The sequence below is a fragment of the Peribacillus sp. R9-11 genome (assembly GCF_031345095.1).
GTDB classification, from domain to species: domain Bacteria; phylum Bacillota; class Bacilli; order Bacillales; family DSM-1321; genus Peribacillus; species Peribacillus butanolivorans.
This window is the reverse complement of the sequence record NZ_CP133763.1, coordinates 3665291-3780633: the sequence shown is the minus strand read 5'-3', so window position 1 is coordinate 3780633 and position 115343 is coordinate 3665291. Positions and strand designations below refer to the sequence as shown.

The 115343-nt window shown below is 38.2% G+C and carries 117 protein-coding genes and 1 riboswitch (1 of these 118 cut by a window edge); of the genes, 108 read left to right on the top strand and 9 right to left on the bottom strand.

Features of this window, described 5'->3' with window-relative positions; all coding sequences use genetic code 11:
* From spoIIM to lysA, 17 genes are all read left to right on the top strand, one after another.
* Positions 1 to 116, top strand: partial view of a stage II sporulation protein M gene (spoIIM, locus tag RE409_RS18320; RefSeq protein ID WP_053346852.1) — the 3' end only. It extends 532 nt beyond the left edge of the window; 116 of the gene's 648 nt are visible here — the last part of the coding sequence; its start codon lies off the left edge, out of view; its stop codon occupies positions 114 to 116.
* 118 nt (positions 117 to 234) lie between these two features.
* Positions 235 to 693 carry a ferric iron uptake transcriptional regulator gene (locus RE409_RS18315; protein WP_053348129.1) on the top strand — a complete coding sequence of 153 codons (459 nt, stop codon included), beginning with the start codon at positions 235 to 237 and terminating at the stop codon, positions 691 to 693.
* Positions 694 to 915: 222 nt separating this feature from the next.
* Complete coding sequence (locus RE409_RS18310; protein ID WP_053346851.1) at positions 916 to 1143, top strand: YqzK family protein; 228 nt, start codon at positions 916 to 918, stop codon at positions 1141 to 1143.
* Between the two features lie 5 nt (positions 1144 to 1148).
* Entirely contained in the window at positions 1149 to 2042 is an 894-nt protein-coding gene (xerD, locus tag RE409_RS18305) for a site-specific tyrosine recombinase XerD (protein WP_201185693.1), read from the top strand.
* Between the two features lie 309 nt (positions 2043 to 2351).
* On the top strand, positions 2352 to 3539 hold the full coding sequence (deoB, locus tag RE409_RS18300; protein ID WP_201223739.1) for a phosphopentomutase: 1188 nt from the start codon (positions 2352 to 2354) through the stop codon (positions 3537 to 3539).
* A 17-nt stretch (positions 3540 to 3556) separates the two neighbouring features.
* A complete protein-coding gene (locus tag RE409_RS18295) occupies positions 3557 to 4369 on the top strand; it encodes a purine-nucleoside phosphorylase (RefSeq protein ID WP_309557875.1) in 813 nt (270 codons plus the stop codon).
* A gap of 72 nt (positions 4370 to 4441) precedes the next feature.
* Positions 4442 to 5746 (top strand): pyrimidine-nucleoside phosphorylase, encoded by a 1305-nt coding sequence (locus tag RE409_RS18290; RefSeq protein ID WP_056525190.1) that lies wholly within the window; start codon positions 4442 to 4444, stop codon positions 5744 to 5746.
* 243 nt (positions 5747 to 5989) lie between these two features.
* Positions 5990 to 7156 carry a D-alanyl-D-alanine carboxypeptidase family protein gene (locus RE409_RS18285; protein ID WP_201185689.1) on the top strand — a complete coding sequence of 389 codons (1167 nt, stop codon included), beginning with the start codon at positions 5990 to 5992 and terminating at the stop codon, positions 7154 to 7156.
* Between the two features lie 131 nt (positions 7157 to 7287).
* Positions 7288 to 7638, top strand: coding sequence for an anti-sigma F factor antagonist (gene spoIIAA / locus RE409_RS18280; RefSeq protein ID WP_201223744.1), 351 nt, complete (start codon positions 7288 to 7290; stop codon positions 7636 to 7638).
* Between the two features lies 1 nt (position 7639).
* Positions 7640 to 8080 carry an anti-sigma F factor gene (gene spoIIAB / locus RE409_RS18275; protein WP_053346844.1) on the top strand — a complete coding sequence of 147 codons (441 nt, stop codon included), beginning with the start codon at positions 7640 to 7642 and terminating at the stop codon, positions 8078 to 8080.
* 13 nt (positions 8081 to 8093) lie between these two features.
* Positions 8094 to 8861 (top strand): RNA polymerase sporulation sigma factor SigF, encoded by a 768-nt coding sequence (sigF, locus tag RE409_RS18270; protein WP_053346843.1) that lies wholly within the window; start codon positions 8094 to 8096, stop codon positions 8859 to 8861.
* Between the two features lie 324 nt (positions 8862 to 9185).
* On the top strand, positions 9186 to 10484 hold the full coding sequence (locus RE409_RS18265) for an NCS2 family permease (RefSeq protein WP_201250690.1): 1299 nt from the start codon (positions 9186 to 9188) through the stop codon (positions 10482 to 10484).
* Positions 10485 to 10650: 166 nt separating this feature from the next.
* Complete coding sequence (locus RE409_RS18260) at positions 10651 to 11271, top strand: stage V sporulation protein AA (protein WP_201187942.1); 621 nt, start codon at positions 10651 to 10653, stop codon at positions 11269 to 11271.
* A complete protein-coding gene (locus tag RE409_RS18255; protein WP_201223747.1) occupies positions 11261 to 11683 on the top strand; it encodes a stage V sporulation protein AB in 423 nt (140 codons plus the stop codon). The genes RE409_RS18260 and RE409_RS18255 overlap by 11 nt, the downstream gene beginning before the upstream one ends.
* Positions 11684 to 11723: 40 nt before the next feature.
* A complete protein-coding gene (locus RE409_RS18250) occupies positions 11724 to 12329 on the top strand; it encodes a stage V sporulation protein SpoVABEA (protein ID WP_201185683.1) in 606 nt (201 codons plus the stop codon).
* Positions 12286 to 13776, top strand: a complete 1491-nt coding sequence (locus RE409_RS18245; RefSeq protein WP_397443368.1) for a spore germination protein — start codon at positions 12286 to 12288, stop codon at positions 13774 to 13776. Before RE409_RS18250 ends, RE409_RS18245 begins: the two co-directional genes overlap by 44 nt.
* 302 nt (positions 13777 to 14078) lie before the next feature.
* Positions 14079 to 15407 carry a diaminopimelate decarboxylase gene (lysA, locus tag RE409_RS18240; protein WP_201223748.1) on the top strand — a complete coding sequence of 443 codons (1329 nt, stop codon included), beginning with the start codon at positions 14079 to 14081 and terminating at the stop codon, positions 15405 to 15407.
* Between the two features lie 40 nt (positions 15408 to 15447).
* On the opposite strand, the gene RE409_RS18235 is transcribed toward lysA, so the two are convergent.
* Positions 15448 to 16317 (bottom strand): DUF1002 domain-containing protein, encoded by an 870-nt coding sequence (locus tag RE409_RS18235; protein WP_397443367.1) that lies wholly within the window; start codon positions 16315 to 16317, stop codon positions 15448 to 15450.
* Positions 16318 to 16903: 586 nt separating this feature from the next.
* On the opposite strand from RE409_RS18235, the gene RE409_RS18230 reads away from it, so the two are divergent.
* The gene (locus tag RE409_RS18230) at positions 16904 to 17248 is read left to right on the top strand and encodes a GNAT family N-acetyltransferase (RefSeq protein WP_201185680.1); all 345 of its coding nucleotides are present in this window, start codon (positions 16904 to 16906) and stop codon (positions 17246 to 17248) included.
* A 29-nt stretch (positions 17249 to 17277) separates the two neighbouring features.
* Here the strand turns inward: RE409_RS18230 and RE409_RS18225 are convergent, their stop codons facing one another.
* Both RE409_RS18225 and RE409_RS18220 read right to left on the bottom strand, forming a co-directional pair.
* A complete protein-coding gene (locus RE409_RS18225; protein ID WP_309557873.1) occupies positions 17278 to 17823 on the bottom strand; it encodes a DUF309 domain-containing protein in 546 nt (181 codons plus the stop codon).
* 153 nt (positions 17824 to 17976) lie between these two features.
* The gene (locus tag RE409_RS18220; protein WP_083450810.1) at positions 17977 to 18060 is read right to left on the bottom strand and encodes a YjcZ family sporulation protein; all 84 of its coding nucleotides are present in this window, start codon (positions 18058 to 18060) and stop codon (positions 17977 to 17979) included.
* 216 nt (positions 18061 to 18276) lie between these two features.
* On the opposite strand from RE409_RS18220, the gene RE409_RS18215 reads away from it, so the two are divergent.
* The 18 genes from RE409_RS18215 (at position 18277) to RE409_RS18130 (ending at position 36485) form a co-directional block, all read left to right on the top strand.
* Complete coding sequence (locus tag RE409_RS18215) at positions 18277 to 19044, top strand: segregation/condensation protein A (protein ID WP_056525164.1); 768 nt, start codon at positions 18277 to 18279, stop codon at positions 19042 to 19044.
* A complete protein-coding gene (gene scpB, locus RE409_RS18210; RefSeq protein WP_053346834.1) occupies positions 19031 to 19612 on the top strand; it encodes an SMC-Scp complex subunit ScpB in 582 nt (193 codons plus the stop codon). Before RE409_RS18215 ends, scpB begins: the two co-directional genes overlap by 14 nt.
* 55 nt (positions 19613 to 19667) lie before the next feature.
* A complete protein-coding gene (locus tag RE409_RS18205; protein ID WP_201223749.1) occupies positions 19668 to 20084 on the top strand; it encodes a hypothetical protein in 417 nt (138 codons plus the stop codon).
* A 22-nt stretch (positions 20085 to 20106) separates the two neighbouring features.
* On the top strand, positions 20107 to 20595 hold the full coding sequence (locus RE409_RS18200) for a YpuI family protein (RefSeq protein ID WP_053346832.1): 489 nt from the start codon (positions 20107 to 20109) through the stop codon (positions 20593 to 20595).
* A 121-nt stretch (positions 20596 to 20716) separates the two neighbouring features.
* Complete coding sequence (locus RE409_RS18195) at positions 20717 to 21604, top strand: superoxide dismutase (protein WP_201185678.1); 888 nt, start codon at positions 20717 to 20719, stop codon at positions 21602 to 21604.
* A gap of 463 nt (positions 21605 to 22067) precedes the next feature.
* Entirely contained in the window at positions 22068 to 22631 is a 564-nt protein-coding gene (gene ahpC / locus RE409_RS18190; protein ID WP_053346830.1) for an alkyl hydroperoxide reductase subunit C, read from the top strand.
* A gap of 174 nt (positions 22632 to 22805) precedes the next feature.
* Positions 22806 to 24452: an FAD-dependent oxidoreductase gene (locus tag RE409_RS18185; RefSeq protein ID WP_201223750.1), complete on the top strand. Its 1647-nt coding sequence runs from the start codon at positions 22806 to 22808 to the stop codon at positions 24450 to 24452.
* A gap of 320 nt (positions 24453 to 24772) precedes the next feature.
* Positions 24773 to 25933, top strand: coding sequence for a D-alanyl-D-alanine carboxypeptidase family protein (locus tag RE409_RS18180; protein ID WP_057217421.1), 1161 nt, complete (start codon positions 24773 to 24775; stop codon positions 25931 to 25933).
* Entirely contained in the window at positions 25926 to 26519 is a 594-nt protein-coding gene (locus tag RE409_RS18175; RefSeq protein ID WP_201185673.1) for a nucleoside recognition domain-containing protein, read from the top strand. Before RE409_RS18180 ends, RE409_RS18175 begins: the two co-directional genes overlap by 8 nt.
* A 13-nt stretch (positions 26520 to 26532) precedes the next feature.
* Positions 26533 to 27060, top strand: coding sequence for a spore maturation protein (locus RE409_RS18170; protein WP_397443436.1), 528 nt, complete (start codon positions 26533 to 26535; stop codon positions 27058 to 27060).
* Positions 27061 to 27378: 318 nt separating this feature from the next.
* Positions 27379 to 28119, top strand: a complete 741-nt coding sequence (gene rluB / locus RE409_RS18165; RefSeq protein WP_053346825.1) for a 23S rRNA pseudouridine(2605) synthase RluB — start codon at positions 27379 to 27381, stop codon at positions 28117 to 28119.
* A gap of 210 nt (positions 28120 to 28329) precedes the next feature.
* On the top strand, positions 28330 to 28860 hold the full coding sequence (gene resA, locus RE409_RS18160; protein ID WP_056525144.1) for a thiol-disulfide oxidoreductase ResA: 531 nt from the start codon (positions 28330 to 28332) through the stop codon (positions 28858 to 28860).
* Between the two features lie 18 nt (positions 28861 to 28878).
* Complete coding sequence (locus RE409_RS18155) at positions 28879 to 30528, top strand: cytochrome c biogenesis protein ResB (RefSeq protein ID WP_201185671.1); 1650 nt, start codon at positions 28879 to 28881, stop codon at positions 30526 to 30528.
* The gene (gene ccsB / locus RE409_RS18150; protein WP_056525138.1) at positions 30521 to 31699 is read left to right on the top strand and encodes a c-type cytochrome biogenesis protein CcsB; all 1179 of its coding nucleotides are present in this window, start codon (positions 30521 to 30523) and stop codon (positions 31697 to 31699) included. The genes RE409_RS18155 and ccsB overlap by 8 nt, the downstream gene beginning before the upstream one ends.
* A gap of 295 nt (positions 31700 to 31994) precedes the next feature.
* Positions 31995 to 32711, top strand: a complete 717-nt coding sequence (locus RE409_RS18145) for a response regulator (protein ID WP_053346821.1) — start codon at positions 31995 to 31997, stop codon at positions 32709 to 32711.
* Positions 32708 to 34498 (top strand): ATP-binding protein, encoded by a 1791-nt coding sequence (locus tag RE409_RS18140; RefSeq protein WP_201187934.1) that lies wholly within the window; start codon positions 32708 to 32710, stop codon positions 34496 to 34498. The genes RE409_RS18145 and RE409_RS18140 overlap by 4 nt, the downstream gene beginning before the upstream one ends.
* Before the next feature lie 237 nt (positions 34499 to 34735).
* Positions 34736 to 35296: an RNA polymerase sigma factor SigX gene (gene sigX, locus RE409_RS18135; protein ID WP_201187932.1), complete on the top strand. Its 561-nt coding sequence runs from the start codon at positions 34736 to 34738 to the stop codon at positions 35294 to 35296.
* Entirely contained in the window at positions 35262 to 36485 is a 1224-nt protein-coding gene (locus RE409_RS18130; RefSeq protein WP_309557872.1) for a hypothetical protein, read from the top strand. The genes sigX and RE409_RS18130 overlap by 35 nt, the downstream gene beginning before the upstream one ends.
* A 124-nt stretch (positions 36486 to 36609) precedes the next feature.
* On the opposite strand, the gene serA is transcribed toward RE409_RS18130, so the two are convergent.
* A complete protein-coding gene (gene serA, locus RE409_RS18125) occupies positions 36610 to 38184 on the bottom strand; it encodes a phosphoglycerate dehydrogenase (RefSeq protein WP_201185669.1) in 1575 nt (524 codons plus the stop codon).
* A 366-nt stretch (positions 38185 to 38550) separates the two neighbouring features.
* Positions 38551 to 38686, top strand: a riboswitch (FMN riboswitch).
* Positions 38687 to 38853: 167 nt separating this feature from the next.
* Between serA and RE409_RS18120 the strand changes: the two genes are divergently transcribed.
* Positions 38854 to 39435 (top strand): ECF transporter S component, encoded by a 582-nt coding sequence (locus RE409_RS18120; RefSeq protein ID WP_053348127.1) that lies wholly within the window; start codon positions 38854 to 38856, stop codon positions 39433 to 39435.
* 131 nt (positions 39436 to 39566) lie between these two features.
* Here the strand turns inward: RE409_RS18120 and RE409_RS18115 are convergent, their stop codons facing one another.
* A complete protein-coding gene (locus tag RE409_RS18115) occupies positions 39567 to 39815 on the bottom strand; it encodes a ferredoxin (protein WP_034308087.1) in 249 nt (82 codons plus the stop codon).
* A gap of 290 nt (positions 39816 to 40105) precedes the next feature.
* Here RE409_RS18115 and RE409_RS18110 point away from each other — a divergent pair, with 290 nt between their 5' ends.
* From RE409_RS18110 to fni, 20 genes are all read left to right on the top strand, one after another.
* Positions 40106 to 41170, top strand: coding sequence for a YpbB family protein (locus tag RE409_RS18110; RefSeq protein ID WP_201223757.1), 1065 nt, complete (start codon positions 40106 to 40108; stop codon positions 41168 to 41170).
* Positions 41170 to 42681 (top strand): RecQ family ATP-dependent DNA helicase, encoded by a 1512-nt coding sequence (locus tag RE409_RS18105; RefSeq protein ID WP_309557871.1) that lies wholly within the window; start codon positions 41170 to 41172, stop codon positions 42679 to 42681. Before RE409_RS18110 ends, RE409_RS18105 begins: the two co-directional genes overlap by 1 nt.
* A complete protein-coding gene (locus tag RE409_RS18100; RefSeq protein WP_309557870.1) occupies positions 42671 to 43270 on the top strand; it encodes a CPBP family intramembrane glutamic endopeptidase in 600 nt (199 codons plus the stop codon). Before RE409_RS18105 ends, RE409_RS18100 begins: the two co-directional genes overlap by 11 nt.
* A gap of 5 nt (positions 43271 to 43275) precedes the next feature.
* Positions 43276 to 44112 carry a LysM peptidoglycan-binding domain-containing protein gene (locus RE409_RS18095; RefSeq protein WP_309557869.1) on the top strand — a complete coding sequence of 279 codons (837 nt, stop codon included), beginning with the start codon at positions 43276 to 43278 and terminating at the stop codon, positions 44110 to 44112.
* 165 nt (positions 44113 to 44277) lie between these two features.
* On the top strand, positions 44278 to 44736 hold the full coding sequence (locus tag RE409_RS18090) for a YpbF family protein (protein WP_201250697.1): 459 nt from the start codon (positions 44278 to 44280) through the stop codon (positions 44734 to 44736).
* A 97-nt stretch (positions 44737 to 44833) separates the two neighbouring features.
* Positions 44834 to 45649, top strand: a complete 816-nt coding sequence (locus tag RE409_RS18085; protein ID WP_201185664.1) for a metallophosphoesterase — start codon at positions 44834 to 44836, stop codon at positions 45647 to 45649.
* Positions 45650 to 45749: 100 nt separating this feature from the next.
* Positions 45750 to 46640, top strand: coding sequence for a MerR family transcriptional regulator (locus RE409_RS18080; RefSeq protein WP_242486920.1), 891 nt, complete (start codon positions 45750 to 45752; stop codon positions 46638 to 46640).
* 88 nt (positions 46641 to 46728) lie between these two features.
* A complete protein-coding gene (locus RE409_RS18075; protein WP_201185662.1) occupies positions 46729 to 47304 on the top strand; it encodes a genetic competence negative regulator in 576 nt (191 codons plus the stop codon).
* Positions 47305 to 47577: 273 nt separating this feature from the next.
* The gene (locus tag RE409_RS18070; protein WP_053346801.1) at positions 47578 to 48855 is read left to right on the top strand and encodes a Glu/Leu/Phe/Val family dehydrogenase; all 1278 of its coding nucleotides are present in this window, start codon (positions 47578 to 47580) and stop codon (positions 48853 to 48855) included.
* 151 nt (positions 48856 to 49006) lie between these two features.
* Positions 49007 to 49975, top strand: a complete 969-nt coding sequence (locus tag RE409_RS18065) for a YpdA family putative bacillithiol disulfide reductase (RefSeq protein ID WP_201185661.1) — start codon at positions 49007 to 49009, stop codon at positions 49973 to 49975.
* Between the two features lie 23 nt (positions 49976 to 49998).
* Entirely contained in the window at positions 49999 to 50964 is a 966-nt protein-coding gene (locus RE409_RS18060; protein WP_201185660.1) for an asparaginase, read from the top strand.
* Between the two features lie 97 nt (positions 50965 to 51061).
* The gene (gene prsW, locus RE409_RS18055) at positions 51062 to 51748 is read left to right on the top strand and encodes a glutamic-type intramembrane protease PrsW (protein ID WP_201185658.1); all 687 of its coding nucleotides are present in this window, start codon (positions 51062 to 51064) and stop codon (positions 51746 to 51748) included.
* 125 nt (positions 51749 to 51873) lie between these two features.
* Positions 51874 to 52725 carry a spore cortex-lytic enzyme gene (gene sleB / locus RE409_RS18050; protein ID WP_201185657.1) on the top strand — a complete coding sequence of 284 codons (852 nt, stop codon included), beginning with the start codon at positions 51874 to 51876 and terminating at the stop codon, positions 52723 to 52725.
* Between the two features lie 14 nt (positions 52726 to 52739).
* Positions 52740 to 54095: a germination protein YpeB gene (gene ypeB / locus RE409_RS18045; RefSeq protein WP_201223767.1), complete on the top strand. Its 1356-nt coding sequence runs from the start codon at positions 52740 to 52742 to the stop codon at positions 54093 to 54095.
* A gap of 149 nt (positions 54096 to 54244) precedes the next feature.
* Positions 54245 to 54940 (top strand): flagellar brake protein, encoded by a 696-nt coding sequence (locus RE409_RS18040; RefSeq protein WP_309557868.1) that lies wholly within the window; start codon positions 54245 to 54247, stop codon positions 54938 to 54940.
* A 59-nt stretch (positions 54941 to 54999) separates the two neighbouring features.
* Complete coding sequence (locus RE409_RS18035; protein WP_053346794.1) at positions 55000 to 55185, top strand: YpfB family protein; 186 nt, start codon at positions 55000 to 55002, stop codon at positions 55183 to 55185.
* Positions 55186 to 55376: 191 nt separating this feature from the next.
* A complete protein-coding gene (cmk, locus tag RE409_RS18030) occupies positions 55377 to 56051 on the top strand; it encodes a (d)CMP kinase (protein WP_201185651.1) in 675 nt (224 codons plus the stop codon).
* Between the two features lie 2 nt (positions 56052 to 56053).
* A complete protein-coding gene (locus RE409_RS18025) occupies positions 56054 to 56635 on the top strand; it encodes a lysophospholipid acyltransferase family protein (protein ID WP_053348125.1) in 582 nt (193 codons plus the stop codon).
* 215 nt (positions 56636 to 56850) lie between these two features.
* A complete protein-coding gene (rpsA, locus tag RE409_RS18020) occupies positions 56851 to 57987 on the top strand; it encodes a 30S ribosomal protein S1 (RefSeq protein WP_053346792.1) in 1137 nt (378 codons plus the stop codon).
* A gap of 19 nt (positions 57988 to 58006) precedes the next feature.
* Positions 58007 to 59053 carry a type 2 isopentenyl-diphosphate Delta-isomerase gene (fni, locus tag RE409_RS18015; protein ID WP_309557867.1) on the top strand — a complete coding sequence of 349 codons (1047 nt, stop codon included), beginning with the start codon at positions 58007 to 58009 and terminating at the stop codon, positions 59051 to 59053.
* Positions 59054 to 59108: 55 nt separating this feature from the next.
* Here fni and RE409_RS18010 read toward each other — a convergent pair whose 3' ends face one another.
* On the bottom strand, positions 59109 to 59240 hold the full coding sequence (locus RE409_RS18010; protein ID WP_069981702.1) for a YpzI family protein: 132 nt from the start codon (positions 59238 to 59240) through the stop codon (positions 59109 to 59111).
* A gap of 135 nt (positions 59241 to 59375) precedes the next feature.
* On the opposite strand from RE409_RS18010, the gene RE409_RS18005 reads away from it, so the two are divergent.
* The 32 genes from RE409_RS18005 to RE409_RS17850 all read left to right on the top strand — a co-directional run bounded on the left by RE409_RS18005 (position 59376) and on the right by RE409_RS17850 (position 92195).
* Positions 59376 to 59996 carry a YphA family membrane protein gene (locus RE409_RS18005; protein ID WP_201185648.1) on the top strand — a complete coding sequence of 207 codons (621 nt, stop codon included), beginning with the start codon at positions 59376 to 59378 and terminating at the stop codon, positions 59994 to 59996.
* A gap of 538 nt (positions 59997 to 60534) precedes the next feature.
* Complete coding sequence (der, locus tag RE409_RS18000) at positions 60535 to 61845, top strand: ribosome biogenesis GTPase Der (protein ID WP_056525083.1); 1311 nt, start codon at positions 60535 to 60537, stop codon at positions 61843 to 61845.
* 17 nt (positions 61846 to 61862) lie between these two features.
* A complete protein-coding gene (locus RE409_RS17995) occupies positions 61863 to 62915 on the top strand; it encodes an NAD(P)H-dependent glycerol-3-phosphate dehydrogenase (RefSeq protein WP_201185647.1) in 1053 nt (350 codons plus the stop codon).
* 469 nt (positions 62916 to 63384) lie between these two features.
* Positions 63385 to 64728, top strand: coding sequence for an APC family permease (locus RE409_RS17990; protein ID WP_201250705.1), 1344 nt, complete (start codon positions 63385 to 63387; stop codon positions 64726 to 64728).
* 399 nt (positions 64729 to 65127) lie between these two features.
* Positions 65128 to 67236: a sigma 54-interacting transcriptional regulator gene (locus RE409_RS17985; RefSeq protein ID WP_397444117.1), complete on the top strand. Its 2109-nt coding sequence runs from the start codon at positions 65128 to 65130 to the stop codon at positions 67234 to 67236.
* Positions 67237 to 67531: 295 nt separating this feature from the next.
* Entirely contained in the window at positions 67532 to 68905 is a 1374-nt protein-coding gene (locus tag RE409_RS17980) for a putrescine aminotransferase (protein WP_056525074.1), read from the top strand.
* A 275-nt stretch (positions 68906 to 69180) separates the two neighbouring features.
* Positions 69181 to 69378, top strand: coding sequence for a DUF2768 domain-containing protein (locus RE409_RS17975; RefSeq protein WP_201185645.1), 198 nt, complete (start codon positions 69181 to 69183; stop codon positions 69376 to 69378).
* A 16-nt stretch (positions 69379 to 69394) separates the two neighbouring features.
* The gene (locus RE409_RS17970) at positions 69395 to 70117 is read left to right on the top strand and encodes a hypothetical protein (RefSeq protein WP_201185644.1); all 723 of its coding nucleotides are present in this window, start codon (positions 69395 to 69397) and stop codon (positions 70115 to 70117) included.
* Between the two features lie 230 nt (positions 70118 to 70347).
* Complete coding sequence (spoIVA, locus tag RE409_RS17965; protein ID WP_053346784.1) at positions 70348 to 71826, top strand: stage IV sporulation protein A; 1479 nt, start codon at positions 70348 to 70350, stop codon at positions 71824 to 71826.
* 593 nt (positions 71827 to 72419) lie between these two features.
* The gene (locus RE409_RS17960; protein ID WP_034308023.1) at positions 72420 to 72692 is read left to right on the top strand and encodes an HU family DNA-binding protein; all 273 of its coding nucleotides are present in this window, start codon (positions 72420 to 72422) and stop codon (positions 72690 to 72692) included.
* A gap of 323 nt (positions 72693 to 73015) precedes the next feature.
* Positions 73016 to 73582: a GTP cyclohydrolase I FolE gene (gene folE, locus RE409_RS17955; protein ID WP_053346783.1), complete on the top strand. Its 567-nt coding sequence runs from the start codon at positions 73016 to 73018 to the stop codon at positions 73580 to 73582.
* A gap of 19 nt (positions 73583 to 73601) precedes the next feature.
* Positions 73602 to 73850: a trp RNA-binding attenuation protein MtrB gene (gene mtrB, locus RE409_RS17950; RefSeq protein ID WP_053346782.1), complete on the top strand. Its 249-nt coding sequence runs from the start codon at positions 73602 to 73604 to the stop codon at positions 73848 to 73850.
* Positions 73851 to 74101: 251 nt separating this feature from the next.
* Positions 74102 to 74932, top strand: a complete 831-nt coding sequence (locus RE409_RS17945) for a heptaprenyl diphosphate synthase component 1 (RefSeq protein WP_201185642.1) — start codon at positions 74102 to 74104, stop codon at positions 74930 to 74932.
* 3 nt (positions 74933 to 74935) lie between these two features.
* Entirely contained in the window at positions 74936 to 75652 is a 717-nt protein-coding gene (locus RE409_RS17940; RefSeq protein WP_201223780.1) for a demethylmenaquinone methyltransferase, read from the top strand.
* A gap of 28 nt (positions 75653 to 75680) precedes the next feature.
* A complete protein-coding gene (hepT, locus tag RE409_RS17935) occupies positions 75681 to 76643 on the top strand; it encodes a heptaprenyl diphosphate synthase component II (RefSeq protein ID WP_201185639.1) in 963 nt (320 codons plus the stop codon).
* Between the two features lie 96 nt (positions 76644 to 76739).
* The gene (ndk, locus tag RE409_RS17930) at positions 76740 to 77186 is read left to right on the top strand and encodes a nucleoside-diphosphate kinase (RefSeq protein WP_034308008.1); all 447 of its coding nucleotides are present in this window, start codon (positions 76740 to 76742) and stop codon (positions 77184 to 77186) included.
* A gap of 187 nt (positions 77187 to 77373) precedes the next feature.
* Entirely contained in the window at positions 77374 to 78147 is a 774-nt protein-coding gene (locus RE409_RS17925; RefSeq protein WP_201223781.1) for a CheR family methyltransferase, read from the top strand.
* A 247-nt stretch (positions 78148 to 78394) separates the two neighbouring features.
* Positions 78395 to 79567: a chorismate synthase gene (aroC, locus tag RE409_RS17920; RefSeq protein WP_309557865.1), complete on the top strand. Its 1173-nt coding sequence runs from the start codon at positions 78395 to 78397 to the stop codon at positions 79565 to 79567.
* Positions 79568 to 79570: 3 nt separating this feature from the next.
* A complete protein-coding gene (aroB, locus tag RE409_RS17915) occupies positions 79571 to 80650 on the top strand; it encodes a 3-dehydroquinate synthase (protein ID WP_053346776.1) in 1080 nt (359 codons plus the stop codon).
* Positions 80651 to 80675: 25 nt separating this feature from the next.
* The gene (gene aroH / locus RE409_RS17910) at positions 80676 to 81044 is read left to right on the top strand and encodes a chorismate mutase (RefSeq protein WP_309557864.1); all 369 of its coding nucleotides are present in this window, start codon (positions 80676 to 80678) and stop codon (positions 81042 to 81044) included.
* Between the two features lie 83 nt (positions 81045 to 81127).
* Complete coding sequence (hisC, locus tag RE409_RS17905; protein WP_201185635.1) at positions 81128 to 82240, top strand: histidinol-phosphate transaminase; 1113 nt, start codon at positions 81128 to 81130, stop codon at positions 82238 to 82240.
* 47 nt (positions 82241 to 82287) lie between these two features.
* Complete coding sequence (locus RE409_RS17900; protein ID WP_201223782.1) at positions 82288 to 83391, top strand: prephenate dehydrogenase; 1104 nt, start codon at positions 82288 to 82290, stop codon at positions 83389 to 83391.
* Between the two features lie 26 nt (positions 83392 to 83417).
* Positions 83418 to 84704, top strand: a complete 1287-nt coding sequence (aroA, locus tag RE409_RS17895; protein WP_201185633.1) for a 3-phosphoshikimate 1-carboxyvinyltransferase — start codon at positions 83418 to 83420, stop codon at positions 84702 to 84704.
* Positions 84705 to 85100: 396 nt separating this feature from the next.
* Positions 85101 to 86372 (top strand): tetratricopeptide repeat protein, encoded by a 1272-nt coding sequence (locus tag RE409_RS17890; RefSeq protein ID WP_201185632.1) that lies wholly within the window; start codon positions 85101 to 85103, stop codon positions 86370 to 86372.
* A gap of 42 nt (positions 86373 to 86414) precedes the next feature.
* Positions 86415 to 86966 carry a ReoY family proteolytic degradation factor gene (locus tag RE409_RS17885; protein ID WP_053346769.1) on the top strand — a complete coding sequence of 184 codons (552 nt, stop codon included), beginning with the start codon at positions 86415 to 86417 and terminating at the stop codon, positions 86964 to 86966.
* 161 nt (positions 86967 to 87127) lie between these two features.
* Positions 87128 to 87589 (top strand): YpiF family protein, encoded by a 462-nt coding sequence (locus RE409_RS17880; RefSeq protein ID WP_056525040.1) that lies wholly within the window; start codon positions 87128 to 87130, stop codon positions 87587 to 87589.
* 160 nt (positions 87590 to 87749) lie between these two features.
* Positions 87750 to 88256, top strand: a complete 507-nt coding sequence (locus RE409_RS17875) for a QcrA and Rieske domain-containing protein (protein WP_053346767.1) — start codon at positions 87750 to 87752, stop codon at positions 88254 to 88256.
* Between the two features lie 3 nt (positions 88257 to 88259).
* On the top strand, positions 88260 to 88934 hold the full coding sequence (qcrB, locus tag RE409_RS17870) for a menaquinol-cytochrome c reductase cytochrome b subunit (RefSeq protein WP_053346766.1): 675 nt from the start codon (positions 88260 to 88262) through the stop codon (positions 88932 to 88934).
* A gap of 55 nt (positions 88935 to 88989) precedes the next feature.
* Entirely contained in the window at positions 88990 to 89757 is a 768-nt protein-coding gene (locus tag RE409_RS17865) for a menaquinol-cytochrome c reductase cytochrome b/c subunit (RefSeq protein ID WP_053346765.1), read from the top strand.
* Between the two features lie 181 nt (positions 89758 to 89938).
* Complete coding sequence (locus tag RE409_RS17860) at positions 89939 to 90535, top strand: lipoprotein heptaprenylglyceryl N-acetyltransferase LhaT (protein ID WP_201250708.1); 597 nt, start codon at positions 89939 to 89941, stop codon at positions 90533 to 90535.
* Between the two features lie 116 nt (positions 90536 to 90651).
* Positions 90652 to 91437 (top strand): sporulation protein YpjB, encoded by a 786-nt coding sequence (gene ypjB / locus RE409_RS17855; protein ID WP_053346763.1) that lies wholly within the window; start codon positions 90652 to 90654, stop codon positions 91435 to 91437.
* 83 nt (positions 91438 to 91520) lie between these two features.
* The gene (locus RE409_RS17850) at positions 91521 to 92195 is read left to right on the top strand and encodes a zinc metallopeptidase (protein WP_053346762.1); all 675 of its coding nucleotides are present in this window, start codon (positions 91521 to 91523) and stop codon (positions 92193 to 92195) included.
* A 140-nt stretch (positions 92196 to 92335) separates the two neighbouring features.
* On the opposite strand, the gene RE409_RS17845 is transcribed toward RE409_RS17850, so the two are convergent.
* Complete coding sequence (locus tag RE409_RS17845; RefSeq protein ID WP_201223785.1) at positions 92336 to 93208, bottom strand: YitT family protein; 873 nt, start codon at positions 93206 to 93208, stop codon at positions 92336 to 92338.
* Positions 93209 to 93376: 168 nt separating this feature from the next.
* On the opposite strand from RE409_RS17845, the gene RE409_RS17840 reads away from it, so the two are divergent.
* The 18 genes from RE409_RS17840 (at position 93377) to RE409_RS17755 (ending at position 110480) form a co-directional block, all read left to right on the top strand.
* On the top strand, positions 93377 to 93736 hold the full coding sequence (locus tag RE409_RS17840; protein ID WP_053346760.1) for a nucleotide pyrophosphohydrolase: 360 nt from the start codon (positions 93377 to 93379) through the stop codon (positions 93734 to 93736).
* A complete protein-coding gene (gene dapB / locus RE409_RS17835; RefSeq protein ID WP_057217451.1) occupies positions 93729 to 94529 on the top strand; it encodes a 4-hydroxy-tetrahydrodipicolinate reductase in 801 nt (266 codons plus the stop codon). Before RE409_RS17840 ends, dapB begins: the two co-directional genes overlap by 8 nt.
* 17 nt (positions 94530 to 94546) lie before the next feature.
* Positions 94547 to 94972, top strand: a complete 426-nt coding sequence (locus RE409_RS17830; protein WP_053346758.1) for a methylglyoxal synthase — start codon at positions 94547 to 94549, stop codon at positions 94970 to 94972.
* Positions 94956 to 95669, top strand: coding sequence for a bacillithiol biosynthesis deacetylase BshB1 (bshB1, locus tag RE409_RS17825; protein WP_201185628.1), 714 nt, complete (start codon positions 94956 to 94958; stop codon positions 95667 to 95669). Before RE409_RS17830 ends, bshB1 begins: the two co-directional genes overlap by 17 nt.
* 4 nt (positions 95670 to 95673) lie before the next feature.
* The gene (bshA, locus tag RE409_RS17820; RefSeq protein WP_201185626.1) at positions 95674 to 96813 is read left to right on the top strand and encodes an N-acetyl-alpha-D-glucosaminyl L-malate synthase BshA; all 1140 of its coding nucleotides are present in this window, start codon (positions 95674 to 95676) and stop codon (positions 96811 to 96813) included.
* A 13-nt stretch (positions 96814 to 96826) separates the two neighbouring features.
* On the top strand, positions 96827 to 98020 hold the full coding sequence (locus tag RE409_RS17815) for a CCA tRNA nucleotidyltransferase (RefSeq protein WP_201223786.1): 1194 nt from the start codon (positions 96827 to 96829) through the stop codon (positions 98018 to 98020).
* Positions 98005 to 98985: a biotin--[acetyl-CoA-carboxylase] ligase gene (locus RE409_RS17810; RefSeq protein WP_053346754.1), complete on the top strand. Its 981-nt coding sequence runs from the start codon at positions 98005 to 98007 to the stop codon at positions 98983 to 98985. The genes RE409_RS17815 and RE409_RS17810 overlap by 16 nt, the downstream gene beginning before the upstream one ends.
* Before the next feature lie 351 nt (positions 98986 to 99336).
* A complete protein-coding gene (gene panB / locus RE409_RS17805; protein WP_201223788.1) occupies positions 99337 to 100173 on the top strand; it encodes a 3-methyl-2-oxobutanoate hydroxymethyltransferase in 837 nt (278 codons plus the stop codon).
* Entirely contained in the window at positions 100170 to 101018 is an 849-nt protein-coding gene (gene panC, locus RE409_RS17800; RefSeq protein ID WP_201185622.1) for a pantoate--beta-alanine ligase, read from the top strand. Before panB ends, panC begins: the two co-directional genes overlap by 4 nt.
* Positions 101019 to 101042: 24 nt before the next feature.
* Positions 101043 to 101426, top strand: coding sequence for an aspartate 1-decarboxylase (panD, locus tag RE409_RS17795; protein WP_053346751.1), 384 nt, complete (start codon positions 101043 to 101045; stop codon positions 101424 to 101426).
* A 229-nt stretch (positions 101427 to 101655) separates the two neighbouring features.
* Positions 101656 to 104436, top strand: a complete 2781-nt coding sequence (gene dinG, locus RE409_RS17790; RefSeq protein WP_201223792.1) for an ATP-dependent DNA helicase DinG — start codon at positions 101656 to 101658, stop codon at positions 104434 to 104436.
* A gap of 158 nt (positions 104437 to 104594) precedes the next feature.
* Complete coding sequence (locus RE409_RS17785) at positions 104595 to 104765, top strand: YpmA family protein (protein WP_082527552.1); 171 nt, start codon at positions 104595 to 104597, stop codon at positions 104763 to 104765.
* An 18-nt stretch (positions 104766 to 104783) separates the two neighbouring features.
* A complete protein-coding gene (locus RE409_RS17780; RefSeq protein WP_056525010.1) occupies positions 104784 to 105260 on the top strand; it encodes a cell wall elongation regulator TseB-like domain-containing protein in 477 nt (158 codons plus the stop codon).
* Between the two features lie 19 nt (positions 105261 to 105279).
* On the top strand, positions 105280 to 106464 hold the full coding sequence (locus RE409_RS17775; RefSeq protein WP_056525007.1) for a pyridoxal phosphate-dependent aminotransferase: 1185 nt from the start codon (positions 105280 to 105282) through the stop codon (positions 106462 to 106464).
* A 718-nt stretch (positions 106465 to 107182) separates the two neighbouring features.
* The gene (gene asnS, locus RE409_RS17770) at positions 107183 to 108475 is read left to right on the top strand and encodes an asparagine--tRNA ligase (RefSeq protein WP_053346747.1); all 1293 of its coding nucleotides are present in this window, start codon (positions 107183 to 107185) and stop codon (positions 108473 to 108475) included.
* A gap of 115 nt (positions 108476 to 108590) precedes the next feature.
* Positions 108591 to 109286, top strand: a complete 696-nt coding sequence (locus RE409_RS17765) for a DnaD domain-containing protein (RefSeq protein ID WP_056525004.1) — start codon at positions 108591 to 108593, stop codon at positions 109284 to 109286.
* A 22-nt stretch (positions 109287 to 109308) separates the two neighbouring features.
* Entirely contained in the window at positions 109309 to 109965 is a 657-nt protein-coding gene (gene nth / locus RE409_RS17760; protein ID WP_309557863.1) for an endonuclease III, read from the top strand.
* Positions 109962 to 110480, top strand: coding sequence for a YpoC family protein (locus tag RE409_RS17755; protein WP_201185617.1), 519 nt, complete (start codon positions 109962 to 109964; stop codon positions 110478 to 110480). The genes nth and RE409_RS17755 overlap by 4 nt, the downstream gene beginning before the upstream one ends.
* A 50-nt stretch (positions 110481 to 110530) precedes the next feature.
* Here the strand turns inward: RE409_RS17755 and RE409_RS17750 are convergent, their stop codons facing one another.
* A complete protein-coding gene (locus RE409_RS17750; RefSeq protein WP_309557862.1) occupies positions 110531 to 113260 on the bottom strand; it encodes a PBP1A family penicillin-binding protein in 2730 nt (909 codons plus the stop codon).
* 28 nt (positions 113261 to 113288) lie between these two features.
* The gene (recU, locus tag RE409_RS17745) at positions 113289 to 113900 is read right to left on the bottom strand and encodes a Holliday junction resolvase RecU (protein ID WP_082527551.1); all 612 of its coding nucleotides are present in this window, start codon (positions 113898 to 113900) and stop codon (positions 113289 to 113291) included.
* A 146-nt stretch (positions 113901 to 114046) separates the two neighbouring features.
* On the opposite strand from recU, the gene RE409_RS17740 reads away from it, so the two are divergent.
* The gene (locus tag RE409_RS17740) at positions 114047 to 115024 is read left to right on the top strand and encodes a DUF2515 family protein (protein ID WP_201223798.1); all 978 of its coding nucleotides are present in this window, start codon (positions 114047 to 114049) and stop codon (positions 115022 to 115024) included.
* Positions 115025 to 115343: the final 319 nt, after the last annotated feature.

Genomic DNA, 115343 nt, shown 5'->3' with positions numbered 1-115343 from the left:
CACGCTATATTTTTTCATTAATTTTGTCAGGATTATTTTTAATTACAGCTGCTGTATTTGAAGCATACTTATCACCCTCTTTAATGAAAAATGTCGTCAGTTTCCTGGGTCATTGAAGGGAATTTGCTAATCACAACAATTTTTTTATCATTAACAAGAAATCTATTTTGACAGTTTTCCCTCATTTGTTATAATGGATAAGATAGCGGCGCGGGAGGGAATATAGGTATGGAAATAGAAAATAGAATTGATAGAATAAAAAAGCAGTTGCACTCGTCCAGCTACAAACTAACGCCTCAGCGAGAAGCGACCGTCCGCGTTTTACTTGAGCACGAAGAGGATCATTTAAGCGCAGAAGACGTTTACCTCCTTGTCAAAGAAAAGTCGCCGGAAATTGGATTGGCAACAGTATACCGTACGCTAGAGTTGCTGACTGAATTGAAGATAGTAGATAAAATTAACTTTGGAGACGGGGTTTCCCGTTATGATTTAAGACAAGAAGGGGCTGCCCATTTCCATCATCATCTTGTTTGTGTGGAATGTGGAGCGGTAGATGAGATTCAAGAAGACTTACTTGAAGACGTAGAATCCATTGTAGAACGCGACTGGAACTTCAAGATTAAAGATCATAGATTAACCTTTCATGGTATTTGTCATCGATGCCATGAGAAAGACGAGAATAAAGGTGAATAAAGTCGGACCTTTTCCATTAAATGGAGAAGGTTTTCTGCATTTTTAAAAGGGTAAATATCTGCAGAGCAAGGTCCATTCGACATGTAGCTGAATTCAGGAAATTAGGATAACGTCACTTTTCTCTTTTATAGCTGTTTTTACTTTCTCCTTACCGAAACATGTATAAAACTTGTCCTGTTGGGCATAGATTGATACAAAGGATCGAATGGGAGGGGAAAGGTGATGAAAACTTCATTGTCGCTTGTTCTACATACAGCTAAAGTGATGATTCTCTTTGTTAGCTTCACTATTCTTTTTTATATAGGAATGGTATGGTTAAATCAGGAATATCAAAGTTATCATCGTTATGACGAACCCAAAGGTATGGCTGTAAAAGTATCAAAGGCTGTTGATACAGGTGATGATGCATGGCTTGAACGCTTAATGTTGTTTTATTTAAACGGGGAGTAATGAATATGGAGAATCAAATTAGGGATTTTATTCATTTTTTAACCATTGAAAAAGGACTTGCCAAGAATACGCTCGTTTCTTATGAACGCGACTTAAATTCATATTGGAGCTACTTGAAAAATGTAGAAACCATTACCAACTGGAATGATTCGCGGAGGGTGAACATCTTGCATTTTCTGGTTCATTTGAAGGATCAGGGCAAATCATCGAAAACGGTAGCGCGTCATATCGCCTCCATTAGGTCTTTTCATCAATTTCTTCTCCGAGAAAGGGTGACCGACCAGGATCCATCTTTACATATAGAAACACCAAAACCAGAGCGAAGCCTCCCAAAAGTGCTAAGCATGGAAGAGGTGGAAGCGTTATTAGAGGCCCCAAAGGTAATGGATGAATATGGTTTGCGTGATAAGGCGATGCTTGAATTGATGTATGCGACAGGGATGCGCGTAAGTGAGTTAATATCAATGGATGTGAGTGATGTCCATGCATCGATGGGCTTTGTCCGCTGTATTGGAAAAGGAAATAAAGAAAGAATCATTCCAATTGGCCAAACGGCACTTGGTGCTATTGAAAATTATTTGGATAGGGCCCGAGGAAAATTTGCTAGTCCAAAGCACCGAACAGAGTCACTTTTTTTGAATCATCATGGAAACAGGCTGACAAGACAGGGATTTTGGAAGATTTTAAAGAAACTTGTGAAAACGGCGCAAATAGAAAAAGAAATCACCCCACATACTTTGCGTCATTCCTTCGCGACACATCTATTAATGAATGGGGCAGATTTAAGGGCAGTCCAAGAGATGCTAGGTCATGCGGATATATCGACGACGCAAATTTATACGCATATTACAAACGTTCGGATTAAGGATGTATATTCAAAATTTCATCCGCGAGCTTAGAAGTTTAGTAGAATGATAGAGAGGTTGTGAACTTCACTGCAAAACAGATGAAGAAAGCAGCCTTTTTCGAAATTGAAAGGGGATACAAACGGTCGATACTAAATCGCTATAGTGGACATTGTGAAGATCTAGTGATACGTTTTTCTTTCAGAAATATATTATTTGTCTCCATCATGGTAATCGTTTACAATGTAGAGAGGTCAGACTTCTGACGTTCTCGTAATTTTCATTTTATTGAAGAGTAACTAAACAGTATACGGGTAATATAGAGAGTATAAAAACTGATTTACTATTTTAGGAGGAATGAGCATGAAAGGGAATTCAGCGTTTAAACGTATTTTTGTAGTGGTTATGGACTCAGTAGGGATTGGTGAAGCACCTGATGCAGATTTATTCGGTGATAAAGGGTCAGATACACTTGGTCATATCGCAGAAAAAATGAATGGATTAAACATGCCAAATCTCGCAAAATTGGGTTTAGGTAATATCCGTGAAATCAAAGGGATTGATAAAGCGAAGCAACCGCTCGCATACTATACGAAAATGAAAGAAGCGTCTACTGGAAAAGATACGATGACTGGACACTGGGAAATTATGGGGTTGAATATATCGACTCCATTTCGTGTGTTCCCAAATGGTTTCCCAGAATTATTAGTCAATGACCTCGAAGCGAAATTGGGTCGTGGGATTATTGGGAATATTCCGGCTAGCGGGACGGAAATCATAGAAAGACTTGGCGAAGAACATATGAAAACGGGTGCGTTAATTGTTTATACATCTGCGGATTCAGTTTTACAAATCGCTGCCCATGAAGATATAGTTCCGGTAGAAGAATTATACCGAATTTGTGAGATTGCACGTGAAGTAACAATGGCTGATGAATTTAAGGTTGGACGCGTAATCGCAAGACCTTTCACAGGCCAACCAGGCAGCTTCAAAAGAACGCCTAATCGTCATGATTATGCTTTAAAACCATTTAACAGGACGGTTATGGATGAATTGAAAGATTCCGGATATGATGTTCTGGCAATCGGGAAAATTTCTGATATTTTTGATGGTGAAGGGGTCACTGAATCCTTAAGGACCGTATCTAATATGGATGGAATGGATAAATTAATCCAAACCATCGAACAGGATTTCAAAGGTTTAAGTTTCCTTAACCTGGTCGACTTCGATGCTTTATACGGTCACAGACGTGATCCAGAGGGTTACGGAAAGGCATTAGAAGAATTCGATGCTAGAATGCCAGAAGTACTCGATAAGCTAAAAGAGGACGATTTATTAATCATCACTGCTGATCACGGGAATGACCCGGTACATGAAGGGACCGACCATACACGTGAATATGTGCCATTATTAGTTTATTCTAAACGATTTACAGAAGCTGGCGAGCTTCCAATAAGAGATACATTTGCTGATATAGGGGCAACAGTCGCAGCTAACTTTGATGTGAAAATGCCTGCCTTCGGAAAAAATATTTTGGGCGATATGAATTAAGGGGAGAGAAAATATATATGTTTAATAAAATAGAAGCAGCTGCCTCATTTATAAAAAGTAAGATTGATGGTTGTCCAGAAATAGGATTGATTCTTGGTTCGGGACTTGGGGTATTAGCAGATGAAATTGAGAATCCTATTACGATCCCATATCACGATATACCGGAATTTCCAGTATCAACTGTTGAGGGACATGCAGGTCAGCTTGTCTTCGGTATTTTAAGCGGCAAAAAAGTTGTAGCTATGCAAGGTCGTTTTCATTTTTATGAGGGATACTCTATGGAGAAAGTCACATTCCCTGTGCGTGTAATGAAGCTTCTTGGAGTTGAGCAGTTAATTGTAACTAATGCTGCGGGAAGTGTTAATGAAAGCTATGCACCGGGAGACTTGATGCTAATTACGGATCATATCAATTTAATGGGGGCAAATCCATTAATTGGTTCAAACGAAGAGCGGTTTGGTCCTAGGTTCCCTGATATGTCAGAAGCGTATAACAAAGAGCTGCGAGCTCAAGCTAAAAAAATTGCTTCATCGCTTGGTATGGATATTAAAGAAGGTGTCTATATTGGGAATTCAGGCCCGACCTATGAAACACCCGCAGAAGTGAAAATGGCAAGGATTCTTGGCGGGGATGCAGTCGGCATGTCCACTGTTCCGGAGGTTATTGTGGCAAGACATAGCGGTATGAAAGTACTCGGTATTTCATGTCTTACCAACATGGCTGCAGGCATTTTGGATCAGCCGTTGTCACATGTAGAAGTAATTGAAACGACGGAAAAAGTAAAGAGTAGTTTTCTGGAATTTGTTAAACAAATCGTTAAAGACATTTAAAACAGTTTAAATTTAAAATAAAATAAGCACAGCTAAATGTAGCAGTGCCTTTAAAAAAGCGGGGAATCTAATATGAGAATGGTAGATCTAATCGAGAAAAAACGTGATGGTAAGGCTCTTTCTACGGAAGAAATTCAGTTCATTATCCAAGGGTTTACTGATGGAACGATTCCTGATTACCAAATGAGTGCTTGGTCAATGGCCGTTTATTTCAAAGGTATGAATGAGCAAGAACGTGCTGATTTAACCATGGCTATGGTTGAATCGGGCGATCAAATTGATTTAACTATGATTGAAGGAGTTAAGGTTGATAAACATTCCACTGGAGGTGTAGGTGATACGACAACACTTGTTCTTGGACCTTTAGTGGCTGCAGTTGGAGTTCCGGTAGCGAAGATGTCAGGACGCGGTCTTGGCCATACTGGCGGAACAATTGATAAATTGGAATCTGTTACAGGTTTTCATGTGGAAATAGAAAATGATGAGTTTATACGACTTGTGAATAAAAATAAAATAGCTGTCATTGGTCAAAGTGGTAACTTAACACCTGCGGATAAAAAGTTATATGCATTGCGCGATGTAACGGCTACTGTTAACAGCATCGGCTTGATTGCTGGTTCAATTATGAGTAAAAAAATAGCTGCTGGTGCCGATGCAATTGTCCTTGATGTGAAAACGGGTGCAGGAGCATTCATGAAAACTCTCGAAGACTCAGAAGAATTAGCTCATGCAATGGTGAGCATCGGGAATAATGTTGGGCGAAACACGATGGCTGTAATTTCAGATATGAGCCAGCCGCTAGGTTACGCAATCGGAAATGCTTTAGAAGTGAAAGAAGCAATCGATACGCTTAAAGGTGAAGGTCCGGAAGATTTAACGGAACTTTCCTTAACACTAGGCAGTCATATGGTGTTCCTTGCTAAAAAGGCAAGCTCGCTTGAAGAAGCTAGAACCCTGCTTGAAAACGCAATTAAAGATGGTTCTGCTCTTAACTCATTTAAGGTTTTCTTAGAAGCGCAGGGAGGCGATGGTTCGGTTGTAGATCAGCCAGAAAAACTTCCGCAGGCTGCCTATACTTTTGAGCTTGAAGCAAAAGAAGACGGATATGTATCAAAAATCGTTGCCGATGAAGTTGGAACAGCGGCTATGCTTTTAGGAGCCGGAAGAGCGACCAAGGAATCAGAAATTGACCTAGCTGTTGGGTTAGTACTCCGTAAAAAAATCGGAGAAGTCGTGGCAAAAGGTGAATCTCTAGTGACGATTTACAGTAATTTTGAAGATGTTTCAGAAGTAAAAGAAAAATTGTATGAAAACATATCTATCTCGAAAGAAAAAGTTGAAAAACCTACGCTTATCTATAAAGAGATTATGGAATAATGTAACTTCAAAAATGTTGCTCTTTTTTTAGAGAGTGACCTTTTTGTAACCTTAGCTAGCTTATGTAGCTAAAATAATCCTATGATTTTAAAAAGAGGATGCCTATGCGCATCCTCTTTTTATTTTTGTGTTAATTTTCCTAATAATTCTTATATTTACAAAATTTATCTTTAAATGAACTTATTTGTATAAAAATGGGTGTAATGGAAAAAATAAATCATATAAAGATTGGAGGGTATGGAGATGAAGCGGATTCTTTCTCTATTTTTAACCGTATTAATAGCTGCTGGTTTTAGCATCCCACATACAAAAGCAGCGGAAGATAAAGGAGTCGACTTAGCGGCTAATGCTAAATCTGCTATTTTAATTGAACGGGATACAGGTACCGTATTGTATGATAAAAACGCAGATGATCGTCTTTCACCGGCAAGTATGACCAAGATCATGACGATGCTGCTAATCATGGAAGCAATCGATAAAGGCGATCTTACCATGAAGGAAAAAATCAGGACAAGTGAGTATGCAGCGTCGATGGGTGGTTCTCAAATCTTCCTCGAGCCAGGTGAAGAAATGACCACGGAGCAAATGCTTAAAGGCATCTCGATTGGTTCGGCGAATGATGCATCGGTGGCGATGGCGGAACGAATTGCGGGATCTGAAGAAGAGTTTGTTAAGAAAATGAACAAAAAAGCGAAAGATCTCGGGCTAAAAAACACGAAGTTTCAAAATGTGACAGGCCTTCCTGTTAAAGATCATTACAGCTCGGCTTATGATATGTCCATCATGGCGAAGGAGTTATTGAAATACGATACAATTACAAGGTTCACGGGTACATATGAAGACTATCTCCGTGAAAATACCGAAAAGAAATTCTGGCTGGTTAACACGAACCGATTAGTGAAATTTTATCCGGGGGTAGATGGGCTAAAAACAGGATTTACAAATGAAGCGAAGTATTGCCTGACGGCTACAGCGAAAAAAGGGAATATGCGGGTCATTGCCGTCGTTTTCGGAGCAGCATCTCCGAAGGAGCGAAATGCGCAGGTTACCAAAATGCTTGATTATGCTTTTTCACAATACATCACATATCCTATATATAAACGAGGCGAGATGTTAGGAGAATCAAAGGTAAGTAAAGGTCACAAGAAAATGGTTATAGGAGTAACAAGTGAACCTATTTCAGTTTTGACAACCAAGAACGGAACAGCGAAGGATTTTACAAAAAAAATTACTCTTAATAAAGATTTGAATGCACCAATCAAAAAAGGCGATCAAATTGGTACGCTTGAATTGAAGAAAAACGGTAAGGTGTATGTCGAATCGCCAATTGTTGCGAAGGAAACTGTTGAAAAAGCCAGTTGGTGGCAATTGTATAAACGGGCTTTCGGCATGTTTACTCAAGTCAAATAGAATAATTTGTCGCATTACCTGATAAATGTACTAATTTAGGCGAAAGCCCACTAGTTTTGCTATGAAGAAGGAATCTGCAGGTGAAAAAGAGAATTTGACTCTTTATAAGACAGTGAAGGAGGCTGTATATAATGAGTCTTACGATTAATATGGAGGCGAAAGATCGTGTATTATGCATTCGTCTCAAAGGTGATTTAGATCATCATACAGCAGAAAAATTGAAAAAACAGGCAGAGTCAGCAATTCAAAAGCATAACATCAAGCACATAATTCTCAACTTAGAAGAATTACATTTTATGGACAGTTCAGGACTCGGTGTTATTTTAGGGCGTTATAAGCAGGTAAACAATAAACAAGGTGAAATGGTCGTCTGCGCAATTTCTCCAGCAGTAAAGCGGTTATTTGAGATGTCAGGGTTGTTTAAAATTGTTAAAATGGAACTATCCGAAAAAAACGCTTTGCAAAGACTGGGGGTTGCCTAAGATGAAAAATAAAATGGAAACGAAATTTTCTGCACTAAGCCAAAATGAATCTTTTGCCAGGGTTACAGTTGCGGCTTTTATTGCCCAGTTAGATCCAACAATGGATGAATTGACAGAGATCAAGACTGTCGTGTCAGAAGCAGTTACGAATTCGATTATTCATGGGTACGAGAGTGACCCGGAAGGATGGGTCTACATTTCTGTGATTATTGAAGGTGATACTGTAGAATTGACCATCCGTGATGAAGGACTGGGCATTGAAGACGTCGAGGAAGCTAAACAGCCACTATTTACGACAAAACCTGAACTTGAACGTTCCGGTATGGGATTCACCATTATGGAAAACTTCATGGATGAAATCAATATTATTTCCCATAAGGGTGAAGGTACGATCATTCGATTAAAAAAGCACTTAACTACAAGCAGAGCTTTGTGCAATTAAGGGAGACTTGCATATGGATGTGGAGGTTAAAAAAGAGAAGAGCAAAAAAGGCCAGCCCCATTTAAAAGATGAGGAATTACGGAATTTAATCCAACGCAGCCAGAGTGGTGACCAGGACGCAAGAAACTTGATTGTCAATAGCAATCTAAGACTTGTCTGGTCCGTAGTACAGAGATTCCTCAATCGAGGTTATGAACCGGATGATTTATACCAGATTGGCTGCATTGGGCTTTTGAAGTCCGTAGATAAATTTGACTTATCGTTTGAAGTGAAATTCTCTACGTATGCTGTACCAATGATCATTGGAGAGATTCAACGTTTTATCCGTGATGATGGAACTGTAAAAGTAAGCCGTTCTTTAAAGGAAATGGCAAATAAAATTCGTAGAGCCAAAGAGGAACTTTCAAAAACGTACGGCCGTGTTCCAACGGTCAATGAATTGGCGGAACATCTTGAGCTGTCACCAGAGGAAATTATCATGGCCCAAGAGGCTAGTCGAAGTCCTTCTTCCATCCATGAAACGGTTTATGAAAATGATGGCGACCCGATTACTCTTCTTGACCAGATTGCCGACAATAATGAAACATCATGGTTTGACCAAATCGCTTTAAAAGAAGCCATCCATGAATTGAATGAACGTGAAAGACTAATTGTTTTCCTGAGGTACTATAAAGACCAGACGCAATCGGAAGTAGCGGCAAGACTTGGCATATCCCAAGTACAGGTGTCACGGCTGGAAAAGAAAATTCTCCAGCAGATGAAAAACCACATGAATCAGTGATTCATGTGGTTTTTTTTATTTGATTTGAGAAAAATTTGGGTTTTAGGAAAAGGTAAAAAGACTCTAATCATATTAAAAAGGAGCCCATAGTAGTTTGAGGTGATGGGAATTTACGGAAATAAGAGAGGGGATGAAATTTTTTAGTTGAATTTAGAATTAAAAACGAATATTATAGTAAAGGTCGCGCTTTTCATTCGTTTTTTATCTTTCATTCAACGAATATAATTAATCTGAAAAAAGTGTAGATGCAGTACAATTTTAGGACACCTTTGTCTTCGCATGCAAACGATTGTATCGGTGTTTCCTTTAGATCTGGAGGTCTAAATGATGTTTTTAGAAAAGTTTTTCTCCCTAAAAGAAAATGGGACGGATGTCCGTACTGAAGTTATGGCGGGTGTTACGACATTTTTAACTATGGTTTATATCCTTATTGTGAATCCGGCTTTATTATCCTCAATCGGAATTCCATTTGAACAAGTCTTTATGGCAACAGTCATTTCTGCTGTTATAGGTACCCTTATTATGGGGTTGGTCGCAAAATATCCAATTGCGATTGCACCGGGGATGGGCTTGAATGCTTATTTTGCTAGTGTAGTTGGTGCACAAGGTCTTTCATATCAAACCGTATTTGGAACAGTTTTCATCGCAGGCTTGCTATTTTTATTGATAAGTGTAACGAGCTTGCGCAAAATGATAATTGATGCCATTCCGAATTCATTAAAATATGGAATCACCTCTGGAATTGGTTTATTCATCGCGTTTATCGGATTGAAAAATGCGGGAATCGTCGTACCGAATGATTCAACTATGGTTACGCTTGGCGACTTGCATCAATCTGGAACAGTTTTAGCACTTGCAGGTTTATTTATAACGTTAATTTTAATGGCACGCAATGTTAAAGGAGCAATTTTTATTGGGATGATCATTACGGCAGTCATTGGCTACTTTATCGGTCTTCTCAACTTTAATGGAGTGCTATCTGTGCCGCCTACACCGGTATTTTTCGATATCGATATCTCTGGGGTCTTTACGAACTCTCTATATTCAGTTGTTTTTGCCTTTTTACTTGTGACAATCTTTGATACGACAGGTACATTGATTGGAGTAACGGAGCAGGCAGGTTTAACGAAGGACGGGAAAATACCTCGTGCGAAAAAAGCATTTTTAGGAGATGCAATTGCGACGACAATTGGCTCTTTGTTTGGAACAAGTCCTTCCACAGCATATGTTGAATCTAGCACAGGTGTGGCAGCAGGAGGCCGTACTGGTTTAACAGCCACGGTGGTAGCTATCTTGTTTGCAGCATCTATTTTCTTTTCTCCATTGATCTCGGCCATTTCTTCAGTTTCAGCAATCACTGCACCTGTTTTGATTATCGTAGGTTGTTTTATGATGGAAGGTTTAGCTAAAGTCAATTGGAAAATGTTTGATGATGCATTTCCGGCATTTGCGATTATTTTAACGATGCCTCTTACTTCAAGCATATCAACGGGGATTGCAATTGGATTCATAACATATCCCCTTATGAAGTTATTTAGTGGAAAAGGAAAATCAGTTCATCCACTTATTTATATTTTTGGATTGATATTTTTAGTTCAACTGATTTTTTTCCCAACTCATTAAGTTAATAATGTAAACAAAAAAGACATGCTGTCATTCAGCATGTCTTTTTTGTTTTATCTTTCACCCTCGTAATTAGTAATATTTGGACATCCGTTACTTCCTGCATTTTCACTGTGTTTCCAATCCATACTACTATCATAAGGAAATAAAAGGTCGGGATGTGATGATAATGGCAGTTGTATATATCAGGATGAGGAACCGTGTACAAGTAAAGGGAAATCAAACGGTGAGGATTAAAGATATTGCAAGGATAATCGGACCTGAAGAAGTGATTCAAATAATTGAAGAGACCTTTTTATTAACGGTCAAGAAGGAAGATAAGAATATTATTGTCATTGATTTGGCTCAACTTATCATGGCCATTCGTAAAGTGGATCCGCAAATTGAAGTGCAGACATTTGGGCCATCTCAGACCATCATCGAAGTCATATATTCAAAAAAGAAAATGTCTTACCTAACTTTTGCTCTAGTCTGGTTCTTATTATTTATTGGAGCTGGGATGACAATTATGAATTTCCATGTTGATGTCAGTATGGGGGAAGTCCATCAAAAAGTCTTTACGTTAATAACGGGGAAGCTAGATGAAAAGCCACTATTAATACAGATACCTTATAGCTTCGGACTTGGCATAGGAATGATTTTATTTTTTAATCACTTTTTTAAAAAACGCTTTAATGAGGAACCTAGTCCGCTCGAAGTTGAAATGTTCAATTACCAGCAGGATTTAGACCGTTATGTCACCATGAATGAAAATAAGGAAAACGTGCGCCATCTTGATGACAGGTAAAATTATCTTCGGAATCTTTGTCGGTCTAGCTGGAGGTTTTGCAACAGGTGCCGGTTTTGTAGCGTTTTTGACTGTACTTGGAGTGATACCGAGACTGACTCAGTTGACGAAAACGATGAAAATGATTCATTACTATGAAGCAGCAATTATTGCAGGTGTTGTCGCTGGAACATGGTTAGGCTTACAGGAAACGAAATTTTTCCTGCATCATTTTTTATTAATTCCGATTGGCTTGGCAGATGGGATTTTTAATGGGATGCTGGCTGCTGCTTTGACTGAAGTTTTGAATGTTTTTCCGATTCTTTCTAAACGAATCGGAATTCAAGAGAAGATTATTTATCTGTTAATGGCACTTGTATTAGGGAAGATAGCCGGTTCTTTATTCCAATGGATTTATTTTGTCGATTTGTAAGTTCTTAAGTATTATTCCTGATGATGAAAGAAGGGCCAAGATGGTGACCAAACGAAAAGTGATATTAATAACGGATGGAGATGAGTATGCAAAACGGGCTGTCCAGCTTGTAGCTAAGGAAATAGGTGGACGGTGCATCTCTATGTCCCAAGGTAATCCATCCCGTTATTCGGGCAATGAGCTAGTTGAATTAATAAAAAAGGCAAAGTATGATCCTGTACTGGTTATGTTTGATGATAGTGGTTTTATCGGTGAAGGATTCGGTGAACAGGCGATGAAGGTGGTTGCCGGCCATCCTGATATAGATGTCCTTGGGGTTATTGCAGTTGCTTCAAAGACTAGGAGGGAAGAATGGACAAAGGTGGATGTATGTATTGACCGGGATGGGAATTTAACACCAAACGGAGTTGATAAATACGGGGCTGAGGAATTTGAACTAGGAAAGATTACAGGAGATACAGTGTATTGCATCGATGAATTAAATGTTCCAATAGTGGTGGGGATAGGGGATATCGGGAAAATGTCCCATCAAGATGATATTAAAAAAGGTGCACCGATCACGAAGCTTGCGGTGGAAATTATTTTGGAAAGGAGCGGTCATAATGGCTTCAGAAAATCCTCAAAACATGAAACCGATTCCGAATAAAGTAGCGGAAGTAGACTCGTTCATGGAAGAAAAAGTAGGTCTTGGCGTCAGCTTTGACTTAGGGGTAAGAAGAATAAAGGTCTTAAAAAAAGATGTACATTTATACTATGTGAACGGGCTGACGGATACAGAGTTCATCATTGGAATTCTTGACTCGCTAATCCATAACAAAAATGCTGAAATTATGACGACAAAAGTGTTTGAAACAGTCAAAAACTTGCTTGTCCACCAATCTGTTGAAGAAATAAGTACAATGGATGAGCTTGTTGATCAAGTGCTGTCCGGCTTAATAGTCATCGTCGTCGATGGTAGAGCAACGGGATTGGTTGTAGATGTCAGGAGTTATCCTGGAAGGCAACCAGTAGAGCCTGATACGGAAAAGGTCGTCCGTGGATCCAGGGATGGTTTTGTCGAAAATATCATCATTAATACAGCGATAACCAGACGGAGAATTCGGGATGAAAGATTACGTTTTGAAATTTTGAAGGTGGGGGAACGTTCGAAAACGGATATAGCAATCGGATACATTAAAGATATTGCCGATCCGGATTTAATAGCAGTCGTACGCAAGGAATTGAAAAATATAGAAGTTGATGGCATAACGATGGCGGATAAGACGATTGAAGAGTTTATCGTCAAGCAAGGATATAACCCGTATCCGCTTGTAAGATACACGGAGAGGGCTGATGTAGCGGCAACGCATTTACTTGAGGGGCATGTCCTTATTTATGTGGATACTTCACCGAGTGTCATCATTACCCCGTCCACTCTTTTTCATCACATGCAACACGCTGAGGAGTATCGGCAGGCACCTGCTGTTGGAACCTTGGTGCGATGGGTCCGTTTTTTAGGGATTTTCGTTTCGCTTTATTTGCTGCCGATTTGGTTATTGTTTTCGTTAGAACCGTCCCTTCTCCCCGATAATCTTGAATTTATCGGGCCGAATAAAAAAACGCATATACCGATTATTGTCCAAATCTTCATTTCCGATATTGGGATAGAATTTTTAAGGATGGCAGCCGTTCATACCCCGACCCCGCTTTCTACTGCAATGGGTTTGGTTGCGGCAGTTTTGATAGGACAGATAGCAATAGATGTTGGCCTATTTGTCCCTGAAGTGGTTCTCTACGCTTCCGTAGCGACAATCGGTACATTTGTCACTCCAAGTTTAGAACTAGGGGTTGCGAATAAAATTTCCCGTTTAGCGCTGCTTGTGTTGGTTGCTTTATTTAAAGTGCCGGGCTTAATTATAGGTATCACAATTCATATTATTTTGCTTACCAGTATAAAAACGTTAAATACACCGTATTTATGGCCGCTTCTCCCGTTTCAGCCGAAAGCTTTGTCTCATATAATATTTAGAAGACCTTATCCAGGTTCTATAGAACGTCCGAGTATTGTACATCCCCAGGATATATATAGGCAGCCAAGAAAATCTAAAGGTTGATGTTGTCGAAAAGTTGTGGTAATTTAATTTTATTCGGAAAAAGCAGTAAAGTTAAGGCTTCACAAAGAGAAAGAGCTCTTTTGTCTCTTTGAAGTTAAACCAATCTGGCTTTCCCTTCGAACTACTAAGCAGTTTGTTTGATTAAAGAGGATGGAAAACATTTTTATTCGGGATAATCGATTAATTTGAATGAGGCTTTTTCAAAGAGGGAGAACCTTTTTCGCTTGCATAAGTGGGAACTCTCTTTGACGCTGCCTCATTTCTTATTAATCGTTAGTTTTAAGTCAGGAAGGTGAGCTATCATGCATTTGTACGGAACCGGTCGTGTCAATGATCGTGGACATCTTGAGATTGGCGGAGTGGACACAATCGAATTGATTGAACAATTTGGAACGCCATTATATGTTTATGATGTAGAGTTAATTCGCGAGCGTGCTAGAGGATTCAAGCGAACATTTGAGGAATTGGGTATTTCTGCTCAAGTCGCCTATGCGAGTAAAGCTTTTTCTTCGATTGCAATGATCCAGTTGGCTGATCAAGAGGGCCTATCACTCGATGTCGTCTCAGCGGGAGAATTGTATACAGCAATTAAAGCAAATTTTCCAACTGAACGTATTCATTTTCATGGGAACAACAAAAGTGAAGAAGAGCTACATATGGCCTTGGATTATAAAATCGGCTGTATTGTAGTCGATAATTTTTCAGAGCTAACATTATTAGAAGAGATTTGTACACAGCGAGAACAAAAAGTGAAAATTCTTCTTCGTGTGACTCCAGGTATTGAAGCCCATACGCATGATTATATCTTAACAGGGCAGGAAGATTCGAAATTTGGCTTTGATCTTATTAACGGTCAGGCTGAAGAGGCCCTTAGACAAGCGCTACAAAGCAAGTGGATTGAAGTACTAGGACTGCACTGCCATATTGGCTCACAGATCTTTCAAACGACTGGATTCCTGCTTGCCGCACAAAAAATTATAAGCAAGCTTAAAAATTGGCATAAATCATTAGATTTCCAGCCAAAGGTATTGAATCTTGGAGGCGGATTTGGAATCAGATATACCGAAGAGGACGACCCGCTTCCAGCTTCTCAATATGTAGAAGAAATCGTTAGGGAAGTGCAGAACCTGGTTGCTAATTCTGATTTGGAGATGCCGGAAATTTGGATTGAACCTGGCCGTTCATTAGTCGGCGACGCTGGTGTGACTTTATATAAAGTCGGTTCTGAAAAGGAAGTACCTAATGTTCGTAAATATATAGCAGTTGATGGTGGTATGAGTGATAATATTCGCCCAGCTCTATATGAGGCAAAGTATGATGCAATTCTTGCCAATCGGCCGCTTGATCCAGTAGAAGAAACAGTGTCCATTGCTGGGAAATGCTGTGAAAGCGGAGATATGTTGATTTGGGATTTACCTTTGCCAAAAGCAGGACGAGGTGATGTATTAGCTGTCTTTTGTACAGGGGCATATGGATATTCCATGTCCAATAATTACAACCGGATTCCGAGGCCTGCTGTCGTCTTCGTCGAAGATAGAGAAGCTCGTTTAGTCATTAAACGCGAAACCTTCGAAGATCTTATCCATTTGGATTTGGCACTTCAGGAAGCAGCCGTTACGAATAAGGATTAAGAAAAGAGGATGGCTATGCCATCCTCTTTTCTTATCTAAATCAGTTAAAAAATGATTTGATTGCGTCTATTAAACTATTGAAAACCTCTTTCAATTTATCTAAAAATGATTGTCCTTCTTCGGATCCAAGGAAATTGGACAGCTTATCTTTTGCTGCTGTCAGCTGATCACCAACAGCGTTCCAATCAATATTCAATTCTTTTAGCTTATTAAATAAATCAATCAAACTTTGCTTTTGATCTTCATTTAAGTCAATTCCCAGTTCATTTGCAGACGATTCGACAACCTTACGGACTTCTTCAGTCGTAGTCGGTGGATTTTCAGCCATTCCTTCTTTGATTTTTGTTACGAGTGCAGAGGCTTCCTCTGTACCGATTTCATCGCCCAATTTAGCTGTCTTCACCATTTCTTCATTAGCAGCTTGCTTCACATCCTCCGGAATTGTTTTATCGGAAGAAATCTCATACGCTTTTATTACTCCTGTTAAAGCAGCTGTACCTGAAACTGGTATCGGTGCAGTGACATAGACGGTGGCATCTTTTACTCCAGCAGTCGCCAGAGCATTGATATACATTTCATCAGTAACCCAGTTAATATTTTTCGACTCCAATTTAATGCCAGTACCTTTTTCTTCTAATGTAATAGCAGAGGATGAAATCGCTTTTGTGCCAATTAGCCGGCTAGCAATATAATCCCCTAAATATTCATGTTCCTCTGCATTGGTAACCGTTAAAACCTCAACGTCATCAGGAGCTTTCATTTCTGACAATAGCATACTTTTTTGTTCTTTTGTCAAATTTTCCCCTAGTGTGACGATCATTTCACCAACAGCCGCGTCCGCAAAGGCTTTATATGGCAATAATAGGCATAATAAAATGGTCACAATGACCCATTTTTTCATTTTTTTCATTGTTATCCTCCTTAACATTTCCTGCTGAATTGGATTCTTTTATTTAAAGAGCACCGCTTTAAATAAAAGTTTCATAGTATTGGACGAACCAAAAGGTAAAAAAGATACAGATTAATAAAAAATATTTATTTCGTCCAAAATAGCTAATGTTCTTACTAAGGACGAAAAGTGATTGTATCCTTGTCTAATATACCTGTGAGATATGCTATGAATCCTAAGTTTACTTTATCAATGTAGTAAAATGAATGCAAGATTGCAAGGGGTATTTGTCAGATTGTGCTAAGTTATAGTAAAATGAATTCGTTATTTAAATATTTAGACCATTGAATAAAGGGAGTATGGGATGAGGAAAAGTAATAAAACTCTTTTACTTATGATGCTTGTTATCGCTTTGATGTGGGGAATCGTATATTGGCTGTTCATCGCGTAGCACATAGGAGATCTATAAATCAAGTGCTGAAAGTGATGTTGAAACAAAAGAAAATTTTATGTATGATGGAAATGTTATAAGTGGGGATTATTATTCAAAGCGAATTAATTAGAAACAGGTAGATAATAAAAACGTTATTTAGTAACGAGGGATATTATGTTGATTAAGTATAAGAAAAGTTATGAGAAGTTTGCCATGGGATTATTATCTTTCATGCCAAATGAAAAAGAGATAAAAGTGCTTCGGAATACGATGAAGAATTACGAAACAGATGAAAATCTACAGTTGTTCTTATGGAAAGATGAAGAGATTATAGGCTTGATCGGAATAGAAGTCTCTCCAAATCACATTGAGATTCTACATATATCTGTAAATCCATCTTTTCGAAAGCAAGGTATCGGTAAAGCAATGGTCAGGGCTCTAAAGGAGCAATATCCTGACAAAGAAATAAAAGCAAATGAATATACGGAAAGCTTCCTAGACAAATGTGAAGAAGCTTAGATCATGAGAGCAAGAATAGAGGACCACTCTTAAGAGTGGTCCTCTATTCTTGCTCTTCGGAGGGATAGTTGTCGAGCTCTTTCTGAAATAACATCTGAACGGTCACGCTTTAGATGCTTGTCTATTAATGATAAATTAGCCATGTCGCTATCTGTGCACCATACGTATCCTTCCTGACTGCATATGGCTTGGCATTGTACAATCAACTCTTGATCCGTTATAGGAAGGTTGATGCTTTCATATGGTTTTTTAGACAACATACGTGCATGGGTGTTCTGAAGCAAATTAAGCAGTTCTTCGTGATCGAGGCCAAACAGTTGCAGCTCTACTTTTTTCGAACGGAGATTGTCAATGGCTTTAGCAAGGGTCCTTGTAGCACCTTGTTTGTTGCCTCTACGGTCGTGATATAGGGCAACTGCAATTTGAATCAGCCCGACCCAGTGCGAGTCACGCTCTTTTGGTGCAGTATCCTTCCAGTATTCTTCAAGAATTTCGTGACATTCAAAGTAATCCCTAGTGCCATGAAAATGGACAAGGAAAGACAGGTAGTCTTCCGGGTAATTCAATATGAGCACCCCTTTTGTTTGGTAGGTTCATTTAAGGTAGAAAAGCCATTTTAAACAGCTTTACACCGGGCGTGTTTACTCTCTTTAGTTTATCACAAAAAACACCCTGGAAAATAAGGAAAGCTGATTGCTATGCAATCAGCTTGATTCATCAGTCTTCAATTAACACCAAGAAGCACCGACAATAATTAACAAAATGAACAATACTACAATAAACGCAAATCCGCCGCCATGCCCAAAACCCATAATAAGTTCCTCCTTTGTTCTGGTATTCTTACATTCCTAGGTTATGTTAATTTTACAAATGTGATTGGGCACTGACCCAATAAACACAAATCCCTCTTAAGAACTTTTCTAAGTGCCAAATTATTATTATTGGATAAAGGTCGGTAATCCACTATACTTGATTAGTAAAAGAAATAGGCCAAACATTGGCCAATTAGATTTAAATGGGGTATTTTTATGGGTTATAATATTAAAATTGATGCTTTTGAAGGTCCGATGGATTTACTCCTTCATTTGATAAACCGTCTTGAAATAGACATCTATGATATTCCAATGGCTGATATCACAGAGCAATATTTAGGCTATATTCATACGATGCAGCATCTTGAATTAGATGTGGCCAGTGAATATTTAGTAATGGCTGCGACACTACTTGCTATCAAAAGTAAAATGTTGCTACCCAAGCATGAAGATGAACAATTGATTGATGAAGATGGAGAACTATTTGAAGAAGATCCACGGGACGAGCTTGTGGAAAAACTATTAGAATATAAAAAGTATAAAAATGCTGCAGAAGAATTTAAGGGGTTGGAAGAAGAACGAAGCTTGATGTTTACAAAACCGCCGAGTGATTTATCTGTTTATGTAAAAGAAACGGAAAATGAAAAACAAGAGTTGAATATCAGTCTATACGATATGTTGGGCGCTCTACAAAAACTACTGCGAAGGCAAAAAATTCAAAAGCCCCTATATACAAAAGTGACGAAACAAGAGATATCAATTGAAAAACGCATGGATGAAATCATGATTGAGTTACAATCATTTAAAGGGAAAAAAAGCTTTTTTGAGCTCTTTTCACAACCGGTTAAGGAGCATATCGTCATTACTTTTATGGCGGTATTGGAACTAATGAAACAAAATGAAATAATCGTTGAACAAGAAGATAATTTTTCGGAAATTATGATTGCAGCTAAGGAAGGTGTAGAACCAGTTGGAAGTTATTAATTGGAAGGGGATTCTTGAGGCATTATTGTTTGCTGCTGGAGATGAAGGCCTCTCAGTCAAACAAATTGCCTCTGTCCTAGAAATTACAGAATATCAAGCAACAGACATCATTGAAAGCTTAAAGGAAGAATATATATCGGATGTACGAGGGGTTCAAGTGATTGAAATAGCAGGTGTGTTTCAAATGACTACAAAAAAAGAACACTCGGATTATTTAAAAAAACTTGTAGAAACTTCAAGTACTCAAGGTTTATCACAGGCTGCTTTGGAAACACTCGCAATCATCGCGTATAAGCAGCCAATTACGAGAGCTGAGATTGATGAAATTCGCGGTGTCAAAACGGAACGGCCGATTCATACACTTGTCACTAAAGTGTTAATAAAAGAGGTCGGACGTGCTGAGGGGTCTGGTCGGGCTTATTTATATGGGACAACGAAAGAGTTTTTGGATTATTTCGGTCTAAACTCAATTAAAGAATTACCGCCACTCTCCGATAATTCAGAAGAAAGCTTCGAAAATGGTGAAGCAGATTTGTTTTTTGAGAAATTTCAACAAACAATCGAATAACATTTTTCTTTAAATTGTGATAATATAGAAAAAACTGAATACGGGGGGATTTCGGGTGCGAATTGTAGCATGCAATGGATTTGGACTTGAAAAAGAAAAGTCCAATTCTCCGGAGGAATTTTTTAACCGATCCGTTATAGAATACATAAAGGATGGAGAAGAAAAGACACTGAATGTGCTGTATCTTCGTTATTTTGATGAGATGGTCGCTCGGTGGACTCCATATTCCACCAATCCTTTATTCAAAAGTTTCGACCGAGATATTTATATGGCTGATATCATTGCAATGGTTTGCCTTTTCAAAGACCCGAATTTGGCTAGCCGAAAACGTTTATATATTAATTCAGAAAAAGAGTTAGCTGGTTATTTCGAAAATATAAATTTTGGAAAATTGGAGAAAGTGTTTATATCTATTGACCAAGCTAAACCATATGATATTAAATCAAATGTAGATTTTAATATTCTTTCATAATCATTTTGAGGAGGGTTCACGGTTGGGGAATACATTGGTAAAATCTCAGCTTGAGGATGTAAAAAGCTTTTTAGAAACGACAGTAGCTCAGTTAGAAGAGTTTATAAATGAGACGACCTATTCTAAGCTTCAACAGGAAAAAAGCGGGGAAGAAAGTTATTATAAAGGAATCCTCTCTAGTTTAAGAAGAATGCTTGTAAGTTGTGAAGAGGGTTTAGAAGCTTGCCAAATCGTCCTTAAAAATGAAGTTTTTAATAAAGCTGCAGCTGAAAAGACGCTATATAGAGTGTATCATCAATGTATAGAAGAATATTTTTCCCCAAAATCGGACCGTTGGTTTGAAGACAGCCGATCTGCCTATACGGGAAAAAACTCGATTAAATTTCATCAAGGTGTACCGGATAGCATTATATCTATTTTGAAATCTGTAGAAAGTGGATTTCAGACCATGCGAGAAGAATTAGAGTATTATGAAACGGATTACCGGACGAAAATGTTACAGTCAAGATAAAGAAACAGCGAGGCTTAATAGGCCTTGTTGTTTTTTTTGTTTATAAATGGAATCTTCGCTTATTCGTAACATAAAATACTCTGATGATTTATGTGTAAGTAGGTTACAGGGGGGTTGAAAGATGTCTGATGTAAGACAGTATGCAAAAGAGGTAAGTGATTGGATTGATGAAATAATGGCATACCTTGAGAGAATAGATATCACCGATTCGACAGTGTTGGCAAACATTGAAAGGCTTTCCCAATGGACTAATGATCTCGTTGCAGAGGAAATAGATTATGAGAATATGGTCTTGATTGAAGAAGAGATGGCTCGGGTCTACGAAGAAATTGAAGAGATAGCTAGAGATCTCGGTACTCAGCAAAGACAAACTCAATCTCAATCTGTACCAATTGGAAAACATACGCTTCCGCCGCTACCTTATGCCTATAATGCGTTGGAACCGACGATTTCAGAGGAAATCATGTACCTTCACCATGATAAGCATCACCAAACTTATGTAGATGGTCTGAATAAAGCAGAATTAATGATGAAAAATGCCAGGGAGACGAAGGATTATTCATTGTTGAAACATTGGGAAAAGGAAGCAGCCTTTCATGGATCCGGGCATTATTTGCATACAATATTTTGGGAAGGGATGATTCCAAGAGGCGGCGGCCAGCCAAAGGGAGACTTACTTAAACAGATTGAGAAGGATTTTGGAAGTTTCGCAGCATTTAAAAATCACTTTAGTGAAGCAGCTAAACAGGTTGAAGGTGTTGGCTGGGCGATTTTAGTCTGGGTGCCACGTGCGCGTAAACTAGAAATTCTTCAATCAGAGTTGCATATGATTTTAACACAATGGGATACGATTCCAGTACTTGTATTAGATGTGTGGGAACATGCATATTACTTACAATATAAAAATAATAGAGCTTCTTATGTGGATAAATGGTGGGACGTTGTAAACTGGCCCCAAACAGCATTACGGTTTACCGAAGCGAAAAAGCTTACTTGGAAACAACAATAAGGGATAAAATATATGTTCTACCAAAAACGAATTGTTTTGAGTTGAAGGGCCGAGCCATTATGGTTCGGCATTTTTTCGTTTAAAAGGACAGTACAGATTAGTTTTTTGGGGTTAATTAGGAATAATGTGGGAAGTATATGAAGGATGAAGTAAATTGTATGGATGAAATCGACAATTGATTCTCATTTGGAATTTATTATTTTATTGAAAAGGAGACAATATCATCTTTCGAAATAATTAGGATAGTTGTTATTTTTAACCTTGATATAACATTGAAGATGTGTTAAATACGCTATTTTAAAGTACAATGCGGTTTATAAATTGTTTAATGTATATCAATATAAAAACTGTGACTAATTTGTGAACTTAAAAATTATTAAGGTATATTTATTGACTAGTTTCTATTTAATAATTATTATAAATAGGAGCAGATTAAAAAATATATCTATTGGAGGAATTTATTATGTCATTGATTAATAAACAAGTTGAAGATTTTAAAGTACAAGCTTACCATGCAGGAGAATTCAAGGAAGTAACATTAGATGATGTTAAAGGAAAATGGGCAGTATTCTTCTTCTACCCAGCTGACTTTTCATTTGTATGTCCAACAGAATTAGCTGATCTTCAAGACAACTATGAAACATTCAAAGAAATTGGTTGTGAAGTTTACTCAGTTTCAACAGATACTCATTTCAGCCACAAAGGATGGGCTGATGCTACTGATACAATCGGTAAAATTCAATATCCAATGTTAGCTGACCCAGCAAATGTTTTATCTCGTCAATTCGGTGTATTAATCGAAGAAGATGGTTTAGCTCTACGTGGAACTTTCATCGTAAACCCAGAAGGACAAATTAAAGCATACGAAGTGAATGATTTAGGAATCGGTCGTAATGCTGAAGAACTTGTGAGAAAAGTTCAAGCTGCACAATTTGTAGCAGAACATGGTGATAAAGTTTGCCCTGCTAAATGGACTCCAGGTGAAGCTACTCTTGAACCAAGCTTAGATCTAGTAGGTAAACTTTAATCTTTTGAGGATATAATCCAATTCGTTACTGGACACTATCTACACATTGATTACGAAGACAATTCGTTTGACAAGATTCTAATGACAAAAGGCACTTACCTAAAATAAGTGCCTTTTGTTATTCAAAATAAACTGTTTTTTAGTAAGTATTATTATTCAGCAAGGAGAACAACTATGGAAAAAATACATGATTTAATAATTATTGGTGGTGGTCCTGCAGGTCTTTCTGCGGGTGTATATGCAGGTAGAGCTAAAATTAAAACAATAATTCTTGAAAAGGGTACAGGTGGCGGACAAGCTGCAACAACATCAGAAATTGCAAACTATCCTGGTATTCGTCATATTTCAGGCCCAAGGTTAGTTGAAGAAATGAAACTTCAAAATGAAGATTTTGGAGTGGAGTTTGCCAAAGCTGATGTAACAGGAGTGGATTTCTCTGGTGAGGTAAAGGTCGTTAAAACGCTTAGTGGGGATTACCATGCGCGCGCTGTAATAATTGCAACTGGCGCCTCTCCAAGAACACTTGGATTCCCAGGGGAAGAAGAATTTACTGGTCGTGGAGTAGCTTATTGTTCAACCTGTGATGGCGAATTTTTTGAAGGGTTGGAAGTTTTCGTAATTGGGGCAGGATATGCAGCAGCTGAAGAAGCTATCTTCCTGACTCGTTTTGCTACAAAAGTCACAATCATTGCCAGGGAATCAAGCTTCTCATGTGCTCCTTCTATTGTTGATAAAGTAATGGCAAATGATAAGATTGAAGTGAAATTCAATACAGAAATCCTTGGGGTATATGGGGATGGAATGATTCAAAGTGCCCGCTTCATCAATAACGTTACCAAGGAAGAGTTTGAGTATGAAGCGAAGAAAGAAGACAGTACGTTTGGAGTATTCGTATTCATTGGTTACGAACCGAAAACAGAGATTTTCAACGGCCATATCGAAATGGACAGTGCTGGTTACATTCTCACAGATGATGATATGAAAACGAATGTGAAAGGTGTATATGCAGCTGGCGACTTAAGACCAAAATCCTTGCGTCAGATTATTACCGCTGTTTCTGACGGAGCGATTGCAGCAACGGATGCAGGTAAATACATTGCTGAAGAAAAAGATCGCTTAGGTATTAAAGATGAGCCTGCTGTTGAAAAACCTGAGAAAAAAGAACAGGCTGCTGTTCCAGCAGGGAAGAGCCCTCTATTAAGTGACGCACTACGCGGTCAATTAAAGGGAATCTTCGGCAAGATGGAAAGCGATGTAACGTTGGTATCTATTGTAGACGAAAGTTTGCCAAAATCAGTCGAATTGCGTGATTTCTTGTTGGATGTTGCTGAATTAGGTGACAAACTTCATCTTGAGTTATATAACAAAGGTGAAAATAAGGAAATCGAAGAAAAAATCAATGCTGATAAGTTCCCAGTTGTCTCTCTAATAAATTCGAGAGGTGAATACAGTGGTGTCAAATACCATGGTGTACCAGGCGGTCATGAGTTGAATTCCTTCATTTTAGCTATTTATAACCTAGCTGGACCTGGTCAAGCGTTGGATTCAGTTGTTTTAAATTCGATTAAATCAATCAGTAAAAAAGCGAACATTAAAGTTATGGTATCATTGGCATGTCACTACTGCCCAGACGTTGTAGTGGGTGCACAGCGTATTGCTATTGAAAACCCTAACGTTGAAGCTGAAATGGTCGATATAAGTAATTTCCAGGAAATCAAGAAAAAATATAAAGTAATGAGCGTGCCGGCTATGATCATCAATGATGAAGAAGTAGTATTCGGTGCAAAGAAAATTGATGAAATCGCTGCATTGTTAGTATGATAGAACGCTAAATCGATAGGGGGACATCTCATGTCCCCTTATCGATTTTTTTTTTGGGTTCAAACATGGATCCGAAATTCACTCTACCTAAAATTTAAAATGATTCTCCTTTCATACTCCTCAATAGTGGGAGGAGCATTTGGATTTATCTTGATATGTTCTAGTACATGGGTAAATTTGTATAATGTCATTTAAAGTTTTATATGAAAAAGCCCTTTTAAATCCTAGGATCTTATAGATATTCACATTCTTTTTATTCATAACCCTTGTCCCTTTGCATAAACTTGTACAAAAACAAGTTAAGAGACGAGGGGGCACTCATGCGTTTTCTATATAAAGGGTTATCAGGTTTGTTTATTATCATTCTCCTTTTGTCTTTTCTAGCACCGGTACAAAGCGCTAATGCTAACGTAGCCGTTAGTGCCCACAGCGCGATATTAATGGATGAGGAAAGCGGAAGGGTCATTTATGAGGTGAATGCTCATGAAAAAAACCGTATTGCCAGCATCACGAAAATCATGACGGCTATACTGGCTATTGAATCGGGAAAAATGGGGGAAACAGTAAAGATTAGTAGTAATGCCTTCGGGACTGAGGGTTCTTCCCTTTATTTGAAAGAAGGAGAAAAGATTAAGCTTGAAGATTTGGTTTATGGATTGATGTTACGTTCGGGGAATGATGCGGCAGTCGCAATCAGCGAAAAGGTGGGCGGGAGCCTTGATGGCTTCGTCTGGATGATGAATCAAAAGGCAGAGGAAATCGGTATGAAGAATACTAATTTCTCAAATCCGCATGGTTTGGATAATACGAATAACCATTATTCAACAGCATATGATATGGCTTTACTGACTCGTTATGCTATGCAAAATAAAACGTATGCAAAGATTGCCGGTACTAAGGTGCACCGAGCACCTAATTCAACAGAACAATGGGATTATGTCTGGAAGAACAAAAATCGACTTTTGACACAATTATATGAGTATTGTACAGGGGGGAAAACAGGGTTTACCAAACTGGCAAAGCGTACCCTGGTCACGACGGCTACAAAAAACCAACATGATCTAATAGCTGTAACATTGAATGGTCCCGACGATTGGAATGATCATATTCAAATGTATGAATCCGCTTTTAAAGAATATAAGCCAACTGAAATTTTACCTGAGGGCTTGGTAAAAGATATGAAAAATAAAACGTATAGAGGCCATGTATATATTAAAAACGATTTTTCGTATCCACTCACGAAAGAAGAAAGAAAACTGGTCAATGTGAAAATGAAATTGTTGAAACCACAGAAGGCTTGGAAAGATAAACGAAAAATTCCTGAAGTAATTGGCAAAGCTTCTATCTATCTCGATGGAAAAAAAATCGGTTCACGTTCAATTTTTTATGGTGAAACAAAAGAAAGCTTCAAGCATCAATCCTTTCAATCTACCTGGGCTGAGCTATTTGAAGCAGTATTAGGAATCAAAAGCAATGGTTAATTATATTTGGGTTGGAATGACCGTGATCGGCATCGTATTTGGGATGATAAATGGAACGATGGATCAAGTGAATGAAGCTCTTTTTGTCAGTGCTAAGGAAGCAGTCACCCTTTGTCTAGGGTTGATGAGTATTTTGGTTTTTTGGCTGGGGTTAATGAAAATAGCGGAAGAATCCGGACTGCTCGATAAGTTTTCCAACTTGTTCAGACCATTTATGAGGTGGCTATTCCCAGAGGTCCCACCCAATCATCCAGCAATGGGATATATATTATCGAATATGATGGCAAACACATTTGGACTGGGGAATGCAGCCACGCCTCTTGGTATTAAAGCCATGGAGCAGTTAAAGAAACTTAATGGAGGAAAAGCAACGGTCAGCCGCTCGATGGTCACCTTTTTAGCGATAAACACATCAAGCGTTACACTTATTCCAACGACTGTCATTGCGATTCGAATGAATTATGATGCTCACTCCCCGACAGATATCGTATTTCCTACTATTATCGCCACGGCCATTTCAGCGGTTGGAGGGATTGCGATTGATCGATATTTTTATTACAGGAGAAAAAGGAACGGGAGGGAATAGGATGTTGCACTGGATGACCACCATTTCAATTTGGATGATACCGCTTTTGATTCTAACAATATTACTTTACGGGACATTGAAAAAAGTTCCTACCTATGAGACCTTCGTCGAGGGGGGGAAGGAAGGAATTAGCATGTCCTTTTCCCTTATACCTTTCTTAGTAGGAATGCTTGTGGCCATTTCCGTATTTAGGGCATCGGGGGCACTGGATTTTATTGTACATTTATTAAATCCATTGCTTGCCCTGCTTCATTTTCCAGCAGAGGTTTTACCACTTGCGATAATCCGCCCGATATCAGGTACGGCAGCTTTAGGAATGACCAGTGACTTAATTTCAGTTTATGGGCCGGATTCCTTCGTTGGGCGCTTAGCTGCCACCATTCAGGGTAGCACAGATACCACATTCTATGTTTTGACCGTTTATTTTGGAGCTGTGGGAATCAAGAAAATGGGTGATGCGCTCAAGGTTGGTCTATTAGCGGATCTAATCGGAATTGTAGCTGCTGTTGTCGTTGTAACTCTCGTATTCGGAATGAAATAAAAGTCACGGAAATGGATCATTCCATTTCTTTTTTTTGTCCTTATACGTAAACTGTTTTTTTTCAAAAGGCCAACAAGTATTTTTTATTAAAATCAAACCTTCATCAAAAGATACATTTTTTTGTATGGAAAAATAAGCTATGTTACACTCATTATGGAAACCAACCCATTTAACCGTCTGTATAATTGGTGTAATAATAAAAGATAAGCTCTTAATCACGAAAAACCTTTTGTTTTTGCCTCTCTATATGTAATAATTGTATGATTGTGTATGTATAGACAATAACAAACGAATGATTATACTATGGGGTGAAGATAGATGGAACGATTACAAAAGGTGATAGCTCATGCTGGACTGGCTTCCCGTCGTAAGGCAGAAGAGTTGATTTTAGAAGGTAAGGTAAAAGTGAACGGCAAAGTAGTGAAGGAATTGGGTGTGAAGGTCGGTCCTAATGACAAGGTTCAGGTTAATGAAGTCCCACTTGAAAAAGAAGCTCCGGTTTATTTCTTATTTTATAAACCGCGTGGTGTTATATCTGCAGTTTCGGATGACAAGAATAGAAAAGTTGTAACGGACTATTTCCCTTACATTAGTGAACGGATTTACCCAGTTGGCCGCCTGGATTATGATACTTCTGGTTTATTGCTTTTAACGAATGATGGTGAGTTTGCAAACACGTTAATGCATCCGAAACATGAAGTAGATAAAGTGTATGTGGCAAAAGTGAAAGGAATGCCATTACGTGAAAGCTTGAAAAAGTTAGAAAAGGGAATCAAATTGGAGGACGGTAAGACAGCTCCAGCTAAGACTAGGGTTCTGTCAACCGACAAAAAAAAGCAAACGGCTATTGTGGAAATCACTATACACGAAGGAAGAAATCGACAAGTCCGCCGGATGTTTGAAGCAATTGGTCATCCTGTAATTAAATTGAAGCGGGAACAATATGGCTTTTTAACTTTAGCAGGTTTAACTGCTGGTGACTCCCGTGAATTGACTCCACATGAAGTCAAATTAATGCGAACTTTAGCAACAACCGAGCCTAAACAACGGAGAATGTAAGAAAGAAGTTATCCCGTATTAATAGGTTGAAACCACTACCCCATTCTTCTAACTAGAGGGATAGGTGGTGGAAAACAACCTGTAAATACCCTTTCTTTCCTAAATCGGAAAAGAGTGTCACAAAACCTTCGGAAATGTAAAAAATATGGACATAGTGTTAAATGGTATGATGGTATGGTTAAATTTTAGTGTTGCCTTAGGAGGATTTCTATGGATAAAAAAAAGCGACGCCTAGTTAGCAGAACCATCATTCTTCTGCTGTTAGGTGCAGCTTTAGTGTTTGCCCTTTATACAAACTTCACTAAAGAAAAGAATGAAAGTCTTCGAAAAGGATCAGATGCACCTAATTTCGTTTTGACGGATATGGAAGGCAAAGAGCATAAGTTGTCCGACTATAAAGGAAAAGGTGTCTTTTTGAACTTTTGGGGTACATATTGTAAGCCATGTGAATATGAAATGCCTTATATGGAAAGTCAATATAAAAACTACAAAGACCAGGGCGTTGAGATATTAGCCGTGAATGTTGGGGAATCTGACTATGCTGTCAACAATTTTATTGCAAAACATAATCTTACCTTTCCTGTCATGATCGATAATGGTAGTAAAGTAGAGAATGCATATCGCGTGGATATTTTGCCGGTCACCTTTTTGATTGATAAAGAGGGAGAAGTGGTAGATATCATTACCGGAGCTTTGACAGAAGAGAGCATCCAAAAGCATATGGAGAGAATTAAACCATAATATTGGGGAGTTTTTGACATGAATGAAGTAAAATGCGATTGTGGTCATGTAAATCCGTTTGGTACAAAAATTTGTGGTAAATGCGGGATGGTACTTGGAAACGAAAAAGAAAACAAGCTTATTGATATGCGATATGAAGGTAGTGCCAGACGCTCACAAACTTATAAAAAAACAATCATTGATAAGATATGGAACTTTTTTTCTTCCGTTAAGGTAGGAGTGACGCTCATTGTCATTGCCTTAGTTGCTTCAGCGATTGGTACAATATTGCCACAGGAAATGTACATCCCTTCGACTGCGACGCCAGCAGAGCATTATGAATTAGAATACGGCTGGTTCGGAAAGGTGTATTATGAACTTGGATTTCATAATTTGTATAGTTCATGGTGGTATTTGATTATTATTGGCATGTTAGGCATATCACTTTTGATTGCCAGCATTGATCGCTTTTTTCCTTTATATCGTTCATTGAAGAAACAAGGAGTCACACGTCATGACGGTTTTATGAAACGTCAGAGAATTTATGGAGTGACAAAGCTGGATGAACAAGATATCGACCTTGAAGATGTGAAAAAAAGATTGAAAAAGCAGCGTTATCATATACGAGAGGAAAGCGGTAATATTCTTGCTGAAAAAGGCCGTTTTTCACGTTGGGGACCCTACGTAAACCATATCGGACTTATCATTTTTTTAATTGGGGCGTTATTGCGCTCTGTCCCCGGGATGTATATTGACAAAGTTCTCTGGCTCCGAGAAGGCGAGACGAAAGAAATTCCGGGTACAAATGGGGAATATTATCTCCAGAATAATGGGTTTACCTTAGAGGTGTATGACAAGGAAAATAAAGAGGATGAGCAATACAGTGCTGCAATAGACAAAACCGGTACAATAGCTAAAACCTATCAATCCGATGTCACACTATACGAGGCTCAGAGAGAAACGATACCTGGGGAAAAAGTGGACCTTGATAAGCTCAAAGATTTTAAAATTAAAGTCAATGAACCTTTGAAACATGATCATTATGCTCTCTACCAAGTGGACTATAAATTAGATGAACTTAGTACGATGGCTTTTAATTTAATTAATAAAAAAACCGAAGAGAATTATGGAAGCTTGAAGGTTGATTTGAATAACCCTCAAAAGAAATACGAATTAAATAAGGGATATTCAGTAGATTTAATCAGTTACTTCCCAGATTTCGAGTTCGATGAAAAAGGCCACCCAAGAACGATATCGAAGATTCCGAATAATCCGGCATTTATCTTTAAAATGTACACACCGGATAAACCAGATGGTGAAGTTAGTTTTGTTGCGATAAAAGAGACTGTGGAACCATTAGGTGAAAATACATATAAAATGGCTTTTAATGGTGTAGAAACTAAAGATGTCACTGCTTTGACGGTTAGAAAAGACCTTACACTGTGGATTTTGTTCACAGGCGGAATCATTTTTATGGTAGGTGTTGTCCAAGGTTCATATTGGAATCACCGACGTATTTGGATTAAAAGGAAAAATGAGGAGATATTAATTTCCGGCCATACAAACAAAAACTGGCACGGTATTAAAAGGGATATAAAACATGCGATAGAATCCACTTCTCTTTGCGAACCATCGGATCAACTTGAGGAGGAGAAATCTTCTACTAAGGGGGAAGTTTTAAATGGCTGAATTAAGCAGTAACTTTTTATATGCAGCTTTTATTTTATATCTGATTGCTACCTTTCTATTCGGAGGATCGATTAAGGATAAACGAGGAGCAGAGGAAAAGAAACAAAACAAATGGGCTAAATTGGGGATTATGATTACCATTCTCGGTTTTGCTTCACAAATTGGATATTTTATCACTAGGTGGATTGCTGCCGGGCATGCGCCGGTAAGTAATCTATTTGAATTTACAACCTTTTTCGGAATGATGCTGGTTGGTGCTTTCATATTAATTTATTTCCTTTATAAATTGCCTGCTCTTGGGCTATTTGCCTTACCTATTGCCTTATTAATTATCGCATATGCAAGTATGTTCCCAACAGAAATTTCACCGCTCATTCCTGCACTGCAGAGTGATTGGCTTCATATTCATGTAACAACTGCAGCAGCAGGACAGTCTATCCTTGCGATTAGTTTTATTGCTGCTATAATTTATTTAGTCAAATTCGTAGATCAATCTCAATCGAGCAAACGAACGTTCTGGCTCGAAATCATCATGTACACGTTAGTAAGTACCATAGGTTTTGTCATTATCACTTCAACTTTCGCAGCCATGGACTATAAAGCGAATTTTGATTGGGTCGATAAACATGATGAGCTGGCTAAACAGGAATTTAACCTTCCTGCACTTGTAGGTCCCCATGAAGGGGAACTAACTGATACAGAACGATTTGAACCACTGGTGAACATGCCTGCGATAATTAATGCTAAGAAACTGAATACAGTCATTTGGTCGATGGGAATCGGACTCGTACTTTATGGTCTGATTAGACTGATTTCTCGTAAAAGAGTTGCCGCATTGATCAAACCGATTGTCAAAAATGTAAATTTGAATTTATTGGATGAAATCAGTTATCGTTCGGTTCTTATCGGTTTTCCAATCTTTACACTTGGAGCCCTCATTTTTGCCATGATCTGGGCTCAAGTTGCCTGGACACGATTCTGGGGCTGGGATCCGAAAGAAGTTTGGGCACTGGTTACCTGGTTGTTTTATGCAGCTTTCTTACATTTGCGTATGTCAAAGGGTTGGCAGGGAGAAAAATCAGCATGGCTAGCCGTTATCGGTTTTGCTATTATGATATTTAACTTAATATTTGTTAATCTTGTTATTGCTGGTTTGCATTCGTATGCTTGATTCGGTAATTTAATAAATTAGATTAAGGGGGTCTTTTGGTAGAAACATCGAGGAGAATACTTATCGATGTTTCTAAGAATGATCCCTTTTTCTATACTTTTATTTCCATGTTATTCCGGGGGAAATAACAGCAGGCATTAGTGAGGGAACAGAAGGAGTGTGTTTATTGTGACAAAATGGTGAATAGTTCATAGAAGCTAAACAGAATTGGCTATTTATCGTACTTTGGAAGGAAAAAATATTAGTCATAGAAGTTTTCATTTTGTAAAATATATGTAGGGAGGCTGATTACATAATGTATAATGCTATTAAAGTTCTCGTGGTGGATGATGAAGAAAGAATCCGCCGTTTGTTAAAAATGTATTTGGAAAGAGAAGAATACATAATTGATGAAGCTGAAAATGGAGATGTTGCTTTATCAAAAGCTCTTGAAAATGATTATGATTTAATTTTATTGGATATTATGATGCCAGGTAAAGATGGAATCGAAGTTTGCCGTGAGTTAAGAGAGAAAAAAACAACACCTATAATCATGCTTACTGCAAAAGGAGAAGAAGTCAATCGGGTCCAAGGATTTGAAGTAGGAACTGATGATTATATTGTCAAACCATTCAGTCCTCGTGAAGTTGTGTTAAGGGTGAAAGCGTTATTACGCCGTTCTTCAAGCACGAGTTACGTTCAGACCGAAACGACGACAAAAGATGTGATTGTCTTTTCCCATTTAACAATTGACAATGATGCACATCGTGTACTTGCTGATGATAAAGAGGTATCTTTGACACCAAAAGAATATGAATTATTGTATTTCTTAGCGAAATCACCTGATAAAGTATTTGATCGCGAGCAATTGTTAAAAGAAGTGTGGCATTATGAATTCTTTGGAGACCTTCGAACTGTTGACACGCATGTTAAACGCCTACGTGAAAAATTAAACCGTATATCCGAAAATGCTGCCAAAATGATTGTCACTGTTTGGGGTGTCGGTTACAAGTTCGAAGTTATTAATGACTGATGTTATGGGGCAGTGTTGTAGGGAAGCTTTGGGCAACCATTCTATTGCTCGTGTCATTTGTATTAATCGTTTTAACCGTTCTATTAGTAGAATTCTTTCAGAATTTTCAAATTGAAAATATTGAAAATGATTTAACCAAAACGGCAGAGCAGATCATAGAGGTTACAAATGATCATCAGGGCTCTAGCAATTATGTTTTACAAATAGCTTCGGAATTGATAGGCGACGAAACGAAAATGATTATCCTTAATGATGACAAAATGATATTCTCATCAATCGGTGATAAGGAGATTAAAATTACGCCAGAGTCAATTAAAAATGATCCCGATTTGCAGAAAGTTTTTACGGAAAGAAAGACTGTAAAAAAAGAAATGGCGCTATCTGATGACAATGGAAATAAGGAATTATCTGCAATCGTTGTCGGAGTGCCACTTGAACTAAATGGGGAGCAGGACGAGGTCTTCTTATTTCAATCCTTGGAATCCATGGAAGAAACCACTAAGTCCACAACGCAATTCATTCTGTTGGCAGCAGGGATTGCAATTATTTTAACAACGATTTTTGCTTTCTTTTTATCTACAAGGATCAATGCTCCGCTGGTGAAGATGAGGGAAGCCGCCCTAGCCATTGCTAGGGGGAAATTTGATACAAAGGTGCCTATCTTGACGCAGGATGAAATTGGTGAGTTGGCAATAGCATTTAATCAGATGAGAAAGCAATTGAAATTCAATATGAATGCTCTTAGCCAGGAAAAAGAACATCTTTCGAGCATCCTTAGTAGTATGGCGGATGGGGTCATTACCTTCAATAAAGATGGAACTATCCTGGAAACAAATCCGCCAGCGGAAAGATTTCTGCAATCTTGGTACTTTGAAAAAGGCTACAATCGGGAAGATAATGTAAATGTCCCTTTGGTACTGATGAATCTATTTGATGAATCAGAGTCTTTCGATAAGGAGCAAGTCGGGGAAATTACATTGCAGGGTAGGGACTGGGGATTGATTGTCAGTCCTTTATATACAAATGCCGACAATATTCGCGGAGCAGTAGCTATCATTCGTGATATGAGTGATGAAAGACGTATGGACAAACTTAGGACTGATTTCATAGCAAACGTCTCTCATGAGTTAAGAACGCCGATTTCAATGCTGCAAGGATATAGTGAAGCGATTGTTGATGACATAGCTGGAAGTGAAGAGGAAAAAATGGAAATGGCCAGGATTATTTATGATGAATCTCTAAGAATGGGCCGTTTAGTCAATGATTTACTCGATCTAGCTAAATTGGAATCAGGAAAAATGAGTCTCAACTATGAATGCATACCTATTTCATCTTATTTAAAGAGGATTACAAGCAAATTTTCCGGGTTAGCTAAAGAAAAAGGGATAACGATATCCACTAATCTTCAAGACAATGGAATCGAGTGGTGTTTCGATCCCGACAGAATTGAACAGGTATTGACGAATTTAATTGATAATGCGATTCGACATACCCCTCCAGGCGGGAACATTGATGTCATTCAAAGGACAAGTGATCGAAGAGGGCTGATTATTGATGTGAAGGACTCTGGTTCGGGTATCCCTGAAGAGGATTTACCCTTTGTATTCGAGAGATTCTATAAAGCGGATAAAGCACGTACACGCGGTCGTTCGGGTACTGGCTTGGGATTGGCTATTGTTAAAAATATCATTAATGCCCATGATGGCTACATTTCGGTAAACAGTTTACCTAAAAAAGGGACGACATTCAGCATTATTCTACCTCGAATAATGGAAAATACTGAATGAATAACTGGTTGTTTGCCAGAAAATCTTGTTTCATAAGAAACAGTGGAGACAAAGGCAATTGGATTTATTTCCAACTTGTCTTTGTCTTTTTTCATAGAAAGAGAACAGGTTAGTAATATTCTAGTGAATAGGACTCTTCTATATAGAAATTCACTGAATTTTGTAATAAGATCATATGTAAAGTGTAACTTTTATATATGAATGACGACTATATTTATGAACGGATGTGGGGAAATGATGGATTCCGTTTTCCACGATCTTTATGAAAAGTATCATCACGAAATTTATCAATTCATTTATTATATGACTAAAAATCGGGAATCGGCAGAGGACCTTGTTCAAGAGGTTTATATCAGGGTTATGAAGGCCTATGACCGATTCGAGGGAAAAAGTAGTGAAAAAACGTGGATATATTCTATTGCGAGAAATGTGACGATTGATTATTTTCGGAAACAAAAACGGTGGAGAGACAAAATCTTTTCTAACTTCGACTGGGAGAGGCAAATGATTAAAGATACTCAGCCTATTCCGGATGAAGTGGCTATTATGAATGATGATATCCATGATATATATCAATGTTTGAACCGATGCACGGTCGATCAAAGGTCCGTCATCATATTACGATATATTCAAGCATTGTCCATATCAGAAACCGCGGAGGTATTAAATTGGAGTGAAAGTAAGGTTAAAACAACCCAGCATCGTGCGTTAAAAGCAATTAAAAAGATGATGGAAGATTTGTCTGGAAAGGAGGATGACCCCATTGAGAAAACCCCGTTGGAAAGAAAACGAAATTGAAGACATGCTTCACCAGCTTCCGAAAGTAAAAGACAAACGAACAAAGGATGAGGTGTATGCAAGGATTCATAATAAAAAGCGGAAAAAACAATGGTTTCCTCTTATTGTGGGTGTTGCCTACTTATTCTTAATGGTTGTTTTGGCCTCTTCACTGATTATTGGGAAAGAAGGGACTACAAGCAAAGAGGAGAGCAGCGATAAGAAATTAGCTGTCTCTGAACTTAAAAGCCTGCCAGATCATGAACAACAGGATGCAGAGGTAAAAGATAAGTCTGCCGAAGACAAAGAGGAAAATAGTAAGCTTCAGAGTATGCGTGAAGAAGATATAGAAACTAAAGAAGAAGTTTTCGATAGTGAACCGGTAAAAAAGGACAAGGCAGTAGCCCTTGCTCCTTCAATTTACCCAGGCGATCTGAAAAATAAATCGACAATTACCATGGGTGTGCCAGATAATCAACAGAATTTTGTCATCCCGATTTCAATTGTTGTCAATCGTTATGATGAATCGGATACTCTAAATCAGTTAGTTAATCAAATGTCGGATATCAATGAGGAACAATATGGTCTCTCTGACTATTTCCCGCTTGATATTGAGATTACCCAAGGAACCGAAATGAATACTGCTCATATTGAGCTACATGAAGACAGCCAGTTATTGGATGAGGATATCCTCTTTCTTCATACGATGGAAGAGACGCTGTCCTATCTTAATATAGAGAAGATGACCTTTGCTACAGATGGAAAGCAAGGTGCAAGGTTTGCCCATGCAGGATTTTTAAAGGAAGCAGATATACCTCAACAAAAAAATCGCACATTTCTACTTTATCAAAGTGATGAATCCTCACCAAAGTTTCTTGTACCAAGTAATATGGATTATCAAGACTTTGAGGAGGCACTTCAGGCAGGAAAAGAGGAGCCAGACATAGAGGGGATATCTTCTGCTATCCCCGATGATTTAATTTGGGAAAAAATAAGTTCAGATGGAGATCTTGTGACTATTCAATTAGCAGAACAAGCGGCAATTGAAAATAGTGAGGATTCTCTTCAAGCTTTAGAAGCTATTCTCTTTATTGCAAAGGAATTTGGCTTTAACAGAGTAAAGTTTGAAAATGCTCCAATTGAAAAAGTTGGCAATCTAAATCTAACAGAAGACATAGTAGTACCCAAAGCCCCTAACCAAGTGAATTGAAGGGAGGAAGTTGTCAAAAGAAGCGGGAGCTGGGCTATATAAAACATCTTGATAATGGTTGCTGAGTATCTAAAATCTCGTAGAAAAAAGAATGTGCCCGCATTAAGGGCACATTCTTTTTTTCTTATAATGAAATGAGAGCCATGAATGTAATTTCTTCTGTTTCCTTTAAAAATTGCTTCATGTTATCACTTAATGGTTTATCAAAACTTAAAACCATGATAGCTTCTCCGCCAGCTTCTTTTCGACCTACCTGCATGGTTGCAATATTCACTTCATGATCACCAAGTATCTTACCTACATTACCAATTACACCAGGTTTATCGGTGTGTTGGATATATAGTAAATTTTCTTCCGGATGGAAGTCGATTTTGAAGCCATTCAAATTTACAATACGAGAACCATAATTTTCAATGTAAGTGCCACTGATTGTTAGTTCACGGTTATCACCTTTTACTTTAAGGCTGATCAGGTTAGAATATCCTAAAGAGTCTGCAGAGATTTTTTCGCCAACGGTAATACCGCGCTCTTTTGCAATCAGCAAGGCATTCACTTCATTGACCGAAGCGTCAACTCTTGATTTAAAGAAGCCTGATATTAAACTTTTTGTCAAAATCGCTGTATCAAAGTCCAATGATTCTCCCGCATATGTAACGGAAATCTCTTGGATGCCTTCTTTCATACATTGAGATGCAATTGATCCCATTTGCTGTACGAGTTGATAAAATGGCTGAACCTTTTCAAACACTTCTTTAGAAATGGCTGGAAGGTTGATAGAACTTGAAACTGGATTTCCCTCAAAATAAGTCAGCACTTCTTGTGCAACCTGTACTGCAACATTTAATTGAGCTTCTTTTGTAGAAGCACCTAAATGAGGTGTAGCAATGACATTATCAAGTTCAAGTAGCTTATGGCCAAGCGGAGGTTCTTCAACGAAAACGTCCAACGCTGCGCCTGCTACATGCCCTTTAACAATCATTTCATATAAATCATCTTCGTCAAGAATTCCGCCACGGGCACAATTTAATACATAAACACCCTTTTTACAGGTAAGTAGTTTTTCTTTATTTATTAATCCTCTAGTTTCATTCGTCAGAGGTGTATGAACAGTAATAATGTCTGCTTTAGGAAGTAACTCATCTAACGGCAGGGAAATGACAGACATTTTTTTTGCACGATCAGCAGTTAAGAATGGGTCAAATACAATGACTTCCATACCAAAAACTTTTGCGCGTTTGGCGATTTCTCCTCCGATACGTCCAAAACCCACTATACCTAATGTTTTACCGCGTAGTTCTGTTCCAGTATAAGAAGAACGTTTCCACTCCCCATTCTTCAGAGATGCATATGCTTGCGGAATGTGGCGCATTAGTGAAGCCATCATTGCAAATGTATGTTCAGCTGTTGAAATGGTATTGCCATCAGGTGCATTAACGACGACAATCCCACGTTTAGTCGCAGCAGGGATGTCAATATTATCAACGCCGACACCAGCTCGTGCAATAATTTTCAACTGTGGCATACGGTTCATTAAATCTTCCGTAACTTTTGTTGCGCTTCTAACAAGTATTGCATCAATCTCAGCAAGTTCGTTTGATGCTTCTTCTACTGTCTTTTGAATAAGAAGGATATTGGATGCCTCTGATAGCGGTCCGAGTCCTTCGGGTTTGATGGCATCTGCTACTAAAATCCGATACACGTGTAAACACCTTCCTAAGGGAAAAATTATCTTAAATTTCAGTTAATTTTACAATTGAAATGCCGAATATGTCAATTTGGCATTTATTAATGTAAGCGCTTAAAATAATTATTATTAAGTGAAATAATTGTATAAGTCCGCAATAATAATGGATTTATCATCTATTGTTTGAAAAAGAACAATTATTTTAAATAATCTTAAAATTGATATAATCGTCAATATAATTTTTGTTTTAATACATTGATATGTAAGAAATTATGGTGGCCATGAAAAATGAATATCTTCATATAAACTTTCAAATTAAAAAAAACTATTCAAAAAAAGGAAAGTCATATATAATGGAATTTGTAAAATAAAATTTTATAGGTCTATCTTCGGGGCGGGGTGTAATTCCCCACCGGCGGTGATGAAGAAATAATTCTTCTAAGCCCGCGAGCCTTACGGGGCAGGATTTGGTGTGATTCCAAAGCCGACAGTATAGTCTGGATGGGAGAAGATGGAGGTTCCTGATTGCGTTCAAACAGTCATTTACTGAACGTTTGTTTGATGAAACCTTTAATTTATCCCTTTAATTCGGTCGGAATTAAAGGGTTTTTTATTGAACATCAACATGATGAAGGAGCACTAACCTCTTTTTCGGGTAGATCAGAAAAAGAAGGAGAGAGAACTATGAAAAAGAACAAAGTGAATAAAATGGTCACACTGGCAATGTTGGGAAGCATTTCATATCTATTGATGCTTTTGAATTTTCCGTTTCCAGGATTTCCACCTTTTCTGAATGTTGATTTTAGTGACATTCCAGCACTGATGGCAGCATTGATTTTCGGTCCGATGGCTGGAATTCTAGTTGAATTTCTTAAAAACCTATTGGATTTAGTCATGACAGGGACAATGACTGCTGTACCTGTGGGGCATATCGCTAACTTTATAGCAGGAATACTGTTCGTCTTGCCAACTTACTATGTATTTAAAAAAATCAATTCAAAAAAAGGGATGACTTTCGCTTTACTTGCTGGTACAGTTACCATGGCGGTAGTTATGAGTGTTTTAAACTATTATGTCTTTTTACCGGCATATACCTTCTTTATGGGATGGGATGCAATGTCGGCACCCGAGTCAAGGAAGTTCGTAACGACTGCAATCTTACCTTTCAATGTGATTAAAGGCGTGCTTATCACTTCTGTATTCATGTTGTTGTTTATTAAATTACAGACATGGATCAATAAGCAAGTATTATATAAAAATGCTTAATGGCATTAACTATAGAAACACAAAAAACCGGATATTTATGTCCGGTTTTTTGTCTGTTTAATTTGGTTAGTAGGGGAAGGGACATAAGTAGCAAAAAAAAAGCCATTTTCGATTGAAAATGGCTTGTACCTTTATTCGAATTTTAGTGCATCCCCGTCAAATGCCTCGTCAGCAACTTTAATAGAATCTGTTGGACATCCTTCAAATGCGTCCATCATGTCATCTATAAGTACATCTGGAATTTCAACGATACCTTCGTTATCGTCAAGGGTAACAAATGCAATCCCTTCGTCATCATAATCATATATATCCGGTGCTGCTGCTCCGCAAGCTCCACAAGCGATACATGTTTCTTTATCAACAATTGTAAATTTAGCCATGAATATAACCCCTCCTAAGTTGATTAACAACTGATAATCTTTTTATTTCAGATTATTATCTCTTTCCTATTGTAAGACCGAATGCCAAACTTTTCAATAGAAATTGTATTGATACTAACTATTATGATGTGGAATGTCAATGATAAATATAGAAAATATTATTTTGATCTTTGCTTTCCTTCGTCATTTAGCCACAATTTCTTATGGTATTTATCATTAAAAACGGCGATTTTTGCAGTTTTTTGATACAATAGGTGTAATTGGTTAATTGAAACAAGGATGTGAGTCCCATGAATAATTATCTACAGGTAATCATTCTATATGCAATAAAAAAATTTCAAGGCGAACGTTCTATTTATGCTATTTATCATATGCTACAGGGCAAAAAGTCGTCACAGACAATCCAGGATGCCCACTTATTCGGGTTAACGAATATATTTGGGACAATACCTCGTTTTACCCGACAACAATTAAATCAAAACATTCAACTATTTCATGAGCATAATTTCATTGAGATAACCGATAAAACCGATGCTTATATAATTAGTGGGCAAGGCGGGAGAAAGTTAACCGATTATTTGAAGAAGAATCCTTTTCCAACATCCTTAAATGGCTGGAAATATCAAAATATCACCCCGATATTCTGGGGGAGATTAAACTTACTCATACAAACTATATCCCATATTGTCCACAATGAAAGACGTTTTTATCCTATACAACGAAACCCCAAAATCCAATGTTTTGTAAAGGAATTCTTACAAAACAATCGCCAGGACCGAGGGTTGATTGCGCAGCATCTTTATGAAGAACTGATATCGTTATTAGAGCTGCAAAGTAATTTAAAACGAGATATTTTTATTTTGAAATTAACAGGGGTAAACAGGATTGGACTTACGTTTGAACAGATTGCGAAAAGGAAAGATGTAGAAGAAGAGTATGTGCGCTTTACATTTCTTGACTCGTTACATCAAATGCTTGCGGAAATAGAACAGGTAACAGATTACCCTATTTTGGCATCCTTATTCAGTGATTGGCAAAGGAGTGGCAATCCTCATTTGACTCATTCTACACAAACGACATTGCGATATATTCAAGCAGGTAAAACTTTGTTTGAAATAGCAGAAATCCGCCGTTTAAAAGTCAACACCATTGAAGATCATCTTGTTGAAATTGTCTTATCGGATAAAAGCTTTCCAATTGCTGAATATGTATCCCATGAGGATGAAAGGAAAATCATCGCTGCAATTAAGGAACTCAATACCAAGCAGCTAAAGGCAATCAAACAGGAAGTTGATAATAAACAGATTAGTTTTTTCCAAATAAGGCTTGTACTTGCGAAATTGGGTGATGGATGATGAATTTAGAGCATGTTTTAAAAGAAAAATTTGGATTTGATAAATTCCGTCCAGGACAAAAAGAAGTGATTGAATCATTGATGTCTGGCTGTCATACTTTAGCGATGTTGCCAACGGGGTCAGGTAAGTCATTGTGTTATCAGTTGCCTGCTTACCTTTTGAATAAGACGACCTTAATAGTTTCTCCGTTATTATCTTTAATGCAGGATCAGGCAGATCAGCTCAAAATGAGAGGTGAAAAAAGTGTATTAACCCTTAATTCTTTTTTGACGTTAAATCAAAAAAGGGAGGCTTTCGATCGCTTACATATGTATCGGTTTATTTTTTTATCTCCTGAAATGCTTAGCCTTGAGGGTGTGATAAAGTCTTTAAAGACCTTAGACATAGGTTTGTTTGTCATTGATGAAGCACACTGTATCTCACAATGGGGGTATGATTTTCGACCTGATTATTTGAATTTAGGAGAAGTTAGACTTGAGTTGAACAATCCACTAACGCTCGCCTTAACGGCAACTGCAACAAAAGAAGTGCGGAAAGATATCATTGGAAAACTCAATATCAATCAAGCTAAAGAAACTGTATCATCTGTAGATAGGGATAATATTGCCATACTTGCTGAGAGACTATTCAGCTACGAAGAAAAGCTATTCCGTGTTCTGGAGCTTGTCAGAAAATTCACGGGGAGTGGCATTATTTATTTTTCATCTAAAAAGGTGGCAGAAGCCGTCACTGGATTTTTACAGGAAAACGGGGTAGATAGCGTCAATTTTTATCATGGCGGCATGGATCAGGAACAAAGAATGCTTATTCAGCAGCAATTCATTTCTGGCCAATTAAAAATAATATGCGCAACGAGTGCTTTTGGTATGGGTGTAAATAAATCGGATGTCAGATATGTTATCCATTTTCATATGCCCTCTACAATGGAATCTTATTTGCAGGAAATAGGTAGGGCGGGGCGTGATCGGAAACAAAGTGTAGCAGTCTTATTATATAGTGAAGGAGATGAAGGGCTTCCCCTTCATTTGATGGAACAACAATTGCCGACCGATTTGCAAATAGAGGGTGTTTGTTCCTTCCTGAGTGAAGCAAAAAAGATAGGAGCAAATTTGACTCTTTCTGAAAAAGAACAGCTGTCTCAATCTTTTTCCTTAAATGATATTCAGCTTCGTTTTTTTACACAGTTTCTTACAGGAAATCAAGATCCTTTACAGCATATGGCAGAGATGAAAGAGTATTGTCAAAAGAGAAAGTCCCGGAATCAGGAAAAATTGCATAGATTTCTCAATTGGATATATGCTCAGGAGTGTCGCCGTTTGGGAATTCTGAATTACTTTGATGAAAAGCAGCAAAAGTTGAATCCTTTCTGCTGCGACTTCTGTGGAATGGATGCGAATAAGATGATCGATTTATTGCCCGCAGTGAAGGTAGAACAAGTTAATTCTTATACCACTTGGAAACAGGAATTGGCTTTTATATTATTAAAGAAGGAAAATTGGGATGAAAAATAAGCAAGCTGAATTAATAAAACAGCTAACAGATAAGCAGTTGCTATATAATTTGTTTCTTACACAAATTATTCTCTTAACGTTAGCCTTTTTTTTAGGTATTATTTTATTTAATGATCGTTCTACTTTTTTCGACTTATTTATCTTTAATGACCTTAATATATTGTTATTTGGTATCCCTGCAGGAATTATAGTCGTTCTATTTGATCTATTTATGATGAGAGTGACGCCATCATCCTATCAAGATGATGGTGGGATTAACGAACGCATTTTCAGTAGTCTGTCTTACTCGATGATTTTTGTTGTTGCTTTAGTGGTAGCAATAAGTGAGGAATTATTATTTCGTGGAGTGTTACAAACTCATCTTGGTTTACTATGGACGAGTATTATTTTTGCGGCGGTTCATTATCGCTATTTATTTAATTGGTTTTTATTTTTAAATGTTTTGGTTTTGAGCTTCTTTATCGGGTTTCTGTTTGAATGGACAAATAATTTACTGGTGACGATCACGGCCCATTTTTTGATTGACTTTATCCTTGGAGTATTAATCAGGAGGAAACAAGCAAAGCGGGTTGAGCAAGAAAGGGGGTGACCTATATGAATGATGTAAAAAAGAATGGGAAAGCCAAAGATCAGGCTGGTGAACTTGGGACGCGAGTCGAACGTCAGAAGGCGAAGTCATCTCTGCCAAAGCGTAGCCAAGTCCATCAGAATAAAAAGAAAAAAAGTAAAGTGAAGATTAAGTTTCCGATGATTAAGTTATTATCGTTGTTTTTTATCTTGCTTCCGATTGGATTTTACAGTCTTAATACATATCTTCAAGAAAAACCTGAACGTGGTACAAGAAGTGATCAAGTAGTGAACTATAATGAAAATGAAGACGCTGATAAAGAAACGATACCAACTACAGCAACTGCAGATGATTTAAAAGATAATGATTTGGAGAAAGAAGAAAAAAATTCAGCCAAGTCTGAAGCAGAGAAGAAGAAAGATAAAGAAAAGCAGAAGGCTGAAGAAAAGGAACAAGCAAAGAAAAAGGCTGAAGAAAAAGCTAAAGCGCAGCAAGAAGCTGAAGAAAAGGCTAAGGCAAAGCAAATAGCTGAAGAAAAAGCTAAAGCAAAGCAAATAGCTGAAGAAAAGGCTAAGGCAAAGCAAATAGCTGAGGAAAAAGCCAAGGCAAAGCAAATAGCTGAAGAAAAAGCCAAGAAAGAAGCAGCAGAAGACAAAAAAACAACGGAAAGAGCACCAGTCAAGCCAAATAAGGATGAATATAAGGTTGTCTTACATACTGTTAAAGCGGAAGAAACATTATTCCGAATTTCCATGAATTACTACAAATCACAGGAAGGAATTGCTCTAATTAAGGATTGGAACGGACTGAATGGCAATGAAATTTCCAAGGGTCAGGTTTTAAAAATTCCAATAAAGAAATAGAAATAGAAATAATAATGAACACTCTGTCTTTTGAGGCAGGGTGTTTTTACTTTCATACAGTTTTTGTTTGTTCCGCAAAGAGGCTAATCATGCCTAGTTATTTATCATTTTTTTCTGGACAATCTCATATTATGACTTAAAGGGTAGTTATGAGGGGGAAGGAAAATGGAATCTACAATTATTTTATTGGATGAAAAAACGGATCAAGCAACAAAGCAAATGCTGCAGAACGTTGTAGATCGAAAAAAAAAGTTCGAGGCTCTAAAAAAGAAACATCTTCATAGTTTATGGGCAACAATGATTATTGCTGCTCTTTTTTTGGTTTATCTTTATTTTTATATTGTAGTTCCTTATTCCTATTCTTTTTTTAAGATGTTTAGTGTTTTTGTTGACCATTTCAGCCATTTTCTTTTTTTAGCAGCAGCATTTGGGTTATATGGATATATGATATTAATTAAAAAGAAGCTTGATAAAGCTGAGAAGGAGTTTCAGTTGCTTCGTTGCGAAATCATTAATAAAAGTAAGCAGCTGTGGGAAAAAGAGGATGAATGGAAAAGTCGCCATAAGGTTTTTGAAATGATGAAGAAGAACTATGATATAAACTTATATCATGAAAATAAATGATTATTCGCTTTAAGAATATTTAATTGCGGGTAATATGGTTTTATGGTTATATGAAGGTAACTCTTGCCATTTGTAGAGAAAGAAGGTTTTACGGAAGATGTTATTGGTATGTGGATTATTTTTAGGCTTAATTCTGCTGTTATTTGCTACTGTTATACATATGTGGCGTACGGCAAATCAGGATAGGATAATTTTTCAAGACTTATATTTCAACGACTTTCCTGAAGGATTTGGCGATGTTCGGATTTTTTTTATATCTGATCTTCATCGACGGATCGTGTCGGATAAATTGATTGAGGAAGCCCGCGGTAAATCAGATATGGTAATTATCGGTGGTGACATCAGAGAAAGTGGGGTTCCTCTGGAGAGAGTTGAACAAAATATTTTGAAATTAAAAGTACTTGGTCCCCTTTATTTTGTTTGGGGAAATAATGATTACGAAGGAGACTTTCATGAGCTAGATGCATCACTTCTGAAGCATGGTGTGAAAATTCTGGATAATACAGCCGTTTCTTTTGAGTCCCAAAAAGGGGAGAAGTTTGCTCTCTTAGGTATTGATGATATATCAGAAGAAAGAGATAGGCTTGACCTTGCTCTATCAGATTGCGGGAATGAGCCATTCCGGATTTTGGTCAGTCATAACCCGCTAGTTAAAAAACAATTAACACCAGAACATCATATAAGACTTGTCCTATCAGGTCACACCCATGGAGGACAGATTCGGATATTCGGGCATGGGCCATATCAGATCGGTAGTATAAAAAAAGAGGGTGACTGCTTGTACATGACGAGCAATGGTTATGGGACAAGCGCAGTGCCATTAAGACTTGAAGCGAAGCCAGAAACTCACCTTTTTACGCTAAAAAGAGGAAAACATACGCAAATTGGCGAAGCCGTGGAAAAGACCTATTAAGCTGCCTTCTTAAACAAGCATATCGAAATTTTACAGAGTTGAAAGAATCCACTATAATTTCAACAAATGAATGTTCTGTTATTGGAGGCTTTGTAAAACCATGCAAGAAGGTAAATATAATATTAAGGCAGTTTCAAAACTGCTAGGTATTCAGTCGGGTACGTTGAGGGCATGGGAAAGGCGCTATCAATTTATTGAACCTGTCAGAAATGATTCAGGTCACCGGCTGTATACAGAGAAACATCTTCAAACCCTCAAATGGCTAATCAATAAAACAAATCAGGGCTTCACAATCAGTCAGGCCGTTTCACTTCTCGAAACTAGCACTGTAGCGACTGATGTTAATGAAACGAAACGATATAATGAGCAATCTATAAAGTTAGCGGACGAGCTACTTGAAGCTCTCATAAGCTTCAATGAAAATAAGGCTCAAATGCTGATCAGCCAAGCTTTCAGTATGTATACGATTGAACATACTGTTGTTGATGTGATTGGTGCCATACTTGTTCAGATTGGCGATAAGTGGGAAAGAGGAGAAATTACTTCTGCTCATGAACATTTTGCATCTAACATTCTAAAGTCCAGAATTAGTTCCGTAATGCATATGATTCCAACCAGTGAATTTCTTCCTAAAGCTCTTACTGTTTGTGCCCCCGGTGAAAAACATGAATTCGGCCTGTTGATTTTTACAATCTTTTTAAAGCGAAAAGGATATGAAACGGTCTATTTGGGAGAATCCATCGCCGACAAGGATCTTTTTACCGTTTTAAAAATCATAAGACCATCCTACTTATTTATGTCTTGTTCACTTAATGAAAACCTCGTAGGAACCTTAAGACTTGTCGAAGAATTAAGCCGGGATTTTCCTGATTTGAAGGTTGGTCTTGGAGGAGAGGCACTGAACCATGTATCGGATGAAATCCGAACCTCCTTCAGCAGAGTTTTAATCGGTGGATCTCAATCGGATTGGGAGGAATGGTTGAAAATTTAGAGGTTAGTGTTTGATAAATAATGGATATGCACCCTGAGACCAAGGCTTCATATGATGTATGAAGATGGTAACCAGGGGGCATTTTTTTATGAAGCTGGAGCGATTAACTAATAATAAAATCAAGATTTTTTTGACCCTTGATGATTTAATTGATAGAGGAATAACAAAAGAAGATATTTTAGGGAATTCTTTAAAAGTCCACAAGTTATTTCAGGATATGGTGGAGGAAGCGTGTGAAGAACTCAGCTTTAAAATGAGTGGTTCCATTGCAATCGAGATTTTTTCCCTGCCTGCTCAGGGGTTGATTATCATTGTAACGAAGGAAGAAGAAGAGTTATTAACAGAAGAAGAAGAGTTCCTGGATTTGCAAGTGAAAATTGATGACTTCCCCCATATTTTGTATGTTTTCAATGAGTTTGAAGATATCGTTCAATTATCTCATAGATTGTCATATCATGGCTTGCTTAATAGCACTCTTTATCATTATGAGGGAAGATACTATTTACTGATTGAGAATGTAAAAGATACGACTTATGACACGGTCATCTCCTTAGCGGCTGAGTATGGCCATGCTTCAACACTTACGCTATACCGCATCAACGAATATGGAACATGCATCATTGAGAAAGAAGCCATACATGTATTAATCTCACATTTTAATTAGTTGAAAAAGAGGGAGACAGGGCAGACACATATTGAACATTCCAATGTGGTTTGCCTTATTAGTCTCAAATTCCCTGTTTAAGATAAAGTATAGGAAAAGAAGCAAGAAAACCCATGGTATGATAACGTTTTCATTTTTTGAATATTTCCAACTTTTAAATTCCCATTTTTACTCTTGCATAAATATAACGAAGGTGTATACTAGCACTTGAAGAGGACTATTTGTAAATTATAATCTAAATATATGGATGAGATTTTCTAGGAGGTACTATTGATGGAATCGGCAAAAGGTAATGGCCCTGTAAATGAGGAAGAAAAACACGACGTATTGAGGTCTACCCAGACTGTTATACATAAAGCGTTAGACAAGCTGGGTTATCCTGAAGAGGTATACGAGCTCTTGAAGGAACCTTTACGTTTATTAACCGTGAAGATGCCAATACGTATGGATGATGGTTCAGTTAAAATTTTCACGGGTTACAGGGCACAGCATAATGATGCTGTTGGACCAACAAAAGGTGGCATCCGTTTTCACCCTAATGTGACGGAACGAGAAGTAAAGGCATTGTCCATTTGGATGAGTTTGAAATGTGGTATCGTTGATTTGCCTTATGGCGGAGGTAAAGGCGGAATCGTTTGTGATCCTCGTAATATGTCCTTCCGTGAGCTGGAAAGACTAAGCCGGGGCTATGTCCGTGCTATCAGTCAAATCGTAGGGCCGACAAAAGATATCCCGGCACCTGATGTATTTACTAATTCCCAGATCATGGCGTGGATGATGGATGAATATAGCCGTATGGATGAATTCAACTCACCAGGATTCATTACGGGTAAACCGCTTGTACTTGGTGGTTCTCATGGCCGTGAGTCAGCAACTGCAAAAGGTGTAACTATCTGTATAAATGAAGCTGCGAAAAAGCGCGGAATTGATATTAAAGGGGCACGAGTTGTTATTCAAGGATTTGGTAACGCTGGTAGTTTCTTAGCTAAATTCATGCACGATGCAGGTGCTAAGGTGATTGGAATTTCAGACGCCTATGGTGCTCTGCATGATCCTGAAGGCTTGGATATCGACTATCTTCTAGATCGTAGAGACAGTTTCGGAACCGTGACTAAATTGTTTAAAAGCACAATCTCAAATAAAGAGCTGCTTGAATTGGATTGCGATATTTTAGTTCCGGCTGCTATTGAAAATCAAATTACGGAAGAAAATGCTGCAGATATTAAAGCTTCTATCGTTGTCGAGGCAGCAAATGGTCCAACAACAATTGAAGCGACACAAATCTTAACGGATCGTGGCATATTACTTGTACCTGATGTCCTGGCTTCTGCTGGCGGAGTTACCGTTTCTTACTTCGAATGGGTGCAAAATAATCAAGGATATTACTGGTCTGAAGAAGAAGTGGACGAAAAACTTGAAAAAATCCTTGTGAAATCTTTTAATAATATTTACGAGCTTGCACAGTCCAGACGAGTTGATATGCGTCTTGCCGCTTATATGATTGGTGTAAGAAAAATGGCTGAAGCTTCACGCTTCCGTGGCTGGATCTAATAGGTTCAAAGCTTGGATTGTAAAGGAATAAATGCGTTCATTGCATTATCATTGAAAAGATTTGTAAAAACTCCTATCATGTATTGATAGGAGTTTTTATTTTTTTTTAGAGAACGAATTACATAGTGTGTAGGAAGGCAGTGGAATAGAAATGAATTATGAAGAAGTAATTATCATAGGTGGAGGTCCATGTGGATTGGCTGCTGCAATTGCCCTGAAGGAAGTGGGGATACAGTCTCTAATCATTGAAAAAGGCAATGTGGTGGATTCCATATACCGGTATCCAACACATCAAACCTTTTTTAGTTCAAGTGAAAAATTGGAGATTGGTGACACGGCTTTTATTACGGAAAACCGTAAGCCTGTCCGTAATCAGGCACTTGCCTATTATAGGGAGGTAGCTAGAAGGAAAGAACTGCGTGTGAATAAGTTCGAAAAAGTGGAAAAAGTGGAAAAACAGGATAATGGTAAATTTTTAGTCCGGACATCAAAAGGCGACTATACAGCTTTGCGAGTCATCGTATCGACCGGTTATTATGATCATCCTAATTATATGTGTATTCCCGGTGAACAGCTTCCTAAAGTGTTTCATTATTTCAAGGAGGGTCATCCGTACTTTAACTGTGATGTTACAGTCATCGGTGGTAAAAACTCAAGTGTAGATGCAGCGCTGGAGTTGGTCAAGTCAGGGGCAAGAGTTACAGTTCTGTATAGAGGCTCAGAATTCTCTTCAAAAATTAAACCATGGATTCTCCCTGAATTTGAATCATTAGTCCGTAATGGGACAATTATGATGGAATTTAATGCGGTTATTGACGAGATCACAGAGGAGAGTGTCATTTATCACGTAGGTAACGAGGAAAAGGTTATTAAAAATGATTTTGTGTTTGCAATGACTGGATATCATCCAGATCATTCATTTTTAGCATCAATGGGCATCAAAATTGACGAGGTTACAGGAAGGCCTACTTATAATGAGGAAACGATGGAGACGAACATTGAAGGTATCTATATTGCTGGAGTTCTAGCAGCCGGAAATAATGCGAATGAAATCTTCATTGAAAATGGTCGGTTTCATGGAGGCTTGATTGCATACCATTTGGCTGTTAAGGAAAAGTAATTTTTATTACAGGAGCTGAAAGTATGGAGAAAATATCATTAATAACAACAGGTGGAACAATCGCCAGTAAAGAAACCACGAATGGTATGTTGGCTTCTGGTGCGTTAAGCGGGATAGAATTAGCATCACTTTGCAAACTACCAAACCATATTGAAATGAAAGTTGTAGACCTTTTCCGGATTTCTAGTATGTCCATGGGTTTTGGGAAAATGGAAAAACTTAAACGTGCAATTCAAAAAGAATTGGAGGATCCAGATGTTACTGGAATTGTCGTAACACACGGTACGGATACATTAGAAGAAACGGCTTATTTCTTGGATGTTACGATTAAGGATCAACGCCCAATTGTTTTAACTGGTTCTCAGCGATCTCCTAAAGATGTTGGAACTGATGTGTATTCGAATTTAAGAAATTCAATATTATGCGCGGCGAGTGAGTTGCTTTATGACGTTGGTGTGGTTGTTGTTTTTAATGAAAGAATCTATTCAGCAAAATATGTAAAAAAAGTACATGCTTCCAATTTGCAAGGATTTGAATCTTTTGGCTATGGGTATTTAGGTATTATTGATAACGATATCGTTAGCATATATCAAAAACCACTACATCGGGAGTGCTTTGATATCCATCATCGTATCCCTAGGGTGGATATCATCAAGTGCCATACTGGCGCTGATGGCCTTTTTATAGAAGCTTCGGTCAAAAAAGGCGCTAAGGGTATCGTGCTCGAAGGTGTTGGCAGGGGACAGGTTACACCGGAAATGATTCCTGCCATCCAAGAGGCAATCGATAATGGTGTTACTATCGTCATGACAACAAGTGCGGAAGAAGGAAAAGTATATCCAGCTTATGATTATGAAGGTAGCGCATTTGATCTAAAACAACGTGGAGTAATATTAGGTGCTGATTATGACAGCAAGAAAGCAAGAATTAAGTTAGCGGTCGTTCTAGCCAGTGAACACACCGTAGATGAAAAATTCTTTAAGTACTGAGGAATTAAAAAATGTAGAAAGACTTTGATTCTTAGATTTAGTTTTTCTGCATTCCGTGGTACGATTAATAAAAAGAAAAAGAAAAGAGGGTCAGCTTATGCTGGTCATGTTGTCAGCAGCTATTGCGCCAGGGTTGGCGCTGCTCAGCTATTTCTATTTGAAAGATCAATATGAAACCGAACCCATTTCGGTTGTCATCAAAACTTTTCTCTTCGGTGTATTCCTTGTTCTGCCGATTATGTTTATCCAATATGTGCTGGAAACGGAACATATTTTAAATACCGATTTTGCTAATGCTTTTTTATGGGCTGCATTGCTTGAAGAATTTTTCAAGTGGTTCATACTCATATATGTAATATATCAACATATAGCCTTTGATGAGCCATATGATGGAATCGTCTATGGTGCAGCAGTCTCCCTTGGATTTGCCACAATGGAAAATATATTGTATTTGCTGGCCAATGGAGTAGAACATGCTTTTATCAGAGCTATTCTCCCTGTATCAAGTCACGCTTTATTCGGTGTAATCATGGGGTACTATTTGGGCAAGGCGAAATTTTCTACTTCGAATAATAGGTTCTATTTATTCTTGGCACTTGTCATACCAATCTTGCTACATGGGGTTTATGACTATATTTTAATATCACAAAAATTTTGGGTGTATTTTATCTTGCCATTTATGATTTACTTATGGTGGTTAGGTATGAAAAAAGTAAAAAAAGCTCGTTTATTGTCTGAGTTTCATGCAGAAAAACTTTCTCAAAATCATTTTCTTAGTAAGTAATTTATATTTCTATGACGGAGTGCTGGCATATTTTGCCCGCTCCGTTTTTTATTGGTTTGGAATAAAAAAGCCAGTTAAGAAGAAAATAGAATTACATTAATTCAAGAAAAAGAGGAGTGTTTTTGATGAAAGGAATTTCGTCAAAATGGAAATGGCTTTTGCTGTTTTCGTGTATAACGATTTGTTTCGGAATTTTCCCGGAAACAAGAACAAATGCCTTTTCGAGCCAAGTTATTCAAAAAGGCGCGGTTGGTGATGATGTAATTGAACTTCAGGCACGGTTACAAAACATTGGATACTATCATGGAAAGATTGATGGAGTCTATGGCTGGGGTACTTATTGGGCACTTCGAAACTTTCAACAAGATTTCGGACTACCAATCGATGGCTTTGCCGGGACCTCTACAAAACAGAAGTTGGCAAATGCCTCTAATTTTAATAGGAAATTTGTTCACGAACAGATTAATAAAGGTAATGAGTTTACGTATTATGGAGGAGTCGATATTGAAAAGCAGGTAAAAGTGAAGGGGAATGTATCAGGATCTAAGCCAAGTGGAGGCAAAGCTCCATCCGGAAAAACACCCTCCAAAACTGCTACAGCAGCAAATCTTCCGGGCGGATACTCTCAGAATGATATACAACTGATGGCCAATGCCGTTTATGGCGAGGCGCGGGGGGAGCCATATACCGGTCAAGTTGCTGTTGCAGCAGTAATTTTAAATAGGGTAGAGAGTGTATCTTTCCCGAATACCATTTCGGGAGTGATTTTTGAACCTGGGGCCTTTACGGCTGTTGCGGATGGACAGATTTGGCTGACACCAAACGAAAGGGCAAAAGAAGCCGTTGTGGATGCTATCAATGGTTGGGATCCAAGCGGAAATGCAGAATATTACTTTAATCCCGATACGGCAACAAGTAAGTGGATCTGGTCAAGAGAACAAATTAAAAGAATCGGAAAACATATCTTTTGTAAGTAAAGAGGTGAAGGAAAATGATAAGGAATATAGTGATTGTCCTGCTTGTTGTAGTCGTTGCAGGAACCGCATTCTGGGGCTATCAAGAACATAAGGAAAAAAATGCTGTATTAATCAATGCGGAAAACACGTATCAGCGAGCCTTTCATGATTTAAGCTATCAAGTAGACTTATTGCATGATAAAGTCGGCAGCACATTGGCTATGAATTCTCGATATTCATTAAGTCCGGCCTTAACCGATGTATGGCGTATCACTTCCGAAGCCCAAAGTGATGTTGGACAGCTGCCGTTGACCCTGCTCCCATTCAATAAAACAGAAGAATTTTTATCAAAAATTGCGGACTTCAGTTATAAAACAGCTGTACGTGACCTTGAAAAAGAACCATTGAATGATAAGGAATATTCGACTTTACAATCCTTGTACACACAGGCAGGTGACATCCAGGACGAGTTAAGAAAAGTGCAATATCTAGTCCTTAAAAACAATTTACGCTGGATGGATGTCGAAATGGCTCTTGCATCAGGAAAAGAAAATTCGGATAACACGATCATCGACGGATTAAAAACGGTAGAGAAAAAAGTATCAGGGTATGGGGAAACAAATGAGATGAATCCGACTTTTACTTCTGTACAACAGAAGGAGGAAAATTACAAAAATTTAGAAGGTAAAGTCTATACAAAAGAAGAAGCTGTTGCTGTTGCAAAAGGCTATGCCCATATAAAAAACGGAAATTTGAAGGTGAATGTCGAAGAAAACGGCAAAGGTTCCGATTACGGATTTTACAGTGTAAGCATTCTTGATAAGGATACCAATAACGAAGTGAATATGGATTTGACCAAAAAAGGCGGTTATCCAATTTGGTATATCAATAATAGGGACATTAACAAAACAAATATTGATTTGAATCAGGCATATACTAAAGCCGCAGATTTTTTAAAAGAACATGATTTCAGTTCACTTGAATTGTTTGAAAGTGCACAATACGATAATATCGCTCTGTTAAATTTCGTGACATCAATAGATGGAGTCAAGATTTATCCGGATTCAGTCAAGGTTAAAATAGCATTGGATGATGGATCTGTTATAGGATTTTCAGCGGACGAGTTTTTAAAATCACATAAGGTTAGGGAAATTGGAAACCCCAAAATTTCTGAGGAAGAAGCAAAGAAAAAAATTAACTTAAATGTTAAAATAATGGATCAAGGGAAAGCGTTAATCATTAATGATATTGGCGAAGAAGTACTCTGTTATGAATTTCTTGGTACGATAAACGAAGATACATACCGTATTTTCATTAATGCTGATAACGGCCAAGAAGAAAAAGTGGAAAAACTAAAAAATTCCGAGCCAATATACGAAAATTTAATGTAATTCTCTAATAATTTAACTTTACTTACTATCATAGGGAAATGTGCCTAGTCACTTTCCCTTTTTCTTATTTCATGACATAATAATATAAACTATTTTATGGATTATGTGGGAAAATTTATTGGGAAATTCTTATGCAATCTCCTTCTTTAGTGGCTATCATAGAATGCGAGGACGTGGAAATCACAATGATTAATATTGGCGATATATTAATGCTGGAACAGATATATTCTTCTCAAAATGAAAAGTTCAAATGTATGGTTGTAGAAATGGAAGCAGGGTTTGTTTATATAGACTTTCCCATCAATTTAGCGACTGGAAAAAATGCATTTCTTGTGGACGGAACTCAAGTGAACGTTACATTTTCTAATAAGGAACAGGCTGTATATGTTTTTGAGTCTGAGGTTTTAGGAAAAGTGAAAGGCCAGATACCGATGATTCAACTACTATTGCCGGATGTAGAAACATTTGTGAAGATTCAAAGAAGGGATTACGTTCGTCTTGATGTAACGCTTGATATAGCCATCCATCCCGAACATTCTGAGTTTACTCCATTTCGTGCACTTACTGAGGACATCAGTGCCGGCGGAGCTTCTATCAGGCTTTTAAAAGGTGCAAATATAAAATCGGATTCACAATTATATCTGTGGATGGCTCTTACTCTAAAATCAGGGCAAATCAACTACTTGCGGTTAAAAAGTCGAGTCATTCGAGTAACTGAGAAAGACCAGGGTAATATGCTACTGCACATACAATTCATTGAACCAACCAAAAATGATGTACAAACATTAATGAGATTTATTTTTGAAAAGCAGGTGGATTTAAAGAAAAAAGGGTTGTATGTTTGAATGAAAAACAGCGATTCTTTCCATACTGATAAGATAATCAAGTGTGGAAGGAGCAGCTTATGAAAACATTTGAAAGGCTGTTAATTAAAGTGATTATTATCCAACTGGTCTGTTTGTTCTTTTTTCAGTTCCTTTTGAGCAGGGAAGATCATATCTTCGAATTAACTAAGCTCTCAAGGTATGAAGGTGTCAATAGCAATAATTATACGAAAATCATTGAAACCTTCAATGGAATATCAAAATAAAAGCGGCCAATCCGCTTTTTTTGTATGAAGTTTTTTTCTGGAAGGAAAACTATTAATGGCCTTTTAAATCGAAAGTATACAAAAGCGAATTTGGATGTACACGCCCTTTTATTAATGATTTTCCCGCTAATTGTGATAAAATGAAAGGGTATTAAATAATCAGCATGATTGTAGGATTCTTGGGAGGATTTATGGAAAAAAAAATATCAGTTGCAATCGATGGACCAGCTGCTGCTGGAAAAAGTACGGTTGCTAAAATTGTTGCAGAAAAGTTCAATTACATATATGTGGATACAGGTGCAATGTACAGGGCCTTAACCTATAAAGCTCTGAATCATCAGATTCCTCTGAATGATGAACAAGCTTTATTTGAGATTCTTATTAATACAGAAATTGAATTAAGACCGAGTGAAAATGGGCAGTTGGTTTTCTTGGATAATGAAAACGTTTCAGCCCAAATCAGAAACAATGAAGTGACTGGGTCTGTATCAGAAGTGGCGAAGCATCGGAGTATCCGAGAAGAAATGGTGCGTAGGCAGCAGAATTTTGGTGAAAATGGTGGAGTTGTCATGGATGGAAGAGATATCGGGACACATGTGTTACCTAATGCCGAAGTAAAAGTATTTCTAATTGCCTCTGTAGATGAACGAGCTCAGCGGAGACATCAAGAAAATATTTTAAAAGGTTTCCCATCCGATATTGAAAAGTTAAGAGAAGAAATTGCAACAAGGGACAAGCTGGACTCGGAACGTGAAGTAGCTCCCCTGAAAAAGGCAACAGATGCTATAGAAATTGATACGACTTCATTATCAATTCAAGAAGTGGCAGAAAGTATCATGTCTTTGATAGAAGAGAGGAAAAGATGAAATTGGATTTTTACACATTTGCCAAAAACGTCGTTAAAAGCGTCTTAATGCCTTCGTATAGGGTTAAAACGCTTGGGAAGGAACATTTCCCTAAAGATGGAGGGGTATTGATTTGTGCCAATCACATTGATAATTTGGATCCGCCTATAGTTGGCATAACGTCTCCAAGGGATATTCACTTCATGGCGAAGGAAGAGTTGTTTCAAGCACCGGTTTTAAAGGGTATTTTACCAAGAGTAAATGCCTTTCCCGTAAAGCGGGGAAATAGCGATCGGGAATCTCTTAGAAAAGGTTTAAAGCTTTTAAAAGAAGGTAAGGTGCTTGGACTGTTTCCGGAAGGGACTAGAAGTAAGACAGGTGAATTGGGAGAAGGTATGGCTGGAGCTGGGTTTTTCGCATTGCGTTCTGATGCGGTAATTATACCTTGTGCAATTATTGGGCCCTATAAGTTTTTGCGACCATTAAAAGTGGTTTATGGTCCACCAATAAATTTCACTGAATATAGGGAAAAGAAGATTTCAGCCGATGAAGCAACCAAGATTATTATGGACCAAATCGGAAAATTGATTTCTGAGCATAAATAATCCTTCATACTTGACAATTTTATGATTTTGTTAGAATTTATAAAATAGGGGTATAGTTCCGTTTTAGGGATGAAAAGGAAAAAAACCTTGTTACTCTAAAAAAAGCTGTTTTTATCTTTATTAGGAAAGTGTTTTTATTGAACCACTTTAAATAAAATATGTGGCCGATGAAGAGGAAATTTGCTGATCAGTCATGGGTTAAGGAGGAGTTAGTAATGACAGAAGATATGAATCAGGTAGAAGTGAACAATTACAAAGTTGGGGATCAAGTAAAAGCAACCGTTTCAAAGGTAGAAGAAAAACAGGTTATTGTAGATGTAGAAAACAGCAAGTCAGATGGAATTATTCCTATCAGTGAGCTGTCGAGCCTTCATGTCGAAAAGGCGTCAGATGCCGTTTCGGAGGGGGATATATTGGAGCTTGAAGTTATTAAAGTAGAAGAAGAAGCTCTTATTCTATCAAAACGTAAAATTGATGCGTTAAAAGCATGGGATGACCTGGAACAAAAATTTGAAAACGGAGACGTATTTGAGGCAGAAGTAAAAGATGTTGTCAAAGGCGGTCTTGTTGTAGATCTAGGCGTACGTGGTTTTGTTCCAGCTTCTTTAGTAGAAGACTACTTCGTTGAAGACTTTTCTGATTACAAAAACAAAACTTTAACATTCAAGATTGTTGAGCTTGAGAAGGATAAGAATCGTTTAATTCTCTCCCATCGGGCAGTCATACAAGATCTAAAAGAAAAACAAAAAGCAAATGTTCTTGATACAATTGAAAGCGGGCAAGTACTCCATGGAACAGTACAAAGGATTACCGACTTTGGTGCATTTGTCGATATTGGAGGGGTAGACGGACTTGTCCATATTTCTCAGCTTTCTCATGAGCATGTAGATAAGGCATCAGATGTCGTTACCGAAGGCGATGAAGTACAGGTGAAAGTTCTTTCTATTGATCGCGATAATGAAAGGATTTCACTATCCATAAAAGATACTCTACCGGGGCCTTGGACAGATATTTCTGATAAAGCAGCGAAAGGATCTACACAAAAGGGCATCGTGAAACGCCTTGTTTCTTTCGGAGCATTCGTGGAGATTTTCCCGGGAGTAGAAGGACTTGTCCATATTTCGCAGATTTCACACAAACATATAGCAACACCGCAGGAAGTGTTAAAAGAAGGTCAGTCTGTCGAAGTGAAAGTTCTTGATGTCAATGAAAAAGAACACCGTTTATCATTGAGCATCAAAGAACTTGAAGATCCTCAGTCCAATTACACATCAGATTATGAACTCCCTGAAGAAACAAAGGGCTTTCAGCTGGGTGAAATGATTGGTGATCAATTGAAAAAACTAAAATAAGAAAATAATGGTGATAGCCTTGGAGAGAGCAAAACGAAAATTAGAGCATATAGACTTTGCATTAAAAACAGGTCAGCTACGTAAATCCGGACTAGAAGATATTTCGTTTATTCACCAGAGCTTACCAGGAATTTCTTTGAATAATGTGGACCTCACAGTAGAAATTGGCGGACTTAAATTAAGTTCGCCAATTTTTATAAATGCAATGACCGGTGGCGGTGGTCTTGAAACAGAAAAGTTGAATGGGGATTTGGCGATTGCTGCGAGGGAAACAGGGATTGCTATGGCAGTTGGTTCACAAATGGCAGCCATAAAGGATTCCAGTCAGCAGGCATCCTTTAAGGTAGCAAGACAGGAGAATCCTAATGGAGTCCTGATTGGAAATCTGGGTGGTGAAGCAACTGTAGAGCAAGCAAAGCGAGCGAGCGATATGATAGAGGCTGACGCTCTGCAGATTCATCTCAATGTCATTCAAGAGCTGACAATGCCTGAAGGAGATCGGAATTTTGCAGGTACATTATCACGAATTGAAGAAATCAACAGAAGCCTTGGAGTTCCTATGATTGTAAAAGAAGTCGGGTTTGGAATGAGTAAGGAAACCGTTGAACAATTACTTTCCGTTGGAGTTTCAATCATTGATGTGGGTGGGTTCGGCGGAACGAATTTTGCGAAGATTGAAAATGAAAGACGAGCGAAAATACTCGGCTATTTTAATGAATGGGGTATTCCAACAGCTGCCTCAATAGTAGAAGCAGTAAACGTTTCACCTACGCTTTCAGTTATAGGATCAGGTGGTATTCAAAGTCCTTTAGAAATTACAAAAAGCCTTGCCTTAGGGGCAAAAGGTGTAGGTTTAGCCGGCCATTTCCTAAAACTGCATAAAGAATTGGGCTTGGCACAGTTAATTAAAGAAATAAACTACATACATGAAGATTTAAAAATCATCATGACGGCGCTTGGAGCTGCTAATATTTCTGAATTAAGGAAAACAAAAATAGTTATTTCCGGCAATACCTATCATTGGTTAGCTCAAAGAGGTATTGATTGCTCGACATATGCTAAATGAAACAAAAAGAAGCATCTCTAATTGTTCAAAGACAATCGGATGCTTCTTTTTTTATTTAGCTGTTTCTTTTTCTTGCCTCTTCCGGGCTTTCCATTCTAGTGGCTCCTTTATGATCCAGTGATTGGTCTCTATCAGATTCCACCCGTTTACTTTCTTTCAATTTCTTTTCTTGACGATCTTTACCCATGAGTACACCTCCTTTTTGTAAATAACTAAATGAACAGTTTTATGTAAAGATATTACAAGTACTCATTAAAAATCGAGCTTAATGTTTATTCTTTAAATAAACAAGCCATAATGTTTCCTAAAAGGGGGACGCTACATGGATGGAATTTTGTTTTATTGGATGTCATGGATAGTTTGGGTCATTGTCATGTATTTTATTCCAAAGACTGTTCCATTTCGTTTTGATTTTCTTTTTCATCTGTTAGCTGTCTTGGTTTTAGCAGGATATAATCTGGAGGTTTCCTTGCTTTCTATACATATGAGCGGTCTATATCTTATCTTTATACTTTGTGTGTACATAAGGAAGCAATCGATTATCAAGATTATAGAGCTGATCAGCGGTTGCCTTATAATCACTCTTGCTTATGCAAGTTTTCAGCTATTTTCTATGCTTGATCCGATTTGGCTCATTATGAAACCTTCTTACCTTTTGTGTATTTTTCTGAATTATCTTATCCTATTACTTTTTAAAAATTGGAAACATCGCTTATTCGTCCTTTTAGTTGGACTGATTATGGGTGACCTCGTATATTCGGGATTGCTTGCCTATCATTCATTGTCCTATGAGGCACTTACATACGCATGGCATGATAATGCAGTATTGATATTGTGTGCAAACATAGTCTGGAGACTATTGGAACTTATGAGTAGATACATTTTTTCATCATCTCAATCGAGGTTTTTATCGAAGCAGAGAAAAGGGAACTTTAATCAATGAATATTTCTGACCTAACTATTAATGAAGCCAGAATATACGGTATGAGGATAAATGCTTGTTTTATCCAATAAGCAAGGTTGCATTTGGATTTAATTGGAATCGGAAGGCTTTTATGCATACAAACATTGTTGATTGGCGAGAAATTTGTTACTATAGGATAGTTAGAGGTCTGTAGATAAATCGTAATATGCTCTAATCAAATAAAAAGGAAGCTGAATGCCGAAAGCTTTTTTCGGCTATCTTCATTTTTTTGGGCTGTTTTTAATCACGTTTTACCATGCTGAGAGTTCAGCTTCATGTCACCTGAGGAACAGGGGAAGTGAATTGGACAATCTGCCTGTAAATACTTGATACGTTTAACTAACTATCAGTGGGGAACTCTCTTACTGATGGAAGTTTCCTTTATATGATGGTGGATGCAGCCTTTTCCTTGAAAAGGAAATAATGAAAATCAACAATGCAGATGCAATATTAAAAAAATGCATTCATGAATTTCGTGACTTTGACAGAGATATAGTAGCAGAAAGGGTGAATAGCAATGCCAAAACCGGTAATTGCGATAGTCGGTCGGCCGAACGTAGGTAAATCGACAATCTTTAATAGAATAGTGGGAGAACGTGTATCAATAGTTGAAGACGTTCCAGGAGTAACAAGAGACAGAATTTATAGTTCAGGTGAATGGTTGACACATGATTTTAACATAATTGATACAGGCGGGATCGATATCGGTGACGAGCCGTTCCTCGAACAAATTCGCCAGCAGGCTGAAATTGCTATAGACGAAGCCGATGTAATTATCTTTATGACGAATGGTCGTGAAGGAGTAACATCTGCTGATGAAGAGGTAGCGAAAATTCTCTTTAAATCGAGAAAACCTGTTGTTCTAGCGGTCAATAAAGTCGATAATCCAGAAATGAGAGATCAAATCTATGATTTCTACGCGTTAGGTTTTGGGGATCCATTCCCAATCTCTGGATCACATGGACTTGGTCTTGGGGACCTATTAGATGAAGCGGCAAAACATTTCCCTAAATTCAGTGGTCAAGATTATGCTGATGATGTTATTAAATTCAGTTTAATTGGAAGACCGAATGTTGGTAAATCATCACTAGTCAATGCCTTGCTTGGAGAAGATCGGGTTATCGTCAGTGATATTGAAGGCACGACTCGTGACGCGATTGACTCACCGTATAAATATAATGGTAAAGAGTATGTCATTATTGATACCGCAGGGATGAGAAAAAAAGGGAAAGTGTATGAAAGTACGGAAAAATATAGTGTACTTCGTGCATTGAGAGCAATTGAACGTTCAGACGTTGTTCTTGTCGTTTTGAATGCGGAAGAAGGTATCCGTGAGCAGGATAAAAAAATTGCCGGATATGCCCACGAAGCGGGTAGAGCGGTCATAATTGTCGTCAATAAATGGGATGCTATCGAGAAAGATGAAAAGACCATGAAGGACTTTGAAGAAAATATTCGTGCTCATTTCCTATTCTTAGATTATGCGCCGATCATTTATCTTTCTGCCCTAACTAAAAAACGTACACATACGTTGATACCAGTCATAGATCAAGCTAGTGAGAATCATGCTATCCGTGTTCAGACAAATGTATTGAATGAAGTGGTTATGGATGCAGTGGCTATGAATCCGACACCAACTCATAATGGGAACCGTTTGAAAATTTACTATACGACCCAGGTAGCGATTAAGCCGCCAACTTTTGTTGTATTTGTTAACGATCCAGAGTTAATGCATTTCTCATATGAGAGATTTTTAGAAAATCGAATTCGGGACGCCTTTGGATTTGAAGGAACACCGATACGCATTTTTGGACGCCAAAGAAAATAGAAAGGGCGGTATGTACAATGGTGAACGCAAAAGAAAGTATCGCAGTTATTGGTGCAGGGAGCTGGGGAACTGCTTTAGCGATGGTATTAGCTGATAATCAGCATGAAGTGAGGTTATGGGGACATAATCCGAAACAAATTGATGAAATAAATCAAGCTCATACTAATAAAAAATATTTGCCGGGTATTGAACTTCCAATAGGAATTAAAGGGTATTCTTCAATCGAGAAGGCTTTAGTTGGGATTGAAATAATTATATTAGCTGTGCCGACGAAAGCCTATCGTGAAGTGCTTGGTCAGATTGAAGCAGCCCATGATAAGCCATTAACAATTGTTCATGTAAGTAAAGGCATTGAACCTGATTCGCTACTACGTATTTCAGAAATGATTGAAGAAGTATCTTCAACAGATTGGCTTCAAGATATTGTGGTCCTTTCTGGGCCAAGTCATGCTGAAGAAGTCAGTTTACGTCATCCAACAACAGTTGCCGTTTCTTCAAAAAATATGAAGGCGGCCGAAAAGGTTCAGGACATCTTTATCAATCATAATTTCCGTGTGTATACAAACCCTGATTTGATTGGTGTCGAAATCGGGGGAGCTTTAAAGAATATAATTGCTTTAGCCGCCGGTATTACGGACGGGTTAGGCTATGGGGATAATGCAAAGGCTGCCTTAATTACACGAGGATTGGCTGAAATCTCTCGTTTAGGAGTAGCCATGGGCGCTAACCCACTCACTTTTTCAGGATTAGCTGGTATTGGTGACTTAATTGTAACTTGTACAAGCGTACACTCCCGTAACTGGAGAGCAGGAAATATGCTTGGAAAAGGACAAAAGCTTGAGGAAGTTTTAGAAAACATGGGTATGGTTGTTGAAGGTGTAAGAACCACTAAAGCTGCCTATCAACTAGCTCAAAAGTACGAAGTGAATATGCCGATTACTGAAGCCTTGTACGATGTCTTGTTTAATGGTGAAGAAGTGAAACAGGCAGTTGACCTCTTGATGAATCGTTCGAAAACGAATGAAATGGAAGAACTCTTTAACATTTTGGATAGCAGACAGCAGGATTAACCTCAAATCTGTAGTTTCAATAAAAAGAATTTCATTAAAATGGGCATTCGAGGATGCGCGTTGCAATGTATCAGCATACAATGCAACGAAAGTAAACTAGTAATTTGACCTCGGCACGGGGGATTTAGTCAAATGGGCAGAAGATATCTTGATATCTTCTGCTTTTTTTTATGAATAAAAATCACCCAATCACCTTACATTTTCGTTTATGACAAAATTAATTTTCAGCATAAATACTTATTTATTGTTTTTAAATTTGAACATCTCGAATTATGAATAAATGAATAGATTATTCAAGTTTGCATGAAGTTTCTACTAATTTCCTTGTTATTCGCTTAAAATCGACTGTTTTTTTTGGTATGAAAATTGCGAAGTGTAATATATTCAGAAATTTCGCAATAAGGGGGCACTAGAAAACGTTGGTGAAATTTTAATCAATGAACACAGATATTAGGAAGGGGAATGATACATGCAAACAGGTCAGCTGAAAAGGTCTCTAAATTTATGGCATATTGTATTGCTCGGTGTTGGATATATGACCCCGATGGTTGTTTTTGATACATTTGGGATTGTTTCTGAAAAAACAGGGGGGCATGTACCGACCGCTTATGTTATTGCTCTAATAGCGATGTTGTTTACGGCAGCCAGTTACGGGAAAATGGTAAAAGTTTACCCGCAGGCAGGTTCGGCCTATACTTACACCCAAAAAACGATTAATCCGCATTTAGGCTTTCTTGTCGGCTGGTCATCGATGCTTGATTATTTATTTTTACCAATGGTGAATGCCGTATTAACAAAAATATATTTAACTGCTCTTTTTCCTGAAGTGTCTCCATGGATATGGGTGGTTGCATTTGTTCTTTTAATGACGGTCATTAACTTATTCAATGTGAACTTTGCTGCCAATTTTAATAGCTTTCTTGTTTTTTTTCAAATGCTAGTCATTATCATATTTGTGGCACTGGTTGTTAAAGGGGTTATGGGTGGTGAAGGTACAGGAGAGGTCTTCTCGATTCAACCATTCATTGGGTCACATATGGAAATGTCCACTCTCATAACAGGAGCAACGGTTCTATGTTTTTCTTTCTTGGGATTTGATGCGGTCACTACGTTATCAGAAGAAACACCAAATCCAACCAAAACGATTCCGCGTGCCATTTTTTTAACTGCTTTTATTGGCGGAGTTTTATTTGTGACAGCTGCTTTTTTTACACAGCTATTTTTCCCTGATGTTTCCCGTTTTGCTGACCCGGAAGCGGCATCACCAGAAATTGCCCTATATGTAGGAGGAAAACTTTTTCAGGCGTTCTTTCTTGCAGGTACATTATCTGGTACCCTTGCTTCAGGTCTTGCATCACATGCTAGTGTTTCAAGGCTTCTATATGTTATGGGGCGAGACCAGATGATCCCGAAAAAACTTTTTGGGTTTATCCATCCTACATATAAAACGCCATTTTACAATGTCATCTTTGTTGGGGCTATATCACTGGTGGCATTATTCCTTGATTTAGTAACAGCTGCTTCACTCATTAATTTTGGAGCTTTAATTGCTTTCACTTTCGTAAATATTTGTGTAATTATCCATGCAATTAGGAACAAAAGCTTTCGTTCAGTTAAAGGATTTCTAAGTAATATCTTGTCCCCGGTAATAGGAGCAGCATCAGTGTTCATTCTTTGGCTTAATCTTGAAATGAGTTCACTGATTCTAGGGGTTATTTGGGCGGTAATCGGTATTGGTTATCTTCTTTATCGGACGAAATTGTTTACTAATTCTCCTCCGCAATTCCAATTTGAAAAAGCTCAAAATATCTAAAAAAATCAGAAACAAGGGAGGATGTCATATGTCTGATAGAGGGATGAACAGGTCGTAAACGCTCATTTCTGTTGTTCTATTTGGTTTTTCGTTTAAGGCGTTAGCGCATATGCTCTGAATTAATCCTATCAATAGTGAATCGGATCATAACAATACAAATGAAAAAATGTAAAAAGAGAATGAAAATTAGAAAGGAAAAATGTTCTTTTGCACAAGTCAGTTTTAAACAATTTGGGGATGCATTAGCGGTACATGTAACAAGGGTCCAATAGAGGGCCCTTTTTTATGTTTACAGATTCAGTTATATTGAAGATGAGTTCAGGAGTAAATGTTTATTTTTTATCTCGCAATTTAGAATTATGTTAAAATAAAGGCTAGTGACAAAAGGAGAGTGAAACTGTGCTATCCATACCGGATGATAAAATTAGACCATTCATAACTATCACAATTGATCAACCTACATTTTCAGCTCAAAAAGTTTATGAGATACAGGAACCTTTCTTTTTTCTGATGAAGGAACAGCAAGTGTTTGCCTATATCCGCATGGAGGACCTCCCGTTAAACGATAGAACATTAACAGCCGAACAGCTTGTGCAGTATGCCTTTTCAATTGATAATGTCTGTAAGTTGCCTCCGAACATCTCTCTGCCGCTTCTTTATCAAATTATCGGTGAACCTATCGTATTGATAAAAACGGATGAAGGCATGCTTACTGGCTATGTTAAAAGGGAAGATGTGTTAGCTGAACTATTCAAGCAGGACAGCAAACAAAATTTAGATCTGTTAAAAGTTATTTTGACATCCATTCCTATGGGGATCTTTGTAGCTGATAAAGAAAGAAATATTGTTAACTTTAATGAATCAGGCTTGAAAATGATAAAAAAGCCATCAGAACAAGTACTTAATCAACCTGCTGCGACCATCTTCAATAAGCAGCATATACATAGTGTGTTTACCAGTGGAGGCAGTATCCTCAATCAGCTGGAAATTACCGATATAATGAGTGTGCTTGTCGATTATAGCCCAATTCTAAACCATACAAAAGAAGTGGAAGGTCTTATTATCATCGTTCAGGACTTACCAATGGTTGAGGAAATGGCTATGGAAATAGAGTTGATAAAGAGTTCGAATAAGGATTTAAATGCCATTTTAGCGAATATCTATGATGAAATTCTGGTCGTTAATCAAAAAGGGGAACTGTTGCGCTACAGTGACAGCATCATTTCTGGATTCTGGGGAATGGATTTAAAGGATTATATCGGGAAGAACCTCTTGCAAATAGAGGATGAAGGGATTTTTAACCCTTCGGTCACCCGGTTAGTTCTTGAGCAAAAGAAGAAAGTATCGATTGTTCAAGATACGAAAATGAATAAGAAAGTCCTTTCCGTAGGAACCCCTGTGTTCAATGAAAAAGGAGACATTGAGCGAATTGTCATTGCATCAAGGGATATTACAGAAACAACTCAGTTAAAATCAGAGTTAAATGAAATGAGAAAAGAACTTGACTCGTTCAAAAAACAAGATCAATTTTACAAAGAGTTGATTTTCGCCAGTCCTAAAATGGAGCAGATTATTAGCCAAGTGAAAAAAATTGCCCATTTTTCATCTACCGTGTTAATCAATGGAGAGTCTGGTGTAGGTAAAGAAGTGATTGCCGAGTCAATCCATAAAATGGGTAGAAGGTCCAAACAGCCTTTCTTGAAAATAAATTGCGGAGCGATACCGGAAAATTTACTCGAAAGTGAATTGTTTGGTTATACGAAGGGATCATTTACCGGCGCAGATAAAAATGGAAAGGTAGGATACTTTCAACAGGCGAATAATGGCGTTTTATTCCTTGATGAAGTTGGAGATATGCCTATACACCTGCAAGTGAAATTGCTTCGTGTTTTACAGGAACAGGAAGTGATTCCGATTGGTAGTACTACACCTATACCGATTGATGTTCAAATTGTTGCTGCTACGAATAAGAGACTGGAAAAAATGGTCGAGATGGGGACATTTAGAGAAGATTTGTTCTATCGGTTAAACGTCATTCCCATTCATGTTCCGCCTTTAAGGGAAAGACCGGAGGATATACCGCCGCTGGCTTTTCATTTTCTACAAAAGCTAAATGAGCGGTATCACCGAAATTACCATTTTTCGCCAGATGCTCTAAATATTCTGGAGGTCTATTCATGGCCAGGTAACATTCGCGAATTGCAAAATATGATTGAAAGATTGGTTGTCTCCGCGGATGAAGAAATGATTGATGCCGACTTTATCCAGAAGTTCCTTACGGTTGGCAGCGATTTTAAACAGGCAAAACCAATTATAACGAGAATTCTTCCTCTTCAAGAGGCACAGGATTATGTGGAAGAGCAATTGATCATGCTTGCAATGAAACAATATAAAACTACGACGAAATCAGCTAAAGCGCTTGGAATCAGCCAATCGTCAGTGAGCAGAAAGTATCAAAAAATCTTAGCAGAGCAAAATAAGAGAAGCGAAAAAAATGTATTTTTTTGAATGAAAGCTGTTGACAAGTGTTTAACTTGTACAACGGCTTTTTTTTTTATGTAGTAATTGGAAAGCGTCTCGAAGGACTTCTAAAAGGGAGGTATGCATCAGAAAATAAGCTATGCATATTTGCATAGTTTTTATAGATTTTTAAAAGAAAAATAGCTATATCCTCAATGAAACATGTTGGCATGGTTCTTGCTTGTATATATGTATAAGCTAAAAGGGAGGTAAACAGTAAAGTTTTATCAGAGCTATCATAATTAGCCAACCACTACAGATTACTAAAAAAGGAGTTTTTTATATGTCAATTAATGTAGAAAATAAAACAAATCAAGTGAGCCAAACAGAAACACAGGATTATATTAAAAAAGTGCTTCAATTAATCGAACAAAAAGAAATTTCAAAAGAAGATGCCCAATGGGTAACGAAAGAAACTGTTGAAAATTTCCGTAACCATGTAAACCCAGGTTTTTTAGAATATCGGAAAACGGTAACGAAAGATACACAATTCGCAGCAGTAGAATGGTCTGACCAGGATTCCTGTTTTACGGATGTTAATGGAAAAAAATATATTGATTGTTTAGGCGGCTTTGGTATCTATAATGTTGGCCACCGTAACCCCAAAGTTGTAAAAGCCGTTACTGATCAATTGCAAAGACAAGCACTTCACAGCCAGGACTTACTAGATCCATTACGGGCAATGCTTGCTAAGATTCTTGCTGATATTACACCGGGAGATTTAAAATACTCCTTCTTTACGAACAGCGGTACTGAAAGTGTAGAAGCTGCGTTGAAGTTGGCTAAAATGTACAGCGACCGATACACGATTATTTCGACGACAAAATCATTTCACGGAAAAAGTCTTGGTTCCCTTTCGGCTACTGCAAAGGGCATGTTCCGTAAACCGTTCCTACCACTGATTCCAGGCGTACGTCATGTACCTTTCGGTGATATCGATATGATGAGGAAAACGTTCGAAAGTAGTGCCCTTGTCGGTGAAGAAGTTGCTGCTGTATTGTTGGAACCTATCCAAGGAGAGGGAGGAGTCATTCTGCCTCCACAAGGTTATTTGAAGCAAGTTCGAGAATTATGTGATGAGTATGATGCGTTATTAATCTTAGATGAAGTGCAAACGGGAATGGGGCGCACAGGCAAAATGTTTGCTTCTGAGCTTTATGATGTTGTTCCAGACATTATTTGTTTAGCTAAAGCATTTGGTGGTGGAGTGATGCCAGCTGGGGCAGTTGTAGCCAATGAGAAAGTGTTTAAAAGCTGGTTCGAAAACCCGTTCATGCACACAACCACGTTTGGAGGAAACCCACTTGCCTGTGCTGCAGCCATTGCTACAATCGATGTGCTTTTGGAAGAAAAACTACCGGAGCGTGCCGCAGAAGTAGGTGAATACTTCCTAAATGGATTAAGAGAAGTAGCTAACGAGCATAAAGATAAGGTTTTGGAGATCCGTGGACAAGGTTTAATGATTGGTATTGAGTTCCATAAAGACGAAGTAGGTTATGAATTCTCAAAAGCTCTCTTCGATAAAGGTATTTTGGTAGCAGGTACGCTTATAAACTCTAAAACAATCCGGATTGAGCCGTCATTGACAATCCATTTGGATGAAGTTGATACAGTAATCAAAGCGTTTAAAGATGTGTTGCCAACACTTAAATCTTAATTATAATTCAACAAAAAAGCAGCCGAGGGGCTGCTTTTTTGGTTGAATAAAAGGAAGAGAATGGGGAGTGTTATACATTTATTTATTCGGGTAATTTGCAAGAAGTGGAAGTCTTTTATCGGACTATATGGAAGGCTAGGGGTAGTGAAATTGAAAATTATTATTTATCAAATGATTGTGACAAGCAATTTTTTACACAGTTTGGACAATGATTTAATTCCTTTAACGTAATTTGGTATGTTATAATAATTTCTGGAAAAAGGAGTGATAATGATATGACACCTGCTCTGCAAAAAATGTGGATATCCTTTATAGCTATGGGCTTTATGGTTATCTCTATACTTCTTATTTACTTAAGCCGCTATAAATTTAAAGGTTTTTTTAAAGGCTTAACAGCAATTATTGCATACATACTTATGATTCTTGCCGGCTTGATCATCCTTATCGTTGTTCTTAGCGGGCCAACCACTTGATAGGTGAGGAGAAATGATGAAAAATTTTTTCAAAATATTATGTTTATTATGCATCTCGGGATTATTGACTGGGTGTTTGTATCCTCAGAAGCAAAAAATGCAAAATCAACTGCCTTATAAAGAGCAAATACAATCTGTCCAAAGCGCAGTTGATCAATTTCAGAAAGATGAAGGCGGCATTTTGCCAATTGTTACAAAAGAGGCTGAAACACCAATTTACCAAAAATACGTGATTAAGTTTTCTAAGATTTCACCCAAGTATATGGCAGAACCGCCTGACAATGCCTATGAATCAGGTGGAGTTTTTCAATATGTCCTTGTTAATGTTGAAGATGATCCAACTGTAAAACTGTTGGATGTCCGGATGGCTCAGAAAATTCAGGATATTTCCTTGAGATTGAAAGCTTATCAGCAAAGCAACGGATACCCCCCATTTAAGGAAAGGTTAGCGGATAATGTCTTTACTCTTGATTATGAAAAGATGGGTCTAAAGGAAGCCCCTACGGTCACGAGTCCATTTTCACAAAAAGACTTATATTTCGTGGTTGACGGTGGCGGCAATATTTTTGTTGACTATACTCCTGATTTATATGACGTATTGCAGGGGTATGACGGAGGTATTAATCCTGGTGATGATATTCGTGAACTCCTTGTACAAAATTCAGAGTTTGTTCCGGCCTATTCACTGCCATATACAATTGATAAAAAAACAAATAATCCAAAATTTCTTTCAAAATAGTCATAACCCTTCTTCTACAAAATATATTGTAGGGGAAGGGTTATTTCTTTATTTTTATTTCATCTTACTTTTAAAATAACAACCCTTATATAAAATTTCTGGTGGAGGAAGGGATTAAACCAGGGAAATAATTGGAATAAATTTTTAGGACAACATCATAGATATATAGTGTCCTAAATAAAGTAAATGGATAAACGAAATCCCAAAACTCTAATTCGGGAGGGGATACCTTGGAAAAGGTAGATATTTTCAAAGATATAGCTGAGCGGACCGGTGGCGACATTTATTTAGGTGTAGTCGGTGCCGTCAGAACAGGGAAATCCACATTTATTAAGAAATTCATGGAGCTTGTTGTTATTCCGAATATACCGTCAGAAGCTGACCGTGCCAGGGCACAAGATGAATTACCTCAAAGTGCTGCTGGAAAAACGATTATGACGACAGAACCTAAATTCGTACCGAATCAGGCAGCGTCGATTCAGGTTGCGGAAGGGCTTGAAGTGAACATTCGTTTAGTTGATTGTGTGGGTTATACAATACCTGGGGCTAAAGGGTATGAAGACGAAAATGGTCCCCGTATGATTCATACTCCATGGTACGAGGAGCCGATTCCGTTCAATGAAGCAGCTGAAATCGGCACACGAAAAGTAATCCAGGATCATTCCACGTTAGGCGTAGTCGTTACTACGGATGGATCAATCGGAGAAATTCCACGCAGTGATTATTTAGAGGCGGAGGAGAGGGTTGTTGAAGAATTGAAGGAGGTTGGCAAGCCATTTATTATGATTGTCAATTCCGTTCAGCCCCATCACCCAAATACAGTCGCACTAAAGGAATCTTTACAGGAAAAGTATGATATACCTGTATTGGCCATGAGCGTTGAAGGAATGCGGGAATCAGATGTATACAGCGTCCTGCGTGAGGCCCTATATGAATTTCCGGTACTTGAAGTCAATGTGAATCTTCCGAGCTGGGTAATGGTTCTGCGGGAGGATCATTGGTTAAGAGAAAGCTATCAGGAAGCTGTAAAAGAGACCGTGAAGGACATTAAACGCCTAAGAGATGTAGACCGTGTAGTCGGTCATTTCAATGAATTCGAGTTTATCGACCGTGCCGCTCTTGCAGGTATTGAGATGGGTCAGGGCGTGGCTGAAATCGACCTTTACGCACCGGATGAACTCTATGATGATATTTTAAAAGAAATTGTCGGTGTGGAGATACGCGGGAAGGATCATCTTTTATCCCTGATGCAGGACTTTGCATATGCCAAGGCCGAATATGATCAGGTTGCGGATGCATTAAAAATGGTTAAACAAACGGGTTATGGCGTTGCAGCCCCTTCTCTTAATGATATGAGTCTAGATGAGCCGGAAATTATCCGTCAAGGAGCCAGGTTCGGGGTCAGGCTCAAAGCTGTGGCTCCTTCAATCCATATGATTAAGGTCGATGTTGAATCGGAGTTTTCACCAATCATTGGAACGGAAAAGCAAAGTGAAGAATTGGTTCGATATTTAATGCAAGATTTCGAAGACAATCCATTATCCATTTGGAATTCTGATATTTTTGGCCGAAGCCTAAGTTCTTACGTAAGAGAAGGCATTCAGGTAAAATTAGCGATGATGCCGGATAATGCACGTTACAAATTGAAGGAGACGCTGGAAAGGATTATTAATGAGGGCAGTGGGGGATTGATTGCTATCATATTATAAAAAAGGTTAAAAGCTGGACCAACTCCTTCATCGGATTGGTCTTTTTACATGTGAGTCTAGAAATTTACTAAAAATAATAAAATGGATGATACGTTTTTGGCTTTACATTAGGGCGTACCGGCTTCTTTGTTGCCAAAGTAAGAGGGAAAACAATTATATTCTAAGAAAAATTTCTCTTGAAGGGAGTTTCTTTCTTGAAAATCTGGTTGTTTTTTCAGTATAATCGCTAAAAGCCTATGGTTATGCGATTTTCAGTAATATAACAAGTTTAATTTCTATAAAAAAGGGAAATGATGAATAGCGAAAGACAAAATTTATAATATATACAATTATTTATGAAAAGATTCCCATTATTTTTTGATTTCCCTTGCTAAGCTAATAGGATTTGTGATAATCTACATACAGAAAACGCGTTATATCAGCGATTTCAACCTATTTTAAAATTTCTAGGTGCATTTTTTGGGAAATTATTTCAGCTTGGTAACCCTGATTATCATGGAATGAAAATTTTTGACCGAAACTAATATCAAATCACTATTATAGTGTTGTAATAATGATTTTTTATAAGATCCTTTTGGGAGGAGGTGAATGGCATGAACAAAACAGAATTGATTAATGAAGTTGTTACAGCAACTGAAATTTCTAAGAAAGACGCTACAAAAGCTGTTGATGCTGTTTTTGATACAATCTTAGAAGCTCTAAAAAACGGTGATAAAGTCCAATTAATTGGTTTCGGTAACTTTGAAGTTCGTGAACGTGCGGCTCGTAAAGGTCGTAACCCACAAACTGGTGACGAAATCGAAATTGCAGCTAGCAAAGTGCCAGCTTTCAAACCTGGTAAAGCACTGAAAGATGCAGTGAAGTAACTCTACCATTACATACGGGTGCTTAACCGGAAAAGGGCCGCGTGCAAACGCGGCCCTTTTTTTGCTTCTTAATTTCTATCTGTGATAATATAAAAGACAGTGAATATTTTAGAAAAGTTGATTTTGATAAATTTATTCAAAAGGATATACCATTATGAAAAAATCAATCACGACAAAACTAAGTTTAGAGGTCGCTTTAAGCTAATACATTTCAGTTAGGCTTAGGTTGCTTTAAAAATAGGAAATATGAATGTCAGGGTGAAACTCCATGCATTTTTTTCTGAATACATACTATTTTATTTATTTTTAGGAGGTAAGTTTAAATGGCTAATGTTGACCATGCCAAAATTGAAGAAGCGGTGAAAATGCTTCTTGAGGCTGTTGGGGAAGACCCTACTAGAGAAGGACTGCTTGATACCCCTGGCCGTGTAGCAAGAATGTATGAAGAAATTTTTTCCGGACTTACTCAGGACCCAAAAGAATATTTTGATACTGTTTTTGGAGAAGACCATGAGGAACTTGTCCTTGTAAAAGATATCCCATTTTACTCAGTCTGTGAACATCATTTAGTGCCTTTTTACGGAAAAGCTCATGTAGCATATATCCCGAAAAACGGGAAAGTTACCGGCTTAAGTAAGTTAGCCCGAGCTGTAGAGGCGGTTTCAAAGCGTCCACAACTTCAAGAGCGCATCACCTCAACAGTAGCGGACTCCATAATGGAAAAGCTTGAACCTCATGGTGTCATGGTGGTAGTAGAGGCTGAACATATGTGTATGACAATGAGAGGTGTCAAAAAACCCGGGTCTAAAACAGTGACTTCAGCTGTGAGAGGAACTTTTGCTAAGGATCATCGTACAAGAGCTGAAGTACTGGCATTCATTAAAGACTAAGGATATAGGGGGTTAGAAAATGAATGAAAAAAAGATCTTGAATGATTTTGTGGTAATTAAAGCTATTGAGGATAGTGTAAATGTCATCGGTTTAACTAGAGGAACGGATACTAAGTTTCATCACTCTGAAAAACTCGATTCAGGGGAAGTGATGATCGCACAATTCACAGAGCACACTTCTGCGATTAAAATAAGAGGACATGCAAAGATTTATACTCCATTCGGTGAGGTTGAAAGTGATTCGAAAAAGAATCCTTCTGACAAGTAAAATCTTGTCCCTAATTGGTTATGTTTTAAATCAATCACCTGATATCGCGTTTTAACAAGCTGTAAATTTCCCGCATCCATTTTTTTGAATGAACATAAGACGATGGTTTCCTTATTTATGGAAGTTTCATTTTATAAACGTTGTCCATTTCATCTGATTGTTTTTATGGTATAATAATGTGTATTTTACACAGACAGAAACCAATATGTATGAAAAAAAATTATCTTTCGGGGATGCAAGGGTGATCTCAATTGTTAAACATAACGAACGACTTAAGGCAATTAAAACAATTAATAGAAACCAAAGCTCAACATCCATATTTATTGAAATATATTCAAAAGCCAAGCTTAGACGACGATAAACTGTTATTGCTTTGGGGATTGTTTAACGATTTGGACGTTTTAAGCGAAGAACGGAATCAATACATTATTTCAACTATGCTAGTGCAAATAGCTCTTGATACCCATGAAATAGTGTCAAATTCGGGCGAAGGAATAGAGTTGCCTGAGGAATTGAAAAATCGGCAATTACAAGTACTTGCTGGTGATTATTATAGTGGCTTATACTATCAAGGGCTTGCCGGTGTTGGTAATGTTGAGATGATTCGTATACTATCAAGCGCCATAAAAAAAATAAATGATCATAAAATCATTCTTTATCAACAACGGTCCATTAAGGATGTTCCAACGCTTATAACGACAATTAAAGCGATCGAGGCTTCGCTGATTTATAAATTGGCTGATTATTATAATCAACCTGCCTGGATTGACATTTCAGAAGACCTGCTTCTTTTGAATCGGCTGCATGCTGAGATGAGAAACTATCTAAAGTCAGGCCAATCGGTAGTTTTTGATGTCTTAAGAGACATATCTTTTGATGATTCGAATAGTAATGATGTTCTAACTTCAGAAAAGGAAGCACAGGTACGGACTCAATTTGATAAGTGTCTGAGGGATGCCAGGCAATCCGTAAAGCTTTCGATGCAGAAGCTAGTAACTAAGAATGACGATTTACTTCAAAGAGTAAACGTAATCTTGAAACAAACAGAGAGTGAAGCAATTTCTTACGTGAAAGAAGGGTGAGTCATGGAGCAGTCTAAAGAGCAAAAAGTTCATCATGTTTTTGAAAAGATTTACGGTAATTATGACAAGATGAATTCCCTCATCAGCTTTAAGCAGCATCTTAAATGGCGGAAGGCTACAATGGCTATAATGAAAGTCCCAAAAGGCGCCCATGCACTTGATGTATGCTGTGGAACAGCGGACTGGACCATTGCCCTTGCTAATGAAGTAGGACCTGAAGGAAAGGTTGTTGGTCTGGATTTTAGTAAAAATATGCTGAAAATCGGCGAACAAAAGGTGAATGAACTCAAGTTAGATCAAGTTTCTCTAATGCATGGGAATGCAATGGAACTTCCTTTTGAGGATAATAGCTTTGATTATGTCACAATCGGTTTCGGGCTGCGGAATGTTCCTGATTACATGCAAGTACTCAAAGAGTTAAACCGTGTTGTCAAGCCGGATGGAATGGTTGTTTGCCTCGATACCTCACAGCCAACAATGCTTGGATTTAAACAGGGCTATTACTTTTATTTCCGTTTCATAATGCCCGTGTTTGGCAAACTATTCGCTAAAAGCTATAACGAATATTCATGGCTGCAGGAATCGGCGCGCGATTTCCCGGGCATGAAAAAGCTTGAAAGTATGTTCAAACAGGCAGGAATGGAAAATGTCAGTTACAAGGCCCATTTCGGTGGTGTTGCAGCAACACATTTCGGGTACAAGCCTTCAAATAAAGCATAATAGCAATGGACAAAGCTGGGTGAAATGTATGAAATTTAAAATGATGTATTCCTTTTTGAATACAGATTTGCAATTAATAGAAAAAGAACTAGAAGCCGCAATTGAAGCAGACTCCACTGTTTTAAGGGAAGCTTCACTGCATTTACTGCAATCCGGCGGAAAACGAATTCGTCCGGTATTCGTCCTTTTGGGTGCGAAGTTTGGCGATTATGATATTCATGTCGTAAAGCATGTTGCAGCAACATTGGAACTAATCCATACTGCTTCTCTCGTACACGATGATGTTGTTGATGATGCGGACTTACGCAGGGGATCTGCAACTATAAAATCAAAATGGGATAATCGTGTCGCCATGTATACAGGCGACTTCATTTTTGCACGGGCACTAGAAATGATGGCAGTAATTGAGTCGCCGCTTGCGCATCAAATTCTCGCGGATACTATGGTTGAACTATGCCTTGGAGAAATCGAGCAAATTAAAGATAAATACAATTTTAATCAAAATTGGCGGATTTATTTCCGAAGAATCAAACGAAAGACAGCATTACTCATTGCTTCTAGCTGCCAGTTGGGAGCTATTTCAGCGGGTGTCGATGAGAAAATTCATCAAAAGCTATTTAAATTTGGTTATTATGTCGGGATGTCATATCAAATTACTGATGATATCTTGGATTTTACTGCTTCGGAAGAGGAACTTGGGAAACCGGCTGGAAGCGATTTGATTCAAGGAAACATTACTTTACCAGTATTGATTGCGATGGAAGATCCAAAGTTGAAAAGGCTTATCGAAACAGTTCGGGAAGATACGTCTAAAGACGAAATGATCCATATCATCAATGCTATCAAATCTTCAGGCGCCATTGAGCAAGCTGCTAGAATCAGTGACATGTATTTAGAAAAAGCTTTTTCAGAGTTGAAAGGTCTTCCTGCTATTAAGGCAAGGAAAACATTATCTGATATAGCGAAAAATATCGGAAAAAGAAAGTTTTAGGACTTGGAGTTGCGAAACTCATCAAACAATGGTAATATTCTAAAAGGATTGCCTTATATAGGCAAATAACAATGATACATATTAGGAGTGACAATTATGGAAAGAACATTTTTAATGGTAAAGCCTGACGGCGTTCAACGTAATTTAATCGGTGAAATCGTTTCCCGCTTTGAAAAGAAAGGCTTCCTTCTAGCAGGAGCAAAATTAATGGTTATCTCTCAAGAACTAGCTGAGCAACATTATGGTGAGCACAAAGAACGTCCTTTCTTTGGCGAATTAGTGGACTTCATCACTTCAGGTCCTGTCTTCGCAATGGTTTGGGAAGGTGAAAATGTAATCGCAACTGCACGTCAAATGATGGGCGCTACTAATCCTAAAGATGCAGCAGCAGCTACAATTCGTGGAGATTTTGCAGTAACTGTAGGCAAAAACATCATTCACGGATCAGATTCAGCTGAAAGTGCTGTTCGTGAAATCGGTTTATTCTTCAAAGAAGAAGAACTTGTTGAATATTCTAAACTAGTTAACGAGTGGGTTTATTAATAGTTAGTTAATAAATTTTAAAAAAGCGGGTTCTGTCGCCCTTATGCGATAGTACCTGCTTTTTTTTTTTTTTTAAATTCTTGACAATTTTAACTGTCACTGGTCGTAAAAACTGTTTTTTTAAGAATTTTCAGCCCTTTCCGATATATAAAGAGAAGAACTACTTAAAACAAAGGGAGTTGTAGGTATGCCTCAAGAATATGAAGAGTTTATTCGAAAAATCAAAATGTTGACAGGCATTGATTTGTCATTATATAAGGAAGGACAAATGAAACGGCGCCTCACTTCTCTTTATGAAAAAAGAGGTTATCACTCATTTCGTGAATATTATAAAGACATTCAAACAAGACCCAACGTTTTAAATGAATTTTTAGACAGAATGACAATTAATGTTTCAGAGTTTTATCGAAACGCGAAAAGATGGGAAGTATTGGAGAAAAAAATTCTTCCCTCTTTATTAGAAAGCCAAAAAAGGTTGAAAATATGGAGCGCAGCCTGTTCAACTGGTGAAGAACCGTACACGATTGCAATGATTTTATCCAATCTTGTTCCCTTAAGCCAGATAGAGATACTAGCGACGGATTTAGATGAGAATGTATTAGCACGTGCGAAATTGGGAGTTTACCCTGAGCGTTCCTTGAATGAAGTACCTGCTGATATAAAAAAGCAATACTTTATAAAAGAAGAGGATTTTTATCGCGTTGATGATGAAATTAAGCGAAGAGTCACATTTAAGAAACATAATCTTCTTGCAGATCGATTTGATCAAGAATTTGACTTAGTCGTATGCAGGAATGTTTTAATTTACTTCACTGAAGATGCCAAAAGTCTTTTATATGATAAATTCAGTGCGTCATTGAAAAGTGGGGGAGTGTTTTTTGTAGGAAGTACAGAGCAAATATTTAATCCCGGAAAATATGAGTTTGAAACGATTGACACATTTTTTTATAAAAAAAGGTAAATAGTATACAAGGGCTGATAATGCATTCAGTCCTTTTTCGTTTTACTTGCTATAAAAAAACAGAGACTGTATGTCTATGATAAGAGAGATTAAACTATATCGAAAATGTTGAAGAACATGTAAAATAAAATGAAAAGTGAATAAATTCAAACAACAAAGGTTTTTACGTTTTACATATACCCACATTTCATAAAATTGTGGTATATTGATACATATACACTTTAAAGTGCTAAAAGGGGGCTGGAAGATGAGATATTTAACAGCGGGAGAATCACATGGTCCGCAGCTGACTACTATTATTGAGGGATTACCGGCAGGGATGCCGATTACGAATGAGGATATTAATGAAGAGTTAGGACGCCGGCAAAAAGGGCATGGTCGTGGACGAAGAATGCAGATTGAGAAAGATCAGGCTTTTATATCTTCGGGAATCAGACATGGCTACACACTAGGGTCACCGGTTGCTTTAGTTGTTGAGAATGACGACTGGAAACATTGGACTAAAATTATGGGAAGTGAAGGACTTTCAGAGGAAGAAGCTGAGGAGATCAAACGTAAAATTACTCGTCCTCGTCCTGGTCATGCAGATTTGAACGGCGGTATTAAATATGGGCATCGTGATTTAAGAAACGTATTGGAACGTTCATCAGCCCGTGAAACGACTGTAAGGGTTGCTGCCGGTGCTGTCGCTAAAAAGTTATTGTCGTTATTGGGGATTGAAGTGGCATCACACGTATTGGAAATTGGTGGAATAAAGGCTGAACCACCACAATATGAAACAATTCAGCAATTACAGCAAGTTACGGAAGAATCTTCAGTCAGATGTTTTGATAAAAACGTAGAGCAGCAGATGAAAGATGCAATTGATGAAGCGAAACAAAAAGGGGATTCGATTGGCGGCATCGTTGAAGTCATTGTAGAAGGAATGCCAGTGGGCGTAGGAAGTTATGTTCATTATGACCGTAAACTAGATGCAAAGCTTGCAGCAGCGATTATGAGTATTAATGCGTTTAAAGGGGTAGAAATAGGTCTTGGGTTTGAAGCGGCCCACCGTTTTGGCAGTGATGTTCATGATGAAATTGCTTGGGACAAAGAAAATGGTTATTACCGTAAAACCAATCGCCTTGGCGGTTTTGAAGGCGGTATGACAACTGGAATGCCTATTATTGTTCGTGGCGTTATGAAGCCAATTCCTACTTTATATAAGCCGTTGCAAAGTGTTGATATTGATACAAAGGAAGTATTTGAAGCAAGTGTCGAACGTTCCGATAGCTGTGCAGTTCCTGCTGCTGCTGTTGTTGCCGAGGCTGTAGTAGCTTGGGAACTTGCAGCAGCGATTGTTGATCAATTCCCTTCAGATCGTTATGAGCAATTGGCAGAATACATGAACTCTTATCGGGAAGAAGTAAAGGAGTTTTAAACTATGGAATCCATGCAAATAAAAACGGCTTCCAAGCAGTATCCAGTTTTAATTGGTAAACAGGCGATTAACGAGCTTCCCGATTTTATAACCCATGAATTAAATCAACTAAATAAGATTTTGATTATAACCGATGAGAAAGTAGCTGAACTTCATTTACAAACTGTGAAAAAAGCTCTGATTAAGACGGGAAAACCGGTCCTGCACTATGTTGTACCGGAAGGAGAGCATGCTAAAACGTTTGAAGTGTTTTATGAATGCCAAAGCTATTGCTTATCTCAACAACTTAATCGCAAGTCATTGATTATCGCCCTTGGTGGTGGTGCAGTCGGTGATCTGGCTGGATTTGTTGCGGCTACTTTTATGAGAGGGATTCCATTTATCCAGGTTCCGACGACTCTGCTCGCCCATGATAGTGCTGTGGGCGGCAAAGTTGCCATCAATCACCCTCTTGGAAAAAATATGATTGGGGCCTTTCATCAGCCAGAAGCAGTCATATATGATCTTGAATTTTTGCAGACTCTCCCACTTCAAGAATTACGGTCGGGTTTTGCTGAAGTCATTAAACATTCCTTGATAGCAGATAAAGAGTTTTATCGATGGTTAAAGTCGAATATTGTTGATTTGAATAATATAACAGATGAGCAATTTTTAACGATGATTACAAAAGGTATTGGCATAAAAGCGTCCATTGTCGAAGAAGATGAAAAAGAAATGGGGATTCGTGCTTTTTTAAATTTCGGTCATACACTTGGACATGCTGTGGAAGGCTCTATGGGATATGGAAACTTTACGCATGGTGAATCCATTTTAATCGGGATGGTATATGCTCTTAAATTAAGCAGCAGAGAACAGGGTCTTGATTTTAAACTTGACGAGTTTATTAATTGGGTATCTTCTTTAGGTTATCAAACAACCATTCCTTTACAACTTGAAAAAGAAACCTTACTTAATTTAATGAAAACAGACAAAAAATCAATCAATGAAGGTGCTACCTTTGTCTTGCTTAAACAATTGGGGTCTCCATTATTAATGGATATAGCCGACTCTGTGCTGATAGAGGAAATGATTGAAATGAAATAAAATACAGGAAATGGAGGAACTGTGTGTGATAAGAGGAATAAGGGGCGCAACAACAGTAGAGAAGGACACAGAAATGGAAGTGATTGCTGCTGTTGAGCAGTTGATGGCAGAAATCATTCGGGTCAACGAGATTGATCCTGATATGGTTGCCTCTGTATTTTTTTCTGCAACGGATGAGATACGCTCTGTCTTTCCAGCCAAAGCCCTACGTAAATTTGAGGGTTGGACATATGTGCCAGTAACGTGCATGCAAGAAATACCAGTAAGCAACTCCCTTCCATCTTGTATACGGGTAATGATTCATGTAAATACAACAAAATCTCAAAAAGAGATACAACATGTTTATCAAGCAGGAGCTGTCGTATTGCGGCCGGATTTGACAAATAATATATAAGATATGATTTTAGGAAAAAGAATATGATATACTATTCTCACACTTTCTTACTTTAAAGTGATAAAAATATAGAGGTGAATGACATGAAGTGGAATGATGCGGTCCTTTCCTTGAAGTCTTATCAACCTGGGAAATCAACCGATGAAGTAAAAAAAATGTACGGTCTTGAAAAAATCACAAAATTAGCTTCAAATGAAAATCCTTTTGGTTGTTCTGAAAAGGTCAGAGAAAGCGTTAAGAACGCAACCCATTCTTTTGCTATCTATCCGGATGGATATGCAACATTGCTTAGAGAAGCTGTTGCAAAGCATACAGGTGTAAAAGAAACACAGCTTATTTTTGGAAATGGGTCTGATGAGAACATTCAAATCATTTCTAGAAGCCTATTGGGAGCTGGTAAAAACACCGTCATGGCAACAGGCACTTTTTCGCAGTATCGCCATAATGCTACACTTGAAGGCGCGGAAATCAGAGAAGTTCCTCATATTGACGGAGCACATGATTTAGAAGGTATGTTAAAAGCGATAGATGAGAACACTGCTGTTGTCTGGGTTTGTACACCTAATAATCCAACAGGAAAATACATTCCGGAACAGGATTTATTAACATTCATTGAAAAGGTACCGAATGATGTTCTTGTCGTATTGGATGAAGCCTATTGTGAATATGCAGTGGCTGAGGATTACCCGAAAACAAATCAATGGATCAATAAATTTAAGAATTTGATTATACTTCGCACATTTTCAAAAATTTATGGTCTTGCCAGCTTTAGGGTCGGGTACGGATTGGCAGATGATGATATTATTCAGAAGCTCGACCCATCCCGAGAACCATTCAATGTCAATACTTTCGCACAAAAGATTGCTATTGTTGCTCTGGAAGATCAAGCTTTTATTGAAAAGTGTAATACTGAGAACCAAAAAGGACTCAAACAATATTATGAGTTTTGCAGTAAGGAAAATCTAGCTTATTACCCATCACAAGGTAATTTTATTTTCATACATTTCAAACAGGATGCGGATGTAGTATTTCAATATTTGCTAGAGCGTGGATACATTGCAAGGTCTGGAAAATCGTTCGGTTTCCCGAACAGTCTGCGTGTAACGATTGGTTCAACAGAAGAAAATGAAGGAATGATTAACGCTATCAAATCTTTCTTAAATGAAGGTGCTACGCCTTCTAATTCCCTTCTTTAATCGTTTCAGCAAGCATAGAGGAGCAAAAAGAAGCGGGGGAGAGAAGTGTGAAGGGAAAGGTTTTTGTAATAGGTCTAGGTCTAATTGGTGGATCTTTGGCCATGGCTGTACGCCATGCACATCCTGAAGCTGTGATTGTTGGAATGGATCTAAGCGAAAAGAATATTCAACTATCAAGGCTACTGGGAATCATTGATGATTCAGTATCTTCTCTTGAAGCGGGAGCGTGTGACGCTGACTTAATTCTGCTGGCAGTTCCCGTAAATGAAACCGTCCAGATTTTAGCGAAATTAGCTGAGTTGGATTTGAAAAGGGATGTCCTCATTTCTGATGCGGGAAGTACAAAGGATAAAGTCGTAAATGCGGCAAGACCATTGATAGATAAAGGTGTGGCCTTCATCGGTGGTCACCCAATGGCTGGGTCTCATAAAAGCGGTGCAGGGGCTGCCAAACTGCATTTATTTGAGAATGCGTTTTATTTACTTACTCCAGATGAAACTGTAGAAGAAGGTAAAATAGAGCAGTTAAAAGAATGGTTAATTGGCACAAGAGCGAACTTTTTGGTAGTAACACCTAGTACCCACGATAGACTGACAGGAGTAATCAGCCATTTTCCACATATTGTTGCTTCCGGGTTGGTTAAACAGGCAGAGACATATAGTAAGGAAAATGAGCTGATCTCTAGACTTGCAGCTGGAGGATTCCGAGACATTACGAGAATTGCCTCAAGCAGTCCGGAAATGTGGCGTGACATTTTGTTACATAATCGTGATGTGTTACTGGTATTAATGAATGATTGGCTGAAGGAAATGGAGAATGTCAAAGAGCTTGTGGAAAATGAAGATAGTGAAGAGATTCTGCGTTTCTTTAAGGATGCAAAGACTTTTAGAGATGATTTGCCAACGCATGCGAAAGGCGCCATCCCTGCCTTTTATGATTTATATATTGATGTACCGGATTATGCTGGTGTAATTTCTGAAATTACCGGATATTTGGCTCAAGAAGGAATCAGTTTAACAAACATAAGAATTATTGAAACTAGGGAAGAAATATACGGTGTTCTAGTTATCAGCTTCCAAACGGATGTAGACCGTATTAAAGCATCGGAATGCATTTCAAGACATACAGAATATGAAACAATTCTGGCATAATAAAATAATAGTCGAAGGATGATTGTATGAATACAAAAAGTTTAAAAACGAACATTCAATCATTACGTGGTGCGATTGCTGTACCAGGAGATAAGTCTATCTCCCATCGTTCGATTATGTTCGGAGCCCTTGCTGAGGGTGAAACGACAGTTACTAATTTTCTGCCTGGAGCAGATTGTTTAAGTACTATTTCCTGTTTTAAACAGCTTGGAGTAAACATTGAACAAGATGGGCAGCAAGTCCGTATTGAAGGCAAAGGTTTTAATGGTTTGACGGAACCACGTGAAGTACTTGATGTCGGAAATTCTGGTACTACGATCAGATTAATGATGGGTATTTTGGCTGGACAGGATTTTTCGGCTGTGTTAGTAGGTGACGAATCAATAGCTAAACGCCCGATGACGCGAGTAGTGAATCCTCTCAGTCAGATGGGAGCACACATTGATGGCCGGAAAGGAGCCGAATACACGCCGCTTTTCATAAGGGGTGGCCAATTACAAGGGTTTCGCTATAAATTGCCTGTGGCAAGCGCACAAGTCAAATCAGCTATACTCCTTGCAGGCTTGCAGGCAGAAGGGGAGACAATCATTGTCGAACCGGAAGAGACTCGTGATCATACGGAACGAATGATCAAGCAGTTTGGCGGGGAAATCGAAAAAGACGGTCAAACGATAAAAGTAAAAGGCAACCAAGTGTTCAAAGGAACCAATATTCATGTGCCGGGAGATATTTCTTCTGCAGCGTTCTTTATGGTGGCTGCTGCAATTACAGAAAATAGTGAAATTGTTCTGAAGAATGTGGGCCTTAATTCGACAAGAACAGGTATCATCGAAGTTATGAAAGCGATGGGGGCAGATATAACGGTCGAGAAGAAATCGAGTGAAGGTGAACCGGCAGGCGATATTACTGTCAGAAGCTCTCGTTTAAAAGGAACAACGATCAGCGGTGATCTAATTCCGCGCCTAATCGATGAGATACCAGTTATTGCACTTTTGGCCACCCAGGCGGAAGGAATAACGACGATCAAGGACGCAGCAGAGCTTAAAGTGAAGGAGACCAATCGAATTGATACGGTAGCCAACGAGCTTTCCATCCTTGGAGCGGATATAACGCCGACTGTAGACGGTTTAATTATCAAGGGACGAAAAGCACTAAATGGTGGCACGGTTACAAGCCATGGAGACCACCGTATTGGGATGATGCTGGCTGTAGCGGCATTGATCACAGATGGGAAAGTGGAACTTGAGGATCCGGATGCAATTGATGTCTCATATCCACAATTTTTTGAGCATTTGACTCATTTAATACAGTAAAGATTTAAAGAAGTTTGCAGACCTTATTAGAGTCTGCAGACTTTTTTATATTTTTTTTTTCTTAGATTAATCTCTCGAAATTGTTGTAAGCGCTATCATTATAGCCTCTTTTCTAATAATAACTCCTTAGAATTATAAAAAAGGTGATTATCACCAAAAAGGAGATTTACCTTTGTATGGAGAATTAACTATTAACCTTTTTTTAATAAGAATGGGGGGAGAATTTCATCAATGGAATACAGGGCTGCAGTATGGTAAACTAATGAATACTGTTTTTACTATGCACCTCACGATTAGATGCAACATTTTGTACTTTATGGAAGAGAATATAACACTATCACGTGAGAGTGTTTGTCTAGAGACTAAGTTTATTATGCAAAAAGGAAGGAAGCAGCAATGAACACAGTAGATCAAGTTATTCAGCATTTAAAAAAAGGGGAATTAACAGAGGCTCTTAAACATATAAATCGAATTAAATCATCAGAGTCAGCCGAGGACATTTTGATTCTGGCTGAAGAAATGCTCCAGCTTGGTTTTGTAGAGGAGGCAAAAGATCTTTTTGAGCATCTACTAGAACTATATCCTGATGAAGGAGAATTGATTGTTTCATTAGCTGAAATTTTGATTGATATGGATCAAGAAGATGAAGCGATGTTAATGCTTGAAAAAGTAAGTGTAGATGATGAAGTATATCCAAGTGCATTGCTTTTGGAAGCAGACCTTTATCAATTACAGGGGATGGATGAGGTCAGTGAACGAAAATTGTTGCAGGCAAAGGGAATACTACCAGATGAGATCATCATTGATTTTGCACTAGGTGAACTGTTCTATCACCAAGGAAGAGACCAGGAAGCCATTGCAAATTACATAAAGGTTTTGGAACAGGAACAAGAAATTGCTGGAGTTAATGTCAATCAACGACTAGCTGAAGCATTAAGCAGCTCTGGGAAGTTTGAGGAGGCCCTTCCGTACTTTGAAAAGGCTCTAAATGACGGGCTCGAAATAAATACGTTATTTGAGTATGCATTTACAGCTTTTCAAGCAGGTCTTTATGAAACCGCCGTGCGTAAGTTTATCGAATTGAAGGAATTGGATCATGAATATCATTCCCTATATTTATACTTGGCCAAGAGTTATGAACATCTTGAAGATTTGGAAAATGCTTTGAAAACGGTCAAAGAAGGTATCAAGGCTGATGAATTCAATAAGGAGCTTTATTTCTTCGGTGGTAAAATAGCCTTAAAAAGCGGACTCGATAGTGAAGCAGAAAATTTATTCAAAGAGGCTCTTGCCATTGATCCCGGCTATTTGGAAGCTGCACTTACTCTTTTGAAACTGTATATGCACCACGAAAGATATGAAGATATCTTAGAGTGTATTGGCGAGGTTAGAAGATACGGTGAGGATGATCCGCAGTTTGAATGGATAGCTGCCGTATGTTATCAACACACCGAACAATTTAAAGAGTCATTAACCTGCTATCATAAAGCATATAATTCATTCAAGAACAATCCAGACTTTCTTGAAAACTATGGTTTCTTTTTAATTGAAGAAGGAGACAGAACCACATCTAGAGAAGTATTTAATAAGCTGCTTGAGCTAAACCCAGCAAACGATGAGTATGTGATGATTTTGGAACGGCTTGGCGAAAGTCCAGAGGAATTGTAGATAAGAGAAAATAAAATAATATCAAGACAGAGGAGGGAATTCATGGTGGCTGCCCCTGTTTCTGTGAATGAGAAAAAGGATTTTATTCGGTGGTTTTTAAATCATTATCAACTGAAAAGAAGAGAATGTGTTTGGATATTAAATTATTTAATGAGTCATGATCAATTAATGAAAAAGGTTCATTTTGTAGAAAATGCACAATATTGTCCACGCGGATTAATTATGTCGACACATTGTGTAGAAGAGGTTCCTTTTAGGTTCTATAAGTCCAATATTATGACGACCGATGCAGAGAAATCTTTTCATGATATCCGCTTAAACCGGGATGAAGATATTTATATTCAACTCAATTTTAAATCCGCTTATTCTTCATATCAGTACGCAGCAGTGCTTGAGAATAACCCTTTCATGCCGAAATCCACGGCTGCAAATGAAAAAGATCAGCTGCTGGCTGAGCAATTTTTGGAAAAAAGTATGCTGTATTTCCAAAGGGATCGTCTACTTAAGGAAATTGATGAAGCGCTCGATAAACATGACGAACAGGCATTTAAGAACTTAACCGAACAACTTAATCAATTAAAAGTACTTGGATGAACTAAAACGACCTTTCCGTAATCAGGAAAGGTTTTTATTTTTTATAAAACGCTGATAAAATCCACATTTTTGTAAAGACTATAGGTATATGGTAAAGATGTAATAAAAAAATGGTAAAATGATAAGGAGTTGATTTAATAAATCGGGAGTGAAGAAAAAATATGAAGTGGACAGCAAAAGATCTGGATATGTATATCCAGTCAAAAGAGTATGTGGATACGGTTTTGATTCCTTTGGTTCCCATAACATTTGGAAGTCAAATTAAGCAAACTGGTTCAATGAATGAATTTCTTACCATTTTAAGCTCGGAAATTGAAAAGCAGATGAAAGGAAGAATTCTTTTAATGCCAACTTTTCATTATTTGAGTGATGAGGAGGATAAGATTGATTTATTAAAGCGTTGGACTAACAAAGTGAAAGAAAATAATTTTAAACATATTTTTTTTCTTACATCAGATATTGAATGGAAAAAGGAAGAGCGGGAATTAGAACATAATTTAGTATGGATTCCAGCCATCCCTCTTGAAACCCTAGAAAATAACCAAGCTAGGGAAATGATTAACCAGCAAGTTCTCCAGATCCTTGATATTTTCACTTATAATTGGAAAAATGAAAAAAAGTAGGATTTTTCGCATTATTTGACACATAGTTGCCACCTTTTGGGTTTTACAAATATTGACCTTGGTAAATTATTGAGATATCATGGAAATGTCCTAGTTTTATAGTGTTGCTATTTATTGGTCCTTTGGGCTCTCAGTATAGTAATAGAGGGGGGGAAAACGCATGAGCAAGCATAATGTTTCACGACGTCAATTCCTTAATTACACACTTACTGGCGTTGGTGGATTTATGGCGGCCGGTATGTTGATGCCTATGGTTAGGTTTGCAATTGATCCAGTATTATCAGCAGATAAAGGCGGGGATTACATTGCAACTAAACAAAAGGTAAGTGAACTGACTACCGAACCAACCCGTGTTGACTTTAGTTTTAAGCAGGTCGACGGGTGGTATGAGTCTGAAGAAACAAATACAGCTTGGGTTTATAAAATGGAAGACGGCAATATCGTTGCTTTATCTCCAATTTGTAAACATTTAGGCTGTACGGTAGCATGGAATACGGATAAGTCTAATCCGAATCAATTTTTCTGTCCTTGTCATTATGGCAGGTACACGAAAGATGGTGTGAACGTGAAAGGGACACCACCGGTTTCACCTTTGGATGTCTATGACACGAAAGAGAAAGATGGAATTCTTTATTTGGGTCAACTAAAACCGCATGGGGGGGCGTAAACATTGCTAACAAAGTTATATGACTGGGTGGACGAGCGTTTAGATATTACGCCATTATGGCGGGATATTGCTGACCATGAGGTTCCTGAACATGTTAACCCCGCGCATCATTTTTCTGCATTCGTATATTGTTTTGGTGGGTTAACTTTCTTTATCACGGTCATCCAAATATTGTCGGGTATGTTTTTGACGATGTACTATGTACCGGACATTAAAAACGCTTGGGAATCTGTTTATTATCTACAAAATGAAGTTGCCTTCGGTCAAATTGTCCGTGGTATGCATCACTGGGGAGCAAGTCTAGTTATTGTTATGATGTTTTTACATACTCTTCGTGTCTTCTTCCAGGGAGCTTACAAAAAACCGCGCGAATTGAACTGGATGGTCGGCGTATTAATTTTCTTTATTATGCTGGCATTAGGATTAACAGGTTATTTACTGCCATGGGATATGAAAGCGCTATTTGCAACAAAGGTTACTTTGACAATTGTCGATTCGGTACCGCTAATGGGACCAGCACTTAAGACATTGATAGCAGGAGATCCAACAATAGTTGGAGCACAGACATTAACACGATTCTTCGCAATTCATGTATTCTTCCTGCCTGCAGCGCTATTTGCTTTACTAGCGGCTCATTTCTTGATGATCCGGAAACAAGGTATTTCAGGTCCACTATAAAAGAGTTATGAACTGAGAATCATAAAAACCTTTTCATAAAGGAGGGGATTGTTCAATGCATCGTGGGAAAGGTATGAAATTCGTAGGTGACTCGCGTATCTCCGCGAACCGTAAACCGAATATTCCGAAAGATTATTCAGAATATCCTGGGAAAACTGAAGCATTTTGGCCTAATTTCCTTTTAAAAGAATGGATGGTCGGAGCTGTATTTCTTGTTGGCTATTTGTGCCTAACAATTGCACATCCGTCTCCATTAGAAAGAATAGCAGATCCGACAGATACAGCGTATATTCCGCTACCTGACTGGTATTTCCTATTCCTTTACCAATTACTTAAGTATACTTATGCATCGGGTCCGTATAATGCAATCGGGGCTCTCGTTATACCTGGACTAGCATTCGGAGCATTGCTCTTGGCACCATTTTTAGACCGTGGTCCAGAGCGTAGTCCAGCAAAACGTCCATTTGCTGTAGGTTTTATGTTATTAGCAATGGCTGGTGTATTTTATCTGACATGGGAGTCTGCAGCCCATCACGACTGGGAAGCTTCTAAGAAGCAAGGTGCAATCGTAGAAGGTGCAGACATTGATAAAGACAGCGAAGGTTATAAACTTATGGATGCTAGTGGTTGTATTAGTTGCCACGGAGCTGAGTTAACAGGTGGTGCAGGTGCACCGAGCTTGATTGACACTGGTTTAAAGCCAGAAGAAATCTCTAAAATCGCTCGCAAAGGCCAAGGTGCTATGCCAGCTGGTATGTTCAAAGGTTCTGATGAAGAATTGGCAACATTAGCTGAATTTGTTTCGGGTTTAACAGCAAAATAAAGTATCTATCGACAGCATTTTCTTTCATATGCTGCCGAATGGAAAAGCTGACGACTACGGTTGTCGGCTTTTTTATTGGAAAATTGAAAAGAATCTGATAAGAAATTGAAATGAAAACTTGGATTTAAAGATCAGGAACTGTAAAATGGTTGTATTGAGAATAGTAAGAGAGGTAAAAAGAATGAATATTATCTACAGCTGGCTTGCAAATCGGCAAATGCTCTTTTTGCTATTAATGGTTAATATATTCGGAACTTTATTTGGATATTATTGGTATGGTAGTCAATTAGCAAACACACCGACTATTTTTTTAGCTTTTGTACCAGACAGCCCGACTGCTAGCCTATTTTTTGTATTTGTATTACTGGGGTTTCTTTTGAAAAGAAACTTTGGCCTTATGGAGGCATTGGCGATTATAACCCTATTCAAATATGGTTTATGGGCAGTTGTGATGAATATACTGACATTAATGACAACAGGTTCATTGCCTTGGGAAGGTTATATGTTAATGGCTTCTCATTTGGGTATGGCGATTCAAGGGATTTTATATTCACCATTTTATCGAATAAAACCTTGGCATTTGATTGTAGCAGGGATTTGGACCATACATAATGATATTATTGATTACGTTTTTGAAATGATGCCTATTTATCGTGATTTATTGGTCTATATGAATTCAATAGGCTATTTTACCTTTTGGCTAAGTATTCTTTCTATCTTTGTTGGATGGTACTTTGGTTTTAGAAAAAAGCGATTTACTCTTTCAATGATCAACTAATAGTTAGCCCCGCATTCATTTTTTGAGTGCGGGGTTAACTTTTTATGATGAACAAGGTCTACTCATGTTTTTTGTTTCATATCGTTTTAGTAGAGATATGAGGAGGGACGAGTAGCATGTTGAAAAAATTCATATTAACCATTGCTGTTTTATTTGTCGTCTTACATTTCCCTGTCTATGCAGAATCCTCTTCAAGTTTGGAGCAATTAGATAACATTTCCGATAGAGCGTTGGAAATGACAAAGTTGAAGCGATACGGAGATTCGGAAAAGATGCTTACGTTTTTTTCTGACCAGTTTATAAAAGAGACAGCGAAAGAACAAATTCTTGACATGGACGAACTTCGAATTATTACTGTAGCTCATAATGAAGCATTGATGACAATAAAGGATTTGAATAAGGGAGATTCTGAGAAGGTTAATTCAGTTACAAAATTTAGGCTTGTTGTGGATGCTGTGAAGTCAACGCATCAGCCTCTTTGGACCGAGATGGAGGATCAAATGATGAATTCCTTCAGGCAAACAAAGGATGCCGCGATCCATCAAGACACAATAACATTTAATAATCAATTGAACTTATTCCTTTCACAATACGAAATGATATATCCAAGCTTGAAAGTCGACCTTTCTAAAGAAAAGATTCAGCAACTGGATACTAGGATTCAATACATTAATCAATACCGTCCTGAAGTAATTAGAGATAGTGATAGCCAAAAAGAGCTGGATGCATTGCAAAATGAATTAACGTCTATTTTTAATGATATGGGAGAAGACGATGCAGATCCTTCCCTTTGGTGGGTTATCATAACTACTGGCAGTATTATAATAATGACTCTTTCTTACGTCGGCTGGAGAAAATATAATGGAGATCGAGAAAAACCTAGAAAAGAGCATAACGATTGAAGGTAAGTGAAGAGAACTCTATATTTGACATGGTAGCATTCATTCCATAGAATTGAGAGTAATAATAGTTTTAGGAGGATACCATGTATTTCATTTATTTGGCGATTATCATTTTAATCCCGATTTATGCACAAATGAAAGTGAAAAGTACGTATAAAAAATATTCAAAAGTATCTGCTTCTTCGGGTATGAATGGTGCTGAAACGGCGAGAGCCATTTTGGATCAAAATGGTTTATATAATGTCAGGGTCGAAGAAACACCTGGAATGCTCTCAGATCATTACGACCCTAGAGATAAAACGGTCCGTTTATCGACGGATAACTATCATGGGCATTCTGTTGCCGGTGTAGCAGTTGCAGCCCATGAAGTGGGACATGCGATTCAAGATAAAGAAGCTTATGCGTTCTTACGTTTTCGCCATGCGTTAGTACCGGTCGCTAACTTTGGTTCCAATATATCTTGGATTTTAATTTTAATCGGGGTGTTAGCCAGAATCCCAGGCTTATTAATAGCGGGTATCGTATTTATGGCAGCTGCAGTATTATTTCAAGTAATCACGCTGCCGGTGGAGTTTAATGCTTCCTCTCGGGCAATGGATCAACTCGTTTCTGTAGGAGTTATCCGTAATGATGAAGAACGAGAAACGAAAAAAGTATTAAGTGCAGCTGCGATGACGTATGTTGCTGCCGCTCTTGTAGCCGTGCTTGAACTAGTTCGACTTCTGCTTATGTATACAGGTATGAGAGAAGAAGATTAAATAAAAAGAACTCCATCACATGATGGAGTTCTTTTTATTCGTTTACGATATATTCCGGGTTTAGTTAATACTACTTATAAAACTTCACTATTCGGGGAATCATGTAAAATGATGTATTTGTAATGGTTTCACAGTTGATACTACCGTTCGATTGGATTCTTATTCTCATCTAGGGTAAAGCCTTCACCTAATACGTCATGCACTTCACTTACAGATACAAAAGCATGAGGGTCCACTGAAGTGATGGCATTTTTCAAGCGAACGAGCTCATTTTTACCGACAACACAATATAGAACTTCTCGATCAGTTCTTGTATATGATCCATACCCCCTTAAGACTGTTACTCCTCGCTCCATATCTTTCATGATTTTATCAGCAATTTCCTCATTTTTCTCGCTGATAATCATTGCTCCTCTAGCCGCATAGGCTCCTTCCTGCATAAAGTCGATAACCCGCGCACCGATGAATACCGCCACTAGGGTATACATCGCTTCCCTGTAATCCAAGTAGGTGAGAATGGATAGGCCAATAACAATGGCATCAAAAATAAACATGGTCCGGCCCATGCCCATTCCTAAATATCGATGGGCAAATCGGGCAATAATATCAACGCCGCCAGTTGTCCCGCCATAACGGAAGATGATACCTAGCCCAACACCAACAAAGACCCCGGCAAACAATGCCACCAGCATCAAATCATTCCCGAGATTTATTTCGATTTGATATCTTTCGAATACCCATAGCCAAACGGATAAACCAACTGTTCCAATGATTGTATAAAAAAAAGAAGTCCGCCCTAAATATTTCCACCCTATTAAGAATAATGGGATATTTAAAACCAAATTAGAATAAGAAGGATTTATCCCAATAAGTTGATATATAATCAAGGTGAGACCAGTGAAACCGCCTTCTGCCAAGTTATTTTGCATGTTAAAATGTACGAGGCCAAATGCGAAGATTCCAGCTCCAAAAAGGATAAATATAGTGTTTTTCAATTTTAAGCCGAAAAGCATGTCTTTTACCTCCAAAACGTTTGAATGCGGTTAATTTACTTATTATAACTAATTAACCAACTATGGGCAATTGTTGTTACCGAACGTATCTGTTGTCATATGATTCACTTTTAGCTAACATAAAGAAGGTATAATGTTTATTAACGAAAATCAAGAATGGGTGACTAAATGGAAAAGCAAAAGACGATCCAACAAATGCAAGCAGAAGTCGACCAATACATAGGACAATTCAAAGAAGGATATTTCAGCCCTTTGGCTATGCTAGCACGCTTGTCAGAGGAGCTTGGTGAACTGGCTAGAGAAGTCAATCATTACCATGGTGAAAAACCTAAGAAATCAACTGAAAATGAGAATACGGTTGAAGAGGAATTGGGTGACATGCTATTTGTGCTAATTTGTTTTGCTAATTCACTTGGTATTGACCTTCAAAGCTCGCACGATACGGTCATGCATAAGTTTGCAACACGTGATAAAGACAGATGGACAAAAAAAGAAGAGAATGTAGAGGGGGAAGTAAAGGATGAGTAAAGTAAGAGTGATTGTAGCTGGACCTCGTGGCAGAATGGGTAATGAAGCGGTGAAGCTAGTACATAGAACAGAAGGGTTTGAATTAGCAGCTGTTATAGACCGTAAATATAACGGGGAAAGCCTCTCAAATATTGATGGTTTTCAAGGAATTGAAGCACCTGTTTTTTCCGATATTAACGAATGCTTCTCGGCTGTAAATGCAGACGTATTGATTGATTTAACTACACCTGAAGTAGGAATGTATCATACAGAAACAGCACTGAATCATGGTATCCGTCCTGTTGTAGGAACAACAGGATTTACAAAAGAAGATTTAGCAAAGCTGGATTCGTTAACTAGGGAAAAAGGTATTGGATGTATTATCGCTCCAAACTTTGCAATTGGGGCTATTTTGATGATGAAGTTCTCACAAATGGCTGCAAAGTACTTCCCGAATGTAGAAATCATTGAAATGCATCATGATCAAAAATTGGATGCCCCTTCAGGTACAGCTGCTAAAACGGCAGATATGATAGCTGCAGTACGTGAGACAAAACAACAGGGTCATCCGAATGAGAAAGAAACCATTCAAGGTGCTCGAGGAGCAAATATAGATGGCATGCATATCCATAGTGTTCGTCTACCGGGGCTTGTTGCTCATCAACAGGTACTTTTCGGGAGTGATGGAGAGCTATTGACGGTTCGCCATGATTCATTCAATCGCGCGTCCTTTATGACAGGAGTTAAACTTGCTGTTGATTCAGTCATGAAATTGGATGTACTTGTATATGGACTAGAAAATATTATCGAGTAGGTATTAGGAGGAATACGATGAAAATTGCCTTAATTGCCCATGATAAGAAAAAAGAAGATATCATTCAATTTGTAACAGCCTATAAAGCTGTATTTCAACAACATGAATTATTTGCTACTGGTACAACGGGGAAACGAATTATGGAAGAAGTATCATTGCCTGTCCATCGTTTCCATTCGGGACCTCTAGGCGGAGACCAGGAAATCGGGGCAATGATTGCCCGTGGTGAAATGGATATGGTCCTGTTTTTCCGAGATCCATTAACATCGCAGCCACATGAACCGGATGTATCAGCACTAATAAGGCTCTCCGATGTATATGAAATTCCATTGGCCACAAATATGGGAACGGCAGAAGTACTTATTCAGGGTTTGAAACATGGATATATGGACTGGCTTAAACTACGAAAAAAACAAGGTGAGATAAATGACAAACAAAAGTAATATAGATATCCTCGCTTTCGGGGCACATGCGGATGATGTTGAAATTGGTATGGGTGGTACGATTGCTAAATATGCGCAACAGGGTAAGGACATCGTCATTTGTGACTTGACAAAAGCGGAAATGTCGTCCAACGGTACCGTTCTATTACGGCAAAAGGAAGCAGCTAAGGCAGCGGAAATCCTAGGGGTGGAGAGAATATCCCTAGATTTACCCGACCGTGGTTTATATATGAAAGAAGAATACATAAATCAAATTATAACGGTTATTCGCAAATATAAACCTACACTTGTATTTGCCCCTTTTTGGGAAGACCGTCATCCTGACCATGGGAATTGTGCAAAATTAGTTGAAGAAGCAGTTTTTTCAGCAGGGGTTAGAAAGTATTTGGATGAAGATGGTCTTGAAGCTCATCGTGTCCAAAATATGTACTATTTTATGATAAATGGTTTTCACAAACCTGACTTTGTCGTTGACATTACCTCTTCTATATCGGAAAAATTGGACAGTCTTAGAGCATATGGAAGTCAATTCGAAAAAAGTAATACAACGGTGGAGACACCGCTTGTGAACGGATATATCGAGACAGTAGAAGCAAGGGAAAAGATGTTCGGCAAAGAAGTGGGTGTCGCTTATGCGGAAGGATTTATGTCAAAAAAACCGTTGCTGATCGAAGCCGATTTGTTAGGGGAAAAATAATCTTATGAAATTAAAAATTGGAATTACCTGCTACCCTACAGTAGGAGGTTCGGGTGTCGTTGCAACTGAATTGGGCAAAATGCTTGCTGAAAAAGGACATGAAATTCATTTCATTTCTTCAAGCCTCCCTTTCCGCCTAAATAAGATGTACCATAATATTTATTATCACCAAGTGGAAGTCAACTCTTACTCTGTTTTTCAATATCCACCTTATGACCTTGCGCTTGCGAGTAAGATAGCGGAAGTAGTGAAGAGGGAAAAACTTGATATTCTCCATGTTCATTATGCCATTCCACATGCGGTTTGTGCGATTCTTGCAAAGCAGATGTCAGGAAATAAAGTTAAAATCGTCACGACTCTTCATGGTACAGACATTACTGTGCTAGGCCATGACCCTTCACTATCCAATTTAATAAAATTTGGGATTGAACAATCAGATGTTGTTACAGGTGTATCTAATTCGCTCGTGCAACAAACACATGAGTTAATCTCTCCGGAAAAGGAAATCAAAACCGTTTATAATTTTATTGATGAAAGGGATTATCATAAAACCAATTCAGAATATTTACGGGACGAATACGGTATCCAAGATGAAGAAAAAGTCATCATTCATGTATCAAATTTTCGTTCAGTCAAGCGGGTTAAAGATGTTATCCAAGCGTTCTTTTTAGCTCAAAAGAAAATACCTGCTAAGCTTCTTCTCGTAGGAGACGGCCCGGAAGTAACAACGGTATTAAAGTTGGCTAAAGATCTTGAAATCGAAGAAAAGGTCTTGTTCCTGGGGAAGCAGGACAACCTTGCCGAATTATATTCAATTAGTGATTTAATTTTACTGCTATCCGAAAAAGAAAGTTTTGGACTTGTACTTCTTGAGGCAATGGCATGTGGTGTTCCATGTATAGGAACGAATGTAGGAGGGATTCCAGAGGTTATTGTTGACGGAAAGACCGGCTATATTTGTGAATTGGGCGACGTCGAAATGGTAGCTGAAAAGGCTGTCGGACTTTTAAGCAACCCTATTTTACATAAACGTTTTTCTGAGGCTGCTCTAGAAAGGGCCAATACTGAATTTCACTCAGATACCATTATGTCAGAGTATGAAGCAATCTATGTTCAAGCGCTCGAAACTAATTCTATTGAATAAGGAGGGGATGCTGATGGATCAGTTATTCTTAAAATCAGTACCCATTCTTGAATTGATTGAAAAAGCAGGATTCGAAGCCTATTTTGTGGGTGGTTCTGTAAGAGATTATATACTCGGCAGGCCCATCAATGATGTGGATATCGCTAGTTCTGCTACACCTCTGGAAATTAAAGGGATCTTTCCTAAAACAGCAGATATCGGAATCGAACATGGAACGGTGCTTGTAATTGCGGAGTCTGGTACGTACGAAATTACGACATTTAGAACGGAAAGCGGGTATACGGACTTTCGCAGACCTGATTCCGTGCAATTTGTCCGTTCTTTGACCGAAGACTTACAGAGAAGAGACTTTACGATGAATGCGATTGCTATGGATAAGTCTGGGAATATGATTGATCCATTTAACGGAAAGCGTGATTTGTTACAAAAAAGAATTATCACGGTTGGCAATCCTCATGAAAGATTTCATGAGGATGCTTTGAGAATGATGCGTGCATTAAGGTTTGTCAGCCAGCTTGATTTCGAACTGGATCAGCAAACTTTTGATTCACTTCAAGAGAATGGACCAATCATTAGCGAAATTGCAATCGAAAGAATTCTCATTGAATTTGAAAAACTTTTAGCTGGAGCCTACAAGACAAGGGCTCTTTCGCTCTTACTAGAGAGCGGGTTATACCAATACTTGCCCCAATTTTCTAATCAAAAAGAAAATTTGGAGCAGTTATTAAATCTGCCGCTTCATCACTTAAAAGCGGCAGAATTATGGTCTGTTATCATGATTTATACGAATGCCAAGGATATTGAAGTGGCGTTAAGAGAGTGGAAACTGCCGCTAAAAACAATTAGAAGTGTCCAACGTATTATTCAGTTAGCAAAGAAAGAACCACCGTTTGAAAATTCTGCTCTCGAAATATTTCAGGCAGGTCAGATTGAAGCCGTCCAAGCTGCTAAAGTCCGAGCTGTCTTAACAGGACGAAATGTTAAGGATGCAGAGAAGGTTATTCATCAACGATTTAATGAATTAATAATTAAACAAATGTCTGATCTTGCGGTAACGGGTACGGACTTACTGAAATGGCGTCAAGAAAGACCGGGTCCATGGGTGAAAGAAAACTTGGAATTGATTTTGAAAGCTGTTTTGAATGCAGAATTAAGAAATGAAAAAGATGAAATTAAGAGGTGGCTGGAGAAATGCAATCTGATTTAAGAACAAAGCTGATGGAAGCCCTTTCAAAGGCGAATGGTGCATTTATATCCGGTCAAGAAATTGCTGAATATATAGGCTGTTCGCGCACGGCTGTCTGGAAGCATATAGAAGACCTGCGCAGTGAAGGTTATAATGTTGAAGCTGTCCGCAAAAAAGGCTACCGGATTATTTCAACACCGGAAAAAGTGTCAGAAAGTGAAATACAGCTTGGCTTGGAAACAAAAAAACTCGGGAAAATGATTCACTATCAGGAATCTGTAGAATCAACTCAAAAAATTGCCCATCAACTTGCAAATGAAGGAGTTCAGGAGGGGACTCTTGTTGTTGCCGAGGAACAAGTATCTGGAAAAGGAAGACTCATGAGATCTTGGCATTCTCCAAAATTCAGTGGCATCTGGATGAGTCTAATCTTAAGGCCAAAGATTCCACTTCATGAGGCTCCTCAGTTGACTTTACTGGCCGCGGTTGCCGTGGTTCAGGCAATAGAGGATATAACGGATTTACAACCTCAAATCAAATGGCCGAACGATATTTTGATAAATCGAAAGAAAGTAACTGGCATTCTGACAGAAATGCAGGCAGAATCGGACAGAATTCATTCTGTCATTATCGGAATTGGTATGAATATCAATCAACAAATTGAAGATTTCCCAGAAGATCTGCAGGAGAAAGCGTCTTCTCTTTTCATAGAAAGCGGAGAAACGGTTTCAAGGTCAAAGGTTATACAACGTGTGTTGGTTCGTTTAGAAAATTTGTATGATCTATATTTACAAGAAGGCTTTATGCCAATAAAGGGTCTATGGGAGAGTTATGCCATCAGCCTGGGACAGGTTATTAAAGCGAGTACGGTTAATGATACAATTGTCGGAAAAGCATTGGGAATAACAGATGCTGGTGTTCTGCTCCTTGAAGACAAAAAGGGAACCGTACATTCGATTTATTCAGCAGACATTGAAATTCAGTAGATTTTTGTCAAATCTGTGAAAAATAAATAGAATTTTTGATTTTGGCTTGATATAATGCAAGTGGGCAGTATCTCATGTGAACTGCACCCCCATAAATACCAAATTATTTGAAAATCTGCCTTGATCCAGCGTACTGGACTAGGACGGAGGGATGAAACTTCTGATGTTATCAAAGAGATTGACTAAAAGGACAAGTGCTGTTTTGTTGACAAAGATGAGGCGTTTTTTGCCACTTATTGTAACGTAACAGATACTCTATTTAGTCAGTCTTTTTTTTGCGTATGAATGTATAGACACCAGTTTTTAAAACGCTGATGTTTTCATCTCCTCCATCAAAAAGGAGGAAACGTAATGAAATTATCCGGAGATTTTTTGAAAATGAAACAAAATCACGAGAAAATTGTCATGCTTACGGCATATGATTATCCGTCAGCAAAGTTAGCCGAACAATCAGGTGTCGACATGATTTTAGTTGGCGATTCTTTAGGAATGGTTGTATTAGGTTATGACTCTACCATCCCTGTTACGGTTAATGACATGATTCATCATACAAAAGCAGTAAAACGTGGGGCCCCCGATACGTTTGTCGTGACAGACATGCCCTTCATGAGCTATCACCTTTCTTTAGATGAAACACTTAAAAATGCGGCCCGCATCATGCAGGAAGGCCATGCGGATGCTGTGAAGGTTGAAGGGGCAGATGATGTTGTCGAAAAAATCTCCGCATTAACAAAGGCTGGTATTCCCGTAATAGCTCATCTTGGCCTGACTCCGCAATCAGTCGGTGTGCTTGGTGGGTATAAAGTACAGGGAAAAGATGCCGAAGCAGCTGCACAGCTCGTTGAAGATGCGAAAAAATGTGAAGCGGCAGGAGCCATAGCGATAGTATTTGAGTGTGTACCATATCAAGTAGGAGAACTCGTCACACAAAACCTAGCAATTCCAACGATTGGAATTGGGGCAGGTGCTGAAACAGATGGTCAAGTCCTTGTTTATCACGATGTCATCAGTTATGGTGTTGATCGTGTTGCAAAATTTGTTAAAGTGTACGGAAATGCGAACGAACTAATAAGCAATTCGATTACAAGTTATGTGAATGACGTGAAAACTAAAGATTTTCCAACGAAAGAGCATACATTTACGATGAAGGAAGAGCAGCTTTCAGCTCTTTACGGGGGAAAAAAATGAAAACTTTTACTTCTGCAGCTGAATTACAACAAATAATCATTAAGGAAAAAAGCAATCAAAAAAGTGTCGGCTATGTAGCGACAATGGGCTTCTTACATGAGGGACATGCCACCCTTTTAGAAAACGCTCGTAAAGAAAATGATATCGTTGTTTTAAGTATTTTTGTCAATCCGTTGCAGTTCGGACCAAATGAGGACTTTGAAACATACCCTCGTGATTTGGAACGTGATGAAAATGTCGCAGCCAATGCAGGCGTAGATTATCTTTTCTACCCAACTGTCAATGAAATGTACGGTGAAGAACCATCAGTCAAGGTTGTCGTCCAAAGCAGGACGGAATGTTTATGTGGTAGACAAAGACCAGGCCATTTCGATGGTGTAGCGACGGTCCTAACGAAATTCTTTAATATCATTCTTCCAGATAGAGCTTACTTCGGTAAGAAGGATGCACAGCAAGTCGCAGTAATAGATGGTTTGATTCAAGACTTTAATTTTCCAATTAAACTCGTAGCTGTCGATACCGTTCGTGAAGAAGATGGATTAGCAAAGAGCTCTCGAAATGTATATCTGCTAGATGATGAACGCATAGAAGCAAAAGAATTATACCAAAGTTTATTAAAGGCGATAGAAGCGATTAATACAGGGGAAAGAAATCCTAATACAATTACGGCGCTAGTAAGGGAACATGTAGAAGCCCATACAAATGGGAAAATAGATTATATTGAGGTTTATCAATATCCAGAGCTCAAGCCGATTGAAACATTATCAGGAAATATCATTATTGCAATGGCCGTGAAGTTTAAGCATGCAAGGCTAATTGATAATATTACATTGACAGTAGAATAAACCTACAGCTTAGGGGGAGTTTACATGTTTCGAACAATGATGAATGGAAAAATCCATCGCGCAAGGGTTACTGAAGCCAATTTGAATTATGTTGGCAGTATTACAATCGATGAAGACATAATTGACGCGGTAGGCATTCTGCCGAATGAAAAAGTAGCCATCGTCAATAATAATAATGGTGCACGCCTTGAAACGTATGTGATTGCAGGTGAACGGGGCAGCGGTGTTGTTTGTTTGAACGGAGCAGCAGCAAGACTAGTTCAGCCTGATGATATTGTGATTATTATTTCTTATGTGATGGTCGCTGAAGATAAGCTGAGTGATCATCAGCCTAAAGTTGCGATTATGAATGAAAATAACCAAATTGTTGAACTGATTTCAAACGAACCTGCAGCTACTATCATGTAAGCGGAAGGCCGGCTCTTATGCACATGTATCATGCATATGTTGAGCCGGCCCTTTTCATTTGCTTAGAATTGTATTACCAGGATAGGGGGAGGGATTGAAGTGGATTCAAAGGTAATTAAACTTTTATTCGATAAACTGCGTGTTTCCTTTATTACGATTATTATGGTATAAAAAAGATAAGAGAATTCCATCAGGAAGTGGAGAAAGTGAAGTTTGAGGTGTACAATTCATGACACAACGATATGTAGTGGTCGATTTGGAAACAACAGGAAATTCTCCGAAAAAGGGAGACCGGATTATTCAATTTGCCGGCGTAGTCATCGAAAATGATCAAATTGTAGATGAATACTCAACGTTCATCCACCCTGGACAAGAAATTTCCTTGTTTATTGAAGAATTGACCGGAATAAGCAACGAGACGGTAAAGGATGCACCTGACTTTGAAGATGTCGCAGAAAATATTTCCAGGCTTATAGAAGGGGCTTGTTTTGTTGCCCATAATGTTTTATTTGACTTATCTTTTTTACAGGAAGAATTAGTACGCTGTGGATTGGAGCCTTTTTATGGTTCCACACTTGATACGGTAGAATTAGCGAAAATTTTGAAACCGACATCCGATGGATATAAGCTACATCAGCTGGCCAAAGAAGAAAATCTAGATCATTCTCGGCCTCATCAAGCGGATAGCGATGCATATGCTACCGCTTTATTATTATTGGAATTGAAAAAAAAGCTCATGAATCTGCCAGTGATGACGCTAAAACAGTTATACCGCTTATCTTTTTCCTTACAAAGTGAAATTTCCGAATTGATAGATGCTTGTATTGCAAGCAAACTTACAAAAGCTGAAGTTCATTCACCTGAACTTATTACATTTAGAGGCCTTGCATTTAAAAAAGTCGACGAAGAAACTGATTATAAAGACAGAGAAGCAGAATTTCCGCAAGATGATGAGAAGAAAATGGCCATGCTACAAAATGCTTTTCCTGCTTTTGAAGCGAGAAACGGACAGCTGGAAATGATGAATATGATTCATCATTCCTTCGAATCCAGTCAAGACGCAATCATTGAAGCTGGGACTGGGATTGGGAAATCCTTAGGCTATCTGCTTCCTGCTGTTTATTTTGCGAGGAAACATCAAAAGCCCGTAGTCGTTTCGACGTATACGCTTCAGTTACAGGATCAACTTCTTCAAAACGAAGTTCCTAAGCTGAAAAAAATCCTTCCTTATTCTTTTCAAGCTGTATTGCTAAAGGGAAGAAGTAATTATTTGAGTTTGGCAAAGTTTGAACGGGCATTACGTGAAAAGGAAGATAATTACGAAACAGCATTAACAAAAATGCAAATATTAGTTTGGCTAACGGAAACGGAAACAGGAGATAAAGATGAATTAAATCTCACAAGTGGTGGACAACTTTTTTGGAATAGACTTCAAAGTGACGGGCTTACATATGTCGGTTTAAAACAACCATGGCTTGAATTGGACTTTTTTGAAAGAGCAAAAAGAACAGCTGGCAAAGCAGATATCATCATTACTAATCATTCCTTTTTAATGACTGATCTTCTTACAGAAGATGCCCTCATTCCAAAAAAAGGGTATTTAATTCTTGATGAGGCTCACCATTTGGAACAGGCTGCTTCTAAACAGCTTGGACGAAGACTTAATTATATTTCCGTGAAGACGGTGCTGAACAGACTAGGGACCACAGATCAAAAGCAATTATTATACAAACTTGAAAAATTGCTCTCAAACAACGGCTTGACGGAAGGTAAGTCCACGCATGACCTAGATCGAAAGCTTAATGACTTTGCCTATGAATTTGAACAACTTTTTTATTACATCTCCAACCAAGCCCAAAAACTATCTCATTCTGTGAGTCCGAAACGCCTCTCATTTAAGATAGATGACCATCGATGGAGTAAAGCGATTCTGGTTGCTGAACGGTTAGTAGACTTGCTAGGATCGATCATCATGGAACTGGAGAAAAGGTTGAGTCTTTTATTAAATAATGAGGCCACGTTAGGGAAAAATGCTTTATTTTATTTAAATGATATAGAAGTGCTTCTTGGACATTTGCAGGATACAAGGGATTCCTTACATGAATTTTTTATCAATCCACAAGAAGAAAATATTTATTGGCTTGATTATACAAATACAGCACCACAACATGGCGTGACATTGACTGTTCAGCCAATTGCAGGAAGTAAATGGTTGTGGGATTCCTATTTTGGACGCCAGAAAAGTGTGATCATGACATCGGCAACCCTCGTTGTGAAGGATTCATTTCAGTACTTTAAAGCGCAGCTTGGTTTAGATTCTGAACCAATACAGACCGCAAGATTTCCTTCGCCTTTTCGTTATAAGGAACTTGTGAAGGTCGTAGTTCCGAACGATATTCCGGATATTAATTGCTTATCAGTGGAGGAGTTCTCGGAAACAGCGGCAAACCATATTATTGCCGCTGCACAGGCAGCTAAAGGGAGAATGATGGTTTTGTTCACATCGCATGAGATGCTGCGAGCAACCTATTTTTCCATCAAAGACTCAGGGGTCCTAGATGAGTATACCTTGTTTGCACAGGGGATTTCTGGTGGAAGCCGAATGAGGTTACTCAGAAATTTTCAAAACTTCGAGAAAGCCGTCCTATTTGGAACAACTAGCCTATGGGAAGGTGTTGATATTCCAGGAGAGGATTTATCCTGCCTAATCATTGTCAGGCTGCCGTTTTCACCACCGGATGAGCCGGTCACAGCTGCAAAATGCCAACTTCTCGAAAAGCAAGGCAGAAACGCCTTCTCTGCGTATTCTTTACCTGAAGCCTTGCTAAGGTTCCGCCAAGGATTCGGGAGGCTGATACGTACTCCTGAAGACAGAGGAGTCCTAGTTGTTCTGGACCGCCGCATTATCACCGCCAAATACGGTCTTGAATTTCAAAAGTCCATACCGGCCGTTGACTGGCATCAGGGCTCAATTAATGAGATGGTGGATATGATAGAAGAGTGGATTTAAAGAATCTTTAGATTATTCATAAATCCAATTGAATTTTTATGAAATAATAAAGAAAAATAACCTTCGAGCTGTTATAATGTGAAAGGTAGTAAAGCCTTCTAATCCTATTCATACCAGTGATTGTTGACAATTTTTAGTTAAAATGGAGGGGCGTTTTCATGGAAAGTAAAATTGAAGTAATCTCGACAGTCAGGTTGCAAAATTCTCCTGATTTGTATAAGATTGTAGATTCTTTGAACCGGACGTTGAAAAAGGACGACTTAATGTTCGGACTTGCATTAGATTCAGAAAATCAAGAAAAAGCGATATTTACAATTTATCGTACATAGAAAGAGGGAAAAGCGGCTTTGAAAAAATGGTTGATTATTGCTTCTATCCTAGTCCTTTGTTTTATCGGATTTGTCGGCGGGGCATATATTAAAGCGTTGCAGCCTAAAAAAGAAGCTGGTAATGAGGCTTTTGAAAAGGCGAAGAAAGAGGGCGGCCTTGAAACCATGGAAGAGTTCTACCTTTATAATGGGCAGGATTCGTATTCTGTCATCATTGGTAAGGGAGAAAATGGGACTAAAAAAATAGTCTGGCTTCCTGAGGACGAGAAGAAAGAAATTGTAGTGGAAAACTATAAAGATGGTAAGTCAAAAAAAGAGATTTTAAGCATTGTTAATGAAAAGCTAAATCCTCAAAAAATCATTTCAGTAAAGCTTGGTATGGAAAAAAACGTTCCACTTTGGGAAGTAACATATCTTGATGAATCTGAGCGCTTTAATTATGATTATTATGATTTCAAAACAGGGGAATGGCTAAAGTATTATCGAAGCATTTAGAATGGGGGATTAATTTATTATGAAATTAGCTAACCGGGTTCAAGCATTAACGCCATCATCAACATTGGCAATAACAGCAAAAGCAAAAGAACTAAAAGCTCAAGGTCTTGATATAATTGGTTTGGGGGCCGGTGAACCAGACTATAACACTCCTAAACATATTATTGATGCAGCCGTTCAATCGATGAATGAAGGGCAAACTAAATATACGCCATCAGCAGGTCTTCCAAAGTTAAAAGCGGCTATTGCTGCCAAATTAAAGCGTGATCAAGGTTTAGATTACAAGCCTTCTGAAATTATTGTTGGTTCAGGTGCTAAGCACGCTCTTTATACATTGTTTCAAGCAATTCTGGATGAAGAAGATGAAGTTATTGTTCCAATACCATATTGGGTAAGTTATCCAGAACAAATTAAACTTGCTGACGGAAAACCAGTATATGTTGTAGGCACTGAAGAAAATCAATATAAAATTACAAAAGAACAGTTAGAACAAGCAATTACTGAGAAAACGAAAGCAGTTATCATTAACTCTCCAAGCAATCCAACTGGTATGCTTTATTCTAGGGAAGAGTTAGCGGCTATCGGAGAAGTATGTTTAGCACATGACATCTTAATCGTTTCCGATGAAATTTACGAGAAATTGGTTTATGGAAATGCATCACATACATCGATTGCGGAGATTTCTCCTGAATTGAAAAAGCAAACAATCATCATTAATGGTGTTTCTAAATCACATTCAATGACAGGCTGGAGAATTGGTTATGCAGTAGGTGATGAGGCCATCATCAAAGCTATGACAAACCTTTCTAGCCACAGCACATCCAATCCTACGACAACAGCTCAGTACGGTGCAATTGCCGCTTATGAAGGTTCACAGGATCCTGTGGAAGAAATGCGCCAAGCATTTGAAGGTCGATTGAATACAATTTATGATAAATTAGTGGAAATTCCAGGAGTTAGCTGCATTAAACCGCAAGGAGCATTTTACTTGTTCCCGAATGTTAAACGTGCGGTTGAATTAACTGGCTACAGCAATGTGGATGATTTTACTACTGCATTGTTAGAAGAAGCTCAGGTAGCAGTAATTCCAGGTTCAGGTTTTGGTGCTCCGGACAACATCAGACTATCTTACGCGACTTCATTGGAACTGCTTGAAGCAGCGGTTGAAAGAATCCATTCATTTGTTAAGTCAAAAATGGCTTAAATATTATAAAACCTGCAGTCATTCCGCGTAAAAGTGGGTGTCAGCAGGTTTTTTTGTTTAATAAATATTTTAGTGGTACAGGATGTACTTTGGTTCCCTTTATAAAAGGATGTGACCAATTGTTTTAGATAAATTGTGTGAAGTAGATTCAGATATTGATAAAAAAAATAATAAAAGTTATGTGTAATCGGCTCCTTCAAGATTATCTTTCAGAAGTTCAATTAACTAAAGAATTACAAAAGAATATGTATTTAAAGTCATGTTGATAGTTGCCAGGACTTTATCACGATAAGTAGTGATTAAAATAATGGCCAATTTTGCTGTTAGGTGTTATAAAAGATAATACTATAAACCTAGAGCTAGAGATAAAGGTGCGTGAAAGGGTAAAGGATTATTTCTGGAACAAATTTTAAATGGTGGATTTTATATATGTGGACAGTTCAATTGTCACCCCTTTTAAATAGTATGTTTAGTCTATAAATTTTAAAAACAAAAGCTTAAAAATGACTATTGCATTTTGTATCAGCAAATACGTTAGTAAATAAGGAACCTAACAAGTACAAGGGCAATAGTTATCAAAAAAAGTATGAATAAAAAGAATATAAAAGAATTTTGGAACCTCTGATTTATGTGATTTATTTGCTTGTATGGAGGGCTATAGGTATAATAAGTAGAGTAAATTCCTTAGTAAGATAAGCTATTTTTGGAGGGAAATTCCGTGAAAATTACAATAAAAGAAGCTAGTAAATTTGTCAATCAAGAAGTGACCATTGGCGGCTGGCTTGCTAGCAAACGTTCCAGTGGGAAAATTGCTTTTCTTCAAATTCGTGATGGCTCTGGCTTCATACAAGGTGTGGTCGTTAAAGCAGATGTGGGCGAAGAAGTTTTCGCTCGTGCGAAAACGGTTACGCAAGAGACATCTATGTACGTTACAGGTGTCATTCAGAAGGATGAGCGCTCGCCGTTTGGATTTGAATTACAGGTAAAAGATATTGAAGTCATTCATGAATCAGTTGATTATCCGATTACTCCAAAAGCACATGGTCCTGAATTCTTAATGGATAACCGTCATTTATGGCTGCGTTCAAAACGTCAGCATGCTGTTATGAAAATTAGGAATGAAATCATTCGTGCTACCTATGAATTCTTTAATGAAGAAGGATTTGTTAAGGTCGATCCTCCAATTTTAACAGGAAGTGCTCCAGAGGGAACAAGTGAATTATTCGCCACGAAATATTTTGAAGAGGATGCATATCTTTCACAAAGCGGTCAGCTTTATATGGAAGCAGCAGCCATGGCATTAGGAAAAGTATTTTCTTTTGGTCCTACGTTCCGGGCAGAGAAATCCAAAACAAGACGTCATTTAATCGAGTTCTGGATGATTGAACCGGAAATGGCTTTCATTGAATTCAAAGAAAACCTGGAAGTTCAGGAGCAATTTGTCTCATCAATAATTCAGTCTGTATTGAAAAACTGTCAGCTTGAGTTGAATACACTAGGCCGTGACACAGCAAAGCTTGAACAAATTAAGGCTCCTTTCCCACGGATTACATATGATGAGGCAATTAAATTCCTTCATGAACAAGGCTTTGAAGATATCCAATGGGGTGATGATTTTGGAGCGCCACACGAAACAGCAATAGCAGAGAGTTATGAAAAGCCAGTATTTATCACTCATTATCCAACGAAAATTAAACCTTTTTATATGCAGCCAGATCCTAACAGGGAAGAAGTCGTTCTTTGTGCCGATTTGATTGCTCCAGAAGGATATGGTGAAATTATCGGTGGTTCAGAGCGGATTCATGATCAAGAACTGCTTGAACAGAGAATTAAAGAGCATGGCTTGAGTGAAGATGCTTACAAATGGTATATGGAGTTAAGAAAATATGGCTCGGTACCGCATTCGGGCTTCGGTTTGGGCTTAGAACGGACAGTAGCATGGATTAGTGGTGTTGAACACGTCCGTGAAACTATTCCATTCCCACGCCTATTAAATCGATTATATCCTTGATTCCATGATAAAACGGTTATCTTGTCATATTTGGCAGATAACCGTTTTTTGTTAAAATTATAAGCTTATTCGTAAACCCTTATTCATGTTATACTTATTCAGAGGTGTCCATAACATGAATAAAGAACATTTATATGCGTGGTTTAAGGAAGGAACGATAACGATTCCATCCTTTTTGTTGACTAACTATAAGACAATGGGACTAAATGAACAAGAAATGGTCCTATTACTTCAATTGCAAAGTTTTATTGATAAAGATAATCCTTTTCCTGCACCATCCCAACTATCTGAACGAATGACATTACAAGAATCGGAATGTCTATTTTTAATCCAACGTTTGGTTCAAAGAGGGTTTGTTGAAATGTTGGTTGAAAGTAATCAAGAAATCGGCCAGGAAAAATATTCGCTGGCTCCGCTATATGAAAAAATGATGGACTGCTTCTTAAAGTCTTTGAAACAGGCTGAATCCGCTGAGGTACAAAAAGCCGGGGAGAGTCTTTATACGATTTTTGAACAGGAGTTCGGGCGCCCATTATCTCCATTTGAATGTGAGACATTGGCAATGTGGATGGAAGATGATCATCAACCGGAAATTATTAAATCAGCTCTTAAGGAGGCTGTCATTTCTGGTAAATTGAATTTCCGATACATTGACCGGATTTTATTTGAGTGGAAAAAGAATGGAATAAAAACCCTGGAACAAGCAAGGGAGCAAGGACAAAAATTTAGAGTGCATCAAAAAAGGGACCGGAAAATAGAGCCAACACAACCGATGAAAGATGTGCCCTTTTATAATTGGCTCGAGCAGTAATGTGAATTAAAGGAGAACGAACATGCTTAATAAAGCTCAAATTCGCTATTGTTTGGATACAATGGGTGAGATGTTTCCGGATGCCCATTGTGAGCTGAATCATTCCAATCCATTTGAATTGGTGATTGCTGTTGCCCTGTCAGCTCAATGTACGGATGTATTAGTCAATAAGGTTACTAAGGATCTATTTCAAAAATATAAAACGCCTGAGGATTACATAAGCGTCCCGATAGAGGAGTTAGAAAATGACATTCGCTCAATCGGGTTGTTTCGTAATAAGGCTAAGAATATCCAAAAGTTGTCACGAATGCTGATTGAGGAATATGACAGAGAAGTTCCACGAGATCGTGATGAACTTACTAAATTACCTGGTGTCGGCCGAAAGACGGCCAATGTAGTCGTATCGGTCGCGTATGACGTGCCAGCGATTGCTGTTGATACCCATGTAGAGCGTGTTTCCAAGCGACTGGGATTATGTCGCTGGAAGGACAGTGTGCTCGAAGTTGAGAAAACATTAATGGTCAAGATACCAAAGGAAGAATGGTCTGTTACGCACCACCGGCTGATATTCTTTGGACGCTATCATTGCAAGGCCCAGTCACCGAGATGTGAAACCTGCCCGCTTCTAAAGCTGTGCCGTGAAGGGAAAAAAAGAATGAAAAGGATAGAGGTCAAATGACGCAATTGCTTTCATTAAGAGTGCCTGCTGAATTAAAACATCCTTTGTTTTTTTCTAATGAGGAAATCATCTTGGAAAAAGAAGACTATAATGAGTGGAATTGTTTGATTCAACTCGAGAAGTTCCCATATGAGTTACTTTTTTATAATAAAGTAGAGTCTTATTTACCTTGGAAAGATGGAGATGGGCATGTCCCGGAACTACTGGAAAAGTGGAAGAAAATCGAAGCTGAATGCGGTCTGCTATTTTCAGAGAGAAAAGCGGGACAGGCTTTGGAACCTATGAAGCAGGGAATTGGTTTATTTTTATCGGCAGTCTATTGGATGCATGGAATGCCAGTTGTAATGAGTGCCTGGCAGGGACAGATAAAGGACTTCACTTATATTCCAGTAAATTTGGTTGAAAGGCTTTCTTTTATCCTTGCAAGACCTGCTTTTTTTCATTCGTATAGGCAGCTCAGTGAAATGTTTAGGGAATTTGAAAAACAATATGTAAAGTCTAAAATTAAAAAATAAGAACGATAAAAAAACGTCTAAGCTTAAAGCTTAGACGTTTTTTTTGTTTGTTAGTCTGCATTTTCTTTATCTGGGTCTGGAGTGGGATCAGGAGTCTCGACTGGTTTTTCTGGTTTATTCTCCTCTACTGTGCCAGGTTCAGTATCTCCTTCATCAACAACGTTTTCGTCGTCTTTGTTGCCACTTCCATCATCTGTATTGCCATTGTTATTGCCGTTTCCATTTTCGTTACCATTACCATTGCCATTGTTCTCGGTATTGCCATTGCCGTTGCCGTTGCCGTTGCCGTTGTCCTCGCCTTGATTGTCTTTGCCTTGATTGTCCTCGCCTTCGGTTGGAGTTTCTTGTTCCAGATTTTCATCTTCGGCTGGTTTTTCAATATCCTCGTCTGGTTTCTCAGGTTCTACCGCTTCTGCAGGAATTTCCACAGAGGTACTAGCAGGATCACTTTGTTGATTATCAACTCTTGCTACAACAGAGAAAGTATATTTACTTCCAGGGGTTGGATTTGGAATCGTCAAGCTAGTATCCTTAGATTTTTTCAGCACACTTTGAGCTCCGCCATCAACGGACACGTTGACTTCGAATTGCGGATCCCCATCACTTTGAGGATATGACCATGATAGCTGAATTTCATTGCTTTCTTGATTATAGGAAGCGTTGATACTAGGTGAGTCCATTTTCTTATATTCTGTCGTTACTTGTGTTGGCTCGTGCCCTTTAACATAATATTCATAAGTGATTCTATCACTTGGCGTATATTCATTGGCTTTAATAGCTGGATTTGAGCCTTTTATGATGCCAACTTTTACTACACTGTCTGGTTGTTCAAAGTCTTTAGTTTCCTTTGAATTTGCCATATATTCCATTAAATTCTTAAATATTGCTTTTGGAATTCTTTGTGATGAATCACCCAGATATTCCATTTGCCCACCTGAAGCATTATCATAACCAGCCCATACTGCGACTGTATAATTGGTTGTATAACCCGCCATCCAGCTATCTTTTACACCGGAAGATGGGATGTTGTTCTTTGCACGCTGTTCAGGCGTGAAATTGGTTGACCCCGTTTTACCGGCTACCGGGAGATTAGGTATATTGGCTAACCTTCCTGTTCCATAAGGTTCTTTCATGACACTTTTCAGCATGTCCGTCACGATAAAAGCAGTTGAATCTTTCATTACAGGTTTCGTTTCCATTTTGTTTTTGATCGTAGTTTTATCACGTAAAACAATTTTTTTCACTGTATGCGGTTTGTTATAGATTCCGCTGTTACCGAATGTGCTGTATGCTCCGGCAAGTTCTAGTGTGGAAACATCTTTGCCACCGCCAATTGCAGCGGATTCGGTGATTTCCTTATCAAAAGGAATGCCCAGGTCTACAGCAAAATCACGTGCCCGGTCCAAGCCGACTGCTTGAAGCGTTTTTAAGGCAGGGATATTTAATGACCTTGCCAGTGCATCACGAGTCGTAACTGTACCATAATGACGCCCTGAAGCATTTTTAAGCGGTGTTCCGTCACTGTAGGTATATTCCTCATCCTTGATTTGATGGTAGGTGGACCAATTTAAATATTCTACTGCAGGACCATAATCCAGAATTGGCTTAATGGTCGAACCAGGTGAACGCTTGGCATCCGTTGCATAATTCCAGCCGCGCTTAACAGTTGTATTCCTACCGCCGCCTACAGCTTTAATTTCACCCGATTGTGTATCAAGCAAGGTAAGGCCGGCTTGAAGGTCCTTACTTGGGTAATTGATGACTTCATCACTATTTAGCATTTTATAAACATATTCTTGGGCGTCTTTATCAATAGTCGTTTGTATTTCTAATCCATCTGTAAAGACGTTATAGTCTCCCATATCCCCGACTTCCTCAATTACTAAGTCGATAAACGCATCATAAGCTGTCGTGTCTATTTGACTCTTATCAACTTCTTGAAGTCCTTCAGCAATATCGATATTTTGAGCATCTTTCATTTCCTTCTCGGATATATAACCATGTTTATTCATTAAATGAAGTACAATATCGCGACGTTCTTTTGCACGTTCGGGATATTTATATGGATCATAACGGCTTGGACTTTGCGGTAATCCAACAAGCATGGCCGCTTCGTTTAATTTCAATTCACTTAAATCTTTTCCATAATATGTTTGAGATGCAGTCAAAATCCCATTTGCACGGTTTGCAAAGAAAATTTTATTAACATACATTTCAAAAATTTCTTCTTTTGTATACTTTCTTTCAAGCTGTATGGATAGCCACATTTCTTGGACTTTCCTTTTAATAGTTTTATCAGGCGTTAAATAAGAACGTTTGATAACTTGTTGGGTTAAAGTACTAGCACCCTCTGAGCCAAATCCATTTTTGACGTTGGCGATGACTGCGCTACCCAGACGTAAAAAATCAACCCCGTGATGTTTATAAAAGCGGGAATCTTCTGTTGCCAGGAAGGCTTCTTCTACAAGATCAGGTATATCTTCATAATTGACATAATCCCGGTTCTCTCTGCCAACCTCTGCCAGTAATTTACCATCTTCATCAAGGATTTTTGAAGTAACTGGATCTTTTAAAAGCTTTTCATCAAGTTTGGGAGCATCACTTATAAAGTAAGCTAATGCAGCACCTCCAGTGACTAAGCCGATAATTCCAATTGTAACGAGTATAAGAAAAATGCGCTTGAGCATGCTTGCTGACTTTTTCGGCCCATTTTTTGGTGCCTTTTTCTGAGTCTGCCCCTGCTTTCGGCGTTCTTCTCTAGTATTATATTTTTCAGCCATTACAGCTAACCTGCCTTTCTAAAAAAAACTAAAAATTTTCTGCGATTAGTAAATCTACTACTTTAATATAGTCAATTCTCGGTTGAAAGCCAAGAGTAATCTTTTCTGAACTACTTTCGACCTCTTGGAGAGTAATAGATTTGCGTCCGCCGTCTTTCATTCTTTTCCAATAAAAACCTAGTTGTTCAGAACTCATTAAATATATATCATCCGTAGCAGAAAAACGGATGATTACAAATGCAATTCCGTCATGCTGAACAATGTGTTTCATATGTTCAATTTGATGGTCATGAAAATTCTTAAGAGGGAAGGAACTGCTGTTTTTCGTTTCCTTTGCCTCAAAATCAATGTACTTTCCTTTATAAACACCATTGTAATCGGTAGTCGATGCTTGTTTGAAGTATGCTTCTTTAATAACAGCGGCACTTCTTTTCGGGTAGTGAACATCGACAATTTGAATAGGTGTTGGTTTTTTATGAATGACGGCAATACCGTGTGCTAAATAATACTGATTGGTTTCGTTCAAATCATCTTCTAATGTTTTTCCCCGGTTGCTATAACTGATTTCTTTAAGTGGGCTTTTCTTTTCTTCCATTGCCTGCGGTACAAATCTTCGTCCGTTGGGATAATGAAATGCCACTTTTACCCCTCCTTTTTTTCACTTATCTATATTAGCAAAAAAAGAATCTAAAATGTGAATAAAAAGAATTGTTTCTTAGAACGATAGGATTTAAGTACAACACAATTGTCACATTTTATCCTTCTTGAAAGGTTGGGAGCATTAGAATGCGAATTCCAAAGACGGAAATGCAATTACTCTACTCCATAAAAGTTCAAACTGCAAAAGGGAATAGAGATAATATATCAAGAACTAAAGCATATGAACAATTTTTTAATGCTCATCCAGAAATCCAATGGTCCTTTTTGGCAGGTATGGTTTCCCGAAATGCAGGCTGGAATATGTGTGATCTTGAAGGGATTTGGTTTTCTCATTTACTTAGTTCTAAATACAGACTTCAATTATTCCTTACATATGAAGAAGCGAATTGGCGTATTTTCCAGGATGCTTATCCACAATTACTGCTCTATCATTATTCGACGAAGTATGGGCGTCCTTTGTTTCACTTATGTCATTATTTTTTTATTACCAAATTTATGACAAATCAATGGAAATCTTTTTGGAAACATAGAAATCACGAAAAATTAGTCACTGCTCTAATAATAAATGAACAAAATATCATTGAAAAACCCGTTATTAAAAAGCAATCTTTCGTATTTCATTCATTATTATTTTTGCTGCAGGACTGGATGCATTTTAGTACTGTATTATTTCCTACTTGCAATGGGAAATTGTATGGTTCGTCCGTTTCGCATTTTAGAAATATCGATGAAAGAATTAATTTGGGGAAAAAATTGGCTAATCTTTTATTTTCTAAGGAGTTGTTTCCACTATTTCATGAATTTTCCTGCCGCACTGAGCCAACCGGAGCCCGCTTCGATTATGAACAATATCGAAAAAGGCCTAGGTACCACGAGACACCGATGCTGCGGGGAGTTTATCCAATCATCCATCATAAGGCAGAAAAGATTGAACAGTGGGATTCAAATAAAAAAATTAAAAAGGAGTGGTTTATAAAACCTAAATGGGAGGAAGACCCTATGTTGACCGACTGGTATGACCATAAACAAAAACAGCTACACACAGCCGTAATGGTCAAAAATTGGTTTTTTAATAAAATGACAAACAGGGAAGGCGTTGATTAAGCCTTCCCTGTTAATGGTGATGCAAGTGTTACAGCCTTAGGTAGAGGGCCGGTTTTCTCCACTAAGTTTCGGATTTCCCGTTCCTGCCTTGTTGCTGGGCGGCTTTTGTCGTTTTTCGTTTGCTTTCTGTCTGCTTTCATTCGACTGCATAAAATTCACCTCCTGTCTGTATTTTTGTTTAAAACTCCATTCTTCATTCTGCCATTGTTGTCGAAGGTCCCAATAAATTAAGTGAATAGCACTTTCTTTGCCGATTCCCTTCTAGTTTTGTCAACGTTGAAGGGCTTTCTAATAAAAAAAAGAATAGTACAGGTAATGA

Coding starts and splice junctions, on each gene's coding strand:
- RE409_RS18310 (WP_053346851.1), top strand. CDS start 916: ATGAAAACTTCATTGTCGCTTGTTCTACATACAGCTAAAGTGATGATT.
- xerD (WP_201185693.1), top strand. CDS start 1,149: ATGGAGAATCAAATTAGGGATTTTATTCATTTTTTAACCATTGAAAAA.
- deoB (WP_201223739.1), top strand. CDS start 2,352: ATGAAAGGGAATTCAGCGTTTAAACGTATTTTTGTAGTGGTTATGGAC.
- RE409_RS18295 (WP_309557875.1), top strand. CDS start 3,557: ATGTTTAATAAAATAGAAGCAGCTGCCTCATTTATAAAAAGTAAGATT.
- RE409_RS18290 (WP_056525190.1), top strand. CDS start 4,442: ATGAGAATGGTAGATCTAATCGAGAAAAAACGTGATGGTAAGGCTCTT.
- RE409_RS18285 (WP_201185689.1), top strand. CDS start 5,990: ATGAAGCGGATTCTTTCTCTATTTTTAACCGTATTAATAGCTGCTGGT.
- spoIIAA (WP_201223744.1), top strand. CDS start 7,288: ATGAGTCTTACGATTAATATGGAGGCGAAAGATCGTGTATTATGCATT.
- spoIIAB (WP_053346844.1), top strand. CDS start 7,640: ATGAAAAATAAAATGGAAACGAAATTTTCTGCACTAAGCCAAAATGAA.
- sigF (WP_053346843.1), top strand. CDS start 8,094: ATGGATGTGGAGGTTAAAAAAGAGAAGAGCAAAAAAGGCCAGCCCCAT.
- RE409_RS18265 (WP_201250690.1), top strand. CDS start 9,186: ATGATGTTTTTAGAAAAGTTTTTCTCCCTAAAAGAAAATGGGACGGAT.
- RE409_RS18255 (WP_201223747.1), top strand. CDS start 11,261: ATGACAGGTAAAATTATCTTCGGAATCTTTGTCGGTCTAGCTGGAGGT.
- RE409_RS18250 (WP_201185683.1), top strand. CDS start 11,724: ATGGTGACCAAACGAAAAGTGATATTAATAACGGATGGAGATGAGTAT.
- RE409_RS18245 (WP_397443368.1), top strand. CDS start 12,286: ATGGCTTCAGAAAATCCTCAAAACATGAAACCGATTCCGAATAAAGTA.
- lysA (WP_201223748.1), top strand. CDS start 14,079: ATGCATTTGTACGGAACCGGTCGTGTCAATGATCGTGGACATCTTGAG.
- RE409_RS18235 (WP_397443367.1), bottom strand. CDS start 16,317: ATGAAAAAAATGAAAAAATGGGTCATTGTGACCATTTTATTATGCCTA.
- RE409_RS18230 (WP_201185680.1), top strand. CDS start 16,904: ATGTTGATTAAGTATAAGAAAAGTTATGAGAAGTTTGCCATGGGATTA.
- RE409_RS18220 (WP_083450810.1), bottom strand. CDS start 18,060: ATGGGTTTTGGGCATGGCGGCGGATTTGCGTTTATTGTAGTATTGTTC.
- RE409_RS18215 (WP_056525164.1), top strand. CDS start 18,277: ATGGGTTATAATATTAAAATTGATGCTTTTGAAGGTCCGATGGATTTA.
- RE409_RS18195 (WP_201185678.1), top strand. CDS start 20,717: ATGTCTGATGTAAGACAGTATGCAAAAGAGGTAAGTGATTGGATTGAT.
- ahpC (WP_053346830.1), top strand. CDS start 22,068: ATGTCATTGATTAATAAACAAGTTGAAGATTTTAAAGTACAAGCTTAC.
- RE409_RS18185 (WP_201223750.1), top strand. CDS start 22,806: ATGGAAAAAATACATGATTTAATAATTATTGGTGGTGGTCCTGCAGGT.
- RE409_RS18180 (WP_057217421.1), top strand. CDS start 24,773: ATGCGTTTTCTATATAAAGGGTTATCAGGTTTGTTTATTATCATTCTC.
- RE409_RS18175 (WP_201185673.1), top strand. CDS start 25,926: ATGGTTAATTATATTTGGGTTGGAATGACCGTGATCGGCATCGTATTT.
- RE409_RS18170 (WP_397443436.1), top strand. CDS start 26,533: ATGACCACCATTTCAATTTGGATGATACCGCTTTTGATTCTAACAATA.
- rluB (WP_053346825.1), top strand. CDS start 27,379: ATGGAACGATTACAAAAGGTGATAGCTCATGCTGGACTGGCTTCCCGT.
- resA (WP_056525144.1), top strand. CDS start 28,330: ATGGATAAAAAAAAGCGACGCCTAGTTAGCAGAACCATCATTCTTCTG.
- RE409_RS18155 (WP_201185671.1), top strand. CDS start 28,879: ATGAATGAAGTAAAATGCGATTGTGGTCATGTAAATCCGTTTGGTACA.
- ccsB (WP_056525138.1), top strand. CDS start 30,521: ATGGCTGAATTAAGCAGTAACTTTTTATATGCAGCTTTTATTTTATAT.
- RE409_RS18145 (WP_053346821.1), top strand. CDS start 31,995: ATGTATAATGCTATTAAAGTTCTCGTGGTGGATGATGAAGAAAGAATC.
- sigX (WP_201187932.1), top strand. CDS start 34,736: ATGGATTCCGTTTTCCACGATCTTTATGAAAAGTATCATCACGAAATT.
- RE409_RS18120 (WP_053348127.1), top strand. CDS start 38,854: ATGAAAAAGAACAAAGTGAATAAAATGGTCACACTGGCAATGTTGGGA.
- RE409_RS18115 (WP_034308087.1), bottom strand. CDS start 39,815: ATGGCTAAATTTACAATTGTTGATAAAGAAACATGTATCGCTTGTGGA.
- RE409_RS18110 (WP_201223757.1), top strand. CDS start 40,106: ATGAATAATTATCTACAGGTAATCATTCTATATGCAATAAAAAAATTT.
- RE409_RS18105 (WP_309557871.1), top strand. CDS start 41,170: ATGAATTTAGAGCATGTTTTAAAAGAAAAATTTGGATTTGATAAATTC.
- RE409_RS18100 (WP_309557870.1), top strand. CDS start 42,671: ATGAAAAATAAGCAAGCTGAATTAATAAAACAGCTAACAGATAAGCAG.
- RE409_RS18095 (WP_309557869.1), top strand. CDS start 43,276: ATGAATGATGTAAAAAAGAATGGGAAAGCCAAAGATCAGGCTGGTGAA.
- RE409_RS18090 (WP_201250697.1), top strand. CDS start 44,278: ATGGAATCTACAATTATTTTATTGGATGAAAAAACGGATCAAGCAACA.
- RE409_RS18085 (WP_201185664.1), top strand. CDS start 44,834: ATGTTATTGGTATGTGGATTATTTTTAGGCTTAATTCTGCTGTTATTT.
- RE409_RS18080 (WP_242486920.1), top strand. CDS start 45,750: ATGCAAGAAGGTAAATATAATATTAAGGCAGTTTCAAAACTGCTAGGT.
- RE409_RS18075 (WP_201185662.1), top strand. CDS start 46,729: ATGAAGCTGGAGCGATTAACTAATAATAAAATCAAGATTTTTTTGACC.
- RE409_RS18070 (WP_053346801.1), top strand. CDS start 47,578: ATGGAATCGGCAAAAGGTAATGGCCCTGTAAATGAGGAAGAAAAACAC.
- RE409_RS18065 (WP_201185661.1), top strand. CDS start 49,007: ATGAATTATGAAGAAGTAATTATCATAGGTGGAGGTCCATGTGGATTG.
- RE409_RS18060 (WP_201185660.1), top strand. CDS start 49,999: ATGGAGAAAATATCATTAATAACAACAGGTGGAACAATCGCCAGTAAA.
- prsW (WP_201185658.1), top strand. CDS start 51,062: ATGCTGGTCATGTTGTCAGCAGCTATTGCGCCAGGGTTGGCGCTGCTC.
- sleB (WP_201185657.1), top strand. CDS start 51,874: ATGAAAGGAATTTCGTCAAAATGGAAATGGCTTTTGCTGTTTTCGTGT.
- ypeB (WP_201223767.1), top strand. CDS start 52,740: ATGATAAGGAATATAGTGATTGTCCTGCTTGTTGTAGTCGTTGCAGGA.
- RE409_RS18035 (WP_053346794.1), top strand. CDS start 55,000: ATGAAAACATTTGAAAGGCTGTTAATTAAAGTGATTATTATCCAACTG.
- cmk (WP_201185651.1), top strand. CDS start 55,377: ATGGAAAAAAAAATATCAGTTGCAATCGATGGACCAGCTGCTGCTGGA.
- rpsA (WP_053346792.1), top strand. CDS start 56,851: ATGACAGAAGATATGAATCAGGTAGAAGTGAACAATTACAAAGTTGGG.
- RE409_RS18010 (WP_069981702.1), bottom strand. CDS start 59,240: ATGGGTAAAGATCGTCAAGAAAAGAAATTGAAAGAAAGTAAACGGGTG.
- RE409_RS18005 (WP_201185648.1), top strand. CDS start 59,376: ATGGATGGAATTTTGTTTTATTGGATGTCATGGATAGTTTGGGTCATT.
- der (WP_056525083.1), top strand. CDS start 60,535: ATGCCAAAACCGGTAATTGCGATAGTCGGTCGGCCGAACGTAGGTAAA.
- RE409_RS17995 (WP_201185647.1), top strand. CDS start 61,863: ATGGTGAACGCAAAAGAAAGTATCGCAGTTATTGGTGCAGGGAGCTGG.
- RE409_RS17990 (WP_201250705.1), top strand. CDS start 63,385: ATGCAAACAGGTCAGCTGAAAAGGTCTCTAAATTTATGGCATATTGTA.
- RE409_RS17980 (WP_056525074.1), top strand. CDS start 67,532: ATGTCAATTAATGTAGAAAATAAAACAAATCAAGTGAGCCAAACAGAA.
- RE409_RS17975 (WP_201185645.1), top strand. CDS start 69,181: ATGACACCTGCTCTGCAAAAAATGTGGATATCCTTTATAGCTATGGGC.
- RE409_RS17970 (WP_201185644.1), top strand. CDS start 69,395: ATGAAAAATTTTTTCAAAATATTATGTTTATTATGCATCTCGGGATTA.
- RE409_RS17960 (WP_034308023.1), top strand. CDS start 72,420: ATGAACAAAACAGAATTGATTAATGAAGTTGTTACAGCAACTGAAATT.
- folE (WP_053346783.1), top strand. CDS start 73,016: ATGGCTAATGTTGACCATGCCAAAATTGAAGAAGCGGTGAAAATGCTT.
- mtrB (WP_053346782.1), top strand. CDS start 73,602: ATGAATGAAAAAAAGATCTTGAATGATTTTGTGGTAATTAAAGCTATT.
- RE409_RS17940 (WP_201223780.1), top strand. CDS start 74,936: ATGGAGCAGTCTAAAGAGCAAAAAGTTCATCATGTTTTTGAAAAGATT.
- hepT (WP_201185639.1), top strand. CDS start 75,681: ATGAAATTTAAAATGATGTATTCCTTTTTGAATACAGATTTGCAATTA.
- ndk (WP_034308008.1), top strand. CDS start 76,740: ATGGAAAGAACATTTTTAATGGTAAAGCCTGACGGCGTTCAACGTAAT.
- RE409_RS17925 (WP_201223781.1), top strand. CDS start 77,374: ATGCCTCAAGAATATGAAGAGTTTATTCGAAAAATCAAAATGTTGACA.
- aroC (WP_309557865.1), top strand. CDS start 78,395: ATGAGATATTTAACAGCGGGAGAATCACATGGTCCGCAGCTGACTACT.
- aroB (WP_053346776.1), top strand. CDS start 79,571: ATGGAATCCATGCAAATAAAAACGGCTTCCAAGCAGTATCCAGTTTTA.
- hisC (WP_201185635.1), top strand. CDS start 81,128: ATGAAGTGGAATGATGCGGTCCTTTCCTTGAAGTCTTATCAACCTGGG.
- aroA (WP_201185633.1), top strand. CDS start 83,418: ATGAATACAAAAAGTTTAAAAACGAACATTCAATCATTACGTGGTGCG.
- RE409_RS17890 (WP_201185632.1), top strand. CDS start 85,101: ATGAACACAGTAGATCAAGTTATTCAGCATTTAAAAAAAGGGGAATTA.
- RE409_RS17885 (WP_053346769.1), top strand. CDS start 86,415: ATGGTGGCTGCCCCTGTTTCTGTGAATGAGAAAAAGGATTTTATTCGG.
- RE409_RS17880 (WP_056525040.1), top strand. CDS start 87,128: ATGAAGTGGACAGCAAAAGATCTGGATATGTATATCCAGTCAAAAGAG.
- RE409_RS17875 (WP_053346767.1), top strand. CDS start 87,750: ATGAGCAAGCATAATGTTTCACGACGTCAATTCCTTAATTACACACTT.
- RE409_RS17865 (WP_053346765.1), top strand. CDS start 88,990: ATGCATCGTGGGAAAGGTATGAAATTCGTAGGTGACTCGCGTATCTCC.
- RE409_RS17860 (WP_201250708.1), top strand. CDS start 89,939: ATGAATATTATCTACAGCTGGCTTGCAAATCGGCAAATGCTCTTTTTG.
- ypjB (WP_053346763.1), top strand. CDS start 90,652: ATGTTGAAAAAATTCATATTAACCATTGCTGTTTTATTTGTCGTCTTA.
- RE409_RS17850 (WP_053346762.1), top strand. CDS start 91,521: ATGTATTTCATTTATTTGGCGATTATCATTTTAATCCCGATTTATGCA.
- RE409_RS17845 (WP_201223785.1), bottom strand. CDS start 93,208: ATGCTTTTCGGCTTAAAATTGAAAAACACTATATTTATCCTTTTTGGA.
- RE409_RS17840 (WP_053346760.1), top strand. CDS start 93,377: ATGGAAAAGCAAAAGACGATCCAACAAATGCAAGCAGAAGTCGACCAA.
- dapB (WP_057217451.1), top strand. CDS start 93,729: ATGAGTAAAGTAAGAGTGATTGTAGCTGGACCTCGTGGCAGAATGGGT.
- RE409_RS17830 (WP_053346758.1), top strand. CDS start 94,547: ATGAAAATTGCCTTAATTGCCCATGATAAGAAAAAAGAAGATATCATT.
- bshB1 (WP_201185628.1), top strand. CDS start 94,956: ATGACAAACAAAAGTAATATAGATATCCTCGCTTTCGGGGCACATGCG.
- bshA (WP_201185626.1), top strand. CDS start 95,674: ATGAAATTAAAAATTGGAATTACCTGCTACCCTACAGTAGGAGGTTCG.
- RE409_RS17815 (WP_201223786.1), top strand. CDS start 96,827: ATGGATCAGTTATTCTTAAAATCAGTACCCATTCTTGAATTGATTGAA.
- RE409_RS17810 (WP_053346754.1), top strand. CDS start 98,005: ATGCAATCTGATTTAAGAACAAAGCTGATGGAAGCCCTTTCAAAGGCG.
- panB (WP_201223788.1), top strand. CDS start 99,337: ATGAAATTATCCGGAGATTTTTTGAAAATGAAACAAAATCACGAGAAA.
- panC (WP_201185622.1), top strand. CDS start 100,170: ATGAAAACTTTTACTTCTGCAGCTGAATTACAACAAATAATCATTAAG.
- panD (WP_053346751.1), top strand. CDS start 101,043: ATGTTTCGAACAATGATGAATGGAAAAATCCATCGCGCAAGGGTTACT.
- dinG (WP_201223792.1), top strand. CDS start 101,656: ATGACACAACGATATGTAGTGGTCGATTTGGAAACAACAGGAAATTCT.
- RE409_RS17785 (WP_082527552.1), top strand. CDS start 104,595: ATGGAAAGTAAAATTGAAGTAATCTCGACAGTCAGGTTGCAAAATTCT.
- RE409_RS17775 (WP_056525007.1), top strand. CDS start 105,280: ATGAAATTAGCTAACCGGGTTCAAGCATTAACGCCATCATCAACATTG.
- RE409_RS17765 (WP_056525004.1), top strand. CDS start 108,591: ATGAATAAAGAACATTTATATGCGTGGTTTAAGGAAGGAACGATAACG.
- nth (WP_309557863.1), top strand. CDS start 109,309: ATGCTTAATAAAGCTCAAATTCGCTATTGTTTGGATACAATGGGTGAG.
- RE409_RS17755 (WP_201185617.1), top strand. CDS start 109,962: ATGACGCAATTGCTTTCATTAAGAGTGCCTGCTGAATTAAAACATCCT.
- RE409_RS17750 (WP_309557862.1), bottom strand. CDS start 113,260: ATGGCTGAAAAATATAATACTAGAGAAGAACGCCGAAAGCAGGGGCAG.
- RE409_RS17740 (WP_201223798.1), top strand. CDS start 114,047: ATGCGAATTCCAAAGACGGAAATGCAATTACTCTACTCCATAAAAGTT.